Origin of the sequence: Streptomyces sp. MAR4 CNX-425, assembly GCF_048656465.1 — a bacterium.
Classification (GTDB): Bacteria; Actinomycetota; Actinomycetes; order Streptomycetales; family Streptomycetaceae; genus Streptomyces.
The window spans coordinates 57,279-171,102 of the sequence record NZ_JBMDLF010000001.1; the positions used below are offsets into that span (position 1 = coordinate 57,279).

The following is a 113,824-nucleotide window of genomic DNA, read 5'->3' on the forward strand; positions in this document are numbered from 1 at the left end:
GCCCGGCCCGGTCTGCGGCTCCGCGGCCTCAAGCGGCTGCCCTGGATGTCCCGGATCTCGCTGGGACTGCTCACCCTCGTGGTGCTGGTCGCGGTGTTCGCGCCGCTGCTCGCCCCGCACGACCCGCTCGACCAGCAGGCCCAGGTCGACGGCACCGGGCACCCGTCCGGCGATCACTGGATGGGCCAGGACAGCCTCGGCCGCGACATCCTCAGCCGGCTGATGTACGGGGCCCGCTGGTCGCTGATCATCGGGCTGGGCGCCACGCTGCTCGGGCTGATCGCCGGGGCGATCCTCGGCGCCGTCGCCGCCACCTCCCGCAAGGCGGTGGACGAGTTCGTGATGCGCTGCCTGGACGTCGTCATGGCGTTCCCGGGGATCGCGCTGGCCGCGGTGCTCGTCGCCGTGTTCGGCGGCAGCATCCCGGTGCTGGTGTGCGCCATCGCGTTCCTCTACACGCCGCCGATCGCGCGGGTCGTACGGGCCAACGTGCTGGACCAGTACGGCGAGGACTACGTGACCGCGGAACGGGTCATCGGGGCCCGTACGCCGCACATCATCGTCAAGCACGTCGCCATCAACTGCGCCGCGCCGATCCTGGTGTTCTGCACGGTGCAGGTCGCCGAGGCGATCGTCTTCGAGGCGTCGCTGTCCTTCATCGGCGCCGGCGTCCGGCCGCCGGACCCGTCCTGGGGCAGCGTCATCGCGGACGGCAAGAACATGGTGCTGCTCGGCGGCTGGTGGGCGACGGTCTTCCCGGGCCTGCTGATGCTGCTGACGGTGCTGGCGCTGAACATCCTCTCCGAGGGCATCTCGGACGCCTGGGCGGCGCCCGCCGCCCGGCGGGCGGAGAGCACGGCGGTCAAGGAGGCCGGCGCCGAGGACCGGGTCGAGGCCGCCGCGCCCGGCACCGGCGAGGTGCTCCGGCTGCCCGGGCTCGCCGAGGCCGCCCGGCGGCTGCGCGAACGGGCCCGGCCGCTGCCCGGCGGCGAGCCGGTGCTGTCGGTGACGGACCTGGCGATCGGCTTCGACAAGCGGCACGCGGGCGTCGACATCGTCGACGGCATCAGCTTCGACGTCCGGCCCGGCGAGGTCCTCGGCCTCGTCGGCGAGTCGGGCTGCGGGAAGTCGCTGACGGCGCTGACGGTGATGGGCCTGGAGCCGGCGGGCGCGCGGGTCCGCGGCAGCGTCGTCTTCGACGGCCGGGAGCTGCTCGGCACGCCGATGCGGGTACGCCGCCGGCTCCTCGGCCACGAGATGGCGATGATCTACCAGGACGCGCTCAGCTCGCTCAACCCGGCGATGACCATCCGCGCGCAGCTCAAGCAGCTGATCCGGCGCGGCGGCACGCGCACCGCGACCGAACTGCTGGAGCTGGTGGGCCTGGACCCGGACCGGACGCTGCGCAGCTACCCGCACGAGCTGTCCGGCGGGCAGCGGCAGCGGGTGCTGATCGCCATGGCGCTGTCGCGCAACCCGAAGCTCATCGTCGCCGACGAGCCGACCACCGCGCTCGACGTCACGGTGCAGGCGCAGGTCATCGAGCTGCTGCTGCGGCTGCGCGAGGAGCTGGGCTTCGCGCTGATCCTGGTCAGTCACGACCTGGCGCTGGTCTCCGACGTCACCGACCGGGTGGTGGTGATGTACGGCGGGCAGATCGTCGAGACCGGCGCCACCGCCGACCTGGTCGAGGCGCCGGCCCACCACTACACCCGCGGCCTGCTGGGCTCGGTGCTGTCGCTGGAGTCGGCCCAGGAGCGGCTGACGCAGATCCGCGGCGTCGTGCCGTCGCCGGCGGACTTCCCGGCCGGCTGCCGGTTCGCCGACCGCTGTCCGGTGGCGAGCGCCGTGTGCGTGGGCACCGCGCCGGAGCTGGTGGGCGAGGAACGCAAGCACGAGGTGGCGTGCCACCACCCGGCGGTCGAGCCCGCCGCGGAGCCGGCGGCCGCCGCCGCGGGCGAGGCGGGGAAGGAGGCGCTGCGATGAGCGCGAAGGACGGCGGCCCCGGGCCGCTCGGTGAACTGGCCAAGGGCGAGCCGCTGGTCGAGGGCGACGGGCTGGCCGGGGGAGGCGGGGCGGCGCCGGGGCTGATCACCGTGCGCGACGCGCACGTGGTGCACCGGGCGCGCACCGGCGGGCTGTTCGCCCGGGACCGGGTGTACGCGCTGACCGGCGCCGACCTGGCGATTGCGGCGGGCGAGACGGTCGGCGTGGTCGGCGAGTCCGGCTGCGGCAAGTCGACGCTGGCGAAGGTGCTGGTGGGGGTGCAGCGGCCGACGTCGGGCACGGTGGCGTTCCGGGGCCGCGACATCTGGGAGATGGGCGCCGGCGAGCGCCGTACGGCCATCGGCACCGGCGCCGGCATGATCTTCCAGGACCCGTCGACCGCCCTCAACCGCCGGCTGCCGGTGCGGCAGATCCTCCGCGACCCGCTCGACGTGCACCGCCGCGGCACGTCCGCGCAGCGCACCGAGCGGGTACGGGAGCTGATGGCGCTCGTCGGCCTGCCGCCGGTGCTCGCCGACGCGCTGCCGGGGCAGCTCTCCGGCGGCCAGCGGCAGCGGGTGGCCATCGCCCGGGCACTGGCGCTGGAGCCGGATCTGGTGGTGGCCGACGAGCCGACCTCCGCGCTCGACGTCTCCGTGCGCGCGCAGATCCTCAACCTGCTGCTGGAGCTGAAGGAGCGGCTGAACCTGGCGCTGGTGTTCGTCTCGCACGACATCCAGACGGTGCGGCGGATGAGCGACCGGGTCATCACCATGTACCTGGGCCGGATCGTCGAGGAGGGGCCCGCGGCGGCGCTGGGCTCCGGGGGCGGCTCCGCGGCGGAGCGCGGTACGGACACCGCGCGGCACCCGTACACGCGGGCGCTGTTCTCGGCGACCCCCGGGCTCCTCGACCCCATCGACCCGATCCCCCTCGTCGGCCCCGTGCCGTCGGCGACCCGGCCGCCGAGCGGCTGCCCGTTCCGTACCCGGTGCTGGAAGGCGACCCAGGAGTGTGCCGCGTCCATGCCGCCGGTCACGCAGGCGGAGCACGCCCACCGGTTCCGCTGCCACCATCCGGTGGCCGCCGCGGAGAGCACCCGCGATCTCGTGATCCAAGCCAAGGAGAGCGCATGACCCTTCCCACCCACCTGACCGGCGTCGTACCGCCCGTCTGCACCCCCCTGACGCCGGAAGCCGAGGTGGACACCGCCTCGCTGATCAGGCTGGTGGACTTCCTCGTGGCCGGCGGCGTCGACGGGCTCTTCGTCCTCGGCTCCTCCTCCGAGGCCGCCTATCTCCGGGACGAGCAGCGCCGGGCCGTGGTGGACACGGTGGTACGGCACGTCGGGGGCCAGCTGCCCGTGCTCGCCGGCGCGATCGACATGACGACGCCGCGGGTGCTCGACCACGCCCGCGGCGCGCTCGACGCGGGCGCGGACGCCCTCGTGGTCACCGCGCCGTTCTACACCCGCACCCACCCGGCGGAGATCGACCGCCACTTCCGCGAGGTCGCGGGCCGCACGGGGGCGCCGGTCTTCGCCTACGACCTGCCGGTGTCGGTGCACACCAAGCTGGGCCACGACCTGGTGCTGGCGCTCGCCGCCGACGGGGTGCTCGCCGGGCTCAAGGACTCCAGCGGCGACGAGACGGGGCTGCGCCGCGTCATCGTCGGCGTACGGGACAAGGTGGCGGGGTTCTCCGCCCTGACCGGGTCCGAGACGATGGTGGACAGCGCGCTGGCGATGGGCGCCCACGGCGTCGTGCCCGGCCTGGGCAACGTCGACCCGCACGGCTACGCGCGGCTGTACCGCAGCGCCCGCGAGGGCGACTGGGAGACGGCGCGGACCGAGCAGGAGCGGCTGATCGCGCTGTTCGGGCTGGTGCAGTCCGGAAATCCGGCGCGGATGGGCATGAGCTCGTCGGCCCTCGGCGCCTTCAAGGCGGCGCTGCACCTGCGCGGCGTCATCGACTGCCCGGCGACGATGCTGCCGCAGATCCCGCTGGACGCGGAGGAGGTGCGGCGGGTGGAGAAGCACCTCGCCGCGGCGGGACTGCTCTGACGGGGGCCGCAGCCGTACGGGGCCGGTCGCGGCCCTCGTACGCGGCCGGGAGGGGCGGGGGCCACGGGGGCCCGGGCCCGGCCGCCCCTCCCGGCCGTCTCACCCCCCGCCGCCGACGGGGATCCGGCCCGTGCCGCCGTCGGCCGTGGCAGCGTCCCGGGGCTGCGGTGCGCCCGGGTCCGCGGGGGCGGGCGGTTCGAGGTGCAGCTCCGGCAGCAGCCGGTCGGCCCAGCGGGGCAGCCACCAGTTGGCCCGCCCGAGGAGCGTCATCGTCGCCGGCACCAGCACCATGCGGACGATCGTCGCGTCCGCCAGCACCGCCACCGCCATCCCGACGCCGATCATCTTCACCGTCACGTCGGGGTCGATCGCGAAGCCGGTGAACACCGCGATCATGATGGCCGCGGCGCTGGTGATGACGCGGCCGGTCGCCGCGAGGCCGCGCACGACGCTGCCGTGCGGGTCGCCGGTGGCCAGCCAGTCCTCCCGGATCCGGGAGAGCAGGAAGACCTCGTAGTCCATGGACAGGCCGAACAGGATGGTGAACATCAGGATCGGCACCCAGCTGGACACCGGGACGTCGTGCGGCAGGCCCAGCAGCCGGGCGCCCGTGTCGGTCTGGAACACCACGGTCATCACGCCGTACGCCGCGGCCACCGACAGCAGGTTCATCACCGCCGCCTTCAGCGCCACCACCGGGGCCCGGAAGAGCACGGTGAGCAGCACCAGCGAGAGCCCGACGACGAACGGGATCACCACCCACAGGCGGACGGCGAGCCGGTCGGAGATGTCGGCGAAGATGGCGACGACGCCGGTGGCCTCGGCGCCCTCGGGCAGGACGCCTGCGCGCAGCCGGTCGAGCAGGTCCTGGGTGCGCTCGTCCTGCGGCCCGGTGGTGGGGGTGACGACGATGACGGCCGCGTCGCGGGCCTCGTTGAGGCGCGGCGGCGACACGGCGGCGACGCCGTCGGCGGCGGCCAGGTCCTCGCGGAGCGCGGGCAGGGCGTCGGCGGGCGTCCGGGTGAGGTCGACGGCGATCTGGAGCGGGCCGTTGGCGCCCTCGCCGTACTCGGCGGCGACGAGGTCGTACGCGCGCCGCGTGGTGTTGGACTCGGGCTGGCTCCCGGCGTCCTGCGGCCAGGTGCGCATGCCGAGGACCGGGGCGGCGAGCGCGAGCAGCACGACGAGCGCGGCGAGCCCGGCGGCCAGGGGGCGCCGGGTGACGGCGCGGGCCCAGCGCTCGGTGAGGGTGGCGCGCGGCGGGGCGGGCGCGGCGGACTCCCCCGGTCCGGCGGGCTTGGCCGACCGCGCGGCGCCTTCGGGGCGTACGAGACCGAGGCGTTCGGCCCGCGGCAGGACGCGGTGCCCGGCCAGCCCGCACAGCGCCGGGACCAGCGTCAGCGCGGCGGCCATGACGGCGATGACGGTGCAGAAGGTGGCGTAGCCGAAGGACGAGAACACCGCCACCGTGCTGAGCCGGAGCCCGAAGAGGGACAGCAGGACGGTGGCGCCGGCGATGAGCACGGAGGCCCCGGCGGTGGCGGTCGCCTCGGCCGCCGCGGCGCGCGGCGCGAGGCCGCGGCGCAGCCCCTCCGCGTGCCGGCCGACGAGCAGCAGCGCGTAGTCGATGCCGACGCCGAGGGCGACCATCGAGGCGACGGTGGGCGCGATGTTGCTGACGTCGGTGGCGGCGGCGAGCAGCCCCACGCCCGAGAACCCGACGCCGAGACCGGCGATGGTGACGACCAGCGGCAGCCCGGCGGCGGTGAACGAGCGCAGCGCGAGGAGCAGGATGACCAGGGCGGCGCCGATGCCTATCATCTCGGCGGTGATGGCGGGCTTGGTGACGTTCTCCGGCACCTGCCCGCCCAGTTCGACGTCGAGGCCCGCGTCCTCGGCAGGGGCGGCGGCGTCGCGCAGCGCGTCGGTGCCCTCGGAGCCCTTGATGTCGGTGACGGGGATGTCGTAGTTGACGGTGAACAGCGCCGTGTCCCCGTCGCGCGAGAACACCGGCTCGTCCACCACGGCCGCGCCCGTCACGCCCGCGAGCCGGGTACGCACGTCGGCGAGCACGTCCGGCCGGAGGTCGGCGCGGGAGTCGCCGTGGACGACGACGCGGGCGCTGGTGCCGGACATCTCCGGGAAGGCGCCGGTGAGGAAGTCGGTGCCGGCCTGGGAGGGGGTGCCCTCCACGCGGTAGTTGTCGTGCGGGGTGCCGCCGAACGCCCCGGCCAGGGCGAAGAACGCGGCGAGGGCGACGAGCCAGGCGGAGATCGTCCGCCAGGGGTGCGCCGCGGTGGCGCCGCCGAGGCGGCCGAGCAGTCGGGTCATGACCGTTCCTTGGGCAGTTCCATCGGTTCCGGCACACGGTGCGGCGGGTCTCTTGCAGGCGTCTTGGAGACCTCTTGGAACGGGCGGGAACGGGCGGGAACGGGCGGGAACGGGCGGGAACGGGCGTCGGGGATGCTGCGGCGCCGCTCAGCGGGGCCGGGCGAGCGCGGCGCGGGCGTTCTCCGCGTCGGCCAGCCAGTGCGGCGCCTGCCAGCGCCGCGCGACGACCGCGGCGTGCGCGTAGTGGCCGTCGGCCTCGTCCGTACGGCCCAGGAGCAGGGCGAGGTCGCCGAGCGTCTGCGCGACGGGCCGCATCGCCAGGCACATGCTCGCGGCCCCCGCGACCACGTCGCGCAGCGGCAGCAGCTCCGTCAGCAGGTCCGCGGCCTCGTCCCGCTCCGCGAGCGCGACCACGGCCAGCGCGCGGGCCGTGAGGAAGAGCGAGTGGAAGAAGTCCTGCCTGATGGGCGGCCGTTCGGCGCGGGCGGCGCGGGCCTCGTCCGGGCGGCCGGCGTCGGTCAGGGCCAGCGCGAGGGAGTCGCCGGCGAGCGCCCCGTACACCGGCAGCGCCGCCCGCAGCTCCGGCAGCGCGTCCGCGGGCCGGCCGCGCAGCCAGCAGAGCGCGAAGCGCGACACCGTCCCCATGGCCTCGGCGTGCGGGGAGCCGTTGGCGCGCAGCCGCGCGACCGCCTCGGCGTAGCCGCGCTCGGCCGCCGCGAGGTCGCCCTCGGCCATGCGCAGCGCGGCCAGCTGGACGTGGCCGACGGCGGCGGGCTCGCTGAGCCGGTGGGTCTCGGCGATCTCCAGCCCGCGGGCGACGTGCCGCCGGATCGCCGCGACGTCGCCGCGGACGGCGGCGGTGCCGGCGGCCAGGTAGTCGGCGAACCAGGCGTACGCGGGCATGTCGTGGTCCTCCGCGAGCTGCGCCAGCTCGGCGGCGACCTTCTCGCGCGGCGCGGCGTCGAGCTCCCAGTCGATGACCCGGCTCCGGGTGGCGAGCACCTGGGCGAGCAGCCCGGGGTCGTCGAGGCGGCGGGCCAGGTCGACGGCCTCGGCCGCCGCCCGGCGGGCGGCGTGGCCCGGGCCGGCGGCGCTGTCGAGGGCGGAGGCGAGGGCCTCCAGCAGCCGGCAGCGGGCGGCGTCGGCGAGCGAGCCGTCGGCCAGCAGCCGGCGCAGGGCGGCGACGGACCGGGTGTCCTCGTGCGCGTAGGTCCTGCGCTCCCAGGCGGTGGGTTCGGTCCAGGCGGTCAGCGCCTCGACGAGCAGGTCGTCCCGGCCGTGCCGCTCGGCGACGTCCATGGCGCGGGCGCGGATGTCCTGCGCCTCGACGACCGCGCCGCCGCGGGCCCGCGCCTGGAGTTGCAGCCCGAGCAGCGCGACGAGGCGGGCGGGCGCGTCCTCGGCGGCGAACGCGGCGGGGTGGCGCTCGACGCAGGCGGCGGCCTGGGCGAGCAGTTCGGCGGCGGTGTCGTGCGCGTAGCGGCGGCCGGCGAGGCGGGCGGCGCGGACGGCGTAGTCGACGGCGGTACGGGCGGTGGCGGTGGCGGGTGCCCGGAGGTGGTGGTGGGCGATGGCGGTGACGTCGTCGGGGCGCAGCTCGCGCAGGGCGCGGCCGAGCGCGGTGTGCAGCCGGGCGCGGCGGAGGCCGCTGGTGTCGGCGTGCAGGGTGTCGCGGACGAGGGCGTGGGCGAAGCGGACGCGGCCGGGGCCGGGTTCGGTGAGGAGCCCGGCGGAGAGACCGGCGTCGAGGGCGTCGAGGACGGTGTCCTCGGCGGTGGAGTGGTGGTGCGGCGGAGGCGGGGCCGAGTTGTCGGCGGAGTCGGCGGAGTCGGCGGGAGGTGGGACGGCGGGTGCGGTGGGCGCCCTGTCGGCGGGCGCCGGGTCGGTGGGCACGGGGGCGCGCTCGGCGGCCGGTGCGGCGCCGGCCTCGCGGGCCGGTGCGGGGACGCGCCCGGCGGCGAGTTCGGGAGCGTGTCCGTCGGCCGGGCCGAGCGTGGCGCCCACGCCGGAGGCGGCAGCCGCGCGGATCAGCACCTCGACGTCCACCTCCGGGCCGGCCACGGCGGCGAGCCGCAGCACCGGCAGCGCGGCGGGCGGCAGCCGGTCGAAGCGGCGGCGCAGCACGGCGCGTACGCCGTCGGGGACGGCGCGCAGCGCGTCGGCGGTGACGGTGCCGCCGGAGAGCATGCGGGCGGTCTCCAGCAGGAAGAACGGGTTGCCGCCGGTGCGTTCGGCGAGGGCGGCGGCGGTCCCGGCGTCGACGGGGGCCAGCGCACGTACGAGCCGGACGGCGTCGGGCGGCGCGAGCCCGTCGAGCGGCAGCCGCACGGGGGTGCGGCGGGCGAGGACGGCCTGGACGGCGGCGAGGTCGCCCTCGTCGGGGCGGTGGGCGGCGACGACCAGCAGCCGGCCGGCGGGCGGGTCCTCGGCGAGGCCGGCGAGCAACGCGAGGGTCTCGCGGTCGGCGCGGTGCAGGTCGTCGAGGAAGAGGGCGAGGGGCCGGTCGCGGGTGGCGGCGGCGAACCACGTACGGCAGGCGCGGTGCAGCCGGAACCGGTCGCTGGCCCGCCGCGCCTCGGCGCGCGGGCCGGGGTCGAGCAGCGGGGCGAGGTCGTCGGCGAGCCGGGGGTCGGGCGGCGCGTACCGGGCCAGCCGGCCGGCGATCTCCTCCCACGCGAACGCCGGCGGCGCGCCCTCGGCCTCGGGGCAGCGGCCGACGGCGGTGACCCACCCCACGTCGCCCAGCCGCCCCGCGCACTGCTCCAGCAGCCGCGACTTGCCGGCCCCGGCCTCCCCCGCCACGAGTACGAACCGCACGGCACCGGCCGCCGCTTCGCCGGCGGCGGCGGCGAGCGCGGCCAGTTCGTCGTCGCGGCCGACGAAGGGGGAGTCGCCGCGGAACGGGGAGGGGGCGGAGGGATCGAGGCCGTCACCGTGGGCCGGGGTGCCGTCGGGGGTGGGCTGTCCGGGAGGGGACGGCAGAGCGGTGCCGTACGGACCGGAGCCCCCGGAGCCGCCCGGATCACCCGGCACAGGCCCGCCGGCGGCCCCCCGCCGCCCCGGCTCCGCATCCACCGCGGGCCGGTCCGAAGCCGCGCCGCGCAGCGGCGGCGCCGCATCCACCTCCGGTCCGGAACCCGTCGTTTCGCCGCGCTCCAGGCCGGTCGTCCCGACCGGCTCCGCCAGTGCGGGCCCCGCGCCACGCGGAGGCGACACCGGACGGCTTCCGGGCCCCTGGCCCACGGCCGGGCCCGGCACTTCGGCGCGCTCGGGGCCGGCCGACCCGGCCGGACCCGCCGCCGCAGGCTCCGCCGCGGCGGACCTTCCGCCGGCCGGCGGCGGCATCCCGTCCCACGGGTGCCCAGAGCCCGGCACTTCACGAGACCCGGTGCCGTCAGGCTCTCCGGCCGACGCCGACGCCGACACCGACACCGACACCGCAGCCGTCCCCGCCGGCCCCGGACCCCACTCCGCACGCGCCGGCGGCCCGCCGACCCGCAGGGACGACCAGCGCCGTTGCAGGATCGCCTCCTCCAGCTCCGTCAGCCCCGGCCCCGGCTCGATGCCCAGCTCCTCCGCCAGCCCCCGCCGCACCCGCCGCAGCGCGGCCAGCGCGTCCGCCTGGCGGCCGTCCGCCCACAGGGCCAGCACCAGCAGCCGCCACCCCTCCTCGCGCAGCGGCTCCTCGCCGGTGAGCGCCTCCGCCTCCGCCACCGCCTCCGCGGGGCGGCCCAGGCGCAGGGTCGCCGCCGCGTGGGTCTCCCGGGCGGTGAGCCGCAGTCCGCCCAGCCGGGCGGTCTCGACCGCCGCCCACGGCGCGTCGGCGAACTCCGCGTACGCCTCGCCCCGCCACAGCCGCAGCGCCGCCGCCGTCTCCGTGCGGGCCCGGTCCGGGTCCGCCGCCAGCAGCCCGCGCGCCCGCGCGAGGGCCCGCTCGAACCGCCAGGCGTCCACCGCGTCCTCCGGCGGCCGGAAGGCGTACCCGGGCGGGGTGCTCACCAGCAGCCGTCCGGGGGCGCGGCGTGAGCGGCCCGGTTCCAGTTCGCGGCGGAGGTGGGAGACGTACGCGTGGAGGGTGGCCCGCGCGCTCGGCGGCGGTTCGCCGCTCCACAGGTCGTCGATCATCCGGTCCGCGGAGAGGGTCGCGCCCCGCGCGGTCAGCAGCAGCGCGAGGACGGCGCGCTGGCGCGGGCCGCCGAGTTCGGCGGGTGCGCCGTCCACGTCGGCGGCCATCGGACCGAGGACGCTGATCGCCACCATTGGCCACATTTTAGGCCACACGCGTCGCCGGCCGTCAGGCACCGCCGGCCGCGCCGTCCGCCGGCGGCCCCGCCGTCGAGGCCGCCGGCGGACGTCTTCAGCCGTCGAGGCGGCGCAGGTCGAGCCGGCGGAACTCGATCGTCTCGTACGCCCCGGAGTCCCCCGTCTCGTACAGGACGCCGATCGTCCGGCCGTTGACCTGCACCAGGTCGGAGTACGCGGCCGGCTGCGGCGACAGCGTCGTCACCTTCGTGAAGTTGCGGCCCGCGTCGTCGCTGCGCCAGACCGCCATCTTCTCCCGCTTCTCCGGGTTCGAGGGCCCGGAGAACAGCAGCGGCGCGTGGCGGCCCACCGGCTGTAGCACGCTGGCCTGGACGACAGGCACCTCGTCGAGGTCCGGCTGCACCTCGTAGGGCCGGTCCAGGGTGGCGCCACCGTCGGCGGAGTAGGAGTCGAGGCGGTTGCCGGCGGAGGTGCCGTTCTGGTCGCGGGTGCTGAAGTAGAGGCGGCCGTCGGGGAGTTCGGCGGCGATGTTCTCGTTGCTGTTGATCTCGCCCTCGTACTCGTCGTCGATGAAGCCCGTCTCCCAGGTGCGGCCGCCGTCGTCGCTGTAGATGGCGTGGGCGCCGTAGTACTTGGCCTCCCGCCCGGTGTCGGCGGAGCCGGCCGGCGGGCTGGTGGAGTGGTTGGCGGGGATGACGAGCCGGCCGCGGTGCGGCCCGTGCTGGAGGGCGACGGCGTGTCCCGGCCCGGTCGCGTACCAGCGCCACTCCGGCCGCTTGACGTCGGCGGTGATCTCCCGCGGCTCGTCGAAGGTGCGGCCGTCGTCGGTGGAGCGCTGCACGAAGACCCGCCTGCTCTGCTCGGGCGTGACCTCGCCGCGCATGATCTCGGCCTCGGTGACCTCGCCGCTGTTGTACGAGGTGACCAGCACCAGGTCGCCGGTCTTCGGGTCGACGACCGGCGCGGGGTTGCCGCGGGTGTCGCCGCCGCCGGCGGCCACGACGGACATCGGGCCCCAGGTGCAGCCGCCGTCCTCGGAGCGGCGGACGACGACGTCGATGTTGCCGGTGTCCCCGGCGCCGCCGACGCGGCCCTCGGCGAAGGCGAGGAGGGAGCCGCCGCGGGTCTTGACGGTGGCGGGGATGCGGTACGTGTCGTAGCCGCCCTCGCCGGATCTGTACGGCACGGAGGACGTGCAGCGGGCCTTGCCGGCGGCCGCGTCACCGGCGTCGGCCGCCGCGGTGCCGGGGCCCGCGGCGAGGGTGCCGAGGAGGGCGGTGGCGGAGAGGAACAGGAGGCTGGTCGCGGTGCGCATGCGTCGACTCCCCGAGTCATGGGTCTTCAGTCATGGGACGTAGGAGGTGGGATGTCCGACGCCAAAACGTAGAGGGCGCGGCGGCGGGAGGCAAGACCCCGGACCGCGGGAAAGAGCGGACCTGCGCGCGGGCGGCTGCGCGTTCGTGTGCGATCGTGGGCGGGAATCGACCTGAACAAGCATGCGAGACGGGTCGGTCGGGACCCGCGCACCCGGCGCGGTCCCGGGGCGGGCGGAGGAGGCCGGGTGGCGGGCACGGACGGGATACGGCGGGCGCGGTACGCCGTCGCGGCGGTGTTCGCCGCGCACGGCGCGGTCACCGGCAGCTTCGCCACCCGGGTCCCGTGGGTGCAGGACCACGCCGGGATCAGCGCCGGACAGCTCGGCCTCGCGCTCGCCATGCCCGCGCTCGGCGCCGCCACGGCGATGCCGCTCGCCGGCCGGATCAGCCACACCTTCGGCGCCCGCCGCGCGCTGCGCGGGCTGATGGTCATGTGGTGTCTCGCGCTGGTGTTGCCGGCCGTCGCGCCCGGGCTCGCGACGCTCTGCGCGGGCCTGTTCGTGTACGGCGCGACCGCCGGCATGGCGGACGTCGCGATGAACGCGCTCGGCGTCGACGTCGAACAGCGGCTCGGCCGCTCGATCATGTCCGGGCTGCACGGCATGTGGAGCGGCGGCGCGCTCGCCGGCTCCGCGGCCGGCACCGTCGCCGCGCACACCGGGCTGGACGGCCGGGTGCACTTCGCGATCGCCGCCGCCGTCCTCACCGCCCTCTCGGCCGTCGCTTGCCGCTGGGTGCTGGAGCCCCTCGCGCACGACGCGGAGGAGCCGCCGCCGCACTTCGCGCTGCCGCCGCGCTCGGCGCTGCTGATCGGCGCGGTCGGGTTCTGCGCGGTGTTCGCGGAGGGCGCCAGCCTGGACTGGTCGGCGGTCTACCTGCGCGAGGAGATGGACTCCTCGGCCGGCCTCGCCGCCGCGTGCACCACCGGCTTCGCGCTGACGATGGCCGTGGCCCGGCTCGCCGGCGACGCGGTCGTGGAGCGCCTCGGCCCGGTGCGTACCGTACGCGCGGGCGGGGTGCTGGCGACGCTCGGCGGGGTGCTGATCGTCACCTCGTCCGCGCCGGCGCAGGCGATGGCCGGATTCGGGCTGCTGGGCCTGGGCATCGCGGTCGTCGTGCCGGTGGTCTTCGCGGCGGCGGCGCGCTCCGCCGACGCGCCGAGCCAGGCGATCGCCGGGGTGGCGACGATCATGTACGCCTCGGGGCTCATCGCCCCGGCGGCCATCGGGCAGGTCGCCGACGCGACGTCGCTCACGGTGTCGTTCGGGCTGGTGACCCTGCTGGCCACCGGGCTCGTCGCGGGCGCGGGGCTGCTGCGCGGCCGGCGCTCCCGGACCCGGGCCAAGGCGCCCGGCCAGGCGCCGGACCCGGCGCCGCGGGCGGAGCCGTAGCCGCCGATCTCTGGCCTGCGGGTACGCCGCCAGCCCCCGGCCCGTAGCCGCTCAGCCGACCGCCTTCGCCGCCGCGCGCCCCGCCGCGCGCCCCGAGAACAGGCAGCCGCCGAGGAACGTGCCCTCCAGCGAGCGGTACCCGTGGACGCCGCCCCCGCCGAAGCCGGCGGCCTCCCCGGCCGCGTACAGGCCCGGCAGCGGCTCCCCGCCCTCGGCGAGCACCCGCGACGACAGGTCCGTCTCCAGCCCGCCGAGGGACTTGCGGGTGAGGATGTTCAGCCGGACGGCGATGAGCGGGCCGTTCTTCGGGTCCAGGAAGCGGTGCGGAGGCGCGGCCCGGACGAGCTTGTCGCCGAGGAAGCCGCGGGCGCCGCGGAGTGCGGTGATCTGCATGTCCTTGGTGTAGGGGTTGTCGATCTCGCGGTCCCGGGCGGTGAGGGTGCGGCGCAGCGCCTCCTCGTCGATGAGCTTGTCGCCGGTCAGCTCGTTCATCCGGCGCACCAGGGCGCCGAGGTCCCGTTCGACGACGAAGTCGGCGCCGTGGTCCATGAACGCCTGCACCGGGCCGGGCGCCCCGGAGCGCGCCCGGCCCAGCACGTCACGCACGCTCTTGCCGGTGAGGTCCGGGTTCTGCTCGCTGCCGGAGAGCGTGAACTCCTTCTCGATCACCTTCTGGCTGAGGACGAACCACGTGTACCCGTGGCCGGACTTCATGATGTGCTCCAGCGTGCCGAGCGTGTCGAAGCCCGGGAACAGCGGCACCGGCAGCCGGCGGCCGGTCGCGTCCAGCCACAGCGACGAGGGGCCGGGCAGGATGCGGATGCCGTGCCTGGCCCAGATGGGGTTCCAGTTCTCGATGCCCTCGGTGTAGTGCCACATGCGGTCGCGGTTGATCAGCCGGCCGCCGGCGGCCCCGGCGACGTCGAGCAGCAGCCCGTCGACGTGCGCGGGGACGCCGGAGAGCAGCTTGTCGGGCGGGGTGCCGAGGCGCTCCGGCCAGTGGGCGCGTACGAGGTCGTGGTTGCCGCCGATGCCGCCGGAGGTGACGATCACCGCCTGGGCGCGCAGCTCGAAGGCCCCGGCGACCTCCCGGCCGCTGGCCGTGCCGCGTTCGGCGTCGCTGGGCCGAAGGATCTCGCCGGTGACGGTGTCGAGGACCCCGGCGCTGCGGGCGAGGCCGGTGACGCGGTGGCGGAAGCGCAGGTCGACGCGGCCCAGCGCGGCGGCCTCGCGCACCCGGCGCTCGAAGGGGGCGACGACGCCGGGGCCGGTGCCCCAGGTGATGTGGAAGCGCGGTACGGAGTTGCCGTGGCCCTCCGCGTCGTAGCCGCCGCGCTCGGCCCAGCCGACGACCGGGAAGAACGACATGTCCATGGAGCGCAGCCACGCGCGTTTCTCGCCGGCGGCGAAGTCCACGTACGCCTCGGCCCACTTGCGCGGCCAGTGGTCCTCCGTGCGGTCGAAGCCGGCGGTGCCGAGCCAGTCCTGCCAGGCCAGCTCGCGGCTGTCCCGGATGCGCAGGCGGCGCTGCTCGGGCGAGCCGACGAAGAACAGGCCGCCGAAGGACCAGTGCGCCTGGCCGCCGAGGGCCTGCTCGGGCTCCTGGTCGAGCAGGATGACCTTGCGGCCAGCGTCCGCCAGCTCGGCGGTGGCGACGAGTCCGGCCAGGCCGGCTCCGATCACGATCACGTCGGCGTCGTAGGCCATGGCTGCCGCCCCTTAAGAAGGTTACCGGTCGGTTTAGATCCTGTTGACCCAGCCCCCGCCCGTCAACCGCCGGAGGCGGGGCACTTTTCCGGGGCACGTCTCCGCGCCCGGGGCCCGGGCCCGGGCGCGGTGGGTCGGCCCCGGGGCGCGCGCGGGCGTTCGGTTAGGGTCGGAGCCGTGAGCGACCCCGAGCGTCCGTCCGCCGTACGGCTGTGGTTCTCGCCCCGGCGGCTGCGCGCCGAGGGCAGGACACCGGACTACCGCTTCTCCCTCGCCAACGAGCGGACCTTCCTCGCCTGGGTACGGACCGCGCTGGCGCTCGTCGGCGGCGGCATCGCCGCGGACCAGTTCCTCGACGACATGAACGGCCCCACCCGCACCGCCATCGCCGCCGTGCTGCTCGCGGGCGGCGCGTTCTGCGCGGTGCGGGCCGTCAACCACTGGATCCACTGCGAGCGCGCGATGCGCCGCGGCGAGGACCTCCCGGAGTCCCGCTTCCCCGGCCTGCTGGCGGTGGGCACGGCGGTCGCGGCGGTGGCGCTGATCGTGGCGGTGCTCGTCGGGACCGGCGGGTGAGCGACGCCCGGGACCCCGCCGCGCAGCCGGAGCGCACGCGCTTCGCGTGGCGGCGTACGACGCTGGCGTTCGCGGTCGTGGTGGTGCTGGAGATGCGGCGGGTGCTGGTGGACGGCGGCTCCGCCCGGGGGTACGCGGGGCTGTCGCTGGCGCTGTGCACGTGGCTGGTGTTCCTGGCCGCCGGCCAGCGGCGGATCAGGCAACTGGCCGCCACCGCGCCGCGGGCGATGCCGCCGGGGCTCGCGCTGGGCGCGGGGCTGTGCGTGGTGGCGTCGGCGACGTCCGCCGCGGTGCTGCTGTGGTGAGGGGGCCGTCTCTACGGCCTGCGCCGCGGCCGTTGCCATTGCCTTCCGGCCGGCGGGGAGCCGCTATCCGGACCCCGCCTTGCCGCTTCCGCGCAGCTCCGGCGCCCCTCCCGTCCCCGGCCTAAGCTCGCTACTCAGCACCGCGCAAGCAGGAACCGTTGCTTGAGGGAGACACCCGCATGCCCGTCACCGTGCCGCTGATCCTCGTCATGGGCGTGTCCGGATGCGGCAAGACCACCGTCGGCCGGGAGCTGGCCGAGCGGCTCAACGTCCCGTACGCGGACGGCGCGGACATCAGCCTGGAGGCCGGCCACTCCGGCCACTCCGGCGACTTCGACGAGCCGCCCGACGCCGCCGTCGCCGACTGGTTCCGCAACCGGGCCGCGAGCGGCGGCGTCGTGAGCCGGCCCGCCCTGCGCCGCCGGGACCGCGACCGGCTCGCGGCGGCCGTGCCGGGGCTGTACTTCCTGCACCTGGACGGCACGCGGAAGCTGGTCGGCAAACGGCTGGCGGAGCGCAAGGAGCTGTTCGTGCCGCACGACGTGCTCGACGCGCAGTTCGCGGCGCTCGAACCGCTGGGCCCCGACGAACACGGGGCGGCGGTCGGGATCGACGGCAGCCCGGCGCAGGTCGTGAACCGCGCGGTCGACGCGGCCCGCACCCCGTACTGCGTGCAGCTCGCCACCGGCGTGCACGCCTACGTCCAGCCCGACGGCGGCTGGTGCCTGAGCAACGCGGGCTTCGTCAGCGACGGCACGACGACCCTGCTCGTCGACACCGCCGCCACCGAACCCCGGGCGCGGCTGCTGCGCGAGGCGGTGCTGGCCAGCGGGGCACCCGACCCGTCGCTCGTGGTCAACACCCACCACCACGGGGACCACACGTACGGCAACAGCGTCTTCACCCCGGCGACCGTCGTCGGGCACGCGGCGTGCCGGCAACAGGTGCTCGCCTCGGGACGCCACCTGGAGCTGGTGTGGCCGGAGGTGGAGTACGGGGACGTGCGGCTGACGGCACCGGACATGACGTACACGGAGTCGATGACGCTGACCGCGGGCGGCACGGAGGTGCGGCTGCTGCACCCGGGCCCGGCACACACGGTGGGCGACACGGTGGTGTGGCTGCCGGAACAGCGGATCGTCTTCGCCGGGGACATCGCGCTGTGCGGCGGGACGCCGTTCGTGGCGTTCGGCTCGCTCGGAGGGTCGCTGCGCGCGCTGGAGCTGCTGCGGTCGCTGGGCGCGGAGACGGTCGTGCCGGGGCACGGGCCGGTGACGGACCCGGGGGTGTTCGACACGGTGGAGCGGTATCTGCGGTACGTCGGAGAGCTGGCGGCGGCGGGGCGGGCGGCCGGGCGGACACCGCTGGAGACGGCGCGGGCGGCCGACCCGGAGGCGGCGGCGTCGGCGGGGCTGCGGGAGCCGGAGCGCCTGGTGGCGAACCTGCACCGGGCGTACAGCGAGTTGGCGGGGGAACCGGAGGGGCACCCGCTGGATGCGGCGGAGTACTTCGCGGACATGGCGAGGGTGAACGGCGGCGAGATGATGCCCTGCCACGCGTAGCGCCTGCGGCGGGCGCGGCGGGGAACCAGAGAGGGCCCGGGGTGGGCCCCCAGGGGCCGGGGCTCGTCGTGGCCGCGGGGTTTTCCGCGCGCACGGCCGGGCGGCGCCTGCCGTGGCTCTGGACGGCATACCGACCGGTCGGCATCATTGGCCCCGACCGTCACCCCCGGAGGGAACCCGCATGAGCGACGACCGCCCGCCGCCCGGCCTCGACCTCGGCGCGCTGCGCCGCCACCTCGACGCGGAACTCCCGGGGCTCGTCCGCGGCGCGCTCGGCGCCCGGCTGATCGAGGGCGGCCGGTCCAACCTCACGTACGCCGTCACCGACGACACCGGCACCTGGGTCGTCCGCCGCCCTCCGCTCGGCCACGTCCTCGCCACCGCGCACGACATGGCCCGCGAGCACCGCGTGCTCACCGCGCTCCGCCCCACCCCCGTCCCCGTACCGCGCACGCTGCTCCTCTGCACCGACGACTCCGTCCTCGGCGCCCCCTTCTACGTCATGGAGTTCGCCCCCGGCACGGCGTACCGCACCGCCGGGCAGCTGGCCGCGCTCGGCCCCGCGCGCACCCGCGAAATCGTCCTCGGTCTCGTCGACACCCTCGTCGACCTGCACGCCGTCGACCCCGGCGGCGTCGGCCTCGACGGCTTCGGCCGCCCCGACGGGTTCCTGGAGCGCCAGCTGCGCCGCTGGGGCAAGCAGCTCGACGCCTCCCGCAGCCGCGACCTCCCCGGGATCGATCCGCTGCACGACGCCCTCGCCCGCGACCTGCCCCCCGCCGCCGCGCCCGCCGTCGTCCACGGTGACTACCGCCTCGACAACGTCCTCGTCGACTCCCGCTCCGGCACGGACACCCTGACCGCCGTGCTCGACTGGGAGATGTCGACGCTCGGCGACCCCCTCGCCGACCTCGGCCTCCTCACCATGTACAGCACTCCCCTGGGCGGCCCCGGCCCCTCCCCCGTCCCCACCACCGCCGACGCCCCCGGCCACCCCACCGCCGCGGAGATCACCGCCCGCTACGCGGACCGGTCCGGCCGGGACGTCTCCCGCGTGTCGTGGTACACGGCGTTCGCGTACTTCAAGCTCGCCGTGATCCTGGAGGGCATCCACTACCGCCACACCCTCGGCCAGACCGTCGGCGGCGGCTTCGACCGCATCGGCGAGGTCGTGCCCCTCTTCATCGCGGGCGGCCTCACCACCCTGGAGAAAGGCTGACCGCGATGGACTTCGCACCCGACGCGCGCACCGAGGAGCTGCGCGAGCGCCTCCTCGCCTTCATGGCTGAGCGCGTCCACCCGGCCGAGCCCGTCGCCGCCGCCCAGCTCGCCGCACAGGACGACCCGTGGCTGCCCCCGCCCGTCGTCCACGAGTTGCGCGCCGAAGCGCGCCGACGGGGCCTGTGGAACCTGTTCCTCCCCGACACCACGTACGGCGCGGGCCTCACGAACCTCCAGTACGCGCCGCTCGCCGAGATCACCGGCCGCAGTCCCCACCTCGCGCCGCTCGTCCTCAACTGCAGCGCGCCGGACACCGGGAACATGGAGCTGCTGGCCCAGTTCGGCACCGCCGAGCAGCGCACGCGGTGGCTGGAGCCGCTGCTGGACGGCGCCATCCGGTCGGCGTTCGCCATGACCGAGCCGGGCGTCGCCTCCTCCGACGCCACGAACGTCGAGACCCGTATCGAGCGCGACGGCGACAGCTACGTCCTCAACGGCCGCAAGTGGTACATCTCCGGGGCGATGAACCCGGACTGCGCCGTCTTCATCGTCATGGGCAAGACCGACCCGGACGCGGACGTCCGCCGCCAGCAGTCCATGATCCTCGTCCCCCGCGACACCCCGGGCCTCACCGTCCGCCGGGCCATGCAGGTCTACGGCTTCGAGGACCACCTGCACGGCGGCCACGCCGAGATCGCGCTCGACGACGTACGCGTCCCGGCCGCGAACCTGATCGGCGAGGAGGGCGGCGGCTTCGCCATCGCGCAGGCGCGGCTCGGGCCGGGCCGTATCCACCACTGCATGCGGCTCATCGGCATGGCGGAGCGGGCGATCGAGCTGATGTGCCGGCGGGCGGTGGACCGCTCGGCGTTCGGCAAGACGCTGGCGCGGCAGGGCGTGGTGCAGACGTGGATCGCGGACGCGCGGGTGGCGGTGGAGCAGCTGCGGCTGCTGGTGCTGAAGACCGCGTGGCTGATGGACACGGTCGGCAACCGGGGCGCGCACACGGAGATCCAGGCCATCAAGATCGCCGTACCGCGGGAGGTCGTCGGCATCCTGGACCGCGCGGTGCAGCTGCACGGCGCCGCGGGCGTCAGCCAGGACACGCCGCTGGCCGCGCTGTGGGCGGGCGCGCGCACGCTGCGGCTGGCGGACGGGCCGGACGAGGTGCACCAGAGGTCGCTGGCGCTGCGGGAGCTGCGGAAGTACGCGACGGGCGGGTGAGCGGGGCCGCGGGCCGCGGGCTACGGGCGCAGGGCGCGCATGAGCAGGTCCGCCAGGTGGTCGGCGACCTCCTGCGCCGACAGCGGCCCGTCCGGGCGGTACCAGCTGCCCAGGTGGTGCACCGCGCCGAAGTGGTAGTCCACGACCAGGTCGGCGGGGGTCGCGGCGGAGAACACGCCGGCGGCCTGGCCCTCCTCGATCAGGCCGCGGAAGCGCTCGTGGTAGCGCCGCCGCTCCGCCCGTACCTCCTTGAGCTTCTCGGGGCCGAGCATGTGCATCGAGCGGAAGAAGATGAGCGCGTCGTCATGGTTGGCGATGGTGGTGACGACGACGTCCGCGGCCGCCTCCCGCAGCCGCAGCTCGACCGGGGCGTCGAGGGCCGCGTAGTGGTCGAGGCGCTCCTGCTGGAGGCGCAGGAGGCGGGCGTAGACCTCGTGCAGCAGGTCGTCCTTGGAGCCGAAGTAGTGGTAGAGGGCGCCCTTGGTGACCCCGGCGGCCTCGACGATCTCCTGTACGGAGGTGCGGTCGAAGCCCCGCTCCGCGAAGAGCCGCGTGGCGACGGCGAGGAGCCGCTCCGGCACCGGCCGGCCGTCGCCGCTCGTCGTCCGCGCCATGGTCTCGCCCCTTCGTCGTCGGCTTCTCTCGGTGTCACGTCCCAGTGTCACGCCGGCGTCCGGTCCCGGCGCGGCGTCCGCATCATCCCGGCCCGCTCTCCAGGGTCTGCTGGAGCCGGTTCATTCCCGTCAGCCAGCGGTCCGGGTCGGCGGCGCGGGCGGCGCTGTACCCGGCGACCTCGGGGTGCGGGAGAACCAGGAAGCGGTCGCCGGCCACGGCGGCCATGACGGCCTCGGCGACCTCCTCTGGCTCGATCGCGCCGGGGGCGAGGACGAGGTCCCCGGCGGCGCCGGTGGCGCGCAGCATGTCGGTGCGTACGCCCTGGGGACAGACGGCGTGCACGGCGACGCCCCGGTGGCGGTACGTCAGCGACAGCCACTCGGCGAAGGCGAGGGCGGCGTGCTTCGTCACGCTGTACGGGGCCGCGCCGACCATCGACAGCAGCCCGGCGGCCGAGACGGTGGCGATGAACCGGCCCTCGCCGCGGTCCAGCCACTCGGGCAGCAGCTCGCGCGCGGCGCGCACATGGGCCATGACGTTGACGTCCCAGGCGGCGGTCCACTCGTCGTCCGCGGCCTCGGGACCGCCGCCGGTGGCGACGCCGGCGTTGGCGCAGAAGACGTCGATGCCGCCGCCGAGGGCCGCGCGGGCGGCGGGTACCACGTCGGCGGCGTCACCGGGCAGCGCGACGCCGCCGACCTCGGCGGCCACGGCGCGGGCCCGCGCGGCGTCGAGGTCGTTGACGGCGACCCGGGCGCCCTCGGCGGCGAGCCGCCGCGCCAGCGCGGCGCCGATGCCGCCGCCGCCCCCGGTGACCACTGCCCGCGCACCCCGCACGCTGCCCACGATGCCCGCCTTCCCACGGCTGCCGGTTGGCCGCAGACTAACCGGTCGGTATGTGCGGCGGAAGCCCGGCGGCGATGCGCCCGCACCCCCGGGGCCGTACCCAGCCCCGGCCGCGCCGGTCGCGCCGTTGACACCGGCCCGTACCGCGTCCATGCTAAGCAGTCGCTTAGACGATTCCGGGAGGCACCCATGGCAGAGCCCCGCACGTTCACCTCGGTCGACGAGCTGAAGGACGCGGTGGGCGAGCACCTGGGGCTCTCGGACTGGGTGGAGGTCGACCAGCGCCGGGTCGACCTGTTCGCCGAGGCCACCGGCGACCACCAGTGGATCCACGTCGACCCGGAGCGGGCCGCCGAGGGCCCGTTCGGCGGGACCATCGCCCACGGCTATCTCACGCTCTCGCTGCTGCCGCTCTTCGCCGCGCAGCTCGTCGCCGTCGACGGCGTCCGCATGGGCGTCAACTACGGCACGAACAAGGTGCGCTTCCCCGCCCCCGTCCCCGTCGGCTCCCGGCTCCGCGCGTCCGCCACCATCGTGGACGTCACCGAGGTCACGGGCGGTGTGCAGCTCGCCGTGCGCTACACGGTCGAACGCGAGGGCGGCGAGAAGCCCGTGTGCGTCGCGGAGTCGGTCTCCCGCTACTCCTTCTGAGCGCCGCCCGGCTCCCCCGGTACGCCCGGCTCTCCCGGCCCGCCGGGCGGCGGCGCCGCGACCATCCGGCCGACCAGGTCCGCGTACAGCTCCCCCAGCTCGTCCGGCGACCTCCGGCCCGCCGCGCTGAACCACCGGGCCACGTCCACGCACAGCGACAGCACCGCCAGCGCCGTCCCCGGCACGTCGGCCACCGCGAACTCGCCGTCCCGTACACCGTCCGCGATGATCCCCCGGAGCAACCGGTCGATGTCCCGGCGCAGCGCCGCGATCTCCGCGTAGTGCTCCTCGCCGAGCGCCCCCAGCTCGTACTGCACCACGCGCGCCGTCGTGTGGTGCTCGGCGTGCCAGCCCGCGAAGGCCCGTACGGCACGCGCCAGCCGCTCCCCCGCCGGGCCCTCGGACTCCGCCGCGGCGGCGATGATCCCGCGCGCCCGCTCGTGGCCGACGCGGCTGATCCGGAAGAGCAGCTCCTCCTTGGTCTTGAAGTGGATGTAGAGCGCGGCGGGGCTCATCCCGGCGCGGCCGGCGATGTCGCGGGTGGTGGTGGCGTGGTAGCCGCGCTCCGCGAAGGCCGCGACCCCTGCGGCGAGCAGGCGCTGCGCCGCCTCCGGCTCGACATCGCGCCAGGCCGCGGGCTCCTGGACGTCCTGCATGCGCGCTCTCCGCTCTCCCGGGTGCAGCGGAGGCCACCCTACCCCCGACGCTGAGCAAGCGCTTAGGGCCGTACGAAACCGGGCGCGCGCCCGGCGCCTTCCCCGACCCGCGCGGTTAGCGGTGCTAGTTTGCGGCGCCGCCGCCCTAACATGTGCGCCATGGCCCGCCCCCGCAAGCCCCTGCTGAGCCGTGCGCGCATCGTCGCGGCGGCGCTCGCCCTGGTCGACGCCGAGGGGCTGCAAGCCGTGTCCACCCGGCGGCTCGCCGCCGAGCTGGGGGTCAGCGGACCGTCGCTCTACAACCACTTCACGACCAAGGACGAGCTGCTGGACGCCGCCGTCGACGCCGTCGTCGCGGAAGTCGACCTGTCGATGTTCCAGGACGGCACGCCGTGGCCCGAGGCGCTGCTCGCCTGGGCCCGCTCGTACCGGGCGGCGCTGGCCGCGCACCCGAACATCGTGCCCGTGCTGGCCCAGGGCCCCGGCCGCCGGCCGGCGGCGCTGCGGCTGGCCGACGCCGTGTTCGGCGGCATGGTCGGGGCGGGCTGGCCGCCGGCGCAGGCGACGCGGGTCGGCGCGCTGATGCGGTACTACGTCGCCGGATCCGCGCTGGGTTCCTTCGCGGGCGGGTTCGTCGCCGACCCCGCGGCGTACGACCCGGAGGACTACCCCCACCTCGGCCGGGCGCACCTGCTGGCGGAGCACCGGCGGGAGGTGGACGAGGGCGCGTTCGAGACCGGGCTGCGGGCGCTCGTGGACGGGCTGCGCATGCAGTTCGCGCAGCTCGGCGGGCAGCCGTCCGGCTGACGCCCGGGCGGGGCGGGGGGCGGGACGCGGACCGCGCGGGGGCACCGCGCCGGCGGCGGCGGCCGGGGAGCGGCCGGGGCTATGATCCGGCAATGGCCGACCTGGTACGCGTCATCTACCGCAAGTACGACGGCACCCTCCACTGGAACACGACCATGCGCCGCCTCGGCGAGGACGAGCACGGCGTCTGGCTCGGCCAGCCGGCCGGCGGCACCACGCGCAAGGGCACCGGCCCGCCCGTGCCGGTCGAGTCCGCGCACGTCGCGCTCTTCCCCCGGGACGCCTGGTGGACCGCCGAGTTCAACGCCCCGCCGCGCCGCACCGACCTGTACGTGGACATCACCACGCCGCCGCGGTGGCGCTCGGCCGCCGAGGTCACCATGGTCGACCTGGACCTCGACGTCGCCCGGCGGCGCGGGGAGCGGGAGCCGCGGCTGCTGGACGAGGACGAGTTCGCCGAACACCGGGTGCGCTACGGCTACTCGGCGGAGACCGTGGCCCGGGCGACGGAGTCCGCCGCGTGGCTGATGGCGGCGGTGGCGGCGGGCGGCGGGCCGTTCGGCGGCGCGCACCGGGCGTGGCTGGAGCAGGTGACGGCGCCCTAGGCGGGCCCCGGGGCGGCGGCGGCCCGCGCGCCCCGGCCCCGTGGCGCCGACCGGTCGGTAACCGGCGCGGGGAGAGGCGTGAATTCGCAGGTCCGCTGTCGGCGGGCCGACCTACCATGGCGGGCATGGCCCGATCGCGCAGCCCTCTCCCCCGCCCCGTCCCGCCGCGCTCCGCCGGCGGGCCCCGATGAGCGCCGGGCCGGCGCCGGACACCCCGGTGGCGAACCCCCTGCGGGGGCAGACGCTCGCCGGCCTGCGCCGGCGGACGTCGATGAAGTGGCGGACGTACCCGCCCGACGTGCTGCCCGTGTGGGTCGCCGAGATGGACACCCGGCTCGCGGAGCCCGTCGCCGAGGCGGTGCGGGCGGCGGTCGACCTCGGCGACACGGGGTACGCGACGGTCGCGCCGTACGCCGAGGCGCTCGCGGAATTCGCGAAGCTGCGCTGGGACTGGCGCGTCCCGGCGGAGCGGATCGCGATCGTGCCGGACGTGATGCTCGGCATCGTCGAGGTGCTCAAGCTGGTCACGGGCCCGGACGACGCCGTCGTCGTCAACTCCCCCGTCTACCCGCCCTTCTACGCGTTCACCGAGAACCTGGGCCGCCGCGTGGTCGAGGCCCCGCTCGGCGAGGACGGCCGCCTCGACCCCGACGCCCTGCGGACGGCGTTCGCCGCCGCCCGGAGCGGCGGTCACCGCGCCGCGTTCCTGCTGTGCAGCCCGCACAACCCGACCGGCACCGTCCACACCGCCGCCGAGCTGGCGCAGGTCGCCGCGCTCGCCGAGGAGCACGGGGTGCGGGTCGTCGCGGACGAGATCCACGCCCCGCTGGTGCCGCCCGGCACCGGCGCGCGGCACGTGCCGTATCTGACCGTGCCCGGGGCGGGCCGCGGCTTCGCCCTGCTGTCGGCGTCGAAGGCGTGGAACCTCGCGGGGCTGAAGGCGGCGGTGGCGGTGGCCGGCGAGGAGTCGGCGCATGAGCTGGCGCTCATGCCGGAGGAGGTCTCGCACGGGCCCAGCCACCTCGGCGCCATCGCCCACGTCGCGGCGCTGCGGCACGGCGGGCCGTGGCTGGACGCGCTGCTCGCCGGTCTGGACGAGAACCGCCGGCTGCTCGCGCGGCTGCTGGCGGAGCGGCTGCCCGGCGTGGAGTACCGCGTTCCGGACGGTACGTTCCTGGCCTGGCTGGACTGCCGCGCGCTGGGGCTCGGGGACGACCCCGCCGAGGTGTTCCTGGAGCGCGGCCGGGTGGCGCTGGCGTCGGGGATCCCGTTCGGTACGGGCGGCGCGGGCCACGCGCGGCTGAACTTCGCCACCTCGCCCGAGGTGTTGACCGAGGCGGTGGACCGGATGGCCGCCGCCGTCGCAGCGTCCCCGAAGCGACCGGGAGGCAGGCCATGACCGACGACGTCACCGAGGAGCGGCGGAAGGGCAAGGCCGCCGCCGGAAGGCGCGGGGGCGCCGCCCCGCGCGCCTCCGCCCCCGCGCGTGCGGCGAGGGCGCCCGACCGCGCGCCCGTGCACGCCTTCCGCGACGACGCCCTCGGCGCGCACGACGCCGTCGCCCTCGCCGGCCTCGTCCGCGCCGGCGAGGTCTCCGCCGCGGAGCTGGCCGGCGCCGCCGTCGAGCGCATCCGCCTCGTCGACCCCGAGCTGCACGCCGTCGCCGTCCCCGCCTACGACACGTACCGGACGGACGACGCGGCCACCGGCCCGCTCGCCGGGGTGCCCACCCTCCTCAAGGACAACACCGACTACGGGGGCCTGCCCACCGGCCACGGCACCGCCGCCTTCACCCCGCACCCCGCGCCCCGGCACGCGCCGTTCACGCGCCAGTTCCTCAGCACCGGCATGACCTTCCTCGGCAAGACCCGGCTGCCGGAGTTCGGCTTCAACGCCAGCACGGAGTACGAGAACGACGAGCCGGTCCGCAACCCCTGGCACCCGTCCTACTCCCCCGGCGGCTCCTCCGGCGGCAGCGCCGCGCTCGTCGCCTCCGGCGCCGTGCCGATCGCCCACGCCAACGACGGCGGCGGCTCCATCCGCATCCCCGCCGCCTGCTGCGGGCTCGTCGGCCTGAAGCCGACCCGCGGCCGCGTCGTCCCCAACGAGACCGGCCGCCGGCTGCCCATCGACATGGTCAGCGACGGCTGTGTGAGCCGGTCCGTGCGCGACACCGCCGCCTTCCTCGCCGCGGTCGAGCGGCACTGGCGCAACCCGCGCATGCCCCCGCTCGGCCTGGTCGAGGGCCCCGGCTCGCGCCGCCTGCGCATCGGCCTGGTGGCCGAGTCGCCGACGGGCGCCCCGACCGACGCCGCCACGCGCGCGGCGGTCGCCGCGGTCGGCACCGCGCTGGAGGGCCTGGGCCACACCGTCGAGCCCTACGCGCTGCCGCTCGACGGCCGCTTCGAGGAGGACTTCATCTCCTACTGGGGGATGCTCGCCTTCCTCGCCGGCGCCGGCGGCCGGTTCATGTACGACCGGCACTTCGACACCGGCCGGATGGACGGGCTCAGCAAGGGCCTGCGCGGGACGTACCTGCGCCGGATGCACACCACCCCGGCCGTCCTGCGCCGCCTGCGCCGCGCGGCGGACGAGGCGTACGACGCGGCCCTCTCCCGCTACGACGTGCTGCTGTCCCCGGTCCTCGCGCACACCACCCCGCGGCTGGGGCACCTGTCGCCCAACGTCCCGTACGAGGAGCTGCTGAACCGCCTGCGCGCGTACGTGGCCTTCACCCCGATCAACAACATCAACGGCAGCCCGGCCGTCTCGCTTCCCGCCCCCGCCACCGAACCGTCCGCCGCCGGCGGCGTGCCGGTCGGCGTGATGCTCTCGGGTGCCCACGGCGACGAACGCACGCTGCTGGAGCTGGCCTACGCCCTGGAGTCCGACCGCCCCTGGCGCCGGATCCAGGACCTCTGAGGAGGGCTGCGGCGGACCGCGGTGACGGGAACGACCAGGTGCCCGGCCGGGACGGCCGGGCACCTGGGTTCGGCGGCGGGGTGGTTCGGCGTGCCACCCGTTCGCCTGTCCGGCCCGGGGGCCGGTCCCTCGTCGTCGCCCCTCGCGACGACGACGGGTCATGAGGATCGGCGGTGACTCACGCGCAGTCCGCCTCCACCGCGCCCGCCGACCAGCGGACGCCGCCGAGGAGGTGGCGTACGAAGTCCGGCTCGGCGTAGGACTCCGCGGTGTGGCCGCCGCCGGTGTAGAAGGACCGGCCGCCCGCGTACTCCTGGCACCAGGCGATGGGGTGGTCCGCGCCCATCTGCCCGCCGTCGTAGGTCGACTCGTCGAGCGTGGCCAGCACGTGCGCGGTGTCGCGCGCGCTGGCCCGGTAGTCGTACCACTCGTCGTGACGGACCCACTGGTCGTCCAGGTGCGCGGTGGCGTCGTGCTCGTGGTCCTCCACATTCACCGTGGCTTCCTGGATCGCCGGATGGGAGGCGAACCAGGCGCCGACCAGCTCGCCGTAGAACGGCCAGCCGTACTCGGTGTCGGCGGCGGCGTGGATGCCCAGGTAACCGCCGCCGCCCGTGATGTAGCCCTCGAACGCGGCCTGCTGGGTCTCGTCGAGCACGTCGCCCGTCGTGTGCAGGAAGACGACCGTCTCGTACCGGGACAGGTTCTCCGCCGTGAACGCCCCGGCGTCCTCCGTGGCGGTGACGGTGAAGTCGTTCTCGGTGCCCAGCCGGGTGAGGGCGGCGACGCCCTCGTCGATCGAGTCGTGCCGGAAGCCGGCCGTCTTGGAGAAGACGAGCACGTCGAACGGGGCCGCCTCCGCCGCCGGCGCCTTCGCCGGCGGGGCCGCCGTCGCACCGCCGGTCGTCATCGGCAGCGCGGCCACGGCACCCAGCAGGGCCGCTGCGGCAACCGGGACGGCGATCCGCCGGACTCGCCTCTTCTTGTCGGTCACTTCGCGCCTCCCGAGCCGATGGTGAAGGCGTCGACGCTGAACGGCGCGTCATCCGCGCCGGTGAAGACCAGGTGGAGCTGGGTGGTCCCGGCCGGCGCGCCGGCCAGCGTGGCGGTCACGTCCTCGTACGTGTCCACGCCACCCGTGGCCGGCACGTCGACGGTGCCGAGCAGCTTGCCGTCCGGCGCGTCGGCGCGGACCTCTATGGCCCCGCCGGCGGCCTCGGCGGCCACGCGGGCGGTGAAGTCGCCGTCCTCCAGCAGGTACCGGTCGAACGCGATCCAGTCGCCGTCGTCGAGGCCGCCGGCCCGCGAACCGCCTTCTGCCGTCTCGGCCGACTCGACCTCGACGCCCTCGGTGGTGGAGAAGTGCTCGGCCTGCCGGTGCCGGGGCTGCGCGAGGTGCTGGTCGGTGACGGTCGTGCCGTCCGCGGCGGTGTACGTGGCGGTGAAGACGCCGAAGATGTTCGCGCTCACGTCGTGCCCGCCGTCCGAGGGGGTCTGCAGGGTGCCGGAGCAGCCCGAGGCGGAGGCGAGGTGGTGGGCGTGCGAGTCGTGGCCCAGCAGGTAGTCGAGGGTCACCTTCGAGCAGTCGACCGCACCGCCGTCGGGGTCGGTCACCTCGATCTGGAAGTCCACGGCGTCGCCGAACTCGAAGAGCTGCCCGTCGCCGGGGGCCTTCAGCTCCACCGACGCCGCGCTCTCGGCCTTCGCGGTGCCGCTGTCGCCGCCGGCCCTGACCACCTTCGGTTCCTCACCGGCCGCGGTGCCGCCCGCCTGCCCGGCGGGCACGCTCTCGATGCGGTAGAGCGCGCTGGAGTCGTCGCCGCTGCCGAAGCCGGTGCCGTAGTCCAGGACGTACAGCGCGCCGTCCGGCCCGAAGGCCATGTCCATCACCTGCGTGCCGGACCAGGGGAAGTCGTTGATGGACTCGACCCCGCCGGAGCCGTCCACCTTGATGTTCTTGATCCAGCGGCGGCCGAACTCGCCGGCGAAGTAGTCGCCGTCGAACTCCTCGGGGAACTTCACGGCCGAGTCGAGATCGGGGTCGTAGTTGTAGACGGGGCCGCCCATCGGCGACTCGGAGCCGTTGCCGAACTCGGGGACCGAGTTGCCGTCGTAGGGGATCCACGCGGGCTGGGCCGGGGGCAGCTCGGTCAGGCCGGTGTTGTGCGGCGAGTTGTTGACGGGGGCGCCGCAGTCGTACGCGCCGCCGGAGGAGCCGGTGGCGAAGTCGTGGTCGACGTAGGCGTCGTTGTCGCCGGTGCAGTACGGCCAGCCGAAGTTCCCGGGCTCGGTGATGCGGTTGAACTCGACCTGGCCGCCGGGGCCGCGGGTGTCGCTGGCGGTGCCGGCGTCGGGGCCGTAGTCGCCGAGGTAGACGGTGCCGGTGGCCTTGTCGACGCTCATCCGGAACGGGTTGCGAAAGCCCATCGCGTAGATCTCGGGCCGGGTCTTCTCCGTACCCGGCGCGAAGAGGTTGCCGGCGGGGATGTCGTACGAGCCGTCGGCGTTGACCTTGATCCGCAGCACCTTGCCGCGCAGGTCATTGGTGTTGCCCGCGGAGCGCTGCGCGTCGAACGCCGGGTTGCGGTCGGCCCGCTCGTCGATCGGCGTGTAGCCGTCGGACGCGAACGGGTTGGTGTCGTCACCGGTGGACAGGTACAGGTTGCCCTCGGCGTCGAAATCGATGTCCCCGCCCACGTGACAGCACTGGCCCCGGGAGGCCGGCACGTCCAGGACGGTGACCTCGCTGCCGGTGTCCAGGGTGCCGTCCTCGTTCAGCACGAAGCGGGAGAGCCGGTTCACCCCGTCGAAGGGCGCGAAGTCGGCCGGGGTGCCGGTCTCCGGGGCACCGCCGCCGGGGGTGTCGAGGGGCGGCGCGTAGTAGAGATAGATGAAGCGGTTGGACGCGAAGCCCGGGTCGACGCCGACGCCCTGCAGCCCCTCCTCGTCGTTCGTGTAGACGGGCAGCTTGCCCGCGACGCTGGTGTCGCCGTTCGCGTCGGTCAGGCGCAGCGTGCCGTCGCGCGCGGTGTGCAGGACCGACCGGTCGGGCAGCACGGCCAGCGACATGGGCTCGCCCATGTCGGGCACGCCCTTGGCCAGTTCCACCTGCCGGAACTCCGCCGCGGCGGCTTTCTGCGGGGCGGCCGTGGCCGCCTGCGTGACCGTGAGCGCGACCACGCCCGACGTCACGAGCAGGCCGCCGGCGAATGCGGCCATGGCCTTTCTGAGTTTCCTGTGCACGCGCTTCCTCCGTGGAGAGGTCGGTGGGGGGTGGCACAGGCGCGCGCCGTCGCGCCGGGGGGGGGCGGCGTCATCCGAGGGAGGGGGGTGAGGACGCCGTCCTGTCTGACCGGTGCGCATCAAGTTAACTTCTTTTCCCCATGCTGGGAACCGCTTCGACTCCACCGCAAACAAACTTTATCCACCAACAGCCCAAAGGGCGGCGGCGGTTGGGAGAAGGCGGTTGCGGCACCTTCTCGTGTCCAAGAAGTGAAGACACGGACATCGCCGCAGCTTGATCGTCAGGTCACTTTCTTGACGCGCGCCGCGGCCCGCGTCAACAAATCAGCCTGACCCGATTCCGGCGGGCACCGCGGCCCCGGGTACCGGCGTCAGAAGACCACGAGCGCCCGGCCGCCGCGCCCCGCGAGCATCGCGTCGAAGGCGGCCGGGATGCCGTCGAGCCCGATGCGCTCGGTGACGAGCCCGCCGAGGTCCAGTGCCCCGGCGCGTACCTGGGCCGCGATGGCGGGCAGGTCGCGGGCCGGGTCGGTGTTGCCGTAGACGCAGCCGGCGAGCGTGCGGCCGGAGTGGAAGAGCTCCAGCGCCGAGAACGACACCCGGTCCTGGTGCCCGCCGATGCCGACGACCGTTGTCCGCCCGCCGCGGCGGGTGGACGACCAGGCGGTACGTATCGTCTCCGCCCGGCCGACGCACTCGATCGCCACGTCGGCGCCGACGCCGGCCGTCAGGGTACGTATCCGCCGGGTCGTGTCGCGCTCCGCGCCCGGTTCCGCGAGGACGAAGTCGGTGGCGCCGGCGGCGCGGGCCAGTTCCTCCTTCGCCGGCGACACGTCCACCGCCACCAGCGGCCCGGCGCCCGCGATCCGGGCGGACTGGAGCACCGCGAGCCCCACGCCGCCGGCGCCGAAGACGGCGACGGACTCCCCGGCCCGTACCGCGGCGGCGTGGTGCACGGCACCCCAGCCGGTGAGCACGGCGCAGCCGAGGAGCGCGGCGTCGGTCAGCGGCACCCCGGCGGGCAGGGGCAGCAGGGCGTGCGCGGGGACGACGGTCTCCTCGGCGAAGGCGGCGGTGCCCAGGCCCGGGTACAGGGCGGTGCCGGCGCGGGAGGCGTACGGCTCGGCCGCCGCGGCGCCGGCGTCGGCGCACAGCCACGGCTCGCCGAGCCCGCAGTGGTGGCACGTGCCGCAGGACGGCGCCCAGTTGAGCACCACCTCGTCGCCGGGCGCCACGCCGGTCACGTCCGCGCCGGTCTCGACGACGGTGCCGGCGCCTTCGTGGCCGAGCACCGCGGGGGCGGGCTGGCGCAGGGTGCCGTTGGCGAGGGAGAGGTCGGAGTGGCAGACGCCGGCGGCGGCGAGGCGGACGCGCACGCGGCCGGGGCCGGGGGCGGGGAGGTCGATGTCGGCGAGTTCGAGCGGGGAGCCGATGGCGGGCAGGACGGCGGCGCGGGTCATCGGGGGGCTCCGGTTCGTCGGGGGCTCGGGCGTGTCGGGGGCTTCGGTTCACCGGGGGCTCGTGGTCGCGGGGTGTGGGCGCGGCCGGGGGCGGGCTCAGAGTTGCAGCGCCTTCGTGTGCAGGAACTCCGCCAGCCCGGCCGTCCCCAGCTCGCGGCCCACCCCGGACTGCTTGTAACCGCCGAACGGCGCCAGCGGGTTGAAGCGCCCGCCGTTGATGTCCACCATCCCGGTCTCCATCCGCCGCGCGAACGCCACCGCCGTCTCCTCGTCGCCCGCCCACACGGCGCCGGCCAGGCCGTAGACCGTGCCGTTGGCGATGCGCAGCGCGTCGTCCTCGTCCTCGTACGGCATGACCGCCAGCACCGGTCCGAAGATCTCCTCCTGCGCGACGATCATCTCCGGGGTGACGTCGGCGAGGACGGTGGGCCGGACGAAGTAGCCGCGCGGCAGGCCCTCCGGGGCGCCGGGGCCGCCCGCGAGGAGCGCGGCGCCCTCCGCGACGCCGCGTTCGAGGTAGCCGTGGACGCGGTCGCGCTGGGCGGCGCTGGCGACGGGGCCGAGCCGGGTGGCGGGGTCGCGGGGGTCGCCGGGCACGTACTTTGCGACGGCGGTGGCGGCGAGGTCGAGCGCCTGGTCGTAGGCGGAGCGGTGGACGAGCATGCGGGTCCAGGCGTTGCAGCTCTGGCCGGAGTTGGCCATGACGTTGGCGACGCCGGCGCGGACGGCGCGGGCGAGGTCGGCGCCGGGGAGGATGACGTTGGCGGACTTGCCGCCCAGCTCCAGCGCCACCGGCTTGACCGCGGCGCCCGCCGCCGCGGCGACCGTGCGCCCGACGGCGGTGGAGCCGGTGAACGACAGCAGGTCGGTGCCGGGGTGCTCGACGAGCGCCCGGCCGGCCTCGGCGCCGTACCCGGTGACGACGTTGAGCGCCCCGGGCGGGAAGCCGGCCGCGGCGACGGCGTCGGCGAAGAGCCGGGCGACGAGCGGGGTGTTCTCGGCGGGCTTGAGGACGACGGTGCAGCCGGCGGCGAGCGCGGGGGCGGCCTTGGCGACGATCTGGTGCAGCGGGTAGTTCCAGGGGGTGATCGCGCCGACGACGCCCACGGGCTCGTGCAGGACGGTGGAGTTGCCGGTCTTCTCCTCGTACGGGTACGAGGCGCCGATCTCCGCGTACGAGGCGGAGACGGCGACCGGCAGCGCGGCGTGCACCTTCCGGCTGAACGCCAGCGGCGCGCCCAGCTCCGCGGTGACCGTCGCGGCGACCTCCTCCGCGCGGGCGGCCAGCGCCTCGCTCAGCGCCCCGACGCGCGCGGCCCGCTCGGCGGGCGGGGTCGCCGCCCAGCCGGGGAGCGCGGCGCGGGCGGCGCCGACGGCGGCGTCCACGTCGGCGGCGGTCCCGGCCGGGACGGTGGCGATCACCCGTTCGTCGGCGGGGTCGACCACCTCGATGACGCCGTCGCCGGCGGCGGGCCGCCACCGGCCGTCGATGAACATGCCGTCGTGAGCCTGCATCGGTACGCCTCCTTCGTGTCCGCACCAAACTAGCGCCGGTAGTTTTGGGCGCCCAGGGCATCCGGGCGTGCGGTGGGTCACGCGCGCCCGCTGGCGCCGTGGACGTACACCTGAGACCATTCCTATGGTTGTGCATAGGAATGGTTGAGGCTCCGGGACGGGAAGGCGGGCGGTACCACGATGACCAGCAGCGCAGAGCAGGCACGGGCGGAGCAGGCACGCAAGACCGCCGACGGGCTGCCGTACCTGCCCGGCTTCGGCAACCAGCACAGCACCGAGGCCCTCCCCGGCGCCCTGCCCACCGGCCGCAACTCCCCCCAGCGCGCCCCCCTCGGGCTCTACGCCGAGCAGCTGTCCGGCTCCGCGTTCACCGAGCCCCGCGCCCACAACCGGCGCTCCTGGCTCTACCGCATCCGCCCCTCCGCCGCGCACCCCCGCTTCGTGCGCGCGGACAACGGCGGGCTGCGCTCCGCCCCGTTCGCCGAGGCGGTCCCCGACCCCAACCGGCTCCGCTGGAACCCGCTGCCCGACCCCCCGCCCGGCACCGACTTCCTCGCCGGCCTGTGGACCCTCGGCGGCAACGGCGACGCCGCCCGGCGCACCGGCATGGCCATCCACCTGTACGCCGCCAACGCGCCCATGGACCGCGTGTTCTCCGACGCCGACGGCGAACTCCTCGTCGTCCCCGAGCGCGGCGGGCTGCTTCTGCGCACCGAACTCGGCCTGCTGCGCGCCGAGCCCGGGCACGTCGCCCTCGTCCCGCGCGGCGTCCGCTTCCGCGTCGAGCCGCTGACCGCGGGCGCCCCGGCGCGCGGCTACGTCTGCGAGAACTACGGCAGCCCGTTCACCCTCCCCGACCTCGGCCCCATCGGCGCCAACGGCCTGGCCAACCCGCGCGACTTCCTCGCCCCGGTCGCCGCGTACGAGGAGGTCGAGGGCCCGGTCGAGGTGGTGAACAAGTTCTGCGGCAACCTGTGGACCGCCACGTACGACCACTCCCCGCTCGACGTCGTCGCCTGGCACGGCAACCACGTCCCGTACGTGTACGACCTGCACCGCTTCAACGTCATCGGGACCATCAGCTACGACCACCCCGACCCGTCCATCTTCACCGTCCTCACCTCGCCCTCCGACACCCCGGGGCTCGCCGGCGTCGACTTCGTCGTCTTCGCGCCCCGCTGGCTCGTCGGCGAGGACACGTTCCGGCCGCCGTACTTCCACCGGAACGTGATGAGCGAATACATGGGCCTGGTGGAGGGCGCGTACGACGCCAAGGCCGAGGGCTTCGTGCCCGGCGGCGGCTCCCTGCACAACATGATGTCCGCGCACGGCCCCGACCGGGACACCTTCGACCGGGCCTCGGCGGCGGAGCTGAAGCCGCAGAAGATCGACGACGGGCTGGCGTTCATGTTCGAGACCCGCTGGCCTGTCACGCTCACCCCGCAGGCGCGGGACGCGGACCACCTCCAAGGCGGCTACGACGACGTGTGGCGGGGGCTGCGGCCGGAATTCCGGGCATGACCGGGCTCTTCGCGCCCGACTCGCTCCAGCTCAACCGCAAGCTGCCGCTGTGGTACCAGGTCTCGCAGTCGCTGCGCGCCTCCATCCTCGGCCGCTCGCCGGACGCGCCGCTGCGGCTGCCGACGGAGGAGCGGCTCGCCGAGCACTACGGCGTCAGCGTGCTCACCCTCCGCCAGGCGCTCAAGGAGCTGGAGGAGGAGGGCCTGATCACCCGCCACCGCCGCCACGGCACGTTCATCGAGGAGACCGCGCGGCGCTCCACCCCGGTCCGGCTGCTGGGCTCGGTCGACGCGATCGTCGCCCAGCAGTCCGGCGAGCGCACGACGCTCCTCGCCCACGGCCCGGCCCCGGTCCCCGCCGACCTCGCCGCGTACTTCCCGGAGCTGGACGAGGCCGTGACGTACCGCCGCCTCCGCCACGACGGCGAGACCGGCGAGCCGACCAACTGGGCCGTGAACACCGTCCGTCCGGAGGCCGCCGCCCGCATCGACCCGGCGGACCTGGAGCGCTGGCCGATGACGAAGGTCCTCCGCGACCGCGCCGGCGTCCGGATCGCCCGCATCACGGACACGGTCACGGCCACCCTGGCGGACCCGGAGACCGCCGAACTCCTCGGGGTGCCGCTGCTGAGCCCGATCCTGCACTACACCGGCGTCTCGTACGACGACGGCGGGCGGGTGGTGGACGTGGCCCGGATCCGCTACCGGGGCGACCGGTTCTCGTTCAGCGTGACGCTGGAGGCGCCGTAGGGGCCCGGCGTGAGGGGCCGGCTCAGCGGCGCCGCCTCCGCGCCGGTGAGCCGGGTGTCCCGGCGGCGGGGCGCGGGGATGTCGCACCCGGACCGTAGGATGCGAAGCGCCCTGCGGGCGGCCGGAGAAGGCGAGGGAGGACGGAGCATGGGTGGTGCGGCGGAGGCGGCGGAGGCGGCGGACGCGCCGGACGTACCGGACACCGCGGCCGCGCCCGCGGCGGACGACGGCAGCTCCTCCGCCCCGCTGCTCGCCGACCTCATGCCCTGGTCCGTCGCCCCGCTGAGGCTCGGGCGGGGGTGGGTCATGGCGCCCGACGCCGCGTCGCTGCGGGCGCGGTGGGACGCGCTCGTACGGGCCGAAGGCGCCGAGCGGGACGCGCTCTTCCGGTCCAGCCGGGCGCGGACGCCGCAGCGGGCCGTCGCCCAGTTGCCCGGGCGGGCGGCCGGGACCGGGCGGCTGGCGCGGGAGCCGGGGCCGTTTCCGGAGCCGGTGCGGGTGCTGCACGGGGCGTACGACCGGCAGTGGCTGCTCCCCGACAACCGGCTCATCGACGCCGCCCGCCCCGAGCTGTGGCGCGTCGCGGACGACCGGCAGCTGTTCGCCGTCGAGACGGCACCCGCGGCCCACGCGGCGCAGGCGGCGGGCGGCGCCGGGGACGCCGGACCCGCGGTCGTCGCGTCCGCGCTGCTGCCGGACGGGCGGTCGCCCGCCGGGCGGCCGGGCCGGATCCGGCCGCTGTACCGGCGGCCCCGGGGCCGCGAGCCCAACGTCGCGCCCCGGCTGCTGCGGCTGCTGGGCCGGCGGCTCGGCGGCAAGGTCACGCCGGAGGACCTGCTGGCCTGGGTGCTGGCCGCCGGGCGGCCCACCCCGCGCGGGTGCGCGGTGCCGCTGACCGGGGACGCAGAGGCGTGGCGGGCCGGGGTGGAGCTGGGGCGGCGGCTGCTGGCGGTGCAGCTGCGCGGGGCCCGCGGGGGCGGGAAACCGCGGCTGCCGGGCGGGCGGCGGCCGTACGTGCGCGCGGCGATACCGGCCCGGCCGGCGGAGGTGTCGTACGACCCGGAGGAGGAGGCGCTGCTCCTCGGCGCGGGCCGCATCTCACCGGTGCCGCGCGGGGCGTGGGAGTTCACCGAGGGCGGCGTGCCCGTGCTGGAGCAGTGGGTCGCCGAGCGGCTGGAGCCGGCGGAGCCGGGGACGCTGGCGGCGATACGGCCGGCGGCGTGGCCGCAGGAGTGGACGTCGGAGCTGCTGGAGCTGATCACCGTGCTGGCGCTGCTCGCGGAGCTGCGGGCCTCGGCGGCGGGCGGGGGCGCGGCCGGCCCGTACGGCGCGGAGATCACGGCGGCGGAGCTGCACGCGGCGGGCGTGCTGCCCGCGCCCGCGGCGGCGCGCCGGCCGGCGTCGGTGCTGGACCACCGCGAGGAGGGCCCGGAGGGGCAGTTCGCGCTGATCTGACCCCCGGCGCCGGGACCGGCGCCGGGGGCCGGGGGCGCTACCGGCGGACCGCGTCGAGGGCGTCGACGACGCCCGCGCCGTAGAAGCTGTTGCGCCGGTCGTCGCCCCGGCAGACGGCGTTCGCGACGCCGTCGCCGTCCGGGTCGTAGAAGTAGGGGCAGCCGGGGTTGTCGGCCTGGGCGTAGAGGAGGGCGCGGAGCCGCGCGGGCGGGGCGTGCGGGTGCTCGCTCTTGAGGAGGGCGGCGACGCCGGAGATCTGGGCGGTGGCCGCGGAGGTGCCGGGGCCGGAGGAGTACTCGCCGCCGGGCCAGGTGGACAGGACGTACGGGTCCCTCGAGGGGGTGTCGGGGATCTGGTGGTCGTCGCCGCCGGGGGCGGCGGCGTCGATGACGCCGAGGCCGTGGTCCGAGTGGTCGGACTTGAGGTGCTCGGAGCCGACCGACGCGGCGCTGACGACGCCCGGCAGCATGTGCGGGGCCACGGGGCACTCGGCGGGGTCGACGGTGCGCGGGACGGGCGTGCCGTCGGCGGGGCTCTCGACGTCGGTGAACGTCGGGTCGGCCAGGTTCCGGCTGCCGTTGCCGGCGGCGGCGACCTGGAGCACGCCCCTGCCGGTGGCGTAGCGGCTGGCGCGGGTGACGGCGTCCAGGATGGCCCGCTGGTCGGGGTCGTCGGAGCAGAGGAAGTGCCACGGGTCCAGCGAGAAGCTCATGTTGGCGACGTCGATGCCGTGGTCGGCGGCGAAGACCAGCGCGCAGACGGCGGATTCGGCGTAGATGAAGCCGCGGCCGGGGCCGGACGCCTTGATCGACGCGATCGTCACGTCCGGGGCGACGCCGGCGATGCCGACGCCGTTGCGCGGGGCGGCGACCTGGCCGGCGGTCCAGGTGCCGTGGCCGGCGACCCCGCCACCGGGCCACGGGCGCCAGGCCCCGGGGGAGGTGTCGGCGGCGCCGCCGACGCAGTCGGCGGACCGGGCGGCGGAGAAGTTGGCGGCGAGGTCGGGGTGGGTGTCGTCGACGCCGTTGTCGAGGAGGCCGACGGTGACGCGGGGGCTGCCGGTGGCGTAGGCGTGGGCCCGGTCGGCGCGGACGACGCGCAGCGACCACTGGTCGGCCTCCAGCGGCTCCTGCGGTACGCCGCGGGCGGCGGCCGCGGCGCTCCGGTCGCCGCCGCCCAGCCCGGCCCGGCGGCCCTCGTACGGCCTGAACGGGCCGTCCTGCGGGGCCGCCGCCGTGCTCTCCAGCGGCGCGGTGCGGGTGGCGCCCGCGGACCGCACGCCGCGTACGGCGCACAGCCGGTCGCCGAAGTCCGGGTGCGCGGAGTGCGCGACGGTCACGCCGATCTGCGGGTACGTGGCCACGACGGTGCCGCCGGCGTCCTCGGCCGCGGCCTCGACCCGGTCCAGGGTCGCGTCGTCGGTGCGGCTGTTGACGACGTACGAGAGCGGGTCGCCCGCGGCCGCCGGCGCGCCCGGCCCGGCCGTGGCCGCGGCGCCGGGGACGAGTCCGGCCGCGGCGGTCGCGGCGAGGGCTAACGGAAGGACGAGCAGGCGCCGGGAGAGATACATGGCAGCCGAACGTATGTGCCGGGCCGGGCGGGTTTCAAGGGGGCGCAGAAAACCGCCGCACGGGGACGAACCTACGGAATCCGTCAGTCCGTCCGGTCCGCGGACACCGCGAAGCCGTCCAGCACCCGGCCCAGCATCCGCGTGAACGCCTCGTCGTAGTCGCCGGGTTCGGCCGCCTGGGCCAGCGCCCCGGCCAGGTGCGGGTACTCCCCCGTCGCCAGCTGCCCGGCCAGGTACGCGCCGCGCACGGCCTGCTCCTCCGCCTCGCTCCACGGCAGCGCCCGGGCCCGCTCGGCGAGGGCGATCTCGAAGGTCACGTAGCTGGTCACCGACGCGGTGACCATGGCGACCAGCTCCATCTTCGCGCCCGGCGGCACGTCCAGGCCCGCCAGCGCGGCGAGGAACCGGTCGAGGTAGCGCAGGGTGTGCGGCGTGAACCCGTACGCCGCGTCCGCGGTGAGCCGGGGCAGCCACGGGTGCCGGCGCATCAGGTCCCGCGACTGCTCCGCGAGCGCGAGCACGTCGGCGCGCCAGTCGCCGGTGAGCGGGACCGACAGGTCGTACTCGGCGCTGGCCGCGTCGACCATCAGCTCGTGCAGGTCCTCCTTGCGCGGCACGTAGTTGTAGAGGGACATGGTGCCGCTGCCGATCTCGGCGGCGACGCGCCGCATCGAGACCGCGTCGAGCCCGTCCGCGTCGGCGATCCGCACCGCGGCGGCGGCGATCCCGGCGCGGCTGTGCGCGGGCCGCGGGCCGCGGCCGGTGCGCTCGGGGCGGGTCCAGATCACCTCGGGGACGGCGCCGCGCGCCGCCCCGTCCGCCGCGCCTCGGCTGCCTGCCATCGCCGCCTTCCCAGGGCCGTCGGTCACCGGTTTACGTACAGCGTACCGAGTCGGCTATCCTCGGCGGCATGACTACTACGTACGCTGTACTTAGTGAAGGGCTGGAGAAGCGCTACGGCGACGTCCACGCGCTCCGCGGCCTCGACCTCGCCGTCCCCGAGGGCACCGTCTGCGGGCTCCTCGGCCCGAACGGCGCCGGCAAGACCACCGCCGTGCGCGTGCTGACCACGCTCGCCCCGCCGTCCGGCGGCGCCGCCCGGGTCGCCGGGCACGACGTCGCCGCCGAACCGGCCGCCGTGCGCCGGGCCATAGGCGTCACCGGACAGGCCGCCTCCGTCGACGACGACCTGTCGGGGCGGGAGAACCTCCGCCTCTTCGCCCGGCTGCAACGCCTCCGCGGCGCCGCGGGGCGGGACCGGGCGGACGAGCTGCTGGCGCGCTTCGGCCTGGCCGACGCCGCCGACCGGCCCGCCCGCACCTACTCCGGCGGCATGCGGCGGCGGCTCGACCTGGCGGCCAGCCTGCTGGCCCGGCCGCGGGTGCTCTTCCTGGACGAGCCGACCACCGGGCTCGACCCGGCCAGCCGCGAGCAGATCTGGGCGACGGTGCGCGAGCTGGCGGCGGCGGGCACGACGGTGCTGCTGACGACGCAGTACCTGGAGGAGGCGGACCGGCTGGCGGACACGGTGGTGGTCGTCGACCACGGCCGGGCGGCCGTCACCGGCACGCCCGAGGAGCTGAAGCGGCGCGTGGGCGCGTACGCGGAGGTGGTCGTGGCCGAGGAGGCGGCGCTGCCCGCGGCGGCCGTGGTCCTCGGGCCGCTCACCGGCGGCGAACCGCGGCTGGACACGGAGCGGCGCACGGTGGGGGCGACGGCGCTCGACCCGGGGCTGACGCTGCCGCGCCTGGTGCGGGAGCTGGACGCGGCGGGGGTGCCGGTGGTCGACGCGAGCCTGCGCCGGCCGACCCTGGACGAGGTCTTCCTGCGGCTCACCGGGTCCGTCGACGACCGGGCGGAGGCGGCGGCATGAGCGACCTCGCGTACGACGGCATGGCCGTGGTCGGCCGCCAGCTGCGGCGCGCCCGGCGCAACCCCGCCCTGCTCGTCATCACCCAGGTGATGCCGCTGACGCTGCTGCTCTTCTTCGGCTACGTCTTCGGCAACTCCGTCGCGCTCCCCGGCGGCGCCGACTACCGCACCTACATCGTCCCCGGGCTCTTCGCCACCACCGCCGCCGGCGGCCTCGTCACCGGCATGCTCCAGGCCGCCGCCGACACCGGCCGCGGGGTGACGGACCGCTTCCGGGCGCTGCCGATGAGCCGGGCGGCGGTGCCGCTGGGGCAGGCGGTCGCGGACGTGCTGCTGTTCGCGGCCGGGCTGGTGCCGCTGGTGGCGGTGGGCTACGCCGTGGGCTGGCGGAACGACGGCGGCGCGGCGGCGACGGCGGGGGCGCTGGGGCTGCTGCTCCTGCTGCGGTTCGCCTCGGTGTGGATCGGGATCCACCTCGGCGCGGCGGTCGGCGGCGAGGAGGCGGCGGGGCAGCTGGCGAGCACCACGTTCATGCTGCAACTGCTCTCCAACGCGTACGTGCCGACGCACGGGATGCCGGGGTGGCTGCGGGCGGTGGTGGAGTGGAACCCGCTCAGCGCGTACGTCACGGCCGTACGGGACCTGACGGGCAGCGCCCCGCCGGGGCTGGACGACGCGGCGGGGGCGGCCTGGCCGATGACGCATCCGGTGGCGGCGGCGCTGGGCTGGTCGGCGGTGCTGCTGGCGGTGTTCGTGCCGCTGGCGGTGCGGCGGAGCGCGCGGGGGCGGGGCTGAGGAACGGCGGGCCGCGCGCGGGGTGCCGGGAGCCGGGATCCCGCGCGGGCTCAGGGCGTACGCGGTGCGGGAAAAGGGCGTACGCGCACAGCGATCGGGGCGGGCGCGGCATGCCGGGTCGCCGCGCCCGCCCCGATGCAGGCGGTCTTCGCTGTCTGTCAGCTCCTCCGGTTGCCGAAGAGGGTGCGCCGCAGCTTCCGCAGCGGGGCGAAGAGGGAAACGCGCGCCATCCGGCCCGGCTTCGCCGCCCTCTCCTCACGCGCGGTCAGCTCACGCATCAGCGTGGTGGCGCTTTCCGTGTCCCCCGGGGGGGCGGCGGGGCCGCCGAGCACCGCGAGGTGCCGGTCGACGCGTGCCCGCGACGCGGTGCTCCCGCAGTTGATCGCAGGCACCCGCGCTTTGCCGCGCATTGCTATCTGATCCATGACACTCCCCACCCTGACGAGGGCTCCCGGCCCGGGCAGGCTAACCCTATCGTCTGCCTGCGTCACATGCGCATCCCCCACAAGGGAATCATCCCCAATTCCCGGTCCGGAACGCCGTCTTGACCAGCAGAACCGTTTCGTCTGGCCGGTTTCCGTCCCTCGGCGGCGGATCGCCTTCCGCTTCCTCGCCGCCGCCCGCTCACCGCCGTGCCGCTCAGGGCGTCGGGGACGCGGGGTCGGAAGCCGGGTCGGTCGCCGCGTCGGTCGCCGGGTCCTCGGTCCGCCCGTACCGGTACCAGGCGCCATTGAGGGTGTCGTAGCCGTACACCGGGCGGTCCTTGAGCGCGCTGGTGCGGAACGGCGTGCCCCGGTCGTCGATGCGGACGACGCCGGAGTCGTCTCCGCTGCTCCACTCCACCTCCAGGTACCAGCGGACGTCGTGGTCCTCGGTGGTGGCGTGGACGAGGAGGGACAGCGGATCGTCGGGGGTGACGCGGTACGGGAGGGCGGGCGGCTCCCAGGTCTCCGTCGAGTCGGCGCCGTTCCGGGGGGTGAGCACGGGTCGGGGGACGTCGAGGTCGACGCTGTACGACGCCTCGGTGACCTCGCCGCCGCAGCCCTCGGACATCGCGAACGCGTTCCAGGGCAGCGGGGTGCCGGTCGCGGCCTTGCGGACGTGGACGGCGGTGATGGTCACCTGCCGGTCGCCGCGGGGCTCGATGGCGGCCTCGACGTTCGTCCGGCCGCCGTGGACGGCGCCCTGGCTGGTGGCCCACGCCTCGGCGTCCTGCGCCATGGGCGGGGGCGGCACGCCGTCGGGCGACTTGTCGAGCAGGTAGCGGTGGTCGCAGCCGGACTCCCAGACGTGGGAGCGGACGGACCAGGCGAGGGGCGTACGGGCGGCGGCCGCGGGCGGGTCCGCCTCGGTGGCCCCGCCCTTGCGGGGGGCCGCGCCGGGCCCGGCGTCGCGGCCGGTGCCGGTGCCGCCGGCGGGCGAGGGCTTGCGCCGCTCGGACGGCTCGGCGGACCCGCCCTTCTCCGAAGTCCTGCCCCCCTCGGGGCTGCCGCCCTGTCTCTCGCCGGTCAGCGCGGCGCTCCCGGGGTCCGCCGCGCCGGCGGCCCGGCCCTTGCCTTCGCCGGTGGACCCGCTGGAGGTCGCCACCAGCGCGACGAGCGTGGCGGCGGCCGCCGCGACGGCGGGCACGACCACGCGGCGCCTCGGGCCGCGGGCCCAGACGCGGGTTCGGGTCGCGGATGTGGTTGCGGTCGCGGTTGTGGCGGTGGCGGTGGAGGTCGAGGTGCCGGCGGGTACGCGGGAGTCGGCGGCTTCGGCCGCATCGTCGGACCCGGCGGCGGGGTCACCGGGGCGGGCAAGGCCGTCGGCACCGGTGCGGCCACCGGGGCGGGCGGGGCCACCGGCACCGGGCCGGTCGCTCCGGCCTCCCGGCCCGTCGCCTCCCGGCCCGTCCCCCGCCCACGACGGCGTCGTCCCCCGGCCACCGGGCCCCCGGTCCCTCTCACCCGCCGCCCGCGACTCGCCCGTCGCCCGCGGCGGAGTCGCCCCGCGGCGGGTGCCGTTCGCGCGGTGCCAGCGGCGGTGGAGCTCCACCAGCTCCTCCGGCGTCGCCCCGCACAGGCGCGCCAGGCGCTCCGCCGGGGCGTAGCTCGCCGGGACCGCGTCGCCGTTGCAGTAGCGGTGGAGGGTCGAGGTGCTCACGTGCAGGCGGGCCGCGAGCGAGCCGTAGCTGCGCCCCGAGCGCTGCTTCAACTCGCGCAGCAGCGCCGCGAATTTCTCCGTCGCCGCGTCAGTCACATCCGGCCCCCGTTCCGACGCGTTCCACCCTAGTCCCGTTCTCGCTGGTGAGTGGTCCGATTCCCGTTCCAGCTTCCCGTGTCGACCCCGTTCGCTTGCGGCCGGATCCCCGGCATCCCCAGGCTTGTCACCAGCACCAAGCCAGCGCCCCAGCACCAGAGCGGCGCGGCGCCGGGCGGAGTACGGGGGTATCCGCTCGGCGCCGCGCGACGGCCTCCCGGGCCGGGCCGGTTCGCGGATGGCTCCGGGTGCGGTCTGCGCAGTCGTCGGCCCGGCCCTGGTGGGCCTCGTCGGCCGGGCCGCTGCGCACGAAGGCCGCCGCCCGGCGCCGCAGGCACCGCGGCCGTCGGCCCGGCCCGGGTGACGAGGCCCCAGGTTCCGGCGTGTACCCCCGAGGACCCCCACCGGGTCCGCCCGGCGGGGTCCTACGCGCCGGCGTAGGCGGCGCGCAGCGCCTCTTCCACCGCGGTCAGCGCGGTTCCGTGGTCGAGTCCGAGGCGCTGCGCCCGCTGCGCGTACACCTGCGCCGCCGCGGCCGCCTCGCGCCGCGCGGCGTCGCCGGCGGCGGCCACGAAGCTGCCGTGCCGGCCCCGGGTCTCAATCACCCCGTCGCCCTCCAGCGCGCGGTACGCCTTGGCGACGGTGTTCGGGGCGAGGCCGAGCTGCTCGGCGAGCCCCCGCACGGTGGGCAGTTTGGTCCCGGCCGGGAGCGCGCCGCCACGCGCCTGGGCGGAGATCTGGGCGCGCACCTGCTCATACGGGGCCTCGGGCGCCTGCTGGTCGACGAAAATCTCGATGGTCACGGACTCATTGTGGGCCGCGGCGGGAAATTCTCACGACAACGGCGTCCCGCCGCCGTAGCGTACGGCGCCACGAAAGCGCTCATACGTGACTTCCGGCCCGAGGACGCCGACGCCGTCGTCGGGGTCAGGCGCGCGGCGGTGCCGTTCACCGTCGTGACCCCCGAGGCGGTGCGCGCGAAGGTGGCCTCCGCGCCGCCGGAGAGGCGGCTGCGGCTGCTGCTCGCCGCGGTCGACGGGCAGGTCGTCGGCGAGGTCACGGCGTACGTCAACGACGACGGCAGCACGCCGGGGCAGGGCATCGCCCACCCGCACGTGCACCCGGAGCACGCCGGCCGCGGCGTCGGCACCGCGCTCGTCGAGGCCGCCGAGGCGCACCTCGCGGCGGAGGGCGTGACCACCGTGTACACCTGGGTGTTCGGCACCGGCCGCGGCGCCGCGTTCGCCGGGCGGCACGGCTACCGCCCGGGCCGCTCCGGCCACCTGTTCCACCGCGACCTGCGCGCGCCGCTGCCGCCGCGGCCGGAGCAGCCGGCCGGCGTGGAGCTGCGCCCCTTCACGGACTTCGCGGGCGACCCGCGGCCGCTGTACGAGGCGGACGTCGAGGCGTCCGCGGACGAGCCCAGCGACACGCCGGTCGACGCCATGTCGTACGAGAGCTGGCTCGACCACACCTGGCGCGAGCCGCTGCTCGACCACGCGCTGACGTTCGCCGCCGTGGTGGACGGGCTGGTGGCGGCGTTCAGCCTGGCGGAGACCGACGGCCACGAGCGCTACTCGTCCGGGATGACCGGCACCCGGCGGGCGTTCCGCGGCCGGGGGCTGGCGAAGCTCACCAAGCACGAGTCGCTGCGGGCGTCGCAGGCCGCCGGCTACACGGACGCGTACACGGGCAACGACGCGGAGAACGCGCCGATGATCGCCGTCAACCGCTGGCTGGGCTACCGGCCGGCCGTCACCACACAGCGGTTCCTCAAGGACCTCTGAGCCGGCCCGCCGCCGCACCCCTTCACCGCGGGCCCTCCGTCTGCGGCAGCGCCACGGCCCGCTCCGGCACCCCCGGGGCGTACACGAGCGGGTCCCCCGGCTCGTGCCAGTGCAGCACGAACCGCTTCCCCGCCCGGTACGCCTCCAGGCCCGCGCGGCAGTACGCCACGGTGTCGGCCGGCACGTCGTCCAGCGGATACCAGCCGATGCCCGCGCACTTGTCCGGCTCCGCGTTCACCGGCCGGGCGCCGGGCGGCAGTTCGGCGGCGAAGAACCAGCCCATCCGGGGCCGGCCCACCGGCGGCTTGTGCTGGATGACGAGGGCTGCCTCGACCTGCTCCGGGGCGAGCACGAGCCCGACCTCCTCGGCGGCCTCGCGCAGCACCGCGTCCCGCACGTTCTCGCCGTCCTCCAGGTGGCCGCTGGGCAGGTTCAGCAGGCCGTCCGCGTAGCCCGTGCCGGCCCGGCGGGCGAGCAGCACCTCCGGCGCGGGCGCGCGCCGCACCAGTATCAGGTGCACGTCCACGATCTCCTGGTGCCGGTGGGGTCGCGGTAAACCGCCCTTCGGCGCGGCGTCCGCCTCTTCTGTGCTCATACGCCGATCATCGCAGCCGCCACCGGCACCGCCCCGGAGGGTCCCGGTCACCGCCCGGCTTGCAGCGCGCCCCAGGTCTCCGGGCCGACGATCCCGTCCACGCCGAGCCCGCGGGCGCTCTGGTAGTCGCGTACCGCCGCCTCCGTCGCGGGGCCGAAGATGCCGTCGATGTCGACGGTGCGGCCGAGCGCGGCGGTCAGGCGCGCTGCAGCCGGGTGACGGCGTCGCCGGTGCCGCCGTTTTGCACCAGCGGCGTGCTGCCCCGGGACAGCAGCGCGGTCCAGGTGCGCGGGCCGACGATGCCGTCCGCGGCCAGGCCCCGGGCGGTCTGGAACGCCTTCGTGGCGGCTGTCGTGCCGGCGTCGAAGGTGCCCGTCGGGGTGGCGTCGCCCGGGTCGTGGCCGGCGGCTTCCAGGAGGCACTGGGCGGCGTCGACCAGGGCGCCGGTCGATCCGGACCGGATGGTTCCGTAGGAGGTGAAGTCGAGGTCGACGGTGGCGCAGGTGACCGGCGGCGCGGTGCCCTCGCCGACGTCGAGGTAGTTGCGGTCGATGTGCACGCGCTTGCCGCCGTACGTCTCGTAGACCTCGCCGACGTACTGGTGGATGCGCTGGTGGTCGGACCAGTACGCGTCCGGGACGTACGGGCCGCCGTCGGTGTCGGCGGCGCCGTTCCACCAGGCGAACCACAGGTGGTCCACGCGCAGGTAGCGGCTGTCGTCGTAGACGCTGGCGGCGTCGCGGACGCCCGAGGAGGCGCTGGAGTACAGGCCGGAGAGGTAGCCCTGCGCGTGCAGCGCCTCGGTCCAGCCGGAGACGTAGCTCTTGACGCTCCCTTCCGTGACGGAGGGGATTCTCACGGCTCGCGCCGTGTGACTTCCTGTTTCATCGCCGACTGCCCGCCCGGAGAACTCCGTTGAGGTCTTACACCGGCTCCGCAGGCTGTAACCGCCCGTCCAGCGGCCAGCAGGTTCTTCGCCGCGTTCACGTCCCGGTCGTGGGTCGTGCCGCAGTCACACGTCCACGTGCGGACGTGGAGCGGCATCTTCCCGACGAGGGTGCCGCAGGAGGAGCACAGCTTCGAGGAGGGGAAGAAGCGGTCCACGACCACCAGCTCCCGCCCGTACCAGGCGGCTTTGTACTCCAGCATGCTCCGGAACTCGGCCCACGCCGCGTCGCTGATGGCGCGGGCCAGGCTCCGGTTCTTGACCATGTTGCGCACGGTCAGGTCCTCGATCACGAGCGTTTGGTTTTCACGTACGAGCTTCGAGGTGAGTTTGTGCAGGAGGTCACGGCGCCGGTCGGCGATCCGGGCGTGGACCCCGGCGACCTTGCGCCGCGCCTTGGCCCGGTTCGCACCGTCGCCCCTGGCCTTCTTCGCCAGGCGGCGTTGAGCCAGGGCGAGCCGGGCCCGGTCACGGCGTTCATGCCCCGGGTTGGCGATCTTCTCGCCCGTCGAGAGGGTCAGGAGGTGGTCAAGGCCGACGTCGATCCCGACCGCCGTGTCCGTGGCGGGGAGCGGCTTGATGGCCGGGTCCTCACACAGAAGGGACACGAACCAGCGCCCCGCTGCATCCTGCGACACGGTCACCGTGGAAGGGGAAGCCCCCTCAGGCAGCGGCCGGGACCATCGGATGTCCAGCGGCTCACGCATCTTCGCCAGCGTCAGCTTCCCCTCGCGGAAGCGGAACCCGCTGGTCGTGTACTCCGCGCTCTTGCGGGACTTCTTCCGCGACTTGAAGCGCGGGTATCTGGCCCGCTTGCCGAAGAAGTTGGTGAACGCCAGCTGCAAGTGCCGAAGGCACTGCTGCAACGGCACCGAGGAGACATCGTTGAGGAACGCCAGCTCCTCAGTCTTCTTCCACGCCGTCAGCATCGCCGACGTCTGGTTGTAGTTCACGCGCTCCTGCCGCGTCCACGCCTGGGTGCGTGCGGCGAGTGCCAGGTTATAGACCTTCCGAACACATCCGAAGGTGCGCGACAGCTCTGCTGCCTGCGCGTCCGTCGGATAGAAGCGGTACTTGAAAGCCCGCTTCACATAGCTCGTGGCCACGCTCACAAACTAGCGCTGCTGCTGGTTAAGGTCAAACCTGCGGGGTCAGAGCACGGCCCTTCACCCTGGGAGCGAAACCCCGCTCCTTGCCTTGCTCCGCAAGGGTCCGATTCCTCTCCGCAGCGCGGCGGTTGCGCGACGGTTGCGCGTCCGCTGCCTGCCACGACGCGGGCATCCTTGACATGTACCGCCCAGTACAAGGAAGGTGACGCCGGAGCAGCTCACGACGACCGTGACCAGGGGACGGTGTGATGCGCTATCGGATCCTTGGCAGGCTCGACGTCTGTGACGGCACGCGGTGGATCCCGCTAAACGCCGCGAAGCAGCGCGCCCTGCTCGCCCATCTGCTCATCCACGCGGGCCGGTTCGTGCCCGCCGACGCGCTCATCGCCGAGCTGTGGGGCGACGACGTGCCGGACTCCGCCGCCAAGTCCCTCCAGGTGTACGTGCACCGGCTGCGCCGCGCCCTGGGCGGCGGCCCGGAGACGCTGCACACCCGCCCCGGCGGCTACGAGCTGGCCGTGGAGCCGGACGGCACCGACGCCGCCCGCTTCGCGACCCTCGCCGCCGCCGGCCGCGCGGAGCTCGCCGGCCGGCGCCCCGAGGCGGCGGTCACGTCGCTGACGGAGGCGCTGGGGCTGTGGCGCGGCCCGGCGTTCGCGGACGTGCCGGCCACCGATGCCGTACGGGCCGAGGCCGCCCGGCTGGAGGAGTGCCGGCTGACGGCCTGGGAGGACCTGGCCGACGCGAAGCTGGCCGTGGGCCGGCACCCGGAGCTGGCCGCGGAGCTGGGTACGCTCCTGGCGGAGCAGCCGCTGCGCGAGCCGCTGTGGGGCCGGCTGATGCTGGCGCTGCACCGCTCGGGGCGGCGCTCGGACGCGCTGCGCACGTACGAGCGGGCCCGCCGGACGCTGGTGGACGAGCTGGGCGTGGAGCCGGGGGCGCAGCTTCAGGAGGTGCACGCGGCGGTGCTGGCCGGCGGCCCGGAGCCGGCGCCGCGGCACGGGGCCGCGGAGCGGCCGGCGTACTGCCAGCTGCCCGCCCGCATCCCGGACTTCGTGGGGCGGCGGGACCATCTGGTGCAGGTGCTGCGGTGGCTGGGCCGGCCGGGGGCCGGGTCGGGGGCGCCCGATCCGCGGCGGCCGGGCCCCGACGCTTGGCGGGTCGACGCGCGTCACCCGGCGCCGCGCACGGTTCTCGTCACCGGCGTCGCGGGCGCCGGCAAGTCCACGTTCGCGGTGCACGCCGCGCACCTGCTCCGCGACGTCTTCCCCGACGGCCAGCTGCACGCCGACCTGCGCACCGGCGCGGGGCACCCGGCGGACACCGGCGAGGTGCTGGCGTCGCTGCTCAAGACGCTCGGCATGACCGGCGCCGGCATCCCCGAGGGCGTGGAGGAGCGGGCCCGGCGCTACCGCGCGGAACTCGCCGACCGCCGCGTCCTCGTCGTCCTCGACAACGCCGACCACGAGCGGCAGGTACGCCCCCTGCTGCCCGGCACCGGCGACAGCGCCGTGCTCGTCACCAGCCGCGCGGGGCTCGCCGGGCTCGAAGGGGCGCTGCGCGTCGAGCTGGGCCTGCTCAGCGACGCGGAGGCGCTGGAGCTGCTGGCGCGGGCGGCCGGCGACGACCGTACCCGCCGCGACCCCGCGGTCGCCGCGCGGATCGCGGCCCAGTGCGGCAACCTGCCGCTCGCCCTGCGCATCGCGGGCGCCCGGCTGGCGACCCGGCGGCACCTCTCGCTGCCCCGGCTGGCCGAGGCGCTGGCCGACGAGCGGCGGCGGCTGGACGAGCTGGTCGCGGGCGACTTGGAGGTACGGGCCAGCGTCACGCTGGGGTACGCGGCCCTCGACCCGGTGGCGCAGCGGGCGTTCCGGCTCCTCGGCCTGCTCGACGTGCCGGCGGTGCCCGGCTGGGTGGTGGCGGCGCTGCTCGGCGACACGGCGCCGTGCGAGACGGCGCCGTGCGACCCGGCGGCCGTCGCCGAGCGGTCCCTGGACGCGCTCGTCGACAACCACCTCGTCGAGGTGGACTCCCCCGACCCGGCCGGCGAACCCCGCTACCGCCTGCACGACCTGCTGCGCCTCTACGCCCGCGAGCGCGCCCACGCCCACGAGCCGGCCGCCGAACGGGCCGCCGCCCTCGGCCGCGTGCTCACCGCCTACCTCGACCTCGCCCGCCGCGCCGACGACGCCCTGTCCTCCGGCTTCTCCGGCCGCGTACAGGTGCCGGCGCCGCACCACCGCCCGCCGGCCGCGGAGGCTGCCCGGGCGGCGGCGGACCCGCTGGCCTGGCTGGCGGCCGAACGGACCACGCTCTGCGCCCTCGTCCGCCAGGCCGCCGACGCCGGCGAGGCGGGCACCGCGTGGCGGCTGGCGGCGACGCTGGCGGCGTTCTTCGAGTCGGCGGCGCACTTCGACGACTGGCGCGAGACCCACCGCACGGCGCTGGCCGCGGCGACCGCGGCCGGCGACCGGCTCGGCGTCGCCGTCCTGCACCGGGACCTGGGCGAGCTGGAGACCGTGCAGGACCGCTACGGGGAGGCGGTGGCGGCGTTCAAGCGGTCGCTGAAGGAGTTCGCCGCGCTGGGGCCCTCCGCGCCGGAGTACCCGCGCGGGGCCGCGGGGGCGAAGCCCGGCGCGCGCCCGCGCGCGGCGGGCATGGCCGCGCGCCCCGACGCGGGCGGCCACCACCCCGCCGAGTCCGCCGCGGCGGCGGGGCTCGGCGTGCTGCTGCGGCTGCGCGGGCAGTACGCGCAGGCCGCCGCCTGTCTGCGGCGCGGCATCGAGCAGGCCCGGGCGGGCGGCAACGTGCGCTCCGAGTCGTACGCCCGCTGCGCCCTGGGCAGCGTCCACCTGGAGTGCGGCGAACCCGGCGCCGCCCGGCGCGAGTTCGAGCGCGCGCTGGCCCTCGCGCACCAGCACGGCTACCGGCACGGCGAGGTGTCCGCCGAGCGCAACCTCGGCCTCGCGGACCTCGCGGTCGGCCGCGTGCACTCCGCCGCGGCGCGGATGCTGCGCAGCTGCGAACTGGCCGCGGAGCTCGGCAACCGGGTGGGCGAGGTGCACGCGCTCCAGTGGCTCGGGCATCTGACGGACGTGACCGGGGAGCCGGCGCGGGCGGAGCGGATGCTCGACGAGAGCCTGACGGCGTACCGGCGGTTCGGCGAGCGGTTCGGGGAGGCGCTGACGCTGCGGTCGCGGGCGGACCTCCAGCTGCACGCGCGCCGGCCGGCGGCGGCCCAGGCGACGGCGCGGCAGGCCCTGTCGATCTGGCGGCATCTCGACACCCCGTACTGGACGGCGCGCACCCTCGACGTGCTCGCCGCCGCGCACGCGGCCGCGGGCGGCCCGGGGGGCGAGGTGGCGGCCGCCCGGGTACGTCGTCAGGCCGCGGCTCTACGCGCGTCAGTCGGCCTGCCGGCGGGCCTCCGCACCCCGGTCGCGGCCGGCCGCCGCCTCGGCGGCCACCTCACCCCGGCCCCGGCCCTGGCCTCCGCGGTCCGGGCCCGGCCGGGGGCGCTGCGGGTGGCGGCGGAGAGCCGCTGAGCGCGGTGGGCGGCCGGAGCCGGCGAGGCGGACGGGGCACGCCTTCCGGCGTCACCGCCGCGGAGCCGCCCGCCGTCGGGCCGCGCCCCTGGCGGCGGCCCTGCTGCGGGCGTTCCGACGGTGGGGCGCTGGCCCCCGCATACGAGCGCCGGCCCTGCGGTATGCACCCGCCGCCGCCCCCGCGCCCCCGGCACGGCGCCCCGCGCCGTCAGGCGTACAGGCCCCGCATCCGTACCGACAGGCACGTCACCGAGCCTTCGAGCTTCTCGAACTCGCCGATGTCCACCGGCACCGGCGTATAGCCCAGGTCCGCGTACAGGGCCGCCGTGCGCGGCGCGCTCGCCGCCATCAGCAGCGCGCCGCCGCCGAGCAGGACGACGTGCGCCCCGGCGGCCTCCGGGACCGCGAGTCGGCCGGGGAAGAGCGCCGGTTCGTCGAGCAGCCCCGGGTGGGTGGCGAAGGTCCCGTCGGGCAGGGCGGTGATGCCGGACTTCAGGTGCAGCACCCTGGTGACCGGGACGGCCACGACGCGGGCGCCGAGCGGCTCGAAGCACGCGCGGAGCTGCCGGACGCCCTCGGTGTTGGTGCGGCCGCCGCGGCCCACGTAGATCGTGTCGCCGACCTTGAGCACGTCGCCGCCGTCGAGGGTGCCGGGCTCGCGGACACGGTTCACCGAGCAGCCCAGCCGGCTCACCGCGTCCTCGACGCCCGCGGTCTCCGGCTTGCGGGAGTCGGCGCCGGGGCGGGTGACGAGGGCGACGTTCCGGTACATCACGACCGTGTCCTCGACGAAGACCGCGTCCGGGCAGTCGTCGGCGGGGGCGACCTCGACGGTCTCCCAGCCGTGCAGTTCGAGGGCGGCGACGTAGGACCGCCACTGGTCGAGGGCCCGGTCGCCGTCGACGGCGGTGCGTTCGATGTGGGTGACCAGGCCCTCGGCGAGACGCGGGCCGGGGCGGCGTACGAGTGCTTTCCTGCTGCTCATGCAGCAGGTCTACCACGGCCGTCAGTGCTCGTGACCGTCGCCGGCCTCCTCGCCCGTCCCGCTCTCCCCGGCGGGCGCGTCCCCGCTCGCGGCCGCGTTGACGGTGAAGGCCGCCGTGCGCACCTCGCCCTCGTGCTTGAAGTCGAGGAAGAGGCGGTACGAACCGGTGCTGGGCGCGGTCGCGGAGAAGGCCACCCCGGGGCCGGGCTCCGTCTTCCCGTCGCCGGGCTCGCCGCCCGGGTGGACGTGCAGGTACGCCAGGTCGCCGGCGCGCAGCGCGACCAGGTGCCCGTACGCGCCGAGGTACGGCTCCAGGTCGGTGACCGGCTCGCCGTCCTTCTCGACGGTGAACTCCACGTCCCGCGCGGAGCCGGGCGTGAGGCCGCCGTCGAGCGTCACCTCGTACCCGTCGACGGTCGCGGTCGGCTCGGGCGCGGGCAGCGGCGCCGGGCCGTAGTCGCCGGCGACGGCGAGGTCGCCGCCGAGGGTCAGGCCGGTCCCGGGGCCGCCGGCGGGCACGAAGTCGGCGAAGACGCGGTAGTCGCCGGCCTTCGGCAGCGTGACCGGCGCGCTCCAGACGCCCTCGCCGTCGCGGACCGGGTGGAGGTGGCGGTACGTGCCGAGGTCGCGGGAGGCGACGATCAGGTGCAGCTCCTTGCCGTGCTCCCGCTGGTACGAGGTCACGGGCTCGCCGTCCGCGCCGCGCACGGCGAAGCGCAGCTCGGTGCGGCTGCGGGCGTCGACGCGCGCGGTGTCCAGGTCGAGCGTGTAGCCCGACTCGGAGAGCTGGAGCCCGCCCGCGGCGGGGCCGGCGCCCTCCTCGTGCCCGCCGCCGTGCCCGCCGCCCTTGCCCTTCTTCTCCTTCTCGCCGCCCTCGGCGTGTCCGCCGTGGGCGGGGGCGGGGTCGTCGTTCACGGGCCCCACGGCGCTGCCGACCCCGTACGCCCCGCTGAACGCGACGGCGAGCACGCCTGCGAAGAGTCCGGCTCTGGCTGCGGTGTTCATCGCTTGCTCCTCTCGGTCGGCCCGTCGTCGCGACCGGCCTCGATGGGCGCCATCATACCCCCGAGGGGTATACGGTCAAGCGAGGAGACCGACACTTGCAATCGATACGGGTCAGGGGTATACATGGGAGCGAAGGATCTAATACCCCCTAGGGGTATGGCGAGCCACAAGGAGCAGCGATGACCACCACCACGCCAGGCAGGACGGCCGAGGTCGAACTCGCGATCGGCGGCATGACCTGCGCTTCCTGTGCCGCACGGATCGAGAAGAAGCTCAACCGCATGGAGGGCGTCGAGGCGTCCGTCAACTACGCCACCGAGAAGGCAAAGGTCTCGTACGTCGACGGCGTGGACGTCGGCGACCTCATCGCCACCGTCGAACGTACCGGCTACACCGCCGCCCCGCCCGCCCCCGCCGCCGGACCGGCCGCGGACGGCGGCGGGACGGACGGCGGGGCAGGCGGCGCCGGCGACGGCCCGGAGCCGCCCGACGAGCTGCGGACGCTGCGGCAGCGGCTCTTCGGCGCCCTGGCGCTGTCCGTGCCCGTGGTGGCCATGGCGATGGTGCCCGCCCTGCAGTTCGAGTACTGGCAGTGGCTCTCGCTCACGCTGGCCGCGCCGGTGGTCGTCTGGGGCGCCTGGCCGTTCCACCGGGCCGCCTGGACCAACGCCCGGCACGGCGCCGTCACCATGGACACGCTGATCTCGGGCGGTACGACGGCGGCGTTCCTCTGGTCGCTGTGGGCGCTGTTCTTCGGCACCGCGGGCGAGCCCGGGATGACCCACCCCTTCGAGCTGACCATCGCCCGCAGCGACGGCTCCGGCAATATCTACCTCGAAGCCGCCGCCGGGGTGACGACGTTCATCCTCGCCGGGCGGTACTTCGAGACCAAGTCCAAGCGGAAGGCGGGCGCGGCGCTGCGCGCGCTGATGGAGCTGGGCGCCAAGGAGGTCGCGGTCCTGCGGGACGGCCGCGAGGAGCGGATCCCCGTAGACCGGCTGGCGGTCGGGGACCGCTTCGTGGTCCGGCCCGGCGAGAAGATCGCCACCGACGGCACCGTCGTCGAGGGCGCCTCCGCCGTGGACGCCTCCATGCTCACCGGCGAGTCCGTGCCGGTGGAGGTCGCCGTGGGCGACGCCGTCACCGGCGCCACCGTCAACGCCGGCGGCCGGCTGGTCGTCGAGGCCACCCGGGTCGGCGCGGACACGCGGCTGGCGCGGATGGCCCGGCTGGTCGAGGACGCCCAGAACGGCAAGGCCGCCGTGCAGCGGCTCGCCGACCGCATCTCCGGCGTCTTCGTCCCCGTCGTCATCGCGCTGTCCCTGGGGACGCTGGGCTTCTGGCTCGGTACGGGCGACGGGATGGCCGCCGCGTTCACCGCCTCGGTCGCCGTGCTGATCATCGCCTGCCCCTGCGCCCTCGGCCTGGCCACCCCGATCGCCCTCATGGTCGGCACCGGCCGCGGCGCCCAGCTCGGCATCCTCATCAAGGGCCCCGAGGTCCTGGAGTCGACCCGCAAGGTCGACACCGTCGTCCTGGACAAGACCGGCACGGTCACCACCGGCACCATGACCCTGCACGCCCTGCACACCGCGGACGGCGAGGACGAGGAGGCGGTGCTGCGGCTCGCGGGTGCGCTGGAGCACGCCTCGGAGCACCCCATCGCGCAGGCGGTGGCCGCGGCGGCGGCCGAACGCCTCGGCACGCTGCCGGCGCCCGAGGACTTCGCCAACGTGCCCGGGCTCGGCGTCCAGGGCGTCGTCGACGGCCACGCGGTCCTCGTCGGCCGGCAGCAGCTCCTCGCGGAGTGGGCCATGGAGCTGCCCGCCGGGCTCGCCGAGGCCAAGGAGCGGTCGGAGAAGGCCGGGCGCACCGCGATCGCGGTCGCCTGGGACGGCGAGGCCCGCGCCCTGCTGGAGGTCGCCGACGCGGTCAAGCCGACCAGCGCGCAGGCCATCGGCCGGCTGCGGGACCTGGGCCTGACCCCGATCCTGCTCACCGGCGACAACACGGCGGTCGCGAAGACCGTCGCCGCCGAGGTCGGCATCGACGAGGTCATCGCCGAGGTCCTCCCGGAGGACAAGGTCGACGCGGTCCGGAAGCTCCAGGCGGACGGCCGTACGGTCGCCATGGTCGGGGACGGCGTCAACGACGCCGCCGCCCTCGCCCAGGCGGACCTGGGCCTGGCCATCGGCACCGGCACCGACGCCGCGATCGAGGCCGCCGACCTGACCCTGGTCACCGGCGACCTGCGGGCCGCGCCGGACGCCATCCGGCTCGCCCGCTCCACCCTGGGCACCATCAAGACCAACCTCGTCTGGGCCTTCGGCTACAACACCGCGGCCCTCCCGCTCGCCGCCGCGGGGCTGCTCAACCCGATGCTCGCGGGGGCGGCGATGGCGTTCTCCTCGGTCTCGGTGGTCGCCAACAGCCTCCGGCTGCGGCGGTTCCGCCCGCTGGGCTGAGCCCCGGCGAACGCCGCGCCGTGCGACGGGCCGCCACGGTCCGCACGCGCGGCGCGGCGTTCTTTGTGTGCGCGGGGAGCGGTGCCCGCCGCGGCGCGGGAGTGCGGGGCCTCGTACGGGTGGTGCGGCGTCCGGGTTTTAGGGCGACGGGTTACGGTGCCCTCCGCGGCACCGTAACGAGGGGGAGGCAAACGTCGTGGAGATGCGCCCCCTCCCCCGCCTCCGGTAGCCACCGGCACCGCCCGCCGCGCCAAAGACCCACGCAACCCGCACGAACGGCGCAACGTTCCGGCCCATGCGCCAAGGGGTACGGTGCCCTCCGCGGCACAGAACAAGGGGGAGGCGAGCATCGTGGAGATGCGGGAGAGGGACGAGGCGCGGGAGCCGGCGGGCGCGGAGGGCTCGTGGGAGCTGTTTCCCGCGCTGCGCACCGCGCCCGAGCGGGTCGCGCTGCGCTTCGGCGGCACCGAGCTGACGTACGGCGGGCTGGCCGCGGCGGCGGACGCCGTCGCCCGGCGGATCGCGGGCGCCCGGCGGGTGGCGGTCTGGGCGACGCCGGACCCGGCGACCGCGGTGGCGGTGACGGCGGCGCTGACGGCGGGCGTGGCGGCGGTGCCGCTCAACCCCCGCATCGGGGTGCGGGAGCTGGCGCACATCGTGGCGGACAGCGGGCCGGAGCTGGTGCTGGCGGCGCCGGGCACGGAGCTGCCGGAGGCGCTGGCGGGGATCGGGCGGGTGGACGTGCCGGCGTACGGCCCGCGCCCCGGGCCCGGCGCCGCGGACACCCGGCCCGGGGCCGCCGCCCCCGCGCCCGGCACCGCCGCACTCGTCGTCTACACCTCCGGTACGACCGGGCCGCCCAAGGGCGTCGTGCTCTCCCAGCGGGCGCTCGCCGCCTGCCTGGACGACCTCGCCGAGGTCTGGGGCTGGACCGGGCGCGACACCGTGGTGCACGGGCTGCCGCTGTTCCACGTGCACGGGCTGGTCCTCGGCGTGCTCGGCCCGCTGCGCCGCGGCGGCGCCGTGCACCATGTGGGGCGCTTCGCGCCGGAGACGGTCGCGGCGGCGCTGGACGCGGGCGGCACGATGCTGTTCGGGGTGCCGACGATGTACCACCGGCTCGCCGACGCCCTCGACGCCGGACCGGCCGCCGGCCGGCTGGCCGCCGCCCTCGCCGGCGCCCGGCTGCTCGTCTCCGGCTCCGCCGCGCTGCCGCCGGCGGACCACCGCCGGCTCACCGCGGCCACCGGCCGCCGGGTCGTGGAGCGCTACGGCCTGACGGAGACGCTGATGAACACCAGCGTCCGCCCCGACGACCCGGACGGCGCCGGCACCGTCGGCGTCCCCCTGCCCTCCGTCGCCGCCCGCCTCGTGGACGACGCGGGGGCCGAACTCACCGCGTACGACGGGGAGACGGTCGGCGAGGTCGAGGTCCGCGGCCCGAACCTCTTCACCGGCTACCTCAACCGCCCCGAGGCGACGGCGGCGGCGTTCCGCGACGGCTGGTTCCGCACCGGCGACATGGCGGTACGGGACGCGGCCGGCCGCTTCCGCATCGTCGGCCGCCGCGCCACCGACCTCATCAAGTCCGGCGGCTACAAGATCGGCGCCGGGGAGATCGAGAACGCGCTGCTGGAGCATCCGGCCGTCGCCGAGGCGGCGGTCACCGCGGAGCCGGACCCGGACCTGGGCGAGCGCGTCGTCGCGTGGGTGGTCCCGGTGCCGGGGAGCACCCCGCCGCCGGCCGCGGAGCTGTCGTCGTACGTGGCCGGGCACCTGGCGCCGCACAAGCGGCCCCGCACCGTGCACTTCCTCGACGCCCTCCCCCGCAACGACATGGGCAAGGTACTCAAGCGCGCCCTGGGCGGCACGGATCCCGGCACCGGGTCCGGCACCGGTTCACCCGGGCGGTGACCGCCGGCGGGCCGCCAGGGTGGCCGGCCGGACCGCACCGGCGCCGAACCGCCGCCGGGCCCGGTCCGCGGCCGCCTCGGCGAGGCGGGCCCGGACGTCGGCGGGGTCCAGCGAGAGCTGGCGGTAGGCGCCGGCCGCCGGCAGCAGGTGGTCGACGCGGAGCGTGTAGGCGCGTACCCGGGCCCGCTGGAGCCCGAGGGCGGCCAGCAGGCCGAGGGCGGTGTCGGCGAGCGCCGGCGAGTGGTCGGTGGGTTCGGCCGTGGCGCGGGTCCGGGTGGTCGTGGTGCGGTCGGCGTACCGCACCACGAGGGTGACGCGGCCGGCGACCTGGCCCTCGCCGCGCAGCCGCCGGCCGAGTTCGTCGGCGAGCCCCAGCACGGACCGGTGGTGCTGTGCGGGGTCGAGGCAGTCGGCGTCCAGGACGAGCTCCGCCGTCAGGGACGCCGCCGGCTCGGCGGGGGCGACCGGGCGCGGGTCGTGGCCGCGGGCGCGGTCGCCGAGCAGCCGGGCCCGGCTGACGCCGAGGAGCCGTTGCAGGGTCGCCGCGGGCAGGTCGGCGAGCTGCCCGACGGTGTGCAGCCCGTACCGCCCGAGCTTCTCGGCGGTCGCCCGGCCGACCCCGGGGAGGGCGGCGACCGGGCGCGGGGACAGCCACTCGGCCGCCCGCCCGGCGGGCACCCGGGTGGTGTCCCCGGGCGGGGAGGCGTCGGCCGCCATGGCTGCGAGCATGCGGTTGCCCGCGAGTCCGGCGCTGCTGTCGATGCCGTACAGCGCCTTCAGGCGCATCTTCACCAGCTGCACCGCGTCGTAGGGCGACAGGTCGAAGTACCGGAGCGCCGACGTCAGGTCGAGCTGTACGGCGTCGGGCGGCATCTCCTGGACGTGGGGCGTGACGCCGGCCATCAGCTCGACGACCTCCGCGTACCGCTCGCCGCTCAGCGAGGCGTGCAGGTGGAGGTGCGCGATGTGCCGTCCGCGCGGGGTCATCCCGCGCTCCCCGGGCTGCGGTGGCCGAACTTCTTCAGGTCGGCCGACCGGCTGCCGGCGGGCTGGAGGTCGGCGTACGGGTGCAGGCGGGCGCCGGCGGTGCCGTCGGTCAGGGTGCGGCCGGGCCCGGCGGGACCGGGCCGGGCGGGGGTCGGGTGCGGGCGGTCCTCGCCGAGGAGGGCGAGGGCGGCCCCGGGGCCGTCGTCGCGGCGGGCGGCGGCGATCCGGTCCAGGTCCCAGGCCATGGTGCCGACGACGGTGCGGCGGGTGCCGCGCACCTGGACCGTGCCGCGTACCAGCAGCAGGCCGCTGTGGAAGACGGTGTGCGCGCAGGCCGGGTGGGAGTCCTCGAAGAACGCCAGGTCGACCAGGCCGGAGCCGTCCTCCAGGGTGACGAAGATGACGCGTTTGCCGCTGGCGATCGGCGGGGTCTGGGTCGAGGCCCGGACGCCGGCGACGAGCACCTGCCGGCCGGCGCGCAGGCCGGCCAGGTGGGCCGCGTCCGTGGCGCCGATCTCGCGCAGCAGCCGGTGGTGGTGCTCCATCAGGTGCCGGGAGACGTCGATGCCGAGGGTGGTCAGCTCGGCGCCCAGGGCCTCGCGTCCGGTCATCTCCGGCAGCCCGCTCGGCTCCGTGCCGCCGGCCGCTTCGCGGCCGAGGGGCAGCTGGCCCTCGGCCGCGAAGCGGGCCCGGGACTGCCGGTGCAGCTCCTCGATCTGGAGGAGCAGGTCGCGGCGGGTGAGGCGCCCGTCGCCGAGGCCGTCCAGGGCGCCGATCCCGGCCAGCCGCTCGGCGACCGGCCGGCTGGGGCGGGCCCGCTGCCAGAAGTCCGACAGCGACCCGTACGGCCGGCCCTCCTCGATCCGTGCGCCCTCCTCCTCGCTGATGCCGTGCACCGCGGACAGCGCGAGCCGCACCCCCCACCGGTCCGTGCCGGCGTCCTTCTCCACGGTGTGCTTCACCCGGGAGCGGTTGACGTCGACGGGCAGGACCGGCACGCCGCGGCGGCGGGCGTCCGAGACGAGGACCCGCTTGGGCCACATGCCGGGGTCGTGTTCGAGCAGGCCGGCCAGCAGGAACGCCGGGTAGTGGGCCTTGAGCCAGGCGCTCTGCAGCGCGGGGACGGCGAAGGCGACCGCGTGCGCCCGGCAGAAGCCGTAGGCGCCGAAGGACTCGACGGTCTTCCAGACCTCGTCCCGTACGGCCGCGTCGTAGCCGCGCGCCCGCGCCCGCCGGTGGAACCAGTCCCTGATCCGGGGCAGCCGGCCGGCGTCCCCGAGCGCGCGCCGGGCGATCTCCCCCAGGGCCCGGTCGCAGCCGGTCAGCACCCGGAAGGTCTCGATGACCTGCTCGTGCCAGATGGTCACGCCGTACGTGTCGGAGAGCACCTCTTCGAGGTGGGGGTGGGCGTACGCGGGTGCGCCGCCGTGGCGGGCGGCGACGTACCGCTCGGGCATGCCGCCGGCGACCGGGCCCGGGCGGAAGAGGCTGATGTCGGCGATGACGTCCTGCGGGTCGCGGGGCTGGAGCCGGGAGAGGAGGTCCTGCTGGCCGGGCGACTCCAGCTGGAACAGGCCCAGGGTCTCGCTGTTCTGGATGAGCTTGAACGCGAAGACGTCGTCGAGCGGCACCTGGGCGGGGTCGTCCAGGTCGATGCGGTCGCCCGTGGCCTGCTCGATCTCGTCGACGGCGTGGGCCATCGCGGACTGCATGCGCACGCCCAGGACGTCGAGCTTGATGTTGCCGAGGTCCTCGATCTCCTCCTTCGCGGCCATGGCCATGGGGTAGTCGCCCTGCGGGGTGGGCTGGACGGGCAGCCGGTCCAGGAGGGTGGCGTCGCTGATGACCACGCCGCAGGGGTGCATGGCCATGCCGTGAACGAGGGCGTCGAGGCCCTCGGCGAGTTCCCACAGCGGGCCGTAGCGGTGCGCCTCGGCGGCCAGCTGCCGCAGCTCGGGCAGTTCGGCGAGGGCGCCGGTGATGTCGGAGGCGCGCAGGTGCGGGAAGCTCTTGGCGATCCGGTCGACGTCGGCGGGGGCGATGCCGAGGGCGAGGCCGGTGTCGCGCAGGGCGCGCCGGGCGCGGTACGTCTCGGGCATGGCGGTGACCGCCACCCGCTCCCTGCCGAACCGGTCGAAGATCGTGTCGTAGCACTCCAGCCGCCGGGCCGACTCCACGTCGATGTCGATGTCGGGCAGCGAGTTGCGCCGGACGCTCAGGAAGCGCTCGAACAGCAGCCGGTGGTCGAGGGGGTTGGCGGTGGCGATGCCCAGGACGTGACAGACCAGCGAGCCGGCGCCCGAGCCGCGGGCCGCGACCCGGATGCCCCTGGCCCGGATGTCGGCCACGACCTGGCCGACGGCCAGGAAGTACGAGTCGTATCCGAGGGTGGCGATCGCGGTCAGCTCCTCGTCCAGTCGGGTACGGGTCTCGGGGTCGCGGTCGAGGCCACGCCGGGCCAGGCCGTCCTCGCACTGCCGGCGCAGCAGCCGCGCGGCCCCGTGCGCGTCCGGCCCGGCGCCGAAGAGCTCCGGCTCCGGGAAGTGCGGCCGCCCCAGCCCGAGGTCCGCCGCGGGGTCGATCGTGCACGCGGCGGCCGTCGCGGCGGTGTCCGCCAGCAGCCGGCGGGCGCGCCGTACGTCCGCTCCGGCGCACTCGGCGATCAGCCGGGCGACGGGCGCCATCGCCCGCTCGTCCTTGAGCCAGCGCTGCCCGCCGTCCAGCCGGCGCCGGTCGACCGGCCGCAGCAGCCGCGCGGCGTCCAGGACGTCCGCGAGCCGGTGCTGCTCGGGGTCGGCGTAGCGGACGGCGTTGGAGAGGACGACGGTGGTGCCCGTGCGGTCGCCCAGCGCCAGGGTGCGGGCCGCCAGGCGGAGCGATCCGGGTCCGGTGCCGGGCCGCCGGTGGGCGACGGCCTCCAGCCGGAGCCCGGCCCCGAAGACCTCCCGCCACGGCGCCAGCAGCGTCGCCGCAACGTCCTCCCGGCCCACCGCCAGCGCCCGCACCGGCTCGGAGAGCGGCCCGAGCAGGGCCGTCAGACCGGGGCCGCCGTGCTCGCGCAGCGCCTCCCACGGCACCACCGGCGGGCTGCCGCCCGTCGCCCCCGCGTGGGCGGCGGACACGATGCGGCACAGCCGGGCCCACCCCGCCCGTCCCCGCGCGAGCAGCACGAACCGCAGCGGCGGCTCGGCCACGTGCGCCCCGCCCCGCGCCGGGGTACGGGGCCGCGGCGCGGGCGGCGGCGGCGCCACCCCCGCCACCGCCAGGTCGACCCCCAGCACCGGCCGCACCCCGGCCGCCGCGCAGGCGCGGACGAACCGGACGACGCCGGTGACGGTGTCCCGGTCGGTCAGCGCGAGGGCTCCCATGCCGCGCTCGGCGGCCCGCCGGACGAGGTGCTCGGGGTGGGCGGCGCCGTAGCGGGCGGAGTAACCGGACGCGACGTGCACGTGGGCGAAGCCCACCATGCCGCACCTCCATCACTCCACCCCATTTCGGCGTTTTGTCCCGACAGACGTCATCGTACGTTCGTTCGAATACCCTAGCTCCGCCAAGCCCTCCGGGCGACCGCTCCGATCACCGCGATTCCCCAGCTCAGCGGCGCCGCGCAGGCCATCTCGGCGGCCGGGCAACGCAGTTGGAGGCGCGCGCGTACGCGCATGAGATTCGTCACGCGCCCGGCGCGTTCGGCGGCGCCGGGAAACAGAGGGACATGCGGCCGTACGGGCCGTACGGGCCGGCGCTAGCGGCCGGTGGGGCGGACGAGGCCCGTTTCGTAGGCGAAGACCGCGGCCTGGGTGCGGTCGCGCAGGGAGAGCTTGGTCAGGATCCGGCCCACGTGGGTCTTCACCGTCTGCTCCGCCACCACCAGCAGCTCGGCGATCTCCGCGTTCGACAGGCCCTGCGCGATCAGGCCCAGCACCTCGGTCTCGCGCTCCGTCAGGACGCCCGCACGGTCCCGGAGCGGGGCCCGCGGGGTGCGGGTCAGGCGGGCGAACTCGGTGATGAGGCGCCTGGTCACGGCGGGGGCGAGCAGGGCGTCGCCGGTGGCGACGACGCGGACGGCGTGGGCCAGCTCGGCGGCCGAGGCGTCCTTGAGGAGGAACCCGGACGCGCCCGCGCGCAGCGCCTCGTACACGTACTCGTCGAGGTCGAAGGTCGTCAGGATCAGCACCCGGACGGCCGCGCCCGGCGGCTCGGTGAGGCGGCGGGTGGCCTCGATGCCGCCGAGGCCCGGCATCCGGATGTCCATCAGCACGACGTCCGGGCGCAGCCCGGCGGCCTTCGCGACGGCGTCGGCGCCGTCCACCGCCTGACCGACGACCTCGATGCCGGGCTCGGCGTCGAGCAGCACGGTGAAGCCCTGGCGCACCATGACCTGGTCGTCGGCGATCAGCACGCGGATGTCCGTCACGGGGTTTCCTCACCGTCGAAGGCAGCGGGCACGGGAGCCGCGGAGGGGGCCACGGGCAGCATCGCGGTGACCTCGTAGCCGCCGTCCGGGGTGGCGCCGGCGGCCAGTTCGCCGCCCAGCATCGCCGCGCGCTCCCGCATCCCGAGCAGCCCGTGCCCCGCGCCCGCCCAGGGCGGGGCGGCGCCCTCGGGCGCGGAGTTGGCGACCCGGACCGTGAGCCCCGCCGGGTGGTAGCCGACCTCCACCCGGGCGCGGGCCCCGGGCGCGTGCCGGGCCACGTTGCTGAGGGCCTCCTGCACGATGCGGTACGCGGACAGCTCGACGCCCGGCGGCAGCGCGTACGGCTCGCCGGCGGTCCCGGTGTCGACGTCCACCCCGGCCCGGCGCACGGCGGCGGCGAGGTCGCCGAGGCGGTCGAGGGTGGGCTGCGGCGTGTGCAGTCCGTCATAGGGGTCGGGGTGGGGGTCGGGGGCGGCGGCGCCCGCTCCCCCGTCGTCGGCGCGGAGCACGCCCAGCACCCGGCGCAGCTCGGCCAGCGCCTCGACGGCGCTCGCGCGGATCCCCGCGAGGTTCTCCCGCAGCTCCGCCGGCGGGTCCGCCACGAGGCGCGGCGCGACCTGCGCCTGGATGGAGATCACCGACATGTGGTGCGCGACCACGTCGTGCAGCTCGCGCGCGATCCTGGTGCGCTCCTGGAGCAGCACGCGCCGGGCGCGCTCCTCGGCGGTCAGCTCCTCCTGCGCCGCCAGCTCCGTACGGGCCACGCGCCGCCCGCGCAGCGCGACGCCGCCGCCGGTGGCGAGGGCGAGCACCAGCACGGCGAACGGCACGCCCACGGCGTCCTCGCCGCCGGCGACGAGGTAGCCGTAGCCGAGCCCCGCCAGCACGCTGATCACCAGCGTCTCGACCGCGATCCGCGGCCGGCAGCGCAGCGCCACCGCGCACAGCACCCCGGCCTGGAGCACGAGCCCGACGCCGGTCCACGGGAACATCGCGCCCGGGTCGGCGCCGGGTGCGGTGTCCGCGTACCGCGCGACGGTCACCATGGCCGCCGTCGTGACCCAGCAGGCGAGCACCGGCCGGGTCAGCGCGGCCAGGAACGCCGCCGTCTGCAGCGTGGCGAGCAGGGCGGCGGGGCGCATGCCCATGTCGTAGCCGAAGGCGTACTGGTTGGTGGCGGCGACGTGCAGGCCCGCGAGCACCAGCAGGAGCGGCACGGCCAGCGCCGGCAGCCACTCGCGCAGCCGGGAGCGCCCGGCGGCCGGTGGCGTACGCGGCTCCGGGCTGACGGCCGTCGTCCACAGGTCCGCGCGCAGCGCCCGCAGCGCGCGCCGCACCGTCCGCAGCCCCGCGGCCCGTCGCTTCGTCATCGTCCCCTCCCTCGCCCTCGCCCCACCCTAGGTACCTCGTGCGGGGGCCGGACTTCTCTCGTACGTATGGAACGCCGCCCGGCACACCAGCAGCGCCGCCGCGAACACCGGCAGCCACCCCACCCTGGCCGCCACCCAGCCGCCCCCGTCCGGCACCGTGTGCAGCCCCGGCAGCGCGCCGCCGCCCGCGAGCAGGCCGAGCGCCGAAATCGCCATCATCGCCGTCTGGTGCCAGAGGTAGACCGTCATCGCCGACAGGTTGAGCAGCGCCACCGCCGCCCACGCCGCCGGCCGCCGCAGCGCCCGGCGCAGCGGCCCGAGCAGCAGCAGCGCCGCGCCGCACTGGGCGAGGCCGAAGGCGGCGGCGGCGAGGGTCGGCGGGTCCAGGTTGGAGACCGCGGCGCCGGGCACGCCGACCATGGCCGCCGGGTAGCCGGCGGCCAGCACCAGCCCCGCCGTCGCCGCCGCGCCGCCGCCGAGCAGGCCGCACGCCGTGCGCCGCCCCGGCAGCCCGCGGCGGGCGCCGCGCGCGCCCAGGGCGTACGGCACGAGCCAGCCCGCGGCGACGTTGACCCAGCCCAGCGCGGCGGGCCCGTCGAGCCGCAGCCGGCACAGGTCGACGCAGCCGACCGCGGCCAGCGGCCACGCCGGGTGCAGCCGGGCGGCCAGCGGGGTCGCCGCGGTGAGCACCGCGAACACCAGCAGGAACCACAGCGGCGACAGCGCGAGCCTGCCGAGGGCCCGCGCGGTCGCGTAGCCGGCGCCGGACGCCAGCAGCACGCCGAGCACCACCGCCCAGACGGCGAGCACGGCGGCGACGGGCCGGAAGAGCCGGACGAGCCGGGCGCGGAGCCAGCGGGCGTAGGAGGTGGTGCGGGCGGCGGCGGAGCGGGCGGCGACGTAGCCGCCGACGAGGAAGAAGACGGCCAGGGTCTGCAACGCCCAGGAGACCGGCGTCAGCCGGGGCAGGTGGCGCAGCGGGCTGGCGGCGCGCACGGTGCCGCTGTCGACGACGAGGGCGGTGACCAGCCAGTGGCCGAGCACGACGCCGAGGATCGCGAGGGCGCGCAGGGCGTCGATCCCGCGGTCGCGGCCGGGCGGGGTGGCGGCGTCGATGCGCATGACGGCGTCACGCACGGCCGCCTCCGCGGAGGGGCGCCGGGACGCGGCCGGTGCAGGCGGCCTCGCCGCTCACTATCCGGGCCAGGCTGCGCAGCGGTACGGAACCGGGGTCGAGGTAGTCGCTGTGGCCGCCGGGGCCCGCGGCGAAGGGGCAGGCGCCGAAGTCCGCCGACACCGGGTCCGGGCCGAAGCCGACGCTGGTCACGAGCAGCGGGATCCGTACGTGCGGCACCTCCCCCACCCAGTCGTCCGCGCCCCGCCCCGCCCACACGGTCGCGGGCGTACGCAGCGCGGCGGCGCGGTCGGCGCCGACCCCCGGGCTGCCGTACAGCACGATGTCCGCGACCCGCAGCCCGGCGGCGGCGCGGCCGCAGACCACGGAGCCGTAGGAGTGGCAGAGCAGCGAGATCCGGGCGCCCGGGCGGGCGGCGGCCAGGGAGCGCACGAAGGCCCGCAGCCGCGGGGCGGCGGCCTCGGCGCGGCCGGCGGTCAGCGCCCCGGGGCTGACGGTGGCGGGCGTGGCGTAGCCGAGCCAGGCGACGACGGCGGCGGGCCGGGCGCCGCCCGGGGCGCCGTTCGCGCGGGCGCGCAGCTCGCGGTGCAGCGCCTCGGCGCCGGCGCGGAAGCGCCCGTACGCGTCGAGGCCGGTGTCCGCGCCGGGGACGAGGACCGCGATCCGCCCCGCGTGCGCCAGGTCGCCGAACACCTCGGCGGTGCGCCCGCCGTCGCGGCCGTCGAACGACAGGAAGTGCCGCCCCGGCGCCGCCATGGCGCGCAGCGAGCCGGCGCGGCGCCGGTCGCCGTGGGCGGCGGCCATCCGCTCGGCGGCGCGGATGCCGTCGCGGTTGGCGGCGTACCGCTGCGCGAGGGCGGCGGGGGTCGCGGCGGCCACGTCGAACGGCACGGCCGGCACGGGCGCCGGCACGGCGGCGGGCCGCGCGGCGGCGGCCACCGGCAGCGCCACGGCGGCGGCGACGCCCCCGGCGAGCAGCGCCCGCCGCAGCCGCCCGCGCGGGCGCCTCCGGCGGGCGGCGGGGGGACCGGAGTCGCGCGGGTGGGCCCGGAGGGCCCGGACGCGGCCGGGACCGGCGCCGAAGGGCCGCGCGCCGGAGACCCCGGCGCCGGTGCCGCCACGGCCACGTATGCGGGAGCCGCAACCCCCACCCCCGCGAAGCCGCGCGCCGGACCACCCGCCGTCGCGCCCGCCCTTCAGCCAGACCCCCGGCAACCCTCCGCCACCCGGCCCCGCCCCGCGGAACCACGCGCGTGCCGCCCCCCGGCGCCTCAAGCCGGGTTCGCGATGCCGGGGCCGTGCCATGGCGGGGTCCTCTCACCGGGTGCGATCCGGTGAGAAAGCTACGAACCGCCGGCCCTCGTCCGCGTCCCGCCCGGGAGCCCACCCGCCACGTAGCTCTCAGGTATGACGGGTACGACGGCCCCGCAGCCCTTCGGCCCCGCCGCCCCGCAATCCCTCAGTCCTTCAGCACCGCCCGGTCGACGACCGTGACCATCGGCACCTCGAACTCCACGCTCTGCGTCTCCGGCCGCGCCGCCAGATACCCCCGCACCCGCGCCAGCAACTGCGCCCGCTCGTCCTCCGGCAACAGCAGCAGCCGCGAGTGCGTGGCGACCATCGCCGTCAGCGAATCGCGCGTGTACCGCGTCCTGTTGGGGAACCGCCGCCGCTCCACCTCCCCGTACGCCTCGTGCGCCGGCAGCTCCACCTCCTCCGCCAGATCCGCGAAGCAGGCTTCGCCACGCGTGACCTCGTCCAGCCCCACGATCCAGTCGACCTCGTGGTCACCGTGGTTCCACAGCCCGGCCGCCACCCCGCCGGGCCGCAGCACCCGGGCGATCTCCGGCAGCGCCCGCTCCGGGGCGAACCAGTGGAACGCCTGGCCCACCAGCACCGCGTCCACGGACCCGGACGGCAGCGGAATCCGCTCCGCCGTGCCCTCCTGCGCCGGCACGTCCGGCAGCGCCCGCCGCAGCTCGTCCAGCATCGCCGCGTCCGGCTCGACGGCCGTGGTCCGCACGCCCTCGGCGACCAGCGCGGCGGTCAGCTTGCCGGTGCCGGCGGCGAGGTCGAGCACGTGCGGCTCGTCGCGGTCCGCGACCGGCTCCAGGGCCCACCGGACCGCGGCCGCGGGGTAGTCGGGGCGGTACTCGGCGTACGCTGCGGCCTGGCTGCCGAAGGAGGAGGCGCGCCGCCGGTGCAGATCGGGGTCCGTAGTCATGATCGCCACGGTACGCCGTGCGGGACGGCGCGGAACACCTGAGGCGCCGCCGCCCGGACCCCGCCCGCCGCCCCCGGGGCCCCGCCCGGCACCGTACGATCCCCGCATGCCCCACCCCGAGGCCGCCCCCGCGCCCGCATCCGAACCGGCGGCGGAGGGCTGGCCCACCGCGCCCGGCACGACCGCGCTGAGCGTGTCGCTGCCGGAGGTGGACCCCGTCGTACGGCACTGGCGCGCCCGCTACGACACCGCCGCCGCCCACGGCGGCACCGCCCACGTCACCGTGCTCTACCCCTTTCTGCACCGCGACCGCGTCGACGCCCCCGTACGCGCCGCGCTGCGGCGGCTGTTCGCCGCGCACGCGGCGTTCCCGGCGACGTTCGCGCGCTGCGGCCGCTTCCCCGGGGTGCTGTACCTCGTCCCCGAGCCGGACGACCCGCTGCGCGCGCTGACGAAGGCGGTCGTCGAACAGTGGCCCCACCACCCGCCGTACGGCGGCGTCCTCGGCGACGTCGACCCGCACCTGACGGTCGCGAACAGCGGCGGCGAGGCGGTGCACGCGGCGATCGAGGCGGACCTCGCGCGCCGGCTGCCGGTCACGGCGCGGGTGGCGGCGGTGGACCTCGTGGCGTACGACGGGAGGCGGTGGCGGCAGTGGCTGCGCTTCCCGCTGGGCACGGACGACGCGGACGGCGCCACCGGCGCGACGGGCACGCACGGGAGCTGACGCCCCGCCGGGTCAGCCCTCCGCGGCTCCCGCGGCCTCCGGGTCCCCCGCCCGCCGCTCGTACGCCTCCCTGGCGTCCAGCAACTCGTCCCAGTGCTCCGCCGCCCACGCGCACGCCGCGTCCAGCGGCTCCAGCATGCTCCGCCCCAGCGGCGTCAGCCCGTACTCCACCCGCTGCGGCGGGCCCTCGTGCACCGTGCGCGACACCAGCCCGTCCCGCTCCAGCGCCCGCAGCGAGCGGGTCATGACCTTCGGCGTCACGCGCCGCAGCGGGACGCGGAGTTCGGAGAAGCGGCGCGGCCCGTCCGCCAGGCACCGGAGGACCAGGGCGCCCCACTTGGCGCCGAAGCGGAACGGCAGCAGCGACGACGGGCACAGCTCGTCGAACATGTCGGGGCGCAGCGGCTCGCTCATCGGACCAGCGTAGGCCGCGGTCCCGGTATCCCGGAGGAAACCGCGGGCCCGGCTAGCGTGCGCGGACGGCTCCGGACGAACGGAAGTGGAGGTACGCGGGATGGGCAGGATCGCGGTGTACGGGGCGGGCGGCAGGGCCGGTCGCCGGGCGGTGGCGGAGGCGCGGCGGCGCGGGCACGAGGTGGTCGCCGTGGTGCGTGACCCGGCGAGGCACGCGGGGGTGGCGGGCGCCGGCGTACGGCTGGCGGCCGGGGACGCGGCGGACCCGGCGGCGGTGGCGGAGACGGCCGCCGGCTGCACGGCGGCGGTCTCCGCGGCGGCGGTGTACGGGGAGGGCACGGACCCGGACGCGTTCTTCCGCGGCTCGGCGGCGGCGCTGACGGCCGGGCTGGTGCGGGCCGGGGTGCCCCGGCTGGTGGTGGTCGGGCTGGCGTCGCTGCTGCCGGACGCGAACGGCCGCCGGCTCCTCGACGACCCGGGGTTCCCGGCGGAGTTCCGCCCCTTCTGCGCGGCGCACGCGGCCGGTCTCGACGTCCTCCGCGCCGCGCCGCCGGAGCTGGACTGGCTCTACGTCAGCCCCGCCGGCGACTTCGACCACGAGGCGCTCGGCGGCCCCGCCCGCCACCTGGCGGCCGGCGCCGCGCTGCTGCTGACCCTGGGCGTCATGAACGTGTACTACGCCGGGGCGGCCAAGCTGGGCGCCGCCCTCGGCCGCGACGGCGCGCTGCCGGCGCGGCTGGCGCGGGGCAGCGCGGCCGGTGAGGTGCCGCGGCGCAGCCTGGCGGTGATCTCGGCGCTGGCGTTCGCGGCGCTGGCCGCGGTGACGCTCACGGACACCGGCACGAAGCCGCTGGTGCTGCTGACGACGGGGTCGTTCACCACGGTGTACGCGGTCGGGGTGGCCGCCGCGCTGCGGCTGCTGCCGCGCGGCGGCGCGGGGCGGAAGGCGGCGGTGGCGGCGCTCGTCGCGGTCGCGGCGCTGCTGGCGGCCTCCGGCCCGTACCTGCTGTGGCCGCTGGCGGTGACGGCGGCGGCGTGGCTGTACACGAGACGCACGGGCCGCCGCCGCGACGGAGTACTAGGTGCGGACCGGGCGCCCCGGGGTGCCCGGTCCGCACCGGCGCGCGGACCGGTCCGTCAGTCGAAGCTCAGCTCGCCCTTGCGCGTGCGCTTCAGCTCGAAGAACTTCGGGTACGTCGCCATCGCCAGCGCCCCGTCGAAGATCCGCAGCGCCTCCTCGCCCCGCGGGATGGCGGTCATCACCGGCCCGAAGAACGCCACGCCGTCGATGTGGATGGTCGGGGTGCCGACCTCCTCGCCGACGGGGTCCATGCCCTCGTGGTGACTGGTGCGCAGCGCCTTGTCGTACTCGTCGGTCTCCGCCGCCGCGGCCAGCTCGGCCGGCAGCCCCACCTCGGCGAGGGCGGCCTCGACGACGGAGTCGAAGTCCTTCTCGTCCTCGTTGTGGATGCGGGTGCCGAGCGCCGTGTACAGGTCGCGCAGGACCTCCTCGCCGTGCTGCTGGGCCGCGGCGATGCAGACCCGCACCGGGCCCCACGCCCGGTCCATCAGGTCGCGGTACCACTCCGGCAGCTCGCGGTCCTCGTTGAGCACGGACAGGCTCATGACCCGGAACCGGAGGTCGATGTCCCGCTGGCGTTCCACCTCGAGAATCCAGCGCGAGGTGATCCACGCGAAGGGACAGGAGGGGTCGAAGTAGAAGTCGACCTTGGGTGCTTCTCCGGCGGCAGCCGCCATGGGGCATCTCCCTGCTGTGATACGGATACTCGCGACGATATCGCCAGCTGCAACGCCCCGCGTCCCGGCCGCATTCCGAGGAGGCCGCCCATTTTCCCCGACCCCCCGGCCGTGCTGCTGCTGACCGGAGTCCAGGCCGCCGGAAAGTCCACCGTCGCCCAGCTGATCGCCGAGCGGCTGCCGCGCTCGGCGCACGTGCGCGGCGACGTCTTCCGCCGCATGGTCGTCGGCGGGCGCGCCGAGCCGACGCCGGACGGATCGCCGGAGGCGCTGGAGCAGCTGCGGCTGCGGTACCGGCTGATGGCCCGTACGGCGGACGCGTACGCGGCGGCGGGGTTCACGGCGGTGGCGCAGGACGTGGTGCTGGGCGGCGAGCTGCCGCGGACCGCGGGCCTGTTCCGTACGGACCCGCTGCTCGTCGTCGTGCTGGCGCCGCGCCCGGAGGCGGTGGCGGCGCGCGAGGCGGGGCGGGCGAAGACGGCGTACGGACGGGAGTGGGGCGTACGGGAACTGGACGCCGTGCTGCGCGAGGAGACCCCGCGGCTCGGCCTCTGGCTGGACACCTCCGGCCAGAGCCCGGCGGAGACGGCGGACGAGGTCCTGGCCCGGGCGTGGCCGGAGGCCCTCGTCGAGCGGGACCGCCGGCCGCCGCCGCCCGGCACCCTGGTCGCATGAGTGAAACCGTAGCCGTGCTCTCCGATGTCCACGGGGTGCTGCCGGCCCTCGAAGCCGTGCTCGCCGAGCCCGACGTGCGCGCCGCCGACGCCGTCGTCCTCACCGGCGACCTCGCCGCCGGGCCGCTCCCCGACCGCACCCTCGACGCGCTGACCGCGCTCGGCGAACGTGCCGTCTGGGTCGGCGGCAACGCCGACCGCGAGCTGGTGGAGTACCGCCGCGGCGCCCGCGACGGCATCCCCGACCCGATCGCGCCCTGGGCGGCGGAGCAGCTGCGCGCGGAGCAGGTCGAGCTCCTGGCGGCGCTGCCGGCGAGCGCGACGCTGCCGGTCGGCGGCCTCGGGCAGGTGTACTTCTGCCACGCCACCCCGCGCGCGGACGACGAGACGGTGCTGGTCGACGCGACGGCCGGGCGGTGGGCGGAGGCGCTGGGCGAGCTGGGGCCGGAGGTGGAGACCGTGGTGCTCGGGCACACGCACATGCCGTTCGCCCGGCTGACGCACGGCCGGCTGGTGGTCAACCCGGGCAGCGTGGGCATGCCGTACGGCCGGCCCGGCGCGCACTGGGCGCTGCTCGGGCCGGGCGGCGCGGCGCTGCGGCGGACCGCGTACGACTACGGGGCGGCCTGCGCCCGCATCGCGGCGGAGTCCGGCTACGCCGGCGCGGCGGCGTGGGCGGACGAGTTCGTGTGGGCGCGCAACTCCGCGGAGAGCGCGCTGACGGCCTTCGGCGGGCGGCCGGAGTAGCGGGGGCGCCGTCCGGTACGCACCCGGGGCGGGCCGGGCACGGCTCCGGCCGTACGCGGCCGGCCCCGCGCCCGTACGCCGTCAGCCCTCCGGCTCCGCCCGGCGCCGCGGCGGCTCCAGCTCCTCGGCCGGCGCCGCGTCCCCGGGCTCCACCGCCTCCGGCCGGCCCACCGGATCCACAGCCTCCGCCGACTCCGCGGCCTCGGCCGACTCCACCGCGCCCAGCGGGTCGATCGGGTCCAGCGGAGCGGGCACGCCGTCGTCCCCGGCGTGCTCCACCGCCGGGGCCCCGAGGTCTGCCGCTGCCGTATCGGCCCCGGCACCCGTGTCCGGGCCGGGCTCCGGCCCCGTACCGGCGCCGCCGCCCGGCGCGCCCAGCTGTTCCGCCACCCCCGGCTGCACCCGCTCCAGGAACCGCAGCAGCTCCACCGGGAACGGGAGCACCAGCGTGGAGTTCTTCTCCGCCGCCACCGACACCACGGTCTGCAACAGCCGCAGTTGCAGCGCGGCCGGGTGGTCGGACATCTGCTGCGCCGCCTGCGCGAGCTTCCGGGACGCCTGGAGCTCCGCGTCGGCGTTGATGACCCGCGCCCGCCGGTCGCGCGCGGCCTCCGCCTGCCGGGCCATGGAGCGCTTCATCGTCTCGGGCAGCGACACGTCCTTGATCTCGACCCGGTCGATGGTGACGCCCCACTCCACCGCGGGGCTGTCGATCATCAGCTCCAGCCCCTGATTGAGCTTCTCCCGGTTGGAGAGCAGGTCGTCCAGGTCGCTCTTGCCGATGATCGACCGCAGGGAGGTCTGGGCCATCTGGGAGACCGCGAAGCGGTAGTCCTCGACCTGCACGACGGCGTCGGCGGGGGCGACGACCTTGAAGTAGACGACGGCGTCGACGCGGACCGTCACGTTGTCCCGGGTGATGCCCTCCTGGGCCGGGATGGGCAGGGTCACGATCTGCATGTTGACCTTGCGCATCCGGTCGACGAACGGAACGATCATCGTGAAGCCGGGGCCGCGGATCCCGGGCCTGAGCCGGCCGAGCCGGAAGATCAGCCCCCGTTCGTACTGCTTGACCACCCGGGCCCCGGCCACCACGTAGATGGCCCCGAGGCAGGCGATGATCACCGCCGCTGCGATCAGTGCCTCGATCATCACGGCCCCCAGCGTCGCGTGCGAGTCAGCCGTCTGCTTCCACGGTAGCTCCGCCGCCGGGCCGGAGACAGGGCCGGGAGGCCGCGTCCGTACCGCATCCGTACCGCGTCCGGCCCCTGACCGGGCCCGTCGCCCCGGAAACCGCACCGCCCCCGCCCGGCGGGGGTCCGGGCGGGGGCGGCGGCCGGGGCGCATCAGGCCCCGTGCGACGGGGTCAGTAGACGCTCACCCCGTAGCGGTTGAGCGCCTCGACGACCGGCTGGTAGAACGTCGTACCGCCGCTGGAGCAGTTGCCGCTGCCGCCGGAGGTCAGGCCGAGGGCCGTCGAACCGGAGAACAGCGGGCCGCCGGAGTCGCCCGGCTCGGCGCACACGTTGGTGCGGACCATGCCGTAGACGACGTCGCCGCCGCCGTAGTTCACGGTCTGGTTCAGCGCCGTGACGGTGCCGCCGTGGAGGCCGGTGGTGGAGCCGCTGCGCTGGACGGACTGCCCGACCCTGGCGTTGGCGGCGCGGGTGATGTCCTGGTTGCTGCCGTTGTAGAGGCTCACGGTGCCGGGGTGGGACTGCCCGGAGTTGCTGTACCGGACCAGCCCGTAGTCGTTCGTCGGGAAGCTGGAGCCGGCGGTCGGGCCGATGGTGTTGGTGCGCGCGGAGTTGCTCCACCAGGTGCCCGCGCCGTCGGTGCAGTGCCCGGCGGTGACGAAGTAGTACGTGCCGCCGCTGCGCACGTTGAAGCCGAGCGAGCAGCGCCAGCCGGAGGCGTAGATCGCCCGGCCGCCGTTGATGTAGCGCTGGAGCTTGCCCTGCATGTGCTCGATCCGCACCGCGTCGGCGTCGGCGCCCGCGGCCCGCTTGATCCGGGCCACCTCGGCCGCGGTCACCGTCTCGTCGACGCTCACGACGAGGGTGCCGGACTTCTTGTCGACGCCCCACGCGGTGCCGCCGACGTCGGCGGCGAGCACCGCGCTGTCGGCTCTCGCGAGAGTGGCGGCGCTGAAGCCCTCGGGCTGCTGTTCGGCGCCCGACGCCGGTACCGCGAGGGCGGTGGCGGCGAGGGCGGCGGTCAGCGCCGCCACGACGGGCAGTCGCTTCCTGGTGCCGCTCTGTGGGGGTGTGCGCTTGATCCTCACTCAGTCCTCCGAGTGTGCTCGGGGACCCGCCGGCGGGCAGGTCCGTGAGGCGCAGCCACGGGGCAGAGAAAACATGGGAGGGCTCGCCCGGAGGGGATCGGTGATCTCCGCCGTGGGGGTGCGGGCCCCTGATTTTCGTCGTGCCCCTGACAAGCGCTGCTGAGAGTATTCAGACGATGACAGCTGTGCACAAGTAGGCACCGGCTCATGGTGGCGCAATCGCGCCGCCGCCCCCGCCCGACCGGCCCGGCCGGACTCCCGACCACTCGAACAGCGGCGGAACCACCCGAGCGGAGGCCGAAACACCCGTCCGGCCCCGCGGAAATCAGCTGTCACCCCGTCAGACCACCCGCGCTCGGGGAACTCTGACGAAGCGACAGCCGTTTCTGTGCCAGTACTGTCACGAACCCGGCGCGTGCCCTCTATCTGATTGGCACATCATCCGCATCATGGATGACCATAGGTGAGCGGACAGACATCCCCGGGCGGCACCGGGGACAGCCCACGCCGCGGGAGAGGAAGGAGGCGTCATGGGATCGGTACGCAGGGCTAGTGCCTGGCTCGGCCTCGTCGACGACAACGAAGACGAGCGCTACTACGACGGGTACGAAGACGACAGCGCAGAGCCCCAGGGAGACGCCGCCTGGACGACGGACCCGCGCGTGCGCGTGGCGTCCCAGGCCGCCCAGGAGAAGGGGCGCCGTATCGCCACCGTGTCGCCGGACGGGTTCCGCGACGCCCGCGGGATCGGCGAGCTCTTCCGCGAGGGCGTCCCGGTCATCGTGAACCTCACGATGCTGGAGGCCGGCGACGCCAAGCGCGTCGTCGACTTCGCGGCGGGTCTGACCTTCGGCCTGCGCGGCTCGATCGAGCGGGTGGCGACGCGGGTGTTCCTGCTGACCCCCGCGGAGTACGCGATCGTGCCCGGCGAGGTGCCGCGCCCCACGCAGGGCGGGTTCTTCAACCAGAGCTGAGGCACGCGGCCGGACATCGAACCGCGGGACCGGGGCTGGGCCGCGACGGCTCAGCCCCGGAACGCGTCCAGCCCCGTCAGCGCCTTGCCCAGCACCAGCTGGTGCATCTCCACCGTGCCCTCGTACGTCAGCACCGACTCCAGGTTCGTGGCGTGCCGCATCACCGGGTACTCCAGCGAGATCCCGTTCGCCCCCAGGATCGTGCGCGCCGTGCGGCAGATGTCGATGGCCTCGCGGACGTTGTTGAGCTTGCCGAAGCTGACCTGTTCCGGACGCAGCGTGCCGGCGTCCATCCGGGTGCCCAGGTGGTGCGCGAGCAGCACCCCCTTGTGCAGTTCGACGGCCATGTCGGCCAGCTTGGCCTGGGTCAGCTGGAAGCCGCCGATGGGCTTGCCGAACTGCTCGCGGGTGCGGGCGTACGCAAGCGCCGCCTCGAAGGAGGACCGGGCCGCGCCCATCGCGCCCCAGACGATGCCGTAGCGGGCGTGGGTCAGGCAGCTCAGCGGGCCGCGCAGCCCGGCGCCCTCCGGCAGCACGGCGTCGCCGGGCAGCCGCACCTCGTCGAGGACCAGCTCGGAGGTGACCGAGGCGCGCAGCGACCACTTGCGGGTGATCTCGGGCGCGGCGAAGCCGGGCGCGTCGGTGGGGACGACGAAGCCGCGGATGCCCTCGTCGGTACGGGCCCACACGACAGCGACGCCGGCCACCGACCCGTTGGTGATCCACATCTTGCGGCCGGTCAGCACCCAGTCCGAGCCGTCCCGCTTGGCGTAGGTGCGCATCCCGGCCGGGTCCGAGCCGTGGTCCGGCTCGGTGAGGCCGAAGCAGCCGATGACCTCGCCGGCCGCCATCCGCGGCAGCCAGTGCCGCTTCTGCTCCTCGGAGCCGAACCGCCGGATCGCGTACATCGCGAGCGAGCCCTGCACGGAGACCAGCGAGCGGATGCCGGAGTCGGCGGCCTCCAGCTCCAGGCAGGCCAGCCCGTACTGCACGGCGGAGGCGCCGGCGCAGCCGTAGCCGGTCAGCGACATGCCCAGCGCGCCCATCCCGCCCAGCTCGCGCGCGAGTTCACGCACGCCGGGCAGCTCGCCGCGCTCGTACCACCCGGCGATGTGCGGCAGGACGCGGTCCGCCGCCCAGCCGCGCACGGTGTCGCGGACGGCGAGGTCCTCGGCGGTGAGAAGGTCGTCAATCCCCAGCGGGTCGGCGGGACTGAACGGCGGCGTACTGCTTGCGGGCATGACTGTCGTCCTCCGGCCGGCCATCGGGGTCAGGGCCCGACGCTACGTGCGCGTAATCGCCGCCGTCCAGCCTGCCCGCACGCGGCGTGACCTCTTGCACACGCCGTACGTCCCACCGGCCGTCGTACGCCTGGCCCGGGCCGTCCGGCGGCCCGCACTCCATCGACCGGGGCAGCCGCAGCGCCGTGACCGCGCCGAGCAGCAGCAGGCCGGCGCTGACCGCCAGCGTCACGTGCATGCCCTGGACGAACGCGTCCCGCGCGGCGGCCCGCAGCGTGGCGCCCGCGGCGCCGCCGAGCTCGCCGGCGATGTCGTACGCCTCGCCGAGCGAGTTGCCCGCGGCGTCGCTCGCGCCGGCCGGTACGCCGGGCACGCTGCCCAGGGCGGGGCGGTAGACGGCGTTCATGACGCTGCCGAGCAGCGCTATGCCGATGCCGGCACCCAGCTGGTACGAGGTCTCGCCGATCGCCGCGACCCCGCCGGCCTGCTCCGCCGGGGCCTCGCTGAGCATCGACTCGTACGCGCCGAAGATGGTCGTCTCCAGCCCGTACCCCAGCAGCACGAAGCCCGCGCACAGCAGCAGCGGCCGGTCCTGTTCGCCCAGGCTGGTCAGCCCGGCGACGGCCACGGCGGTGAGCAGGAAGCCGAGCGCGACCATGGCGCGGGGGCCGAGCCGGGCGACCATGCGGGAGCCCGCGAGCCCCGCGGCCACGGCGGCGAGGGTCAGCGGGATGAGCCGCAGCCCGGTCTGGAGCGGGCTGAGGCCGAGGACGAGCTGCATGTACTGCACGGCGACGAGCTGTAGGCCGACGAGGGCGAGCAGCGCGAGCACGATGCAGCTCACGGCGGTGCCGAAGCACCGGCAGGAGATGACGGTGAAGTCGACGAGCGGGTGGGCGCGGCGGCGCTGCCTGCGGACGAAGAGCACGAGCAGGGCGCAGCCGCCCGCGAACGGCAGGACGACCGACGGGGCCAGCGGCCCGTCGCCGGCGCCGGCGTGCTTCAGGGCGAGGACGACGCCGAAGAGGCCGACGGCCGCGATCAGCGCGCCGAGGACGTCCCAGGGGCCGGCTCCGTCGGCGGTGGACTCCGGCAGCAGCCAGCGGCCCACGGGCACGGCGACGACCATCAGCGGGATGTTGACCAGGAAGACCGAGCCCCACCAGAAGTGCTCCAGCAGGAAGCCGCCGAGCAGCGGCCCGATGGCCGCGCCGACGGCGGCGGTGGCGCTCCACAGGCCGATGGCCGCGGCGCGCTCGCGGCGGTCGGGGAAGACCTGGCGCAGGATCGACAGCGTGGCCGGCATGATCATGGCGCCGCCGACGCCGAGCAGCGCGCGGGCGGCGATCAGCATGTGCGGGCCGCTCGCGGCGGCGGCGAGCGCGGAGGCGACGCCGAAGATCGCGTAGCCGAGGAGCAGCACGCGGCGGCGGCCCACGCGGTCGCCGAGGGTGCCGAAGAGGATGAGCAGGGAGGCGGCGACGAGGGGGTAGGCGTCGACGATCCACAGCAGGTCGACGGCGCTGGGCCGGAGGTCCTCGGTGAGCGCCGGGACGGCGACGTGGAGCACGGTCGCGTCGAGGGCGACGAGGAGCAGGCTGGAGCAGAGGACGGCGAGGACGGTCCAGCGTCCCGCACCGGCGCCGTACCCGCCGGGAACGTTCCGCGGCGGGGCGGTGGCCGTGGCCGTCCCTGACATCTGTGCACCTCCCGGACTCGCGCGAGTCGACAGCGTACGCGAGTCCGCCCGCGGCGGACCGCGGGCGGCGGCGGGCGGGGCGGCGGCGCTACGGGTTGCGGCGGACCTTGCACCCGGTGTGTCCGAACGGGTCCGCTGACGTGCCATGATTGCCCGTTCCCGGGCCGGGAAGTGACATGTTGAGGCTTTGCGCACCAGATGTGACGCCCGCCACACCCCACGGGGGCACCGGGCCGCCCGCCAGGCGAACGGCCCGCAACGGCACGGCGAATCTCCGATAAACGGAGGAGCGCGAAAAACAATTGACCGATTGGCCGCACTCAGATATTCCCAGAAAGCGGAAGACAAGAGTCCTGAAAAGGCGGTGGGGTAAGTGCCGTTGACGAGGCAGTCCACATCACATAGGCATTACAGATCCGTCCGTTTGGTCAATCCCCGGCACGCGGCCATGTAGCGTCGATTCCGTGCGTACCGACGAGAGGCCTGCGCAGGTAGCGGAGCGCCCGACCACCCCCCGCGGCTGGCAGCCGCGCATGACCAGAACCCGGCTGTGGCTCTTCTGGTCGTCGCTGGCCGTCTACGCGGCGATCGTCGCGGCCGTGGTGGTCACGTCGTGGCTGGTGCACCTCGACTGGCAGCTGATGCTCTACCGGCCGTACAAGCAATGGCCGGAGTACCACGCCTTCCTGGACTACTTCGTGGTGCTCGGACAGCGCGCCCCCACCGCCGTCGCCGTGCTGTCCTGGCTGCTCTGGCGGTCCTGGCGGCAGCACACCGTGCGCCCGCTGCTCATCCTGGCCGGCTCGCTGCTCCTGCTGAACGTCACGGTCGGCGCGGCCAAGATCGGCATGGGCCGGCTCGGCCCGCACTACGCCACCGAGATCGGCTCGAACGAGATGTGGGCCGGCGGCGATATATTTCCCTCGGGTCACACCGCGAACGCCGTCGTGACCTGGGGCGTCGTGGCCTACCTGGCGTCGACCCCGGGGGCCCGCAGAACCGCCTCCGTGGCCTGCGCGACGGTGGCGCTGGGCGTCGGCGGGACGACGGTCTACCTCGGGACGCACTGGCTCAGCGACGTGCTGCTCGGCTGGGTCGCCGGCCTGCTCGTGCTGCTCGCCCTGCCCTGGTTCGAGCCCCTCGTGGCCCGCACCGAGGCGTGGCTGTTCCGCCTCCGCGACCGGCTGCGCGGCCACCCGGCCGCCGGCCCGCCCGCGCCCGCCTCGCTGTCCCCGCTGGCCACCCGCGTCTCGATCGTCTCGCAGCGGCCGACCGGCACCGGCACGCCGGCCGGCACCGACGCGCAGTCGCAGAACACCCGGGAGATGGCCCGCGTCAGCTCCGGTACGGGCTCGGCCGCCCGCACCGACACCTGGCCGCACCTGGCCCCCCGCCCGCTCCCCGCGCGGCACGAGCGCCCCACGGGCACCCCGGCGGGCCACCGCCGCCCGCCGCAGTCGGACCGCCCCGGCGGCCGCCCGCAGGCCCGCACGGGCGGCTGAGCGGGTGCCGGGGCCGCGCCCCGGCGCCGGGGGCGCCCCGGCCCGTACTAGCCGACCCAGCAGCGCGTGACGCGGCCGTCCTGGACGGTGAAGTTCAGCCGCCCGCCCATGAACTCCATGGTGATGATGGCCCCCGGGGGCAGCGAGCGGACCGTGCTCCAGCCGCGCCCCCTGGCCTGCTCCTCGGCGTCGGCGGCGGCCAGCCCGACGTAGCGCTCGGGCTCGTCGTCGGGGTTCGGGGACGGGGTCGGCAGGTTCGGTGGAGTCGCCATGACGTCCACGCTAGGCCCCAGGTCACGGCCGCGGTAGGGCCGCGCCGCACGGGGATGTCCCGGCCCTGTTCACCGCGGGTCACACTTCTGTCACAGCGCCAGCCGGCCGTCGAACGGCCCGAAAGGGCACCCGTACGGGCGTCCGAAAAGCATCTCCTGACGGGCTGTCGGGAAATACTTCCGGTGTCCCTAAACTCACCTGCCGTTTACCTTGCGGTCAGGCTGAAATTCACCGAATTTCCCCCGGACGGTGCCCGTTGTCAGCTCCGCATAAATAGCCCGGGCGGCCCCCGCGACACACCGGGCGAACGCGCGTAGCGCGCCGGATCCGTACACCGGTGGCACCGTCGTGCCGTGGACGAGGTCGACGTCACACATGGGCCACGAGCGGAAGGTGCAGAGGCGATGGGGACGACAGAGGCGGCACCGGCACCCGCTCCCCCGCGCATCCGGCGGCACGGCTCCGTGGTCGTGGACTGGCTGACGACGACGGACCACAAGAAGATCGGGCACCTCTACCTCATCACCTCCTTCGCCTTCTTCCTCTTCGCCGGGCTGCTGGCGATGCTGATGCGGGCGGAGCTGGCCCGGCCGGGGATGCAGCTGATCAGCCACGAGCAGTTCAACCAGTCGTTCACGATCCACGGCACGATCATGCTGCTGCTCTTCGCCACGCCGACCTTCGCCGGGTTCGCCAACGAGATCATGCCACTCCAGATCGGCGCCCCCGACGTGGCCTTCCCGCGGCTGAACATGCTGTCGTACTGGCTGTTCCTCTTCGGCGGGCTGATCGTGGTGAGCGCCTACCTCACGCCCAGCGGCCCCGCGGACTTCGGCTGGTTCGCGTACGCGCCGCTGAACAGCGACGTCTACTCCCCCGGGATCGGCGCGGACCTGTGGATCATGGGGCTGGCGCTGGCCGGCTTCGGCACCATCCTGGGCGCGGTCAACTTCCTCACCACGATCATCGGGATGCGCGCGCCCGGCATGACGATGTTCCGGATGCCGATCTTCACCTGGAACGTCCTGTTCACCTCGATCCTCGTGCTGATGGCGTTCCCGGTGCTGGCGGCGGCGCTGCTGGTGCTGGAGTCGGACCGGCGGCTGGGCTCGATGGTCTTCGACGGGTCCGTGGGCGGGGCGCTGCTGTGGCAGCACCTCTTCTGGTTCTTCGGCCACCCGGAGGTCTACATCATCGCGCTGCCGTTCTTCGGCATCGTCAGCGAGATCATCCCGGTCTTCTCCCGCAAGCCGATCTTCGGCTACGTGATGCTGGTGGCCGCCACCATCGCCATCACGGCCCTGTCGATCATGGTCTGGGCGCACCACATGTTCGCCACCGGGGCGGTGCTGCTGCCGTTCTTCTCGCTCATGTCGTTCCTGATCGCGGTGCCCACGGGGGTGAAGTTCTTCAACTGGATCGGCACCATGATGGGCGGCTCGCTGTCGTTCGAGACGCCGATGCTGTGGTCGATCGGGTTCCTGGTCAGCTTCCTCTTCGGCGGGCTGACGGGCGTGCTGCTGGCCTCGCCGCCGCTGGACTTCCACGTCACGGACACGTACTTCGTCGTCGGCCACTTCCACTACGTCGTCTTCGGCACGGTGGTGTTCGCGACCTTCGCCGGCTTCTACTTCTGGTGGCCGAAGTTCACCGGGAAGATGCTGGACGAGCGGCTGGGGAAGATCCACTTCTGGACCCTCTTCGTCGGCTTCCACGCCACGTTCCTCGTGCACCACTGGCTGGGCGTGGAGGGGATGCCGCGGCGGTACGCGGACTACCTGGCCGCCGACGGCTTCACCACCCTCAACACGATCTCCACCATCGGCGCCTTCCTCCTCGGCGCCTCCACGCTGCCGTTCCTGTACAACCTCTGGCTCACGGCGAAGGAGGGCAGGAAGGTCGACGTGGACGACCCGTGGGGCTTCGGCCGCTCCCTGGAGTGGGCCACCTCCTGCCCGCCGCCGCGGCACAACTTCGTCACCCTGCCCCGGATCCGCTCCGAGTCGCCGGCCTTCGACCTGCACCACCCGTACGCCGTGCCGCAGGAGCAGCGGACCGCGCCGCCCTCCGAGACCCCCGGGTAGGGGCGCCGGTCAGGGCCGGTAGGGCAGCTGCGGCACCGTGAAGCAGTTCTCCGTCATCTCGCCCTGGCTGACCCAGCCGCCGGCGCCGTCGTTCGCGCCGTCCTGCCAGCGGGCCGCCGACACGCACGTGCGCCGCTTCGCCGGCGGCTCGGCGAGCCGCTCGAACCGGGTGGGCAGCAGCAGCCCGTCCGCGTCGTACGGCTCGGCGCGCGTCATGAAGTCCTCGACGCACCCGCGCGTCAGCTCCGCGCCGCAGGACTGCGCGGCGTCCGCGAACCACATCGCCGCCGCCCAGCCCTCCAGCTGCCACTGCGAGCGGGTTTCGGTGTCGGCGTAGCGGTCCATGCCGTCCCGGAACGCCCGCACCGCCGGGTGGCCGGTGTCCGCGTAGTTGCGGCTGGAGCCGGTGACCCACAGGGAGTTGCGGCAGCGGCCGGCGTCGGCGAAGTCCTCCCGGACGGTGGAGTTCCAGTTCTGCACGTTGGTGACCTTCGCGGTCAGCTCCACGCCGGCCTCGTCGAGCGCCTGGCACAGCTTGGCGTTGCCGCCCGTGTCGATCGCGTCGAAGACGAGGTCGACGTCGCGGGCGCGCAGGTCGGCGGCGACCGCGTCGAAGTTCGGCAGCGTGAAGTCGACCTGCTCGGTGACGACGTCGTAGCCCTCGGCCCGCAGCCCGCCGGTGACGCTGCGCGCGTACGAGGCCGAGGCCGCCTGGTTGTACGAGACGACGGCGGCGCTGCGGGCGCCGTGCTCCCGCTTGAAGTAGCGGTAGACCTCGGTGCCGCCGTACAGGTCGCCGCCCCAGCCCGGCTCGCCGCCGGTGCGCGGGGCGCGGCTGCCGTAGATGGCGTAGAGGTGCGGGTACGTCTCGTACGCGGCCCCGATCGGCTGGCCGCCGATGTCCGGCACGCCGGCCTCGCTGACCTGCGGGGCGCCGGCGTAGTTCAGCGAGGAGGTGGCAACGAGGGCGAACACCTTCTCCTTCAGCACCAGTTCGCGCACGCACTCGCTGTTGCCCAGGCCGCTGCCGCCGTCGTCGCAGGTGACGGCCTCGACGGGGCGGCCGCCCAGGCCGCCGCGCGCGTTCAGCGCCGCGAAGTAGGCCCGCGCGCCGTCCTGCGGCCCGCTGAACGCGTCGCCCACCGGGCTCGTCTCGCTGGCGATGAGCCCGACCCGGACCGGCTCCCCGCTCGCCGCGCCCGAGGGCGCGGCACCGCCGGGCGGCCCCGCGGACCGCTCGGCGAACTCGCTCTCAGGCACCCGGCTGCCACACGCGGCGGTCAGCAGCAGCACACCAAGAATCGCCACCGCCCTCGCGGCACCCCCGCAGCGGCGCATCTCAGCACCCGGGGGCGGGGGACTCGCTCAAGTCGACGAGGGTGCAGATCGCGTTCTTCGACACCTTCCAGGTGCCGTCCTGCAACACGGAGACGCCGAGGGCGCCGGGGACCGCCGTCCGGCCCTCCAGCGTGATGTCGTACGTCACCCGCGCCTTCTCGGCGGACTCGAACTCCACCTCCGCGATCTTCGCGCCGACCTGCTTCCAGCGTTTGTCGTCGGCGAAGGCCGTCATCAGCGGCCGCATCGCCTCGCCGTCCTCCAGCACCGCCAGCTTGGCGTCGGCGTCCGAGTCGGGCGAGAAGAACGTCGTCCAGTTCTCCTCGATCTCCTTCTTCGCCGCGGCCGGGTCGGCCGGTTCGGCACCGCCCGCGCCCTCCTCGTCCCCGCCCGGCTCCGCGGCGGGACTGCTCTCCGACGCCGGCGCGCTCGGCGTCCTGTCCGGGGTGTCCGCGCCCCCGCCGTCGTCCCCGCACCCGGCCGCGCCCAGCCCCGTGAGCAGTACCGCCGCGGCCAGCCACGCGGCGCTGCGCGTGCGTGCTCGTCGGGTCATCCGTCCTCACTCCTGAACGTCGTCATGCGTCAAGTGTCCCGCCGATTGGTGCCGTCCCCTGCGTCGTACGACCACACACGGCATAGTGCATCTCAGGCGGCTGACATGCACAGGGGGCACAATGCGGCAAACCGGCCCGGCGCGCGGGCACTCGCTGAAGGCCATGGCCCTGCAGTGGGGCGGCTGGGCCGCGCTGGCCGCCGGGGCGGTGCTGTGCGCCGTCGGCTGGTACGGCGTGTCGGGCGAGCGGTTCGCGGAGCGGCAGATCCCGTACCTGGCGTCCTGCACGATCCCGGGCGCGGCGCTGATCGTCTCCGGGGCGGTGCTGCTGTCGCGCGGGGACCAGGGGCTCGCGGCGGCGCGGGTGGAGGAGTTGTACGGGCTGCTGGTGGCGGCGGACGGGGACGGCAGGGACGAGGAGGGTCCGGCCGGTCCGGACGGTCCGGCGCCGCGGCCCGCGGAGACCGGCGGCGACGCCCCGTACTTGGCGGTGCCCGGCGGGACGCTCTACCACCGTCCGGAGTGCCCCCTCGTCGACGGCAAGACCGGCGCCGCACCGGTACCGGGCGGGGACGGGCCGCTGGCGCCGTGCCCGGTCTGCGAGCCGGACCGGCCCCCGGAGGCGTGAGGTGTCGCTCACGTACGAACTGACGCTGGCCGGGCTCGCGGTGGGCAGCGCCGCGGCGCTCTCCGGCATCGGCGTCGTCGTGACGTACCGCGCCACCGGCGTGCTCAACCTCGCGCACGGCGCGGTCGCGATGGTCACCGCGTACGTCATGCGCCAGCTCGCCGTCGGGTGGGGCTGGCCGCTGTGGGCGGCGGCGGCCGTCAGCCTGCTCGTCGTCGCCCCCGGCATCGGGCTGCTGATGGGGCGGTTCGTCTTCCGGCCGCTGTCGGTGCTGCGGTCGAGTGGCGCAGGGGCGGGCGGCGCGCAGGCGCTCGTGGCCTCGCTCGGGGTGTTCGTGCTGCTGATGGGCGCTGCGGGGCTCGTCTGGGGCACCGGCGCGCGCACGGACGCGCCCGAACTGCTGCCGTCCGACCCGTGGGTGCAGCTCGGCACGGCGGTGTCGCTGGCCGCCGCGGTCGCGGCGGTCACCCGCTGGACCCGGTTCGGGCGCGAGCTGCGCGCGGTCGTCGACAACCGGCGGCTGGCCGCGCTCAGCGGCATCGACGCGGACCGGGTCGCCGACGCGGGCTGGGCGTTCGGCACGTTCACGGCGGGTGTCACGGGGGTGCTGCTGGCGCCGGAGTACCGGCTGGACCCGTACGGGCTGCCGCTGCTGGTGATGGCCGTCATCGGGGTGGCCGTCGCGGCCGGGCTGCGGAGTCTGCCGGCGGTGGTGGCGGTGGCGCTGGCGGTCGGCGTCGGGCAGGCGCAGCTGACGCGGCTGCACCCGGGCGGCTGGGGCGAGCAGGTGGTGCAGGCGCTCGGCGCCAACCTCTTCGCAGTGCTGCTGCTGGTGGCGGCGCTGGCGCTGCCGCGGCTCCGGTCGGGCTCCGGCGACGGCTTCCTGCGGGTCCCGGCCGCCACGCTGGACTCGGCGGCGGACGACGGGCGGCCGTGGCTGGTCGCGGGGGTGCTGTTCCTGCTGCCGCTGGGCCTCGCGGGCTCCGACCTGACCACGTCGGTCCAGGTGCCGGCGCTGGCGGTGGTGCTGCTGTCGCTGGTGGTCGTCACGGGCCGCGGCGGCCAGGTCTCGCTGGGCCAGGCGGCGTACGCGGGGCTGGGGGCGCTGTTCACGGCGCTGCTGGCGGCGGGCCGGTTCCCGGGGCTGCCGGCGCTGCCGGAACTGGCGGCGCTCGGCGTCGCGGTGCTGCTGGTGGCGCCGCTGGGGCTGCTCACGGGATACCCGGCGATCCGGCGGCAGGGCCTGGCGCTGGCGCTGGTGACCCTCGCGGTGGGGGTGGCGGTGAGCCGCTTCGTCTTCGCGCAGCCGTACGCGACGTCGGGGCTGACGCTGGGCCGCCCGGCGGGCTTCACCGGCGACCGGGCGTTCTACGTACTCGAACTGCTGCTGCTCGCCGGCGCGGTGGCGGCGGCGTGGGCGCTGCGCCGGGGCCGCCCGGGGCGGGCGCTGGCGGCGATGCGGGACCACGAGTCGGGCGCCGCGGCGGCGGGGGTGCCGGTGCCGTCGCTGAAGGTCGCCGCGTTCGCGGCGGGCGCGGCGCTGGCGGCGCTGGGCGGCGGCATGCTGGCGATGGGCGCCCGGGCGTTCGACCCCAACGCCTTCGACCCGGTGCGGGGGTTGCTGTGGTTCGCGGCGGTGGTCGTGGTGGGCGCGGACAGCATGCTGGGCGCGCTGCTGGCGTCGGCGCTGCTGGTGGGCCTGGACGCGGGCACGCGCGGCGGGATGGCGGCGGCGGTCATCGGCGTCCTGGCGGTCCTGCTGGGCCGCTTCCCGGGCGGCCTGTACGAGGCCCTGCACCGGGCGGCGTCCCGCCTGGGCCGCCCCCGGAGGCTGACGCCGCTGGGGCGGCGCGTACGCGTGTCCCTGGCGGGCGGCGAGGTGCCTCCGGCGCGGGCCACGGGGACGCCTCCGGCGCGGATCGCGGTGGAGGGTGCGCCTCCGGCGGGGGCCGCGGAGGAGGAAACGCCTCCCGCAGGGGCCGCGGAGAAAGGAACGCCTCCCGCAGGAGCCGCGGAGAAAGGAACGCCTCCCGCAGGAGCCGCGGAGAAAGGAACGCCTCCCGCAGGAGCCGCGGAGGAAGGAACGCCTCCCGCAAGAGCCGCGGAGGAAGGAACGCCTCCCGCAGGGGCCGCCGGGATCGGGCCGCCACCGGCGCGCAGAACCGGCGGAGCCGCGAGGCCCGGCTCCGGCCTGACGGCGGCGGGTGGCCTCTCGGCGCCTTCGGCGCAGGGTCCGGGCGACGCGAAGACGTCCCCGGCGGGGACACCAGGGCACGGCCGGGGCATCGGCGGGCCGGCCATGTCCGAGCCCGGCCCGCGAAAAGCCCACCGGCCCGCTCGCAGCGACTCGGAGCCGGCGGGGGACGTGGGCGTCGGCGGGCGGGACATACCGGGGTCCGGTCCGGGCGAAGCCCCGCGGCCGGGCGACGGCGGCTCCGGCTCCGGCGGCGGCGGCGGAACACGGCCGGCCCGCGGTGGTGTGGCCCGCCGAACCGCCTCGCGGCTGCGTCGAACGCCCGCCCGCACGACCGGCGGCACCCCACCCGCCGCCGGGGGCCCCGCGGCGGCGGGTTCGCCCGCCGGCGGCGGCCTCCGCGGGCCCGGGGGACCCGCCGCAGGCGATCCCGTGCCCGCCGCAGGCGGTCCCGTGCTCGTCGCGCAGGGCGTATCCGTCTCGTACGGGGACTTCCCCGTCCTCTCCGGCGTCGACATCCTCGTCGCCCCCGGGCGGGTCACCGCGCTGGTCGGGCCCAACGGGGCCGGCAAGTCCACCCTGTTCCACTGTCTTGCCGGGACCCTCCGGCCCCGGGCCGGGCGGGTCGTCCTCGCGGGGCGGGACGTGACCCGGCGCAGTGCGCACGCGCGCACCCGGGCCGGGCTGGCGCGGACGTTCCAGCAGCCCGCCGTCTTCCCCTCCCTCACCGTCGCCGAGAACGTCGGCGTCGGCGCCGAGCAGGGCCGCGTCCGGGACCCGGCGGCCACCGGCCGCGTGCTGCGGCTCCTCGGCCTCGACGGGCCGGTGCGCCACGCCCCCGCCGCCGACCTGCCCACCGGCACCCTGCGCCGCGTCGAGCTCGGCCGCGCGCTCGCCGGCGGTCCGCGCGTGCTGCTGCTGGACGAGCCGGCCGCCGGTCTCGACCTCGCCGAGACCGCCGCGCTCGTACGGGTCCTGCGCGCCCTCGCCGCCGACGGCATGGCCCTCCTCGTCGTCGAGCACGGCCTCGGACTCGTCGGCGAACTTGCCGACACCGTCTACGCCATGGCCGCCGGCCGCATCGTCGCCTCCGGCTCCCCCGCGGCGGTGATCGCGGCGGCGGGCCCGGCCGCCCCCGCACCCGCGGAGGCCCCGTGACCCTCGAAATCGCCCTCCGCCGCGCCCGCGTCCGCTACGGCCCGCTGGAGGCCCTCCACGGCGTCGACCTCCCCGTCCCCGCCCGCCGGCTCACCGTGCTGCTGGGCCGCAACGGCTCCGGCCGCACCACGGCCCTGCGCGCTCTCGCCGGCACCGTGCCGCTGGCCGCCGGGCGCGTGGTGTGGCGCGGCGAGGACGTCACGCGGCTGCCCGCCTACGCCCGCGCGCGGCGCGGGCTTTCGCTGACGCCGGAGGTGCGCGCGGTGTTCGGCTCGCTGACGGTCGCGGAGAACCTGCGCCTCGCCGCCCGCGACGGCGGCACCGGGCCCGCACTGGCGGCGTATCCGGAGCTGGAGCCGCTGCTCGCGCGCCGCGCGGGCACCCTCTCGGGCGGCGAGCAGCGGATGCTCGCGGTCTCCCGCGCGCTGCTGTCCCCCGCCCGGCTCGTCCTGCTCGACGAGCCGGGTCAGGGGATGTCGGCGGCGGTGGCGGCGCGCACGTACGAACTGCTCGGCGGGCTCGCCGCCACCGTCGTCGTCGCGGAGCAGAGTCTGCCGCCCGGCCTTGCGGCCGCGGCGACGGTGGTGCACGAACTCCGTCGCGGCAACGTGGTGTTCAGCGGCGAGCCCGCCGAGGTGGGGGCTCCCCCACCGGCTACGCCCTGACTGGCGGGGGTACCCCCATTGGCGCCCGGCGCCGGTCAGACGTGCAGGCGCTGGCCCGGGAGGATGACGTCCGGGTCGCCGCCGATGACGTCGCGGTTGGCCTCGTAGACCTCGCGCCACGGCGTGCCGTGCGCCGCGGCGATGCGGCTGAGCGTGTCGCCGGTCTTCACGGTGTAGTTGCCGTCGCCGCGCTTCAGCGGCTGCCGCTGCTGGTCGCCGCGGTCCGCCCGGGGCTCCGTGCGCGGCTCCGCGGGCGCGGCGGGCTCCTCCTGCGCGGGCTGCCCCACCGCCGGCGCGGCGCCGGACGCGCCGGCCTCGACGGAGCAGTGCGGCCAGGCGCCCCAGCCCTGCGCGGCCTGCACCTTCGTGGCGACGGCGATCTGCTGCTCCCGGCTGGCCCGGTCCGCGGTGGCAGCGTAGGCGGTGCCGCCGTACGCCTCCCAGGTGGACGCGGCGAACTGGAGTCCGCCGTAGTAGCCGTTGCCGGTGTTGATGGACCAGTCGCCGCCGCTCTCGCACTGGGCGATACGGTCCCACACCCCGCTGTCCGCGGCGCCCGCCGGCGCGGCGGTGGCGAGGAGCGCGAGGGGGGTGAGGAGCGCGGCGGCTCCGGTGACGACGGCGGCGTTCCTGCGTGTCCTGCTGCTGATGGTGGTGCCTGCCTCACTGGTCGTACGGTCACTGCGGGTGGCGCGTATGTCGCCCTTCGGGAAAGGCATACGTTCCTCTCGATGGACCCGGGTCCCCTGCCCGGGCGGTGCTCGGTGCACGCGGCGGCCGAATCTAGGCAGGCTTGTCGGGCGTAATCAACCAAGACCCCGTCATTCGAGGCCAGTTGGGGGTTACCGCAGGTATCGATCAATACCGGACAGGTCGCCGCGCAGGTCAAATCAGGCTTTGTCCGGCACATCTTCGGTCGTGCTGTGGCTCGCCTCACGGCACCAACGGACGTGATTCGCACATCAGTTGACCCACAGTGAGAATTTCCGACCCACTCCCTACCGTCCGTACGCACCCGTCCGGCAATCGCCGCCGGGGGCGTGACTCCGCACACAGGTCGCCCGTTGAGCCCGGATGAACACGCACCACGACACCGAGGAGCGACTCGTGCCCCGCATGCTCGAAGTGAGCGACGCCGTACGCGCCGAGATCGGCGACGAAGAGGCGGACCGGCTCGTCGCCGGGGAGTCCGCCCCCGGCGCGTACGACTGCACCTCCTGCCGCGCCCCCGGCGACTCCGCGCAGGAGCAGACGAGCACCGTGCTCTTCGTGGGCGAGGAGACCGCGGTGCTCGCCTTCGCCCACGCCGCCTGCATCCCGTCCCAGGTCGTGCCGGTCTCCGAGGACCAACTCCAGGGCGCCGTACGCTCGATCACCGCGGACGGCGGCCCGGAGCAGGCCCAGGCACCGGTGCCGGAGCAGGCGCTCGCGCCCGCCGGGGCGCACTCCCCCGCGCCCCCGCCCGCCGCCGCGCACCCCGCGCCGGAGCCCGGCCCGGTGCCCGTCCCGGCCGGCGCCCCGGCCGACGGCGCGCACCCCGCCGCCGCACCCCCCGCCGCGCCGGTCGCCCCGGCGGCCCCCGAACCCCCCGCCGACCTGGCCGCCCCCGCCGCGCCCGCGGGCGACCCCGGCGAGGGGCAGGCCGTGCTCGGCGTCACCTGCGGGCTGGTGATGTGCGGCGAGGACGCCCGCCCCGCGCTCGTCGTCGAACCCACGGCCCCCGTCGTCCGGCCGGGCTCCGACGGCCCCGGCGACGACTTCCTGCCGCTGCTCATCGAGAGCGGCTTCCTGCCCGTGATGGACATGGTCAAGCCCCCGGCCCCGGTCACCGGCTGGTCCGTGCTGCTCGTCGCGGGCCGGCTGCACGCCGTGATGCAGCCCGGCGCCGCCGGTCAGCCGCCGACGGCCTGGTGGCAGGCGCACCAGCCGCTGCCGGTCTCGGACGGCTGGCGGGCCGCCGCGGCGCAGGAGCAGGAGGTGCTGGTGTACGCGGCGCCCGCGGGCGCCGTCGGGCGGCAGCCGCGCGAGGACCTGCTCGGCGAGGCGCTCGCGCAGGCCGCCGGGCGCGGGCTGCTCGTCGGCGCGGCGATGCCCCTCACCGGCACCTGAGCGGCGTCACCCGGCCAACGGACACCTGATCGGAGCAACGCGCACCCGCATCCCCCCGCGCCGCGCCTTCGTTGCAGAGGTGTGCACCGATACCACGCGATTCCCGGCATGCGCCCTGCCCACGAGCCCCACGCGGCCGCCCGTACCTCGGCGACGCCGATCTACGACGCCCTGTTCGCCGAGTACCGCCGGCTCTTCCGGGCGCTGCCCGGGGACCGCTCCGGCGAGGAGCTGCTGCGCTTCGACGCGATCATGAACTCCGCCCGGCCGTCCCTGCCGGCCACCCCGTCCGCGCCGGCCATGCCGTCCACCGGGCGCCTGCGGTCGCACCTGCAACTGCACCGCCACCGCGCGGCCGGGGACTAGCCAGCCGAGGAGACCGGCCCGGGGCCGCTACTTCTTGCGGCCCCGCTTCTCCCGCACCCGTACCGAGATCCGGATCGGGCTCCCCTCGAAGCCGAACTCCTCGCGCAGCCGCCGCTCGATGAACCGCCGGTAGTTCGCCTCGATGAACCCGGAGGCGAAGAGCACGAACCGCGGCGGCCGGGTGCCCGCCTGGGTGCCGAAGAGGATCCGCGGCTGCTTGCCGCCCCGCACCGGGTGCGGCTGGCCGGCCACCAGCTCGCCCAGGAAGGCGTTGAGCCTGCCGGTCGGCACCCGCGTCTCCCACCCCGCCAGCGCCGTCTCCAGCGCCGGCACCAGCTTCTCCATGTGCCGTCCGGTACGGGCCGAGACGTTGACCCGCGGCGCCCACCGCACCTGGACGAGGTCGCGCTCGATCTCCCGCTCCAGGTAGAAGCGGCGCTCCTCGTCCAGCAGGTCCCACTTGTTGTACGCGATGACCAGCGCCCGGCCGGCGTCGACGGCCGTGGAGAGGATCCGGGTGTCCTGCACGGTCAGCGTCTCGCCCGCGTCCACCAGGACGACGGCGACCTCCGCCTTCTCCAGCGCGGCGGCGGTGCGCAGCGAGGCGTAGTAGTCGGCGCCCTCCTGGAGGTGGACGCGGCGCCGGATGCCGGCGGTGTCGACGAATCGCCAGGTCTTCCCGCCCAGTTCGATCAGCTCGTCCACCGGGTCGCGGGTGGTGCCCGCCACGTCGTCGACGACGACGCGGTCCTCCCGGGCCAGCTTGTTGAGCATGGACGACTTGCCGACGTTCGGCCGCCCGATGAGCGCCACCCGGCGCGGGCCGCCGAGCCCGCCGCCGAACGCCTGCGCGGGCGCGTCCGGCAGCGCTTCGAGCACCGCGTCGAGCAGGTCGCCGGTGCCGCGGCCGTGCAGCGCGGAGACCGGGTGCGGCTCGCCGAGGCCGAGCGACCAGAGGTACGCCGCCTCCGCCTCGCCCGCCGGCCCGTCGACCTTGTTGGCGCAGAGCACCACCGGCTTGCCGGCCCGGCGCAGCATCTTCACCACGCCCTCGTCGGTGTCCGTGGCGCCCGTCTGGGTGTCCACCACGAAGACGACGGCGTCCGCGGCCTCCACGGCGAACTCGGCCTGCGCCGCGACGGACGCGTGGATGCCCAGCACGTCCTGCTCCCAGCCGCCGGTGTCGACCACCTTGAAGCGGCGGCCGGCCCACTCCGCCTCGTACGTCACACGGTCGCGGGTGACGCCCGGCCGGTCCTCCACGACGGCCTCGCGGCGGCCGAGGACGCGGTTCACCAGTGTCGACTTGCCGACGTTCGGCCGGCCGACGACGGCCAGCACCGGCAGCGGGCCGTGCCCGGCCCGCGCCAGGTCGCCCTCGACCTCGTCGAGGTCGAAGCCCTCCTCGGCGGCCAGCTCCATGAACTCGGCGTACTCGGCGTCGCCCAGCTCGCCGTGCTCCGGCTCCCCGGACCCGCCGTCGTACGCGTCCCCGTGGCCCTCGTCGTACTCCGGGGAGCTGCCGGTCTCGCTCATCACGTTCCTCGTCCTTGCGTTCTCGGCCGCGCGCACCCGGCCCGGTCGGCCGGGCCAGGCGCCCTAGCGGCCAGTATCGCGCCTGGCGGCGGCCAGGTGCGCGGTCAGCCGGTCCTGGATGCGCAGCGTCGCCTCGTCCATCGCCTTGCGCGTACGCCGCCCGTCCGGCGACCCGGCCTGGAAGGGCTCGCCGAAGACGACGTCCACGCGGGAGCGCACCGGCGGCAGCGCCTTGACCACGCGGCTGCGCCGCTCCGCCGTGCCCAGCACCGCGACCGGCACCACCGGGGCGCCGGAGCGCACCGCGAAGTACGCGAGCCCGGCGCGGATCGAGGAGAAGTCGCCCTCTCCCCTGCTGCCCTCCGGGAAGATGCCGAGCACCCCGCCCTCGTCCAGCACGCCCAGCGCGCGGGTGATCGCCGCCCGGTCGACCGTGGTGCGGTCGATGGCCACCTGGCCGATGGTGCGCAGGTACCAGCCGACGATCCCGACGAACGCCTCCTGCTTGATCAGGAAGTGCACGGGCCGCGGCGCGGTGCCCATGAGCAGCGGGCCGTCGACGTTGTGGGAGTGGTTCCCGGCCAGGATCACGGGCCCGCTGGCGGGCATGCGCCAGGCGCCGAGTATCCGCGGCCGGAAGTAGCCGTGCATCACGGGCGCGGACATCCGCCGCCCGACGAGCGCGCCCCGGGTCTCCGGCACCGCGCCGGCCGGTTCGGTCACCGACCCTGCTGCTTCTCTTCGACGAGGGTCACGACACACTCGATGACCTGCTCCAGGGTCAGCTCGGTCGTGTCCACCTCGATGGCGTCGGCGGCCTTGGCCAGCGGCGAGACCTTGCGGCCGGAGTCGGCCGCGTCGCGCCGGGCGAGCGACGCCTGCGTGGCCGCCAGGTCGCGGGCGTCCCTGCCCTTCAGCTCGCCGCTGCGGCGGGCGGCGCGCACCTCCGCCGACGCGGTGAGGAAGACCTTCACGTCCGCGTCCGGCAGCACCGTCGTGCCGATGTCCCGGCCCTCGACCACGATCCCGCCGCTCTTCGCGGACTCCGCCGCGATGGACCGCTGCAACGCGGTGATCCGGGCGCGTACCTCCGGCACCGCGCTGACGGCGCTGACCGCGGCGGTGACCTCCTGGGTACGGATCGGGCCCGCGGCGTCCGCGCCGTCCACGGTGATCGCGGGCGCCGCCGGGTCGGTGCCGGAGACGATCTGCGGCTTCTCCGCGTTGGCGGCGACGGCGGCGGCGTCGCGCACGTCGACGCCGTTGCCCAGCATCCACCAGGCGGCGGCCCGGTACTGCGCGCCGGTGTCGAGATAGTGCAGGCCGAGCCGGGCGGCGACGGCCCTGGACGTGCTCGACTTGCCGGTGCCGGCGGGGCCGTCGATGGCGACGATCACGGGGGCCCGCTGGGCCCTGGCAGCGCTGTCCACGGGGTGTACGACACCCTTCCTCAGGTATACGTCCGGGTTGACCGGGTCGACTTGTGCGGGACCAGGTTACCGGCACCTGCGCGGGCCGCGGTCACTGCCTCAGCGGCCACCCGCGCTCCCGCAGCGCGACGGTGAGCGCGCGCGCGGCCGACGGCTCGACCATGAGCTGCACCCGCCCGGCCTGCTGGCCGGTGGCGTGGTCGATGCGCACGTCCTCGATGTTGACCCCGGCCGCGCCGGCGTCGGCGAAGATGCGCGCCAGCTCGCCCGGCCGGTCGCCGATGAGCACGGTGACGGTCTCGTAGTCGGCGGGGGCGGCGCCGTGCTTGCCCGGCACCCGCTCGCGGCCGGCGCCGCCGCGGCGCAGCACGTCCTCGATGCCGGCCGCGCCGGTGCGGCGCTTGTCGTCGTCGGCGGCCTGGAGCGCGCGCAGCGCCCGTACCGTCCCGTCGAGGTCGGCGGCGACCTCGGACAGCACCTCGGCGACCGGGCCGGGGTTGGCGGAGAGGATGTCGATCCACATCGCCGGGTCCGAGGCGGCGATGCGGGTGACGTCCCGGATGCCCTGCCCGCAGAGCCGGACGGCGGCCTCCTCGGCGCTCTCCAGCCGGGCGGCGACCATGCTGGAGACCAGCTGCGGGGTGTGCGAGACGAGGGCGACGGCGCGGTCGTGGGCGTCGGCGTCCATCACCACGGGCACCGCGCGGCAGAGTGCGACCAGCTCCAGCGCGAGGTTCAGCACCTCGGTGTCGGTCGTCCCGCCCGGGCTGAGCACCCAGGGGCGGCCCTCGAACAGCTCCGCGGAGGCGGCCAGCGGCCCGGAGCGCTCGCTGCCCGCCATCGGATGGCTGCCGATGTAGCGGGTGAGGTCGCCACCGAGCTCCGCGAGGGTGCGGCGGGGCCCGCCCTTGACGCTGGCGACGTCGAGGTAGCCGCCGGCCACGCCGCGGCGCTGGGCGTCCGCGAGGGTGCGGCCGGTGAGCGCAGGCGGCACGGCGACGACGGCCAGGTCCACGGGGCCCGGGGGCGGCTCGTCGCTGCCGGCCCCGAGGGCGGCGGCGGTACGGGCCTGGTCGGCGTCCTCGTCGCGCAGATAGACCGTGACGCCCCTGCGGGTCAGCGCCAGGGCGGCGGAGGTGCCGATGAGGCCGGTGCCGAGGACGAGGGCGGTACGCACGGGCGCAAGGATACGCGGCGGCGTCCCCGCGGGGCGCGGGGAGGCCGCCTTGCGCCCGGCGGCTACGGGCGTACGGGCCGGGGCGTCAGAGGCCGACCTCCCGCATCAGGATCCCGACCTCGGTGTTGGTGAGCCGGCGCAGCCAGCCGGACTTCTGGTCGCCCAGCGCGATGGGGCCGAAGCGGGTCCGTACCAGCTTGTCGACGGGGAAGCCGGCCTCGGCGAGCATCCGCCGCACGATGTGCTTGCGGCCCTCGTGCAGCACCACCTCGACGAGGTAGTTCTTGCCGGTGTTCTGCACCACCCGGAAGTCGTCGGCCTTGGCGTAGCCGTCGTCCAGCCGGATGCCGTTCTTCAGCTGCTTGCCCAGGTCGCGCGGGAGCGGGCCCTGGATCGCGGCGAGGTAGGTCTTCTTCACGCCGTAGCGGGGGTGGGTGAGGCGGTGGGCCAGCTCGCCGTGGTTGGTGAGCAGGATGATCCCCTCGGTCTCGGTGTCGAGGCGGCCCACGTGGAAGAGCCGGGTCTCGCGGTTGTCCACGTAGTCGCCGAGGTTCTGCCGCCCCTCCGGGTCGTCCATCGAGGAGACGACGCCGACGGGCTTGTTGAGGGCGAAGAAGAGGTACGACTGGGTGGCCACGGTCAGCCCGTCGACCCTGATCTCGTCCGTCTGCGGGTCGACGCGCAGGCCCTGCTCGGTGACGATGCGCCCGTTGACCTCGACCCGCGCCTGGTCGATCAGCTCCTCGCAGGCGCGCCGCGACCCCATGCCGGCCCGCGCCAGCACCTTCTGCAGCCGCTCGCCCTCCGGCTCGCCGAACGTCTTCGGCAGCTTCCGCTGCGGGCCGGTGTGCCGCTCCCTCGCCCGCTCCTCCAGCTGCGCGTCGTACTCGCGGGAGCGCGCGGGCCGCGCCGGCGTGCCGCCGCGCCGCCCCCGGCCCCCCTTCCCCGGGCCGCCCGGGCGTTCGCCCTGGGGGGCGCCTGACTTCTCGTACCGCCGCTCCTCGGGGCGGGGGCGGCCCTGGCCGCGCTGTGGGGCGCCGCGCTTGCCGCCCGCCCCCCGGGGGTCGGAGCCCGAGGGCTTCCTGCTGTTCCTGCCGCCGCTGCTTCGCATCGAGCTACCGTCAGTCCGTTGTCTGGTCAGGTGTCGTCGTCCACGTCGAACGACGGGACGCCCTCCTGGGACTCGCCCTCCACCGCGTCCGCGTCCGGGAGGAACGGGGCCAGCTCGGGGAGCTCGTCCAGGCCGCGCAGGCCCATCCGCTCCAGGAAGTAGTTCGTCGTCCTGTACAGGATCGCACCTGTGCCGTCCTCCGTGCCCGCCTCCTCGATGAGTCCGCGCTGGAGCAGGGTGCGCATGACCCCGTCGCAGTTGACGCCGCGGACCGCGGAGACCCGGGAGCGGGAGACCGGCTGGCGGTACGCGACGACCGCGAGGGTCTCCAGCGCGGCCTGCGTGAGCCGGGACTGCTGGCCGTCCAGGACGAAGCCCTCGACGGCGGGGGCGTAGGCGGCGCGGGTGTAGAAGCGCCAGCCGCCGGCGACGTGGCGCAGGTCGAAGCCGCGGCCCTGGACGGTGTACTCGTCGGACAGCTCGCGCAGGGCGTCGGCGATCTCGCGGGGGCGGCGGTCGAGGACCTTGGCCAGGTGCTCGGCGGTGACGGGCTCGTCGACGACCATGAGGACGGCTTCGAGCGCGGGGCGCAGCGGAAGCGCGGCGGTGGGACTCGCCGACGGCTGCTCAGGGTGGTCCGCCGGCTGCTGTCCTGCCTGCTGCTCCGCGGGGGGTTCCGCGGCCGCCGTCTCCGCCGTGTTCACTGTCTCCGCCGGGTTCGCTGTGTTCGCCGTCTCCGGCACGTCCGCCACCGCGTCGCTCATCGTTCGCCGTCCCCTTCGCCTGCGTCTGCGTCTGCGCCTTCGCCACGCTCGTCCCCGGGCGGCGTGTCGAACTCGTCGGTCACCACCGGCGCCGCGTCCTCCCGCCCCGTCCACCGCACCGTCAGCGGCTCCAGCGCGCCCTCCTGGTCCAGCGCCACGGCCCGCTCCCGGTACAGCTCCAGCAGCGCCAGGAACCGGGCCACGACGGTCAGCGGGTCGGGGGCGTCGGCGATCAGCTCCTGGAAGCCGACCGAGCCGTGCTCGCGCAGCCGGGCGACCACGACCTGAGCCTGCTCCTGGACGCTGACGAGCGGGGCATGGATGTGTTCGACGTAGACCTGGGGCACCGGCTTGGGCTGCATCGCCTTGACCGCGAGCCGGGCGAAGCCCTCGGGGCCGATGCTGATGACCACCTCGGGCAGCAGCTCCGCGTGGTGCGGCTCCAGCCCGACGGTACGGGGGTGGCGCAGCGACTCGTCCTCCAGCCGGCGCTGGAAGATGCCCGCTATCTCCTTGTACGCGCGGTACTGGAGCAGCCGCGCGAAGAGCAGGTCCCGGGCCTCCAACAGCGCGAGGTCCTCCTCGTCCTCGACCTCGGCGGCGGGCAGCAGGCGGGCGGCCTTGAGGTCGAGGAGGGTGGCGGCGACGACGAGGAACTCGGTGGTCTGGTCGAGGTCCCAGTCCGGGCCCATGCCGCGGATGTGGGCCATGAAGTCGTCGGTGACGCGGTGCAGGGAGACCTCGGTGACGTCCAGCTTGTGCTTGGAGATGAGCTGGAGGAGGAGGTCGAAGGGGCCCTCGAAGTTGGCGAGCCGGACCCGGAAGGCGCCGTCGCCGGACTCGGGGTGCGCGCCGGGCTCGGGGTCCGTGTCGGGGCCGGGATCGGGCGCCGTGTCGGGGGCGGGCTCCGGGTCCGGGTCCGGCTCCGCGCCGCCCGGGCCGGCCGGGGAGGGCTCGGTCTCCGGCTCGGGGTCCGGCTCCCCCGGGCCGGGCTCGGGGGACGGCGCGGGCGCCGGGCTCGGCTCGTCGGGGCGCGGGGCGGGGCCGGGGATCGGCAGCGGGGCCGGCTCCGGCGTGCCGGGGACGGGCGACGGGTCCGGCTTCGGCAGCGGCATCGGCTCGGGGTACGGCTCCCGCACCGGATCCGGGTCGGCGGGCGGCGGAGCGGGCTTCGTGGGCGTCGCGGCGACCCCGGGGCCGCGGCCGAGGGAGCGCCGGGCGGTACGCGCGGGGCGCTGCGGGTCGTCGTGCCTCTCGTCCATCGCTCGCAGCGTATCGCCCGGAGCGGTTCGCGCCCGGTTGTTGTCCGGCGGGGCGGCGCCCCGGTCATCCGGTACGGGGCCGCGCGGGCGGCGCGGCGCGCACGTACGGGAGCGGGTGGCCGTCAGCGCCCGCGCAGGCGGCGTACCAGGATGCTCGCGTCGCCCCGCGACTCCAGGTCCGCCAGCACCACCGCGACCGCCTCGCGGACGATGCGGCCGCGGTCCACCGCCAGGCCGTGGTCGCCGCGGAGCACGAGCCGGGCGTGCTCCAGGTCCATCAGCTCCTCGGCGGAGACGTAGACCGTGATCTTCTCGTCGTGCCGCTCGCGGCCGCTGGGCCGGCGCGCGGCGCCGCGCCCCCGGCCGCGCCGGGGCTGCGCGGACGCGGCGGCCGAGCCACCGCCCTGCCGCGCGGACTTGGTACGGGGCTGGGCCGGCGGCTCGCGCTCCTCCTGCCGCGCCCGCCCGCCGGGGCCGGCGTCGGCGCCCGCCTCCCGGCCGCCGTGCTCGGTCGCCTCCGGATCCCGCCGGGCGGGCCCGCCCGTGGTGCGGGTGCCGGCCGCCGGGGCCGCGGGGCCGGTCTTGCCGCCGGGGCCGGTACGCGCGCCCCGCGCGCCCGCGCCCGTATCGCCGCCCGGGCCGTCGGACTCCTCGGCGCCCGCCTCGTCGGCGTCCGCCTCGGGCTCCGCCTCGGCACCGGCGGCCACCGCCTCCGAGTCGCCCTCGCGGCTCGGCGCCGGCACGCGCGGCGTGCCGCCGGGCGACTCGCCGTTGGCCCGCTGCCGGTCCGACTGCGGCGTGGACGACTGGAGCGCGGTCCCCCCGGTGGTGCGGAAAAGCTCGTCGGCCCCGGGCAGGCTCACTCGGCGTGGCACCGGGCGAGCACCTCCCTGGCGAGCTGGCGGTAGGCGGCCGCGCCCACGGAGTTGGACGCGTACGAGGTGATGGGCTCGCCGGCCACGGTGGTCTCGGGGAAGCGGACGGTGCGCCCGATGACCGTGTGGTAGACGTGGTCGTCGAATGCCTCGACGACGCGCGCGAGCACCTCGCGGCTGTGCACCGTCCGCGAGTCGTACATCGTGGCGAGGATGCCGTCCAGCTCCAGGTCGGGGTTGAGTCGCTCCTGGACCTTCTCGATCGTCTCGGTGAGCAGCGCGACCCCGCGCAGCGCGAAGAACTCGCACTCCAGCGGCACGATCACCTTGTGCGCCGCGGTCAGCGCGTTGACCGTGAGCAGGCCGAGCGACGGCTGGCAGTCGATGACGACGTAGTCGTACTCGGCCAGCAGCGGCTTCAGCGCGCGCTGGAGCGTCTGCTCCCGCGCCACCTCGCTGACCAACTGCACCTCGGCGGCGGAGAGGTCGATGTTGCTGGGGAGCAGGTCCATGTTGGGCACGGCCGTCTTGAGCAGCACCTCGTCGGCCGCCATGCCCCGCTCCATGAGCAGGTTGTAGACGGTGAGGTCCAGCTCCATGGGGTTGACGCCGAGGCCCACGGAGAGCGCGCCCTGCGGGTCGAAGTCCACGAGCAGCACGCGGCGGCCGTACTCGGCCAGCGCCGCGCCCAGGTTGATGGCGGACGTGGTCTTGCCGACGCCGCCCTTCTGGTTGCACATGGCGATGACCTTCGCCGGGCCGTGGTCGGTGACCGGGCCCGGGATGGGGAAGTACGGCAGCGGGCGGCCGGTGGGGCCGATGCGCTCCCGGCGCTGCCGGGCGGCGTCCGGGGCGAGGGTCGCGGCGTACTCGGGGTCCGGCTCGTAGTCCGCGTCCGGATCGTAGAAGTGACCTTCTGACAGGTCCTCGAAGTCGGAGGTGGCGGATGCGGCGATACGGGTCGTGTCCTCGCCGCCGCTCTGGCTGCCGGTCATGGCGTTCACGTGATGACCGTCCATGCTCTGGTATGCGTTTCCGCCCTGGTGTGCGTGTGCCGAGAAGGTGTGGACGGCGACGGAGCCGACAGGCGCCTCCGCCCCCGGGGATTCGTGGCCCCGCGCAGGCGTGCCTGGACGACCACCCCCGGGAGCAAATGTCGACTCATTCACAAGTCGTCCTACCTCCTAGGTGACCAGGGCACTTCTCGATTGGTCAGCGTGGCACCATGCCGACGATTGGCGACTCTATGGCGTGTCGGGGTCCCGCAGCAACACAATCCCGCAGACAGAGCACGATGTGTCGGGTGTGGAACACCACTTCGGGCGGGCTGTGCGCCGGCGTGGCGCCCGGCCGAACCCCTGGTGACAAGGTTCGGCCGGTGATGCGGAGTTGACACTGTCGCCGATGTGGTCGATGTGCCGTGCACCTGCGCGAAATCAGCCGATTACGCGCGCGAGTTCGGCCGCCGGAAGATCGTGCGCCTCCGCCACGGGACCGTAGACGACCTGCCCTTCATGGGTGTTGAGGCCGAGGGCGAGCGCCGGGTCGCCGCGCAGCGCCGCGCGCCAGCCGAGGTTCGCGAGCTTGACGATGTAGGGAAGCGTCGCGTTGGTGAGCGCGTACGTGGACGTGTTGGGCACCGCGCCGGGCATGTTGGCGACGCAGTAGAAGACCGAGTCGTGCACCGGGAACGTCGGCTCCGCGTGCGTGGTCGGGCGCGAGTCGGCGAAGCAGCCGCCCTGGTCGATCGCGATGTCGACAAGGACACTTCCCGGCTTCATCCGCGACACCAGCTCGTTGTCGACGAGCTTCGGGGCCTTCGCGCCGGGGATGAGCACCGCGCCGATCACCAGGTCGGCGTCGAGGACGGCCTGCCCGAGCGCGTAGGCGCTGGAGGCGAGGGTGCGCACCCGCGTGCCGAAGACCTTGTCGGCCTCGCGCAGCTTGCGCACGTCGGTGTCGAGCAGCGTGACGTGGAAGCCCATCCCGACGGCGATCTGGGTGGCGTTCCAGCCGGAGACGCCGCCGCCGATGACGACCGCCTGCCCCGGCGCCACGCCGGGCACGCCGCCGGGCAGCACCCCGCGGCCGCCCTGCGAGCGCATCAGGTGGTACGCGCCGACCTGCGGGGCGAGCCGGCCGGCGACCTCCGACATCGGGGCGAGCAGCGGCAGCTGCCGGTCGGCGGTCTCCACCGTCTCGTACGCGATGGCCGTGGTGCCGGACTCCAGCAGCGCATCGGTGCAGGCGCGGGAGGCGGCGAGGTGGAGGTAGGTGAAGAGCACCTGATCCTTGCGCAGCCGGTGGTACTCGTCGGCGATCGGCTCCTTGACCTTCAGCACCAGATCGGCGGCGGCCCACACGTCGTCGGCGGTGGGCAGGATCTCCGCCCCGGCCGCGACGTACTCCTCGTCGGGGATGGACGAGCCGAGGCCGGCGCCCTGCTCCACGACCACGTCGTGCCGGTGGCGGACCAGCTCGTGCACTCCGGCAGGCGTGATGGCCACCCGGAACTCGTTGTTCTTGATCTCGCGGGGAATTCCGACCTTCACGATGGATCACGGTCCTTGGGGTGAGGGGATCACGTCAGGCCCCGGTCGGGGTGTCCGCCGCGGCCTGGCCATTCTTAAATGAAGGAATCCTCTGAGTCCAGCCTTTGAAACAGACAGATTTTTGCGATGGATCGATGGATTCACAGGTCGGCGGGGGCGGGGCGGGGTGCCGGGCCCGTCTTCGGACTGTCCTCGGCCACGACCTCCCGGCCCTCCCCGGCGGCGGTCTCCGCGGCTGCCGCGGAGGCGGCCGGGGCGGTGTCCGGGGCACCTTCCGGGGCGCGTACCCCGGCGTCGTCCGGGACGCCGCCGGGCGCACGCTCCGGCGCGGCCCCGGACGCGGCCTCCGCGGCCGACCCGGGCCGGGCCTCCGCGGCCGACCCGGGCCGGGGTTCCGCGGCCGACCCGGGCCGGGGTTCCGCGGTCTGCCCGGGCCGGGGTTCCGCGGTCTGCCCGTGCCGGGGTTCCGCGGTCTGCCCGTGCCGGGGTTCCGCTACGGGTTCCGTCAGGAGCTCCGCTACGGGTTCCGTCGCGAGCTTCGTCACGGGCTTCCCTGCGGGGTCTGCCACGGGCTCCGCGGCGGGTGCCGTCGCGAGCTTCGTCGCGGGCTTCCTCGCGGAGTCCGCCGCGGACCCCCGGGCGGATTCCGTCGCGACCTTCGTCACGGGCCCCGTTGCTGGCTTCCTCGCGGAGTCCGCCACGGGCCCCCCGGCAGGCTCCGTCGCGAGCTTCGGCACGAGTTCCGTTGCGGGCTTCCCTGCGGGGTCCGCCACGGGCTCCCCGGCAGGCTCCGTCGCGAGCTTCGGCACGAGTTCCGTTGCGGGCTTCCCTGCGGGGTCCGCCACGGGCTCCCCGGCAGGCTCCGCCACGAGCTTCGGCACGAGTTCCGTTGCGGGCTTCCCTGCGGGGTCCGCCTCGGGCCCTTCGGCGGGTTCGGGGGCGGGCGTCGCCGCGGGTTCCGCCGCGCGCTCCTCGGTGGGCTGTGGCTCCGGCTCCGCCACGGGGGCGAGGACGGGCCCCTCGGCCGGCTCCGGGACCCGCTCCGCCAGCCGCCGCGCCGCCGCCCGGTGCAGCTCCGCCGCCTCCGGGTCGCCGGCGCCGTCGACGAGGTCCGCCAGCCGGAGCTGCACCGCCGCCCGCAGCGCCGTGTCGCCCGAGACCCGCGCCACCTCCATCGCGCGCGTGCACGTCCGCAGGGCCTCGGCCCGGTACCCCGCGTACATCTGCACCCGCGCCACCTCGCCCAGCGCCCGCGCCTGGCCCCCCACGTCCCCGAGCCGCCGGTGGGCCGCCGCCGAGCCGCGCCACTCCCGCAGCGCCCAGCCCCACGCCCCGGCGTACGTGTGGACCGCCCCCAGCCGCGCCCGCAGCCGCGCCTCGTCGGCCAGCTCGCCGCGCGTCTGCCGCAGCGCCAGCGCCCGGCCGAACCAGTCCGCCGCCCGGCCCCAGTCCCGTAGCTCCTGGTACGCCGCCCCGACCGACTCCAGCGCCCGCCCCACCGGCCGCGGATCCCGCGCCTCGCGCGCCGCCGCCAGCGCTCCCTGGTACCGCGCGAGCGCGGCCCGCGGCCGCTCCGCGCGCAGGTCCAGGTCGCCGAGGTTGAGCAGCGCCGCCGCCTTCTCCCAGACCAGCCCGCGCCGCTCGGCGACGCCCAGCACCAGCTCGTGCAGCCGGTACTGCTCGGGCGCCGCGTCCGCCTCGCCGCGGTGCGCCCCCAGCGCCCGCGACAGCGCGGCGACCAGCCGCCGCGCCAGGGTGTCCAGCTCCCCGTCGGCGACCGCCGACCGGGCCGCCGCCAGCAGCGACGGCAGCCGGCTGCGCAGCCACGCCGCGGCCGCCTCCGGCGACGGGAAGCGCAGCGCCCGCGGCAGCCCGGCGAGCCGGGCGTGCACCGCCGAGCCGGCAGGCTCGGTGACGGCCCGGCAGGACTGGAGGAGGCGTACGTACCGCTCCAGCATCCGGGCCCGGGCGAGCAGCGCCTCCTCCGCGCCGACGCCGGTCTCCAGCGCCTCGCGCAGCAGCGGCTGGAGGCAGCCGGGCACCTCGTACTGCGTGAGCCCGGCCCCCTCCGGCTCCGCCACCGGGCGCAGCAGGCCCTGGCCCGCGCAGTCCGCGAGCGTGGTGCGGGCGGTGGCGACGGTGCAGCCGGCGAGGGCGGCGGCGGAGTGGGCGTCGACGAGCCCGGCGGGCGCCAGCGGCAGCAGCCGCAGCAGGTGGGCGACGGCCGGCGGGAGCGATTCGTGGACGAGCCGGAACGCCCGCGCCAGCGCCTTCGGGCCGGACGGCCGCCCCGCGGACCCCTCGGTGCTGTCGCCCTTGCGGCGCAGCTCCCGTACGGCGTCGGCGACGCACGCCTGCGGGTGCCCGGCGAGCCACCCGCCGGCCAGCACCAGCGCGGCGGGGTGGCCGGCGCACTCCTCGGCCAGCACGTGCGTGGCCTCCGGGTCGCAGGCGATCCGCGTCTGGCCGGCGTACGAGGCGATCAGCGCCAGCGCCGCCGCGGGCTCCAGCCCGCCGAGGGTGCACGGGCGCACGTCCGGGACGCCCTTCAGCGGCCCCTCGGCGACGGCGACGACGAGGCAGTCGCGCGACTCGGGGACCAGCTCAAGGAGCTGCTCGGGGGCGGTGACGTCGTCGAGGACGAGCAGCGCGGAGCGCTCGGCGAGCGCGGCGCGCAGCTCGGCGGCGAGGTGCTCCGGCCCGGCCCCGGCGACCGGCGGCACCCCGAGGGCGTCGAGCAGGTCCCGTACGGCCCGCTCCAGCGGCACCGCCTCGCCGCCGGGGCCGGAGAGCCGCGCGGTGTGGACGCCGCCGGGGTAGTCGGCCGCGACGGTGCGGGCCAGCTCCGCGGCGAGCGCGCTGCGCCCGGAGCCCGGCCGCCCGGCGATGAGCAGCACCCGGCTGCGGGGCGCGGGGCGGCCGGCGAGGGTGTCGAGACCGGCGCGGGCGATGTCGGCGCGCAGGGCGTCGAGCTCGCGGGTCCTGCCGACGAACCGGTGGGGGGCGGCCTGTTCCGTCACGCCGCGAGCGTAATTGACCCGGCGTGAGGGGCGGGTCACGTGACGGCACCTGGCCGAACGCCGGAACGAAAATCACCGCATCGGATCAACCGCCCGGCGGGCCCGAACCGGCCCGTGCCGGGCCCGAAACGGACCCGCGCCGGGCCCGCGCCGGGCCCGCTCAGGCGGGGAACGGGCGGGCCGGCCAGGGGGCGTTCGCCGGGCGCAGCGCGTCGAGCCCGCCGTCGGCCCGGGCGGCCTGGAGGGCCAGCACCCCCAGCATCAGGCAGTTGTTGTGCAGGTCCCCGGCGAGGACGCCGCGCAGCAGGTCCGCCACCGGAACCCGGTCGAGGGTGAGGTCCAGCTCCTCGCCCTCGGCGGCGAAGCGCTCGCCCTCGGCCTCGGTGACCCCGCGGGCGAGGAAGACGCGCACGGCCTCGTCGCAGCCGCCGGGGGTGGTGTAGACGTCGACCAGGACCCGCCAGTCGTCGGCCTTGACGTGCGCCTCCTCGTACAGCTCGCGCTGGGCGGCGCTCAGCGGGTTCTCGCCGGGCACGTCGAGGAGGCCGGCGGGGATCTCCCAGAGCTTGTGCCGTACCGGGTGGCGGTACTGGTTGAGCACCAGCACGCGGTCCTCGTCGTCCAGGGCGAGCACCGCGACGGAGCCGGGGTGGACCTGGTAGTCGCGGCGGGCGACGGTGCCGTCCGGCATGACCACGTCGTCGGTGCGCACGGCGGTCTTGGCGCCGGTGAACGGCGTCTCGCTGGCGACGACCTCCCACTCGGCCGCCGTGTCCGTCAGCTCCGCCATCAGTTGCCCGCCTCTCGCGCCGCGGCCACCGGCTCCTGCGCGCCCGCGCCCGCGTGCGCGTCCCGCGCCCCGGCCTGCGGTCGCGCGGCGTCCTGCTGGCGCGCACCCTCCTGTCTTGCGACGGCTGCCTTCACCAGCCCGGCGAAGAGCGGGTGCGGCCGCGTCGGCCGCGAGCGCAGCTCGGGGTGGGACTGGGTGGAGACCAGGTAGGGGTGGGTCTCGCGCGGGTACTCCACGTACTCCACGAGCTTGTTGTCCGGGGAGGTGCCGGAGAAGGCGAGGCCGGCCTTCTTCTCCAGTTCGCCGCGGTAGGAGTTGTTGACCTCGTAGCGGTGCCGGTGGCGCTCCTCGACGTAGGGCTGGTCCGCGTACGCCTCGCGTACCACCGAGCCCTCCGCCAGCTTGGCCGGATAGAGGCCGAGCCGCATCGTGCCGCCCATGTCGCCCTCGCCGGCGACGATGTCGAGCTGCTCCTCCATGGTGGAGATCACCGGGTCGGTCGCGGCCTGGTCGAACTCCGTGGAGTTGGCGCCCGCGATGCCGGCGAGGTTCCGCGCCGCCTCGATGACGATGCAGTGCAGGCCGAGGCAGATGCCGAGCAGCGGCACGCGGTTCTCGCGGGCGTAGGTGATCGCGCCGATCTTGCCCTCCACGCCGCGCTCGCCGAAGCCGCCGGGGACGACGATGCCGTCCACGTCCCCGAGGTGCTTGCGCGCGCCCTGCGGGGTGCGGCACTCGTCGGACGGCACCCATTTGATCTTGGCGCGGGCGCTGTTGGCGAAGCCGCCGGCGCGGATCGCCTCGGTGACCGACAGATAGGCGTCGGGCAGGTCGATGTACTTGCCGACGAGCGCGATCGTCACCTCGTGCGCCGGCTGGTGCACGCGCCGCAGCAGGTCGTCCCACTCGGTCCAGTCCACGTCCCGGAACGGCAGGTCCAGCTTGCGGACGACGTACGCGTCGAGGCCCTCGGCGTGCAGCACCTTGGGGATGTCGTAGATCGACTTGGCGTCGATGGCGGCGACGACGGCGGCCTCGTCGACGTCGCACATGAGCGAGATCTTCCGCTTGGTCGCCGCGGGCACCTCGCGGTCGGCGCGCAGGACGATCGCGTCGGGCTGGATGCCGATGCTGCGCAGCGCGGCGACCGAGTGCTGCGTCGGCTTGGTCTTCAGCTCGCCGGACGGGCCGATGTACGGCAGCAGCGAGATGTGCACGACGAACACGTTGTCCCGGCCGACCTCGTGCCGCACCTGGCGGACGGCCTCCAGGAACGGCAGCGACTCGATGTCGCCGACGGTGCCGCCGACCTCCGTGATCACCACGTCCACGTCGTCGGACGCCATGCGCCGGATCCGGGACTTGATCTCGTTGGTGATGTGCGGGATGACCTGGACGGTGTCGCCGAGGTACTCGCCGCGGCGCTCCTTGGCGATCACGGTGGAGTAGACCTGGCCGGTGGTGACGTTCGCCGAGCCGTCGAGGTCGACGTCGAGGAAGCGCTCGTAGTGCCCGATGTCGAGGTCGGTCTCCGCGCCGTCGTTGGTGACGAAGACCTCGCCGTGCTGGAACGGGTTCATGGTGCCCGGGTCGACGTTCAGATACGGGTCGAGCTTCTGCATCGTGACCCGCAGCCCGCGCGCCTTGAGCAGGGCGCCGAGGCTGGAGGCGGTGAGCCCCTTACCGAGCGAGGAGGCGACGCCTCCCGTGACGAAGATGTGCTTGGTCGTCGTGGATGGCATGGCCAAGAGGGGCTCCCGTGGTCGCTGATGAGGTGCGTCGCGGGGTGCCCCGGATCGAGGTGGGCCGCTCGGCGAGCGCCGCCGCCGCGTGCCCGGCAGGCCCTCCGCTCCACGGGCTACCAGGGTATCAGCCATCCCCCGGCCGGCGCCCGCCGCCGACCCCTCTCCGGCCGCCTGACCCGATCGGACCAGGGGCAATCCCGCGACCGTGGCGCGCGCGCGTGCGCGAAGGCTTTATCCTCTGCGGAACGCACTTCAACCTGGAGAGGCACGTGGCCGGGCGGATCGAGGACTACGCACTTCTGGGCGACATGCAGACGGCAGCGCTCGTCCGTCGCGACGGCACCGCCGACTGGCTGTGCCTGCCCCGCTTCGACTCCCATGCGGTGTTCGCCTCCCTACTGGGGACCGAGGAGCACGGCTTCTGGCACCTCGGTCCCGCGTTCGCTCCCGAGGCCGGCCCGCCGCCCGCGACCCGCCGGCGCTACCGCGGCGACTCGCTGGTGCTGGAGTCCGAGTGGGACACCCCCCGCGGCACGGTCCGGCTGATCGACTTCATGCCGCCGCGCGACGGCGCCTCGCCGCAGCTGATCCGCATCGTCGAGGGCGTCACGGGCCGGGTCCCGATGCGCTCCGCGCTGCGGATGCGCTTCTCCTACGGACGTATCGTGCCCTGGGTCCACCAGACCGAGGACGGCCGCACGGTCGGCGTGGCCGGGCCGGACTCGGTGTGGATCGACGCCCCGGTGCCGACGTACGGCCGGAACCTCACGACGTACTCGGACTTCACCGTCGGCCCCGGCGACCGGCTGGCGTTCACGATCAGCTGGCAGCCCTCGCACCGCGAGCCGCCGCAGCCCGCCGACCCCGAGGCGGCGCTGACCGCCACGGAGGACTTCTGGCAGGAGTGGACCGAGCACTGCACGTACCACGGCCCCTACCGGCACGCCGTGATCCGCTCGCTGATCACGCTCAAGGCCCTGACGTACGAGCCCACCGGCGGCATCGTCGCCGCGCCCACCACCTCGCTGCCCGAGGACATCGGCGGCGTGCGCAACTGGGACTACCGCTTCACGTGGCTGCGCGACGCCGCCATCACGCTGTCGTCGCTGCTGCGCACCGGGTACCACGAGGAGGCCCGCGCCTGGCGCGAGTGGCTGCTGCGCGCGGTGGCGGGCGACCCGGAGAACCTCCAGATCATGTACGGCATCGCCGGCGAGCGCGAGCTGGGCGAGTCGGAGCTGGACTGGCTCCCGGGGTACGAGGACTCCCGCCCGGTGCGCGCCGGCAACGGGGCGGCGGGCCAGTTGCAGCTGGACGTCTACGGCGAGGTCGTCGAGGCGCTCCACCTCGCGCACATGACGGGCCTGGCCCGCAACGACTACGCGTCGCTGCTCCAGCTGAAGATGATCCGCTGGGTCGAGGAGAACTGGGACCGCCCGGACGAGGGGCTGTGGGAGGTGCGCGGCCCGCGGCGGCACTTCGTGCACTCCAAGGTGATGACGTGGGTCGCCGTGGACCGCACGATCAAGCTCATCGAGTCGGGTGAGGCGGACGGCCCGCTGGAGCGCTGGCAGCGGCTGCGCGACGACATCCACCGCGACGTGTGCGAGAAGGGCTACGACCGGCAGCGGAACACGTTCACGCAGTCGTACGGCTCGCAGGAGCTGGACGCCTCGCTGCTGCTGATCCCGCAGGTCGGGTTCCTGCCGCCGGACGACAAGCGCGTCATCGGCACCATCGAGGCCATCCAGCGCGAGCTGGGCACCCCCGACGGCTTCATCCGCCGCTACCCGACCGCGGGCGACGAGGCCGGCAGCGACGGGCTGCCGGGCGACGAGGGCGCGTTCCTCGCCTGCTCGTTCTGGATGGCGGACGACCTGGCGATGATCGGCCGGGTGCAGGAGGCGCGGCAGCTCTTCGAGAAGCTGCTGGCGCTGCGGAACGACCTGGGGCTGCTGGCGGAGGAGTGGGACCCGCGGCTGCAACGCCAGGTCGGGAACTTCCCGCAGGCGTTCAGCCACGTGCCGCTGATCGACACGGCGCTGCGGCTGAGCGCGTCGGGCGCGTACGGGTAGCGCTCCGCGCTGCCGAAGCGGGCGGCGGCGGCCCGACCCGCGCCGCCGCCCCCGCCGCCCGGCCGGGGGTGTGCCCCGTCCCGCTTCCTCAGGCACGCACGCGGACGACGGTCTTTCCCTTGCGCCGCCCGGTCGGGTTGAGGGCGGCGACGGCGTCGTCGAGGGGGGCGACGTCGCCGATGTTCGTCCGCAGCCGGCCGTCCCGGACGCGCTGGACGATCTCCTTCAGCTGGGCGCGGTCGGCCTCGACGACGAAGTCGACCGCCAGGCCGTCGGCGGGTCGAGCCTCGGGCGGGCCGGCGATGCTCACCAGCGTTCCTCCCGCCCGGACCAGGAGTGCGGACCGCTTCTGGATGTCGCCGCCGAGCATGTCGAAGACCATGTCCACACCGCCGACGTCTTCGAGGGAGTCGTTGTCGAGGTCGAGGTACTCCTGCGCGCCGAAGTCGAGTGCGGCCTGCCGGCCGTCGGCCCGTCCGGTGCCGATGACGTAGGCGCCGGCCTCGCGCGCGAGCTGCGTCACCATGGATCCGACTCCCCCGGCCGCACCGTGCACGAGGACGCTCTGCCCGGCGTGGAAGCGGCCGTGGTCGAAGAGTCCCTGCCACGCGGTCAGGCCCGAGATCGGCAGGCTCGCGCCCACCGTGAAGTCGACGTCGCCCGGCAGCGGCGCCAGGTTCCGGGCCTCGACGGCCGTGTACTCGGCCAGGGTGCCGTCGCGGGTCCAGTCGGTGAGCCCGAACACCCGCTGGCCCACCGACAGCCCTGCCGTGCCGTAGCCGAGGGCGGTGACCACTCCGGCCAGTTCGTGCCCGGGGACGGACGGCGTCCGGTCACGGCCGAGGCGGTCGGTCCAGGTTCCGGGCCAGGTCAGTTCGCCCGGGGTGTATCCCGCCGCATGGACCTCGACAAGGACGTCGTTCCCCGCCGGCTCCGGCTCGGGCCGCTCCACGAGCGTCATTCCGGCCGTTCCCGCGGCCTCGTCCGTCACGACAATCGCCTTCATCCGGCGCCTCCTTGTTTGTACGGCATGTCGGTCACCCGCGTGTGCGGCGCCGTCCTTCGCGTCTCACCGAGCGGATCGTGCGGCGCGGTAGCCGCGGCTCTACGTCTCGTCCAGGGGGACCGCCAGCGAGACGGTGCCCCTCATGTCGAGCCACACGGTGCCTCGTGTGCGCACCAGCCGCAGCACGACGCCGCCGCACCGCTGGCACCGTGCGACGAAGCCCGGTGCGCGCCCGTACACGTGCAGGCGGGCGAGCGGGCCCGCGCAGCCGCAGTGCGCGCACCGGCTCGTGGCGGCGGTCACGTCGACGGCGAAGATTTCGGAGAGGGGTCCGGCCAGCGCGTTGCCGTCGACGTGTCCGTCGGCGGCGGCCCCGTCGTCGGTTCCCGGGGTCTCCATCTCAGCCTCCACTGTCGCCGAAGCGTTCGGTACGGACCCGCTCCGGCGCGTGTCCGAGCAGCACCAGGTAGGCGGCCGTCTTCTCGACGAACCCCGTGGGCCCGCAGACGTAGCAGGTCGGGTCGAAGTCGGGGGGCCAGCCGCCGCGGGCCAGATCGTCGGGGGTGATGCGCCCCGGCGGACGCCGCGCGCCTTCCGGGGCCTGGCGGGTGTAGAGGTACGTGGTGTCCAGGCCCGGCGCGCCCTTCCGGAGCTCCGCGCGGTACAGCGTGTCCTCGGGGGCCCGCACGGAGTACAGCAGCCGGAACGGCACCCGGCTCCCCGCGGCGGTCCGGGCGCGGACCATGCACATCAGCGGTACGAGCCCCGAGCCGCCGGCCACCAGCAGGACCGGCTCCGGCTGCGCCTGCCGCCAGACGAACCAGCCGCCGACGGGGCCGCGCAGCTCCAGCCGGTCGCCGGGGACCAGCTCGTCCACCAGGTAGGGGGACACTTCGCCGTCGGGCAGTCGCTGGACGGTGAGCTCCAGGCGGCGGCCGTCGGCGGCCGAGGCGATCGAGTAGCTGCGCTGGGTGCTGTAGCCGTCCTCCGCGGTCAGCCGTACGTCCACGTGCTGCCCGGCGAGGTGGCCGGGCCAGTCCGGTACGTCGAGCACGAGCGTGACCGCGCTGGCCGACTCCCTGCGCCGGTCGGTGACCTCGGCGACCCGCCAGCGGAGCCGGTCGCCTAGTCTCCCTGGTACCGCTGTTCTCGCCATGGGTCTCCGTAGTCGTGGTAGCCCGCGCTCTCCCAGAAGCCGGGGGTGTCGCTGTGCGCCAGCTCGATGCCGCGCACCCACTTCGCCGACTTCCACAGGTACAGGTGGGGGACGAGGAGCCGGGCCGGGCCGCCGTGCTCGGGCGCCAGGTCCTCGCCCTCGTAGCCGTAGGCGATCCACGCCTTGCCGTCGAGCAGGTCTTCGAGGGGGAGGTTCGTGGTGTAGCCCCCGTACGAGGTGACGAGTGCGTACTCGGCCGCCGTCTCCACGTTCTCCAGCAGGACGTCCAGGGACACGCCCGACCACTCGGTGCCGAACTTCGACCACTTGGTCACGCAGTGCAGGTCCACCGTCGGGTTCTCGGACGGGAGGGCCATGAAGGCGGCCCAGTCCCACGCGTGCCGCTGCCCCGTCTCGGTGGTCACGGTGAGCTCCCACTCGCTCTGCCGCACGCGGGGCGTGGGCCCGGCGGACAGCACCGGGAAGCCGGTGGTCTCGTACTGTCCGGGCGGCAGATGCGTGCCTTCGGGCGGCCTGCGCCCGTGGAAGCCTCGCGAGATGATCCCCATGTCGCCTTCCTTCTCCGTGTCGGGGCGGCCGCTGCGACGGCTCGGGAGTACGGCGTCAGCACGAGCCCGGTACCTCCATCGTGCCGAGGGATCCGCCCGGCGGCGACGCGGCGCTGCCGTCCGGGGCATGCCCCAGGATCCCCGGGTCCTCTCGCACGTCCCGCGGGCCACCGGGGTCCGCGAACCGGCGCCCGCGCATACAGTACCGCGGGACGCGCAATTTTTCTGGACCAAATGGTCCGTAAATTTTCTCAGGAGATCCCGCTCTCCGGAGGCTCGCCCCCGGAGGCCGCCGCGTACATCCGCACGTGGTCGATCGCCATGTTGAGGGCGATCCTCATGGGCTCGACGTCCCGCGCCGTCTGCGCGAGGAGGTAGCCGCCCTGGAGCGCGGCCATGAGGCCGGTCGCGAGCCCGCCGACGTCGGCGTCCGCCCGGAGGACCCCCGAGTCCCTCATCCGCGCGAGGCCGGCCTCCAGGAGGCGCTCCCAGTCGGCGAAGTGCCCCGCCGCCGCCCTGCGCGCGTCCTCGTTCTGGTCGGCCAGCTCGCTCGCGAGGGAGCCGAGGGGGCAGCCGTGGGCCCCGTTGTGCAGCGCGTTGCGCTCGACCAGCGCATCGCGCCAGCGCTCCAGCCCGCGGAACGAGCCGAGCCGCCGCAGCTGCTGGCGCTGGCGTTCGAGCACTCCCGCGGCGTTCCACGCGACGACGTCCCGCACCAGCGCGTCCTTGTCGGGGTAGTGGCGGTAGAGCTGGGATTTGCTCGTTCCGCTGGCCGCCCTGACGTCGTCGAGGGTCGTGGCGGCCACGCCCTTGACGTGCATCATGTCGGCGGCGGCCCGCAGAATGCGCTCCCGGGTCGCCCGCCCGCGCTCGGTGAGCCGGGAGTCACTCCTGCCGCGCACCCCTTCCGCCACACGGCCAGGTTAGCCCCCGCGCTGGTCAGCGGGACCGACTGTGGACCTCATGGTCCAGTCCGCGCCGCGCGTCCGCCGTCCCGGGCGCACCGCGGCTACGCGTGGGAGTACGTCATCAGCTCGTCGTAGACCGACAGGACCTGCGTGACCGTGTCGTCCTCCGTCGGCCACGTGCCCGCCTGCGCGCGGCCCGCCGCGGACAGGGCCGCCCGGCGGGCCGGGTCGTGCAGCAGCGCCGTCACCGCGTCGGCGAGCGCGCGGGCGTCTCCGTACGGGACGAGTTCCGCCGCGTCGCCGACCAGTTCGGGGACGCCGCCCACCGCGGTGGCCACCAGCGGGGCGCCCGCGTGCAGCGCCTCCTGGGCCAGCACCGGGCGCGCCTCCCACGGGCTCGAGAGCACCGCGACATCCGCGGCGGCCAGCAGCCGGGGCAGGTCGTCGCGTCGGCC

87 protein-coding genes and 8 pseudogenes (2 of these 95 only partly in view) are annotated in these 113,824 nt (G+C 75.6%); 37 read left to right on the forward strand and 58 right to left on the reverse strand.

Annotation, left to right across the window (positions count from 1 at the left end):
* The 3 genes in view from ACHZ99_RS00235 to ACHZ99_RS00245 are tightly spaced (each overlapping or abutting the next) and all read left to right on the forward strand, a layout consistent with a single transcriptional unit that may run on beyond the window.
* On the forward strand, positions 1-1,986 hold the 3' portion of the coding sequence (locus ACHZ99_RS00235) for a dipeptide/oligopeptide/nickel ABC transporter permease/ATP-binding protein (protein ID WP_420302222.1). The gene continues 45 nt to the left of window position 1, outside the view; only the last 1,986 of its 2,031 coding nucleotides appear in the window; its start codon lies beyond the left edge, outside the window; it ends in the stop codon at positions 1,984-1,986.
* Complete coding sequence (locus tag ACHZ99_RS00240; RefSeq protein WP_420302224.1) at positions 1,983-3,122, forward strand: oligopeptide/dipeptide ABC transporter ATP-binding protein; 1,140 nt, start codon at positions 1,983-1,985, stop codon at positions 3,120-3,122. Before ACHZ99_RS00235 ends, ACHZ99_RS00240 begins: the two co-directional genes overlap by 4 nt.
* Positions 3,119-4,048 (forward strand): dihydrodipicolinate synthase family protein, encoded by a 930-nt coding sequence (locus tag ACHZ99_RS00245; RefSeq protein ID WP_420302226.1) that lies wholly within the window; start codon positions 3,119-3,121, stop codon positions 4,046-4,048. Before ACHZ99_RS00240 ends, ACHZ99_RS00245 begins: the two co-directional genes overlap by 4 nt.
* 99 nt (positions 4,049-4,147) lie before the next feature.
* Here ACHZ99_RS00245 and ACHZ99_RS00250 read toward each other — a convergent pair whose 3' ends face one another.
* From ACHZ99_RS00250 to ACHZ99_RS00260, 3 genes are all read right to left on the reverse strand, one after another.
* The gene (locus ACHZ99_RS00250) at positions 4,148-6,379 is read right to left on the reverse strand and encodes an MMPL family transporter (RefSeq protein WP_420302228.1); all 2,232 of its coding nucleotides are present in this window, start codon (positions 6,377-6,379) and stop codon (positions 4,148-4,150) included.
* 147 nt (positions 6,380-6,526) lie between these two features.
* Positions 6,527-10,639 (reverse strand): BTAD domain-containing putative transcriptional regulator, encoded by a 4,113-nt coding sequence (locus tag ACHZ99_RS00255; protein ID WP_420302230.1) that lies wholly within the window; start codon positions 10,637-10,639, stop codon positions 6,527-6,529.
* A 97-nt stretch (positions 10,640-10,736) separates the two neighbouring features.
* Positions 10,737-11,957: a sialidase family protein gene (locus ACHZ99_RS00260; RefSeq protein WP_420302231.1), complete on the reverse strand. Its 1,221-nt coding sequence runs from the start codon at positions 11,955-11,957 to the stop codon at positions 10,737-10,739.
* Positions 11,958-12,203: 246 nt separating this feature from the next.
* On the opposite strand from ACHZ99_RS00260, the gene ACHZ99_RS00265 reads away from it, so the two are divergent.
* Positions 12,204-13,409, forward strand: a complete 1,206-nt coding sequence (locus ACHZ99_RS00265; RefSeq protein ID WP_420302232.1) for an MFS transporter — start codon at positions 12,204-12,206, stop codon at positions 13,407-13,409.
* A gap of 51 nt (positions 13,410-13,460) precedes the next feature.
* Here ACHZ99_RS00265 and ACHZ99_RS00270 read toward each other — a convergent pair whose 3' ends face one another.
* On the reverse strand, positions 13,461-15,116 hold the full coding sequence (locus ACHZ99_RS00270) for an FAD-binding dehydrogenase (RefSeq protein WP_420302233.1): 1,656 nt from the start codon (positions 15,114-15,116) through the stop codon (positions 13,461-13,463).
* Between the two features lie 177 nt (positions 15,117-15,293).
* Here ACHZ99_RS00270 and ACHZ99_RS00275 point away from each other — a divergent pair, with 177 nt between their 5' ends.
* The 5 genes from ACHZ99_RS00275 (at position 15,294) to ACHZ99_RS00295 (ending at position 20,004) form a co-directional block, all read left to right on the forward strand.
* Positions 15,294-15,692, forward strand: coding sequence for a YidH family protein (locus ACHZ99_RS00275; protein WP_420302234.1), 399 nt, complete (start codon positions 15,294-15,296; stop codon positions 15,690-15,692).
* Complete coding sequence (locus ACHZ99_RS00280; protein WP_420302235.1) at positions 15,689-15,997, forward strand: DUF202 domain-containing protein; 309 nt, start codon at positions 15,689-15,691, stop codon at positions 15,995-15,997. The genes ACHZ99_RS00275 and ACHZ99_RS00280 overlap by 4 nt, the downstream gene beginning before the upstream one ends.
* Positions 15,998-16,176: 179 nt before the next feature.
* Complete coding sequence (locus ACHZ99_RS00285) at positions 16,177-17,559, forward strand: MBL fold metallo-hydrolase (RefSeq protein WP_420302236.1); 1,383 nt, start codon at positions 16,177-16,179, stop codon at positions 17,557-17,559.
* Between the two features lie 181 nt (positions 17,560-17,740).
* Positions 17,741-18,778: a phosphotransferase family protein gene (locus ACHZ99_RS00290; RefSeq protein WP_420302237.1), complete on the forward strand. Its 1,038-nt coding sequence runs from the start codon at positions 17,741-17,743 to the stop codon at positions 18,776-18,778.
* Positions 18,779-18,783: 5 nt separating this feature from the next.
* Positions 18,784-20,004, forward strand: a complete 1,221-nt coding sequence (locus ACHZ99_RS00295) for an acyl-CoA dehydrogenase family protein (protein WP_420302238.1) — start codon at positions 18,784-18,786, stop codon at positions 20,002-20,004.
* A 20-nt stretch (positions 20,005-20,024) separates the two neighbouring features.
* Here ACHZ99_RS00295 and ACHZ99_RS00300 read toward each other — a convergent pair whose 3' ends face one another.
* Together ACHZ99_RS00300 and ACHZ99_RS00305 are read right to left on the reverse strand one after the other, a co-directional pair.
* Positions 20,025-20,618, reverse strand: coding sequence for a TetR/AcrR family transcriptional regulator (locus ACHZ99_RS00300; protein ID WP_420302239.1), 594 nt, complete (start codon positions 20,616-20,618; stop codon positions 20,025-20,027).
* Positions 20,619-20,700: 82 nt separating this feature from the next.
* On the reverse strand, positions 20,701-21,465 hold the full coding sequence (locus tag ACHZ99_RS00305; protein WP_420302240.1) for an SDR family oxidoreductase: 765 nt from the start codon (positions 21,463-21,465) through the stop codon (positions 20,701-20,703).
* 189 nt (positions 21,466-21,654) lie between these two features.
* Between ACHZ99_RS00305 and ACHZ99_RS00310 the strand changes: the two genes are divergently transcribed.
* Complete coding sequence (locus tag ACHZ99_RS00310) at positions 21,655-22,116, forward strand: MaoC family dehydratase (protein ID WP_420302241.1); 462 nt, start codon at positions 21,655-21,657, stop codon at positions 22,114-22,116.
* Here ACHZ99_RS00310 and ACHZ99_RS00315 read toward each other — a convergent pair.
* Positions 22,104-22,772 (reverse strand): TetR/AcrR family transcriptional regulator, encoded by a 669-nt coding sequence (locus ACHZ99_RS00315; RefSeq protein ID WP_420302242.1) that lies wholly within the window; start codon positions 22,770-22,772, stop codon positions 22,104-22,106. The two genes, ACHZ99_RS00310 and ACHZ99_RS00315, sit on opposite strands and share 13 nt — an antisense overlap.
* A 159-nt stretch (positions 22,773-22,931) precedes the next feature.
* Here ACHZ99_RS00315 and ACHZ99_RS00320 point away from each other — a divergent pair, with 159 nt between their 5' ends.
* The 4 genes from ACHZ99_RS00320 to ACHZ99_RS00335 all read left to right on the forward strand — a co-directional run bounded on the left by ACHZ99_RS00320 (position 22,932) and on the right by ACHZ99_RS00335 (position 27,106).
* Positions 22,932-23,579 (forward strand): TetR/AcrR family transcriptional regulator, encoded by a 648-nt coding sequence (locus ACHZ99_RS00320; RefSeq protein WP_420302243.1) that lies wholly within the window; start codon positions 22,932-22,934, stop codon positions 23,577-23,579.
* A gap of 92 nt (positions 23,580-23,671) precedes the next feature.
* Positions 23,672-24,184: a DUF402 domain-containing protein gene (locus tag ACHZ99_RS00325; protein WP_420302244.1), complete on the forward strand. Its 513-nt coding sequence runs from the start codon at positions 23,672-23,674 to the stop codon at positions 24,182-24,184.
* Between the two features lie 187 nt (positions 24,185-24,371).
* Positions 24,372-25,583 carry a MalY/PatB family protein gene (locus tag ACHZ99_RS00330; RefSeq protein ID WP_420302245.1) on the forward strand — a complete coding sequence of 404 codons (1,212 nt, stop codon included), beginning with the start codon at positions 24,372-24,374 and terminating at the stop codon, positions 25,581-25,583.
* Entirely contained in the window at positions 25,580-27,106 is a 1,527-nt protein-coding gene (locus ACHZ99_RS00335) for an amidase (RefSeq protein ID WP_420302246.1), read from the forward strand. The genes ACHZ99_RS00330 and ACHZ99_RS00335 overlap by 4 nt, the downstream gene beginning before the upstream one ends.
* Positions 27,107-27,290: 184 nt before the next feature.
* Here ACHZ99_RS00335 and ACHZ99_RS00340 read toward each other — a convergent pair.
* From ACHZ99_RS00340 to ACHZ99_RS00355, 4 genes and pseudogenes are all read right to left on the reverse strand, one after another.
* Positions 27,291-28,100 (reverse strand): annotated as a pseudogene (locus ACHZ99_RS00340) (ThuA domain-containing protein); the annotation flags it as partial.
* Entirely contained in the window at positions 28,097-30,325 is a 2,229-nt protein-coding gene (locus tag ACHZ99_RS00345) for a PQQ-dependent sugar dehydrogenase (RefSeq protein ID WP_420302247.1), read from the reverse strand. The gene ACHZ99_RS00345 and the pseudogene ACHZ99_RS00340, both read right to left, overlap by 4 nt.
* 395 nt (positions 30,326-30,720) lie before the next feature.
* Positions 30,721-31,809, reverse strand: coding sequence for a Zn-dependent alcohol dehydrogenase (locus tag ACHZ99_RS00350; protein ID WP_420302248.1), 1,089 nt, complete (start codon positions 31,807-31,809; stop codon positions 30,721-30,723).
* Between the two features lie 96 nt (positions 31,810-31,905).
* On the reverse strand, positions 31,906-33,324 hold the full coding sequence (locus tag ACHZ99_RS00355) for an aldehyde dehydrogenase family protein (protein ID WP_420302249.1): 1,419 nt from the start codon (positions 33,322-33,324) through the stop codon (positions 31,906-31,908).
* 180 nt (positions 33,325-33,504) lie between these two features.
* Between ACHZ99_RS00355 and hmgA the strand changes: the two genes are divergently transcribed.
* The 3 genes from hmgA to ACHZ99_RS00370 all read left to right on the forward strand — a co-directional run bounded on the left by hmgA (position 33,505) and on the right by ACHZ99_RS00370 (position 37,049).
* Positions 33,505-34,845: a homogentisate 1,2-dioxygenase gene (gene hmgA / locus ACHZ99_RS00360; RefSeq protein ID WP_420302250.1), complete on the forward strand. Its 1,341-nt coding sequence runs from the start codon at positions 33,505-33,507 to the stop codon at positions 34,843-34,845.
* Positions 34,842-35,594, forward strand: a complete 753-nt coding sequence (locus ACHZ99_RS00365) for a GntR family transcriptional regulator (protein ID WP_420302251.1) — start codon at positions 34,842-34,844, stop codon at positions 35,592-35,594. The genes hmgA and ACHZ99_RS00365 overlap by 4 nt, the downstream gene beginning before the upstream one ends.
* A 147-nt stretch (positions 35,595-35,741) precedes the next feature.
* Positions 35,742-37,049: a type ISP restriction/modification enzyme gene (locus tag ACHZ99_RS00370; RefSeq protein ID WP_420302252.1), complete on the forward strand. Its 1,308-nt coding sequence runs from the start codon at positions 35,742-35,744 to the stop codon at positions 37,047-37,049.
* Positions 37,050-37,086: 37 nt separating this feature from the next.
* On the opposite strand, the gene ACHZ99_RS00375 is transcribed toward ACHZ99_RS00370, so the two are convergent.
* Both ACHZ99_RS00375 and ACHZ99_RS00380 read right to left on the reverse strand, forming a co-directional pair.
* Positions 37,087-38,619, reverse strand: a complete 1,533-nt coding sequence (locus tag ACHZ99_RS00375) for a S8 family peptidase (protein WP_420302253.1) — start codon at positions 38,617-38,619, stop codon at positions 37,087-37,089.
* Between the two features lie 83 nt (positions 38,620-38,702).
* Complete coding sequence (locus ACHZ99_RS00380; protein ID WP_420302254.1) at positions 38,703-39,461, reverse strand: TetR/AcrR family transcriptional regulator C-terminal domain-containing protein; 759 nt, start codon at positions 39,459-39,461, stop codon at positions 38,703-38,705.
* A 68-nt stretch (positions 39,462-39,529) separates the two neighbouring features.
* On the opposite strand from ACHZ99_RS00380, the gene ACHZ99_RS00385 reads away from it, so the two are divergent.
* Together ACHZ99_RS00385 and ACHZ99_RS00390 are read left to right on the forward strand one after the other, a co-directional pair.
* Entirely contained in the window at positions 39,530-40,492 is a 963-nt protein-coding gene (locus ACHZ99_RS00385) for an ATP-binding cassette domain-containing protein (RefSeq protein WP_420302255.1), read from the forward strand.
* The gene (locus ACHZ99_RS00390; RefSeq protein WP_420302256.1) at positions 40,489-41,286 is read left to right on the forward strand and encodes an ABC transporter permease; all 798 of its coding nucleotides are present in this window, start codon (positions 40,489-40,491) and stop codon (positions 41,284-41,286) included. The genes ACHZ99_RS00385 and ACHZ99_RS00390 overlap by 4 nt, the downstream gene beginning before the upstream one ends.
* Positions 41,287-41,444: 158 nt before the next feature.
* Here ACHZ99_RS00390 and ACHZ99_RS00395 read toward each other — a convergent pair whose 3' ends face one another.
* The 3 genes from ACHZ99_RS00395 to ACHZ99_RS00405 form a co-directional block, all read right to left on the reverse strand.
* Positions 41,445-41,711 (reverse strand): hypothetical protein, encoded by a 267-nt coding sequence (locus ACHZ99_RS00395; RefSeq protein WP_420302257.1) that lies wholly within the window; start codon positions 41,709-41,711, stop codon positions 41,445-41,447.
* Between the two features lie 214 nt (positions 41,712-41,925).
* Positions 41,926-43,524 carry a helix-turn-helix domain-containing protein gene (locus tag ACHZ99_RS00400; RefSeq protein ID WP_420302258.1) on the reverse strand — a complete coding sequence of 533 codons (1,599 nt, stop codon included), beginning with the start codon at positions 43,522-43,524 and terminating at the stop codon, positions 41,926-41,928.
* Between the two features lie 425 nt (positions 43,525-43,949).
* Positions 43,950-44,327 (reverse strand): GntR family transcriptional regulator, encoded by a 378-nt coding sequence (locus ACHZ99_RS00405; protein ID WP_420302259.1) that lies wholly within the window; start codon positions 44,325-44,327, stop codon positions 43,950-43,952.
* Positions 44,328-44,465: 138 nt separating this feature from the next.
* Here ACHZ99_RS00405 and ACHZ99_RS00410 point away from each other — a divergent pair, with 138 nt between their 5' ends.
* Positions 44,466-45,311, forward strand: a complete 846-nt coding sequence (locus ACHZ99_RS00410; protein WP_420302260.1) for a GNAT family N-acetyltransferase — start codon at positions 44,466-44,468, stop codon at positions 45,309-45,311.
* Positions 45,312-45,333: 22 nt separating this feature from the next.
* On the opposite strand, the pseudogene ACHZ99_RS00415 reads toward ACHZ99_RS00410, so the two are convergent.
* The 3 genes and pseudogenes from ACHZ99_RS00415 to ACHZ99_RS00425 all read right to left on the reverse strand — a co-directional run.
* A pseudogene (locus ACHZ99_RS00415) lies at positions 45,334-45,858 on the reverse strand (NUDIX hydrolase); the annotation flags it as partial.
* A 95-nt stretch (positions 45,859-45,953) separates the two neighbouring features.
* A pseudogene (locus tag ACHZ99_RS00420) lies at positions 45,954-46,744 on the reverse strand (peptidoglycan-binding protein); the annotation flags it as partial.
* A 17-nt stretch (positions 46,745-46,761) separates the two neighbouring features.
* Complete coding sequence (locus ACHZ99_RS00425) at positions 46,762-47,964, reverse strand: RNA-guided endonuclease InsQ/TnpB family protein (RefSeq protein WP_420302261.1); 1,203 nt, start codon at positions 47,962-47,964, stop codon at positions 46,762-46,764.
* A gap of 245 nt (positions 47,965-48,209) precedes the next feature.
* Between ACHZ99_RS00425 and ACHZ99_RS00430 the strand changes: the two are divergent.
* Positions 48,210-48,920 (forward strand): annotated as a pseudogene (locus tag ACHZ99_RS00430) (AfsR/SARP family transcriptional regulator); the annotation flags it as partial.
* On the opposite strand, the pseudogene ACHZ99_RS00435 reads toward ACHZ99_RS00430, so the two are convergent.
* A pseudogene (locus ACHZ99_RS00435) lies at positions 48,908-49,024 on the reverse strand (hypothetical protein); the annotation flags it as partial. The pseudogenes ACHZ99_RS00430 and ACHZ99_RS00435 sit on opposite strands and share 13 nt — an antisense overlap.
* Positions 49,025-49,154: 130 nt before the next feature.
* On the opposite strand from ACHZ99_RS00435, the pseudogene ACHZ99_RS00440 reads away from it, so the two are divergent.
* A pseudogene (locus ACHZ99_RS00440) lies at positions 49,155-51,506 on the forward strand (ATP-binding protein); the annotation flags it as partial.
* A 208-nt stretch (positions 51,507-51,714) separates the two neighbouring features.
* On the opposite strand, the gene ddaH reads toward ACHZ99_RS00440, so the two are convergent.
* Both ddaH and ACHZ99_RS00450 read right to left on the reverse strand, forming a co-directional pair.
* On the reverse strand, positions 51,715-52,491 hold the full coding sequence (ddaH, locus tag ACHZ99_RS00445; RefSeq protein WP_420302262.1) for a dimethylargininase: 777 nt from the start codon (positions 52,489-52,491) through the stop codon (positions 51,715-51,717).
* A 21-nt stretch (positions 52,492-52,512) separates the two neighbouring features.
* A complete protein-coding gene (locus tag ACHZ99_RS00450; protein ID WP_420302263.1) occupies positions 52,513-53,496 on the reverse strand; it encodes a hypothetical protein in 984 nt (327 codons plus the stop codon).
* 179 nt (positions 53,497-53,675) lie between these two features.
* Between ACHZ99_RS00450 and ACHZ99_RS00455 the strand changes: the two genes are divergently transcribed.
* Positions 53,676-55,961, forward strand: a complete 2,286-nt coding sequence (locus tag ACHZ99_RS00455; protein WP_420302264.1) for a heavy metal translocating P-type ATPase — start codon at positions 53,676-53,678, stop codon at positions 55,959-55,961.
* A gap of 357 nt (positions 55,962-56,318) precedes the next feature.
* Complete coding sequence (locus ACHZ99_RS00460) at positions 56,319-57,875, forward strand: AMP-binding protein (RefSeq protein WP_420303152.1); 1,557 nt, start codon at positions 56,319-56,321, stop codon at positions 57,873-57,875.
* Here the strand turns inward: ACHZ99_RS00460 and ACHZ99_RS00465 are convergent.
* The 7 genes from ACHZ99_RS00465 to ACHZ99_RS00495 all read right to left on the reverse strand — a co-directional run bounded on the left by ACHZ99_RS00465 (position 57,861) and on the right by ACHZ99_RS00495 (position 68,005).
* A complete protein-coding gene (locus ACHZ99_RS00465; protein ID WP_420302265.1) occupies positions 57,861-58,862 on the reverse strand; it encodes a DNA polymerase Y family protein in 1,002 nt (333 codons plus the stop codon). The two genes, ACHZ99_RS00460 and ACHZ99_RS00465, sit on opposite strands and share 15 nt — an antisense overlap.
* Positions 58,859-62,329: a DNA polymerase III subunit alpha gene (locus ACHZ99_RS00470; protein WP_420302266.1), complete on the reverse strand. Its 3,471-nt coding sequence runs from the start codon at positions 62,327-62,329 to the stop codon at positions 58,859-58,861. The genes ACHZ99_RS00465 and ACHZ99_RS00470 overlap by 4 nt, the downstream gene beginning before the upstream one ends.
* 275 nt (positions 62,330-62,604) lie before the next feature.
* Positions 62,605-63,276 (reverse strand): response regulator, encoded by a 672-nt coding sequence (locus ACHZ99_RS00475; RefSeq protein WP_420302267.1) that lies wholly within the window; start codon positions 63,274-63,276, stop codon positions 62,605-62,607.
* Positions 63,273-64,646 carry a sensor histidine kinase gene (locus tag ACHZ99_RS00480; RefSeq protein WP_420302268.1) on the reverse strand — a complete coding sequence of 458 codons (1,374 nt, stop codon included), beginning with the start codon at positions 64,644-64,646 and terminating at the stop codon, positions 63,273-63,275. Before ACHZ99_RS00480 ends, ACHZ99_RS00475 begins: the two co-directional genes overlap by 4 nt.
* Positions 64,647-64,673: 27 nt before the next feature.
* Positions 64,674-65,783 carry an acyltransferase family protein gene (locus ACHZ99_RS00485; RefSeq protein WP_420302269.1) on the reverse strand — a complete coding sequence of 370 codons (1,110 nt, stop codon included), beginning with the start codon at positions 65,781-65,783 and terminating at the stop codon, positions 64,674-64,676.
* Positions 65,776-66,759: an alpha/beta hydrolase gene (locus ACHZ99_RS00490; RefSeq protein ID WP_420303153.1), complete on the reverse strand. Its 984-nt coding sequence runs from the start codon at positions 66,757-66,759 to the stop codon at positions 65,776-65,778. The genes ACHZ99_RS00485 and ACHZ99_RS00490 overlap by 8 nt, the downstream gene beginning before the upstream one ends.
* A 481-nt stretch (positions 66,760-67,240) precedes the next feature.
* Positions 67,241-68,005 (reverse strand): class I SAM-dependent methyltransferase, encoded by a 765-nt coding sequence (locus tag ACHZ99_RS00495; protein WP_420302270.1) that lies wholly within the window; start codon positions 68,003-68,005, stop codon positions 67,241-67,243.
* Positions 68,006-68,111: 106 nt separating this feature from the next.
* Here ACHZ99_RS00495 and ACHZ99_RS00500 point away from each other — a divergent pair, with 106 nt between their 5' ends.
* The gene (locus ACHZ99_RS00500; RefSeq protein ID WP_420302271.1) at positions 68,112-68,732 is read left to right on the forward strand and encodes a 2'-5' RNA ligase family protein; all 621 of its coding nucleotides are present in this window, start codon (positions 68,112-68,114) and stop codon (positions 68,730-68,732) included.
* Positions 68,733-68,744: 12 nt separating this feature from the next.
* Here ACHZ99_RS00500 and ACHZ99_RS00505 read toward each other — a convergent pair whose 3' ends face one another.
* Entirely contained in the window at positions 68,745-69,146 is a 402-nt protein-coding gene (locus ACHZ99_RS00505; protein ID WP_420302272.1) for a winged helix-turn-helix transcriptional regulator, read from the reverse strand.
* Positions 69,147-69,246: 100 nt separating this feature from the next.
* Between ACHZ99_RS00505 and ACHZ99_RS00510 the strand changes: the two are divergent.
* A pseudogene (locus ACHZ99_RS00510) lies at positions 69,247-69,681 on the forward strand (NAD(P)H-binding protein); the annotation flags it as partial.
* Positions 69,682-70,283: 602 nt separating this feature from the next.
* Here ACHZ99_RS00510 and ACHZ99_RS00515 read toward each other — a convergent pair.
* The gene (locus ACHZ99_RS00515; RefSeq protein WP_420302273.1) at positions 70,284-70,904 is read right to left on the reverse strand and encodes a DsbA family protein; all 621 of its coding nucleotides are present in this window, start codon (positions 70,902-70,904) and stop codon (positions 70,284-70,286) included.
* Positions 70,905-71,015: 111 nt separating this feature from the next.
* Here ACHZ99_RS00515 and ACHZ99_RS00520 point away from each other — a divergent pair, with 111 nt between their 5' ends.
* Together ACHZ99_RS00520 and ACHZ99_RS00525 are read left to right on the forward strand one after the other, a co-directional pair.
* Complete coding sequence (locus tag ACHZ99_RS00520; protein WP_420302274.1) at positions 71,016-71,579, forward strand: AAA family ATPase; 564 nt, start codon at positions 71,016-71,018, stop codon at positions 71,577-71,579.
* The gene (locus ACHZ99_RS00525) at positions 71,576-72,325 is read left to right on the forward strand and encodes a metallophosphoesterase family protein (protein ID WP_420302275.1); all 750 of its coding nucleotides are present in this window, start codon (positions 71,576-71,578) and stop codon (positions 72,323-72,325) included. Before ACHZ99_RS00520 ends, ACHZ99_RS00525 begins: the two co-directional genes overlap by 4 nt.
* A gap of 81 nt (positions 72,326-72,406) precedes the next feature.
* Here ACHZ99_RS00525 and ACHZ99_RS00530 read toward each other — a convergent pair whose 3' ends face one another.
* Positions 72,407-73,477, reverse strand: a complete 1,071-nt coding sequence (locus ACHZ99_RS00530) for a slipin family protein (protein WP_420303154.1) — start codon at positions 73,475-73,477, stop codon at positions 72,407-72,409.
* 214 nt (positions 73,478-73,691) lie between these two features.
* Positions 73,692-74,609 (reverse strand): S1 family peptidase, encoded by a 918-nt coding sequence (locus tag ACHZ99_RS00535; protein WP_420302276.1) that lies wholly within the window; start codon positions 74,607-74,609, stop codon positions 73,692-73,694.
* Between the two features lie 530 nt (positions 74,610-75,139).
* Here ACHZ99_RS00535 and ACHZ99_RS00540 point away from each other — a divergent pair.
* Positions 75,140-75,583, forward strand: coding sequence for a cell division protein SepF (locus ACHZ99_RS00540; RefSeq protein ID WP_420302277.1), 444 nt, complete (start codon positions 75,140-75,142; stop codon positions 75,581-75,583).
* Positions 75,584-75,633: 50 nt separating this feature from the next.
* Here the strand turns inward: ACHZ99_RS00540 and ACHZ99_RS00545 are convergent, their stop codons facing one another.
* Both ACHZ99_RS00545 and ACHZ99_RS00550 read right to left on the reverse strand, forming a co-directional pair.
* Complete coding sequence (locus ACHZ99_RS00545) at positions 75,634-76,824, reverse strand: acyl-CoA dehydrogenase family protein (RefSeq protein WP_420302278.1); 1,191 nt, start codon at positions 76,822-76,824, stop codon at positions 75,634-75,636.
* A complete protein-coding gene (locus ACHZ99_RS00550) occupies positions 76,772-78,523 on the reverse strand; it encodes an MFS transporter (protein WP_420302279.1) in 1,752 nt (583 codons plus the stop codon). Before ACHZ99_RS00550 ends, ACHZ99_RS00545 begins: the two co-directional genes overlap by 53 nt.
* A 533-nt stretch (positions 78,524-79,056) precedes the next feature.
* Here ACHZ99_RS00550 and ACHZ99_RS00555 point away from each other — a divergent pair.
* Positions 79,057-80,025, forward strand: coding sequence for a phosphatase PAP2 family protein (locus ACHZ99_RS00555; RefSeq protein ID WP_420302280.1), 969 nt, complete (start codon positions 79,057-79,059; stop codon positions 80,023-80,025).
* 47 nt (positions 80,026-80,072) lie between these two features.
* Here the strand turns inward: ACHZ99_RS00555 and ACHZ99_RS00560 are convergent, their stop codons facing one another.
* Positions 80,073-80,297, reverse strand: a complete 225-nt coding sequence (locus tag ACHZ99_RS00560) for an I78 family peptidase inhibitor (protein ID WP_420302281.1) — start codon at positions 80,295-80,297, stop codon at positions 80,073-80,075.
* A 405-nt stretch (positions 80,298-80,702) separates the two neighbouring features.
* Here ACHZ99_RS00560 and ctaD point away from each other — a divergent pair, with 405 nt between their 5' ends.
* Positions 80,703-82,382 carry a cytochrome c oxidase subunit I gene (gene ctaD / locus ACHZ99_RS00565; protein ID WP_420302282.1) on the forward strand — a complete coding sequence of 560 codons (1,680 nt, stop codon included), beginning with the start codon at positions 80,703-80,705 and terminating at the stop codon, positions 82,380-82,382.
* Positions 82,383-82,391: 9 nt separating this feature from the next.
* On the opposite strand, the gene ACHZ99_RS00570 is transcribed toward ctaD, so the two are convergent.
* Together ACHZ99_RS00570 and ACHZ99_RS00575 are read right to left on the reverse strand one after the other, a co-directional pair.
* A complete protein-coding gene (locus ACHZ99_RS00570; protein ID WP_420302283.1) occupies positions 82,392-83,720 on the reverse strand; it encodes an ABC transporter substrate-binding protein in 1,329 nt (442 codons plus the stop codon).
* A 1-nt stretch (position 83,721) separates the two neighbouring features.
* Entirely contained in the window at positions 83,722-84,273 is a 552-nt protein-coding gene (locus ACHZ99_RS00575) for a hypothetical protein (protein WP_420302284.1), read from the reverse strand.
* A gap of 163 nt (positions 84,274-84,436) precedes the next feature.
* On the opposite strand from ACHZ99_RS00575, the gene ACHZ99_RS00580 reads away from it, so the two are divergent.
* From ACHZ99_RS00580 to ACHZ99_RS00590, 3 genes are read left to right on the forward strand one after another with little or no spacing between them, the layout of a single operon-like run.
* Positions 84,437-84,901: a hypothetical protein gene (locus tag ACHZ99_RS00580; RefSeq protein WP_420303155.1), complete on the forward strand. Its 465-nt coding sequence runs from the start codon at positions 84,437-84,439 to the stop codon at positions 84,899-84,901.
* Between the two features lies 1 nt (position 84,902).
* Entirely contained in the window at positions 84,903-88,253 is a 3,351-nt protein-coding gene (locus tag ACHZ99_RS00585) for an ABC transporter permease subunit (RefSeq protein ID WP_420302285.1), read from the forward strand.
* Positions 88,250-88,918 carry an ABC transporter ATP-binding protein gene (locus ACHZ99_RS00590; protein WP_420302286.1) on the forward strand — a complete coding sequence of 223 codons (669 nt, stop codon included), beginning with the start codon at positions 88,250-88,252 and terminating at the stop codon, positions 88,916-88,918. The genes ACHZ99_RS00585 and ACHZ99_RS00590 overlap by 4 nt, the downstream gene beginning before the upstream one ends.
* A 35-nt stretch (positions 88,919-88,953) precedes the next feature.
* Here ACHZ99_RS00590 and ACHZ99_RS00595 read toward each other — a convergent pair whose 3' ends face one another.
* Positions 88,954-89,637, reverse strand: coding sequence for a transglycosylase family protein (locus tag ACHZ99_RS00595; protein WP_420302287.1), 684 nt, complete (start codon positions 89,635-89,637; stop codon positions 88,954-88,956).
* A 355-nt stretch (positions 89,638-89,992) separates the two neighbouring features.
* Here ACHZ99_RS00595 and ACHZ99_RS00600 point away from each other — a divergent pair, with 355 nt between their 5' ends.
* Positions 89,993-91,027 carry a hypothetical protein gene (locus tag ACHZ99_RS00600; RefSeq protein ID WP_420302288.1) on the forward strand — a complete coding sequence of 345 codons (1,035 nt, stop codon included), beginning with the start codon at positions 89,993-89,995 and terminating at the stop codon, positions 91,025-91,027.
* A 108-nt stretch (positions 91,028-91,135) separates the two neighbouring features.
* Positions 91,136-91,393, forward strand: a complete 258-nt coding sequence (locus ACHZ99_RS00605; protein ID WP_420302289.1) for a hypothetical protein — start codon at positions 91,136-91,138, stop codon at positions 91,391-91,393.
* A gap of 27 nt (positions 91,394-91,420) precedes the next feature.
* Here ACHZ99_RS00605 and der read toward each other — a convergent pair whose 3' ends face one another.
* The 13 genes and pseudogenes from der to ACHZ99_RS00670 all read right to left on the reverse strand — a co-directional run bounded on the left by der (position 91,421) and on the right by ACHZ99_RS00670 (position 107,652).
* Entirely contained in the window at positions 91,421-92,929 is a 1,509-nt protein-coding gene (gene der, locus ACHZ99_RS00610; protein ID WP_420302290.1) for a ribosome biogenesis GTPase Der, read from the reverse strand.
* Positions 92,930-92,992: 63 nt separating this feature from the next.
* Positions 92,993-93,595 (reverse strand): lysophospholipid acyltransferase family protein, encoded by a 603-nt coding sequence (locus ACHZ99_RS00615; RefSeq protein WP_420303156.1) that lies wholly within the window; start codon positions 93,593-93,595, stop codon positions 92,993-92,995.
* 53 nt (positions 93,596-93,648) lie between these two features.
* On the reverse strand, positions 93,649-94,359 hold the full coding sequence (gene cmk, locus ACHZ99_RS00620; protein WP_420302291.1) for a (d)CMP kinase: 711 nt from the start codon (positions 94,357-94,359) through the stop codon (positions 93,649-93,651).
* Positions 94,360-94,450: 91 nt separating this feature from the next.
* Entirely contained in the window at positions 94,451-95,536 is a 1,086-nt protein-coding gene (locus ACHZ99_RS00625; protein ID WP_420302292.1) for a prephenate dehydrogenase, read from the reverse strand.
* 85 nt (positions 95,537-95,621) lie between these two features.
* Positions 95,622-96,647 carry a pseudouridine synthase gene (locus ACHZ99_RS00630; protein ID WP_420302293.1) on the reverse strand — a complete coding sequence of 342 codons (1,026 nt, stop codon included), beginning with the start codon at positions 96,645-96,647 and terminating at the stop codon, positions 95,622-95,624.
* Between the two features lie 26 nt (positions 96,648-96,673).
* On the reverse strand, positions 96,674-97,411 hold the full coding sequence (gene scpB, locus ACHZ99_RS00635) for an SMC-Scp complex subunit ScpB (RefSeq protein WP_420302294.1): 738 nt from the start codon (positions 97,409-97,411) through the stop codon (positions 96,674-96,676).
* The gene (locus ACHZ99_RS00640) at positions 97,408-98,673 is read right to left on the reverse strand and encodes a segregation/condensation protein A (RefSeq protein ID WP_420302295.1); all 1,266 of its coding nucleotides are present in this window, start codon (positions 98,671-98,673) and stop codon (positions 97,408-97,410) included. The genes scpB and ACHZ99_RS00640 overlap by 4 nt, the downstream gene beginning before the upstream one ends.
* Before the next feature lie 122 nt (positions 98,674-98,795).
* A complete protein-coding gene (locus ACHZ99_RS00645; RefSeq protein WP_420303157.1) occupies positions 98,796-99,536 on the reverse strand; it encodes a hypothetical protein in 741 nt (246 codons plus the stop codon).
* Positions 99,533-100,717, reverse strand: coding sequence for a ParA family protein (locus ACHZ99_RS00650; RefSeq protein ID WP_420302296.1), 1,185 nt, complete (start codon positions 100,715-100,717; stop codon positions 99,533-99,535). Before ACHZ99_RS00650 ends, ACHZ99_RS00645 begins: the two co-directional genes overlap by 4 nt.
* A gap of 267 nt (positions 100,718-100,984) precedes the next feature.
* Positions 100,985-102,100, reverse strand: a complete 1,116-nt coding sequence (gene ald, locus ACHZ99_RS00655) for an alanine dehydrogenase (RefSeq protein ID WP_420302297.1) — start codon at positions 102,098-102,100, stop codon at positions 100,985-100,987.
* A gap of 833 nt (positions 102,101-102,933) precedes the next feature.
* Positions 102,934-105,120: pseudogene (locus ACHZ99_RS00660) on the reverse strand (NB-ARC domain-containing protein); the annotation flags it as partial.
* 160 nt (positions 105,121-105,280) lie between these two features.
* A complete protein-coding gene (locus tag ACHZ99_RS00665) occupies positions 105,281-105,910 on the reverse strand; it encodes an NUDIX domain-containing protein (protein WP_420302298.1) in 630 nt (209 codons plus the stop codon).
* The gene (locus ACHZ99_RS00670) at positions 105,910-107,652 is read right to left on the reverse strand and encodes a CTP synthase (RefSeq protein ID WP_420302299.1); all 1,743 of its coding nucleotides are present in this window, start codon (positions 107,650-107,652) and stop codon (positions 105,910-105,912) included. The genes ACHZ99_RS00665 and ACHZ99_RS00670 overlap by 1 nt, the downstream gene beginning before the upstream one ends.
* Positions 107,653-107,924: 272 nt before the next feature.
* Here ACHZ99_RS00670 and ACHZ99_RS00675 point away from each other — a divergent pair, with 272 nt between their 5' ends.
* Positions 107,925-109,730: a glycoside hydrolase family 15 protein gene (locus tag ACHZ99_RS00675; RefSeq protein WP_420303158.1), complete on the forward strand. Its 1,806-nt coding sequence runs from the start codon at positions 107,925-107,927 to the stop codon at positions 109,728-109,730.
* An 88-nt stretch (positions 109,731-109,818) separates the two neighbouring features.
* On the opposite strand, the gene ACHZ99_RS00680 is transcribed toward ACHZ99_RS00675, so the two are convergent.
* The 6 genes from ACHZ99_RS00680 to ACHZ99_RS00705 all read right to left on the reverse strand — a co-directional run.
* On the reverse strand, positions 109,819-110,736 hold the full coding sequence (locus tag ACHZ99_RS00680; protein WP_420302300.1) for an NADP-dependent oxidoreductase: 918 nt from the start codon (positions 110,734-110,736) through the stop codon (positions 109,819-109,821).
* 99 nt (positions 110,737-110,835) lie between these two features.
* Positions 110,836-111,135, reverse strand: a complete 300-nt coding sequence (locus ACHZ99_RS00685; RefSeq protein ID WP_420302301.1) for a DUF6510 family protein — start codon at positions 111,133-111,135, stop codon at positions 110,836-110,838.
* Between the two features lies 1 nt (position 111,136).
* The gene (locus ACHZ99_RS00690) at positions 111,137-111,892 is read right to left on the reverse strand and encodes a ferredoxin reductase (RefSeq protein WP_420302302.1); all 756 of its coding nucleotides are present in this window, start codon (positions 111,890-111,892) and stop codon (positions 111,137-111,139) included.
* Positions 111,862-112,461, reverse strand: coding sequence for a molybdopterin-dependent oxidoreductase (locus tag ACHZ99_RS00695; RefSeq protein ID WP_420302303.1), 600 nt, complete (start codon positions 112,459-112,461; stop codon positions 111,862-111,864). The genes ACHZ99_RS00690 and ACHZ99_RS00695 overlap by 31 nt, the downstream gene beginning before the upstream one ends.
* A gap of 251 nt (positions 112,462-112,712) precedes the next feature.
* On the reverse strand, positions 112,713-113,375 hold the full coding sequence (locus ACHZ99_RS00700) for a TetR/AcrR family transcriptional regulator (RefSeq protein ID WP_420302304.1): 663 nt from the start codon (positions 113,373-113,375) through the stop codon (positions 112,713-112,715).
* A gap of 95 nt (positions 113,376-113,470) precedes the next feature.
* Positions 113,471-113,824, reverse strand: partial view of a glycosyltransferase family 4 protein gene (locus ACHZ99_RS00705; RefSeq protein WP_420302305.1) — the 3' portion only. It continues 795 nt past the right edge of the window; 354 of the gene's 1,149 nt are visible here — the last part of the coding sequence; its start codon lies off the right edge, out of view; its stop codon occupies positions 113,471-113,473.

Excerpts from the sequence above, each read along its gene's own strand:
- ACHZ99_RS00240 (WP_420302224.1), top strand. The coding sequence starts at position 1,983 with ATGAGCGCGAAGGACGGCGGCCCCGGGCCGCTCGGTGAACTGGCCAAG.
- ACHZ99_RS00245 (WP_420302226.1), top strand. The coding sequence starts at position 3,119 with ATGACCCTTCCCACCCACCTGACCGGCGTCGTACCGCCCGTCTGCACC.
- ACHZ99_RS00250 (WP_420302228.1), bottom strand. The coding sequence starts at position 6,379 with ATGACCCGACTGCTCGGCCGCCTCGGCGGCGCCACCGCGGCGCACCCC.
- ACHZ99_RS00255 (WP_420302230.1), bottom strand. The coding sequence starts at position 10,639 with ATGGTGGCGATCAGCGTCCTCGGTCCGATGGCCGCCGACGTGGACGGC.
- ACHZ99_RS00260 (WP_420302231.1), bottom strand. The coding sequence starts at position 11,957 with ATGCGCACCGCGACCAGCCTCCTGTTCCTCTCCGCCACCGCCCTCCTC.
- ACHZ99_RS00270 (WP_420302233.1), bottom strand. The coding sequence starts at position 15,116 with ATGGCCTACGACGCCGACGTGATCGTGATCGGAGCCGGCCTGGCCGGA.
- ACHZ99_RS00285 (WP_420302236.1), top strand. The coding sequence starts at position 16,177 with ATGCCCGTCACCGTGCCGCTGATCCTCGTCATGGGCGTGTCCGGATGC.
- ACHZ99_RS00290 (WP_420302237.1), top strand. The coding sequence starts at position 17,741 with ATGAGCGACGACCGCCCGCCGCCCGGCCTCGACCTCGGCGCGCTGCGC.
- ACHZ99_RS00295 (WP_420302238.1), top strand. The coding sequence starts at position 18,784 with ATGGACTTCGCACCCGACGCGCGCACCGAGGAGCTGCGCGAGCGCCTC.
- ACHZ99_RS00300 (WP_420302239.1), bottom strand. The coding sequence starts at position 20,618 with ATGGCGCGGACGACGAGCGGCGACGGCCGGCCGGTGCCGGAGCGGCTC.
- ACHZ99_RS00310 (WP_420302241.1), top strand. The coding sequence starts at position 21,655 with ATGGCAGAGCCCCGCACGTTCACCTCGGTCGACGAGCTGAAGGACGCG.
- ACHZ99_RS00315 (WP_420302242.1), bottom strand. The coding sequence starts at position 22,772 with ATGCAGGACGTCCAGGAGCCCGCGGCCTGGCGCGATGTCGAGCCGGAG.
- ACHZ99_RS00320 (WP_420302243.1), top strand. The coding sequence starts at position 22,932 with ATGGCCCGCCCCCGCAAGCCCCTGCTGAGCCGTGCGCGCATCGTCGCG.
- ACHZ99_RS00325 (WP_420302244.1), top strand. The coding sequence starts at position 23,672 with ATGGCCGACCTGGTACGCGTCATCTACCGCAAGTACGACGGCACCCTC.
- ACHZ99_RS00330 (WP_420302245.1), top strand. The coding sequence starts at position 24,372 with ATGAGCGCCGGGCCGGCGCCGGACACCCCGGTGGCGAACCCCCTGCGG.
- ACHZ99_RS00335 (WP_420302246.1), top strand. The coding sequence starts at position 25,580 with ATGACCGACGACGTCACCGAGGAGCGGCGGAAGGGCAAGGCCGCCGCC.
- ACHZ99_RS00345 (WP_420302247.1), bottom strand. The coding sequence starts at position 30,325 with ATGGCCGCATTCGCCGGCGGCCTGCTCGTGACGTCGGGCGTGGTCGCG.
- ACHZ99_RS00350 (WP_420302248.1), bottom strand. The coding sequence starts at position 31,809 with ATGACCCGCGCCGCCGTCCTGCCCGCCATCGGCTCCCCGCTCGAACTC.
- ACHZ99_RS00355 (WP_420302249.1), bottom strand. The coding sequence starts at position 33,324 with ATGCAGGCTCACGACGGCATGTTCATCGACGGCCGGTGGCGGCCCGCC.
- hmgA (WP_420302250.1), top strand. The coding sequence starts at position 33,505 with ATGACCAGCAGCGCAGAGCAGGCACGGGCGGAGCAGGCACGCAAGACC.
- ACHZ99_RS00365 (WP_420302251.1), top strand. The coding sequence starts at position 34,842 with ATGACCGGGCTCTTCGCGCCCGACTCGCTCCAGCTCAACCGCAAGCTG.
- ACHZ99_RS00370 (WP_420302252.1), top strand. The coding sequence starts at position 35,742 with ATGGGTGGTGCGGCGGAGGCGGCGGAGGCGGCGGACGCGCCGGACGTA.
- ACHZ99_RS00375 (WP_420302253.1), bottom strand. The coding sequence starts at position 38,619 with ATGTATCTCTCCCGGCGCCTGCTCGTCCTTCCGTTAGCCCTCGCCGCG.
- ACHZ99_RS00380 (WP_420302254.1), bottom strand. The coding sequence starts at position 39,461 with ATGGCAGGCAGCCGAGGCGCGGCGGACGGGGCGGCGCGCGGCGCCGTC.
- ACHZ99_RS00385 (WP_420302255.1), top strand. The coding sequence starts at position 39,530 with ATGACTACTACGTACGCTGTACTTAGTGAAGGGCTGGAGAAGCGCTAC.
- ACHZ99_RS00390 (WP_420302256.1), top strand. The coding sequence starts at position 40,489 with ATGAGCGACCTCGCGTACGACGGCATGGCCGTGGTCGGCCGCCAGCTG.
- ACHZ99_RS00395 (WP_420302257.1), bottom strand. The coding sequence starts at position 41,711 with ATGGATCAGATAGCAATGCGCGGCAAAGCGCGGGTGCCTGCGATCAAC.
- ddaH (WP_420302262.1), bottom strand. The coding sequence starts at position 52,491 with ATGAGCAGCAGGAAAGCACTCGTACGCCGCCCCGGCCCGCGTCTCGCC.
- ACHZ99_RS00450 (WP_420302263.1), bottom strand. The coding sequence starts at position 53,496 with ATGAACACCGCAGCCAGAGCCGGACTCTTCGCAGGCGTGCTCGCCGTC.
- ACHZ99_RS00455 (WP_420302264.1), top strand. The coding sequence starts at position 53,676 with ATGACCACCACCACGCCAGGCAGGACGGCCGAGGTCGAACTCGCGATC.
- ACHZ99_RS00460 (WP_420303152.1), top strand. The coding sequence starts at position 56,319 with ATGCGGGAGAGGGACGAGGCGCGGGAGCCGGCGGGCGCGGAGGGCTCG.
- ACHZ99_RS00465 (WP_420302265.1), bottom strand. The coding sequence starts at position 58,862 with ATGACCCCGCGCGGACGGCACATCGCGCACCTCCACCTGCACGCCTCG.
- ACHZ99_RS00470 (WP_420302266.1), bottom strand. The coding sequence starts at position 62,329 with ATGGTGGGCTTCGCCCACGTGCACGTCGCGTCCGGTTACTCCGCCCGC.
- ACHZ99_RS00480 (WP_420302268.1), bottom strand. The coding sequence starts at position 64,646 with ATGACGAAGCGACGGGCCGCGGGGCTGCGGACGGTGCGGCGCGCGCTG.
- ACHZ99_RS00495 (WP_420302270.1), bottom strand. The coding sequence starts at position 68,005 with ATGACTACGGACCCCGATCTGCACCGGCGGCGCGCCTCCTCCTTCGGC.
- ACHZ99_RS00500 (WP_420302271.1), top strand. The coding sequence starts at position 68,112 with ATGCCCCACCCCGAGGCCGCCCCCGCGCCCGCATCCGAACCGGCGGCG.
- ACHZ99_RS00505 (WP_420302272.1), bottom strand. The coding sequence starts at position 69,146 with ATGAGCGAGCCGCTGCGCCCCGACATGTTCGACGAGCTGTGCCCGTCG.
- ACHZ99_RS00515 (WP_420302273.1), bottom strand. The coding sequence starts at position 70,904 with ATGGCGGCTGCCGCCGGAGAAGCACCCAAGGTCGACTTCTACTTCGAC.
- ACHZ99_RS00525 (WP_420302275.1), top strand. The coding sequence starts at position 71,576 with ATGAGTGAAACCGTAGCCGTGCTCTCCGATGTCCACGGGGTGCTGCCG.
- ACHZ99_RS00530 (WP_420303154.1), bottom strand. The coding sequence starts at position 73,477 with ATGATCGAGGCACTGATCGCAGCGGCGGTGATCATCGCCTGCCTCGGG.
- ACHZ99_RS00540 (WP_420302277.1), top strand. The coding sequence starts at position 75,140 with ATGGGATCGGTACGCAGGGCTAGTGCCTGGCTCGGCCTCGTCGACGAC.
- ACHZ99_RS00545 (WP_420302278.1), bottom strand. The coding sequence starts at position 76,824 with ATGCCCGCAAGCAGTACGCCGCCGTTCAGTCCCGCCGACCCGCTGGGG.
- ACHZ99_RS00550 (WP_420302279.1), bottom strand. The coding sequence starts at position 78,523 with ATGTCAGGGACGGCCACGGCCACCGCCCCGCCGCGGAACGTTCCCGGC.
- ACHZ99_RS00555 (WP_420302280.1), top strand. The coding sequence starts at position 79,057 with ATGACCAGAACCCGGCTGTGGCTCTTCTGGTCGTCGCTGGCCGTCTAC.
- ACHZ99_RS00560 (WP_420302281.1), bottom strand. The coding sequence starts at position 80,297 with ATGGCGACTCCACCGAACCTGCCGACCCCGTCCCCGAACCCCGACGAC.
- ctaD (WP_420302282.1), top strand. The coding sequence starts at position 80,703 with ATGGGGACGACAGAGGCGGCACCGGCACCCGCTCCCCCGCGCATCCGG.
- ACHZ99_RS00570 (WP_420302283.1), bottom strand. The coding sequence starts at position 83,720 with ATGCGCCGCTGCGGGGGTGCCGCGAGGGCGGTGGCGATTCTTGGTGTG.
- ACHZ99_RS00575 (WP_420302284.1), bottom strand. The coding sequence starts at position 84,273 with ATGACCCGACGAGCACGCACGCGCAGCGCCGCGTGGCTGGCCGCGGCG.
- ACHZ99_RS00580 (WP_420303155.1), top strand. The coding sequence starts at position 84,437 with ATGGCCCTGCAGTGGGGCGGCTGGGCCGCGCTGGCCGCCGGGGCGGTG.
- ACHZ99_RS00595 (WP_420302287.1), bottom strand. The coding sequence starts at position 89,637 with ATGCCTTTCCCGAAGGGCGACATACGCGCCACCCGCAGTGACCGTACG.
- ACHZ99_RS00600 (WP_420302288.1), top strand. The coding sequence starts at position 89,993 with ATGAACACGCACCACGACACCGAGGAGCGACTCGTGCCCCGCATGCTC.
- ACHZ99_RS00605 (WP_420302289.1), top strand. The coding sequence starts at position 91,136 with ATGCGCCCTGCCCACGAGCCCCACGCGGCCGCCCGTACCTCGGCGACG.
- der (WP_420302290.1), bottom strand. The coding sequence starts at position 92,929 with ATGAGCGAGACCGGCAGCTCCCCGGAGTACGACGAGGGCCACGGGGAC.
- ACHZ99_RS00615 (WP_420303156.1), bottom strand. The coding sequence starts at position 93,595 with ATGTCCGCGCCCGTGATGCACGGCTACTTCCGGCCGCGGATACTCGGC.
- ACHZ99_RS00630 (WP_420302293.1), bottom strand. The coding sequence starts at position 96,647 with ATGCGAAGCAGCGGCGGCAGGAACAGCAGGAAGCCCTCGGGCTCCGAC.
- scpB (WP_420302294.1), bottom strand. The coding sequence starts at position 97,411 with ATGAGCGACGCGGTGGCGGACGTGCCGGAGACGGCGAACACAGCGAAC.
- ACHZ99_RS00640 (WP_420302295.1), bottom strand. The coding sequence starts at position 98,673 with ATGGACGAGAGGCACGACGACCCGCAGCGCCCCGCGCGTACCGCCCGG.
- ACHZ99_RS00665 (WP_420302298.1), bottom strand. The coding sequence starts at position 105,910 with ATGGCGGAGCTGACGGACACGGCGGCCGAGTGGGAGGTCGTCGCCAGC.
- ACHZ99_RS00670 (WP_420302299.1), bottom strand. The coding sequence starts at position 107,652 with ATGCCATCCACGACGACCAAGCACATCTTCGTCACGGGAGGCGTCGCC.
- ACHZ99_RS00680 (WP_420302300.1), bottom strand. The coding sequence starts at position 110,736 with ATGAAGGCGATTGTCGTGACGGACGAGGCCGCGGGAACGGCCGGAATG.
- ACHZ99_RS00685 (WP_420302301.1), bottom strand. The coding sequence starts at position 111,135 with ATGGAGACCCCGGGAACCGACGACGGGGCCGCCGCCGACGGACACGTC.
- ACHZ99_RS00690 (WP_420302302.1), bottom strand. The coding sequence starts at position 111,892 with ATGGCGAGAACAGCGGTACCAGGGAGACTAGGCGACCGGCTCCGCTGG.
- ACHZ99_RS00695 (WP_420302303.1), bottom strand. The coding sequence starts at position 112,461 with ATGGGGATCATCTCGCGAGGCTTCCACGGGCGCAGGCCGCCCGAAGGC.